The sequence below is a fragment of the Streptomyces sp. NPDC058691 genome (assembly GCF_042714775.1).
Taxonomy (GTDB): domain Bacteria; phylum Actinomycetota; class Actinomycetes; order Streptomycetales; family Streptomycetaceae; genus Actinacidiphila.
Window position 1 is genome coordinate 1 of sequence record NZ_JBHXSO010000013.1, and the last position, 115,343, is coordinate 115,343.

Here is a 115,343-nt window from a genome sequence, read left to right on the forward strand (position 1 = left end):
GGGCACCGGCCGGCGCACGGCCGCCGGCGACGCGCAGGGCGGCGGCAACGGCCGCGGCGGCCAGGGCGGCCGGGGCGGCCGCCGCACCTCCGGGGCCTGAGCGGACGACGCCCACGCAGAACCGCTCGGCGGGCGGTGACGTCGCCCCGGATGCCCCGGGGTCATGACGGCCGCCCGCCGAACTGCCAGTTGTGCACCTCGATTCCGGCGTACCGGTCCGGGGTGAGGACGGCACGTGCCGTCCGCGCGTCGGGTGCCCGCAGCAGCGCCGCCGTCCCCAGCCAGGCGGTGCCGTCGTCGGACAGCAGCGGCCCATAGGCGATCAGATCGTCCGTGCCGGCCGGCAGGGCGAGGTCGGCGGCCGGCCCCTCGCCGAGGCCGAGCACCAGATAGCGGTCGCCACCGGCCCGGCCGCCGGGAAAGTCCCACATGGTGCGCCCCAGCAGATTGCGCCACCGTCGCAGCAGCACGTCCCGGTAGACGCCGGCCTGGTAGTTCGGCTCGTCGAAGGCGAACGCGCGGGCGGCGGCGGGATCGGGCAGACCGAGGATGTGCACGCTCCCGGTCGGTGTGTCGCGGTCGTCGGCGAGTGTCGGGCCCCGGGCGATCATCTCCTTCGCGTACTGGTCCATGTACGACCAGTGCTCTTCCAGCAGTTCGTCGCGCAACGCCACGGAACCGGGCCGGTCGCGGTGGTAGCAGAGAAACTCCATGCCGAGAGGGTCCCCTCAGGAGGGCCACCGGGTCGAGCGGGTTTCGCCGGCGGACCGCCGGTTAACTCTGAAGGTTCGTCAACTCGGCCCGGGATGTGTGGCGTCGGTCCGCCGCCGGTGACCGCGATTCCGTGACGTCGCAGGTCCGGCGGGTGAATCCCGGGTCCTGCGCGCGGTGTTACCGGCTCGCGGGGCGGGGCCAATGGTAATGCGGTAGTCAATCTTCCCGACATCCTCTGGACACACGCTTCGGCGGATCCATACCGTATGCAATCTCCAGTATGTAATGCATCGCACACCGACCGTCTGACCAGCCACAACTCCGCCCCGGGCGCGGCTTTGTCGCGTGCCTGGGGGATGCACCGATGTGCCACCGACCATGTGCTGAATGGTCCGGGATGCCGCCCCGGACTCCAGCCGACGGACGGCGTACCACCGGCACGGCCGCTTGCCCGGCCGTACCGCAGGGATGGGAATCCGTACCACCCCGCCGCATGAAGAGAAAGGCCCAGGGAGCGCACGCCAGGTTCTTTTCACGCAAGGGAAGGCACACATGTCAGCAATACCTGAGGTGGCTCCTGCCCCTTACCGGGAAGTCACCGACGTGAACGGCCGCGTGTACCGGGTCGGGGAGACCGACCGCTCCATCCTGGGCCGGCCCCGGGCCTGGATGGTCTGGCTGCCGTGGTTCGCGATGATGGGTGTCAGCGTCTTCGAGTACGGCTACAGCTCGGCCGAGTCGACGCTGGAGAGCGCCCACGGGTGGACGCTCACGGAGGCGTTCTGGATCGCCAGCATCTGGGCGGTCTTCCAGGCGGGAGTGGCGTTCCCCGCCGGGCGGCTGAGGGAGACCGGGGTCCTGCCGGCCAGGACGGCCATGCTCGCCGGCGCGCTGCTGTCCGGCCTCGGCCTCTCCGCCGTCGCGCACTTCGACAGCCCCGTCGTCGTGATCCTCGGCTACTCGGTGCTGGGCGGCACCGGAGCGGGCCTGGTGTACGCGACCTGCATCAACATGGTCGGCAAGTGGTACCCGGACAACAAGGGTGCCCGCACCGGGTTCGTCAACGGCGGCTTCGCCTACGGGACCCTGCCGTTCATCTTCGTCTTCAGCTACTGGTTCCACCCCGGGAACTTCAAGCTGGTCCTCGACCTGATCGCGGTGTTCATGGTGATCGTCGTGGGCGTGTGCGGCATGTTCTTCAAGGACCCGCCCAAGAGCTGGTGGCCGCAGGACGTGGACCCGCTGAACCGGGGCACGACCGAGGACTCCGCGCGCGTGGCGAAGCGGCTGGCCAAGAACCCGCCGGCCAAGGCCCAGTTCACCCCGATGCAGGCGATCAGGACCGGGCAGCTGCCGCTGATGTGGTTCGCGCTGGTGTGCATCGGCGGTGTGTCGCTGTTCGGCATCAACTTCCAGGTGCCGTTCGCCAAGAGCCTGGGCTTCGGGCCGCTGGTGGCCGCGTCGTCCGCGGGTGTGCTCGCCGTGGTCAACGGCGTCGGCCGGGCGGCGGTGGGCTGGCTGTCCGACACCCTGGGCCGCAAGCGGACGCTTACGCTGGTCCTGGTCGTGGCGGGCGTGGCGCAGTTCGGCGTCCTGTGGTCGGGCCAGGCCCACAATGAACCCCTCTTTCTGTTCTTCGCGTTCGTCAACGGCTTCGGCGGCGGTGCCTTCTACCCGCTGTTCGCCGCCCTCGTCCCGGACTACTTCGGCGAGAACAACAACGCGCAGAACTACGGTCTGGTCTACAGCGCCAAGCTGTTCGGCGGCGTGTTCGGCGGCGGCCTGGCCGCCTCGGTGATCAGTGCCTGGGGCTACACCGGGGGCTACAGCCTGGCCGGAGGGATCGCGTTCCTCTCGGCGGTGATCACGCTGTTCCTGCGTCAGCCGAAGGCTTCACACGTGGCGGGGACCACCGTCCAGGAGGCCGCCGTCCAGGAGGCCGCCGCCGGCCGGGCGGCCCAGCCGTCCCCCGCCGAGGCGAGCGGCTGAGCGTTCCTGGTACCGGAGGGGGCGCCCGCCCCGGCGCCCCCTCCCGTCAGACGTGCGCGGGCGAACGGAGCCCGGCCCGGTCCAGCGGCAGTTCCGCGCCGGGTCGTCCGCGTCACGGGAGCGGGGCCGGCCGGTGGGGTGCGCTCCCTGCTTCGTCCGGCCCCGCCCCATTTCCCCCGTTCGTGCGGGGAGATGGGGCGGCCGCCGTTCGTCACCCGTGCCGGGCTCCGGCGGCGGCGATCTGCCGGCCGTAGAAGTCGGTGGTGCGCTGGGTGTGACGGCGCATCAGCTCCTCGGAGCGTTCCGCGTCGCCTTCGGCGATGGCGTCGATGAGGGCGGCGTGCTCGTTCCAGGCTTCCTTGCCGCGGGGCTTGGCGATCGGCATGTAGTACCAGCGCACCCGGCGGTCGACCTGGGGGATCAGTTCCGCCAGGACCTTGTTGCGGGACAGCTCGGTGATGAAGCCGTGCAGCGCGGCGTTGGCCTCGACGATGCCCCGCGCGTCGTCCGCCGCCAGGGCCGCGATCCCGGCCTCCTGGAGCGCCCACAGGCGGGCCACGTCCTGCTCGGTCGCGTGCAGTGCGGCGCCGTGGGCGGAGTGGGTCTCCAGGACGGCGCGGACGCTGAGGAGTTGGGTGGCTTCTTCTTGGGTGGGGGAGTGGACGAAGGCGCCTTGGGCGGGTCGGAGGTCGACCCAGCCGTCGGTCTGGAGGCGTTGGAGGGCTTCGCGTACGGGCTGGCGGCTGACGCCGAGGTGTTCGGCGAGTTCGGCTTCGACCAGGTGCTGGCCGGGTGTGAGGGTGCCGTTGATGATCAGCTCGATGAGCGCGTCGTACACGGCCTGGCGCAGCGGCGCCGGGCGGGTGATCCGGACGGTGGCGGCTGCGGCGGTGCGTGTGTCGCGCATGGGCCCCCTCATCGGACAGCGGTTTGGTGACGGAGCCAGGATACAGGTTTTAGTATGCAATCTACGCACAGTTTGTACAAGACTTCGCAATCGAGCGGCAGTTGACACCCACCGTTCGGCGCCGGCCCCGGCGTCGGCGGAAGGCCGGGCGGGGCGGGAAGGCGTCGAAGCCTTCCCGCCCCGCTTGCGTGTCGGGGGCCCCGCCCGATCAGGCGTGCGTGGGCTGTTCGGCAGTGCGGGGGCCCGGCCGTGACGCCGTGGAGCCGGCGGCCGGTGTGCTCAGGGCGCGCAGGATGTTCTCCACGCTCTGCTTGGCGTCCCCGAAGAGCATGCGGCTGTTCTCGCGGAAGAACAGCGGGTTCTGCACGCCCGCGTATCCCGAGGACATGGACCGCTTGAAGATGATGACGTTCTCGGCTCCCCAGACGCGCAGAACCGGCATGCCGGCGATGGGGCTGGTGGGGTCGTCCTGCGCCGCCGGGTTGACGGTGTCGTTGGCGCCGATGACCAGCACCACCGTGGTGTCGGTGAAGTCGTCGTTGATCTCGTCCATTTCCAGGACGACGTCGTAGGGCACCTTGGCCTCGGCCAGCAGCACGTTCATGTGCCCGGGGAGCCGCCCGGCCACGGGGTGGACGCCGAAGCGCACCTTCACGCCGCGCTCGCGCAGGGCCTGGGTCAGCTCGGCGACCGGGTGCTGGGCCTGGGCGACCGCCATTCCGTAGCCTGGGGTGATGATCACGGATGTGGCGTTCTCCAGCAGTTCTGCGGTCTCCTCGGCGCTGGTCTCGCGGTGCTCGCCCTGCTCGGCGTCGCCGCTCGGTGCCGCCTCGATGCCGAAACCGCCGGCGATCACCGAGATGAACGACCGGTTCATCGCCTTGCACATGACGTACGACAGATACGCGCCGGAGGAGCCCACCAGCGCGCCGGTGACGATGAGAAGGTTGTTGTTCAGCAGGAAGCCCGCGGCCGCTGCCGCCCAGCCCGAGTAGCTGTTGAGCATCGAGACCACGACGGGCATGTCGCCGCCGCCGATGGAGGCGACCAGGTGCCAGCCCAGCGCGAGCGCCAGGACGGTGACGGCGATCATCAGCCCCAGGCTCGGGCTCACCGCGAACCAGACCGTGAGCGCCACGAAGGCGACGAGCGCGCCGAGGTTGAGGGCGTTCTTGCCCGGCAGGGTCAGCGGGCGGGACTTGATCCGGGCGGACAGCTTCAGGAAGGCGATGATGGAGCCGGTGAAGGTGACCGCGCCGATGAAGATGCCGATGAACACCTCGGCGTGGTGGATGCGCAGCAGGTCGGCGGCGATCCGGGTCTGCTCCGCGCCGTGCGCCTCGACCTCCAGGTAGCTGTTCCAGCCGACGAGCACCGCGGCCAGGCCGACGAGGCTGTGCAGGACGGCGATGAGCTCCGGCATCTGGGTCATCTCGACCTTGCGGGCCCGCCACAGGCCCACGGCGCCGCCGACGGCCGTGGCGGCGACGATCAGCGTGACGGCGCCGGCCGAGATGTCCCGCGCGGCGACGACGACGGTGGCGATCAGCGCGAGCGCCATGCCGCCGATGCCGTACGCCACCCCGACGCGGGCGGTGCGGTGCTGGGAGAGCCCTGCCAGGCTGAAGATGAACAACAGCGCGGCGACGATGTCGGCGGCCTGTGCGGCCGTGGTTGCGGTCATCGATCCTCAGCCTTTCGAGAACATGCCGAGCATGCGGCGGGTGACGGCGAATCCTCCGAAGATGTTCACGGTGGTCAGCGTGATCGCCACGAGCGACAGCACGGCGACGAGCACCCCGTCGTGGCCGATCTGCAGCAATGCGCCGACCACCACGATCCCGGAGATCGCGTTGGTGACCGACATCAGCGGGGTGTGCAGGGCGTGATGGACCTTGCCGATCACGTAGTAGCCGATGACCACGGCGAGCGCGAACACCGTGAAGTTGCCGATGAGCTGGGCGGGGGAGAAGGCGATGAGGAGGAACATCGCGACCATGCCGAGCCCGGTCAGGCCGTAGCGGACGGCCGGCGTCAGCCGGGTCTCCTTGGCGGGCGGGGCCGCCGCCGGCGCCGGGGCCTGCTGCGCGGGCGCCGCGGCCGACACCTGGACGGGCGGCGGCGGCCAGGTCTTCTCGCCGTCCCGCACCACCGTCACCGACCGCTGCACGACGTCCTCGAAGTCCAGCGTCAGCCGCCCGTCCTTGCCGGGCGTCAGCAGCTTGAGCAGGTTGACGAGGTTGGTGCCGTACAACTGCGAGGCCTGGGCGGGCAGCCGGCCGGCGAGATCGGTGTAGCCGATGATCGTCACGTCGTTGCCGGTGACGATCGCCTTGCCGCTGACCGTGCCCTCGACGTTGCCGCCCTGGGCCGCGGCCATGTCCACGATGACGCTGCCGGGCTTCATGGACGCCACGTCCGCGGCCGTGATCAGCCGGGGCGCCGGGCGGCCGGGGATCAGCGCGGTGGTGATGATGATGTCGACGTCGGCGGCCTGCTCGCTGTAGATCTCGGCGGCCCGCCGGTCGTAGGCCTCGGACGTCGCCTTGGCGTAGCCGTCGCCGCTGGCCTGCTGCTCGACCTCCACGGCGAGGAACTCACCGCCCAGCGAGCGCACCTGGTCGGCGACCTCGGCCCGGGGGTCGGTGGCCCGCACCACCGCGCCCAGGCTGCCGGCGGCGCCGATCGCCGCGAGGCCGGCCACGCCCGCGCCGGCCACCAGGACCTTCGCGGGGGGCACCTTGCCCGCCGCGGTGACCTGGCCGGTGAAGAAGCGCCCGAAGACGTGCGCGGCCTCGATCACCGCCCGGTACCCGGCGATGTTGGCCATCGAGCTGAGGACGTCCATGGACTGGGCGCGCGAGATGCGGGGCACGGCGTCCATCGACAGGACGGTGATCGGCCGCCGCGCGAGATCGTCCAGCAGGCCCGGATTGACGGCGGGGGCGATCAGGCCGACCAGGGTCGCCCCGTCGCGCAGCTTGGAGATCTCCTCCTGCGAGGGCGCGTTGACCTTCAGGACGACGTCCGCCCGCCAGGCGTCGCCGATCCGCGCGCCGGCCTCGGTGTAGGCGTCGTCGGAGAAGCCCGAGGCCGTTCCGGCCTCCGACTCCACGACGACCTCGTAGCCGATGGCCCGGAGTTTGCGGACACTGTCCGGTGTGGCCGCCACCCGGGTCTCCCCGGCGGTGGACTCGGTGACCACACCGATCTGCTGCGGTGGTGAATCCGACATCGCTCTCCTCTTCCGTCCCTTCCGACTGACGTACCGGCCGTTGCCAGTTGAGCCGCCGGTCGTCCTGCGCCTGCCCCGGCCGGCCTTCTGACGTGGGCCTTCACCACGATCCGCCGGCGGAAACGGCCGGCGGTGCGTTCTCTGCGACTGCGTGCCGGCCCCGGCGCGCGGTGGCGCGCCCGGCACAGCGTGTGCGGCGAAGGTTTCCCCCGCTGGGTGCCCGGCCAACCAGCCGGGGGTGTGACTTGTGCCGCCTTGGTGGGGCGTCGAGGCCGTTCTGACGTGACGTCGGTCCGCGGTGGGGGCCGGCGTTCGAGCGTGCGCCTTTCCGTGAGGGGACTGTACATCGCGAGAGAGCACTGCATACAGTATTCATTCCCGCTCGAATCGAGAGGAGCCGCCGTGAGAATTGCAGTCCTCGGAGCCGGTGCGATCGGCGCCTACTGGGGCGCGGCACTGCACCGTGGTGGCGCCGACGTCCACCTGATCGCCCGGGGTGAGCATCTGCGGGCCATCCGCGAGCACGGAGTGCGGGTGCTCAGTCCGCGAGGCGACTTCGTGGCGCGGCCCAACGCCACCGACGACCCGGGCGAGATCGGTCCTGTGGACTACGTCTTCCTGGGCCTGAAGGCACATGCCTACCCGACCTCCGGATCGCTGATCGCCCCCCTGTTCGACGAGACGACCGCGGTGGTGGCCGCTCAGAACGGCATCCCGTGGTGGTACTTCCACAAGCTCCCCGGTCCCTACGAGGGGCGGCGCATCGAGGCGGTCGACCCGGGTGGCGCCACCAGTGCGGTGCTGCCACCGGAGCGGGCGATCGGCTGCGTGGTCTACCCCGCCACGGTCATCGAGGCTCCCGGCGTCATCCGGCACCTGGAAGGCACCCGCTTCTCCATCGGCGAGCCGGCGGGCGGGGTCTCCGAACGGTGCACGGCCCTGAGCGAGGCCATGATCGCGGGCGGCCTGAAGTCCCCGGTGGAGCCGAACCTGCGCGACGACATCTGGATCAAGCTGATGGGCAACGTCGCGTTCAACCCGATCAGCGCCCTGACCAGGGCGACGATGGTCGAGATCTGCCGCCATCCGCACACCCGGCGCCTGGTCACCCAACTTATGGAGGAAACCCTCGACATCGCGGCCAGGGTCGGCAGCACCCCGGACATCTCGATCGAGAAGCGGCTGCGCGGCGCGGAGGGCGTCGGGCACCACAAGACCTCGATGCTTCAGGACCTGGAGGCCGGCAAGCAACTGGAACTCGACGCCATCGTGACGGCGGTCGTGGAGATGGCCGACATCTCCGGCGCCGAGGCGCCCACCTTGCGCACGGTCCACGCCGCCACCGACCTGCTGGCCCAACGCGCCGCGGCGGGCTGGGAGATCGACGACACCGCGGCGAAGGCGGCGCCCGCGTAGCGCGGGGCCGCCGCGTACGCACGAGGAACAGCGGCACGACCGGTGAAGAGGAGGGTGCGGGCCCCGGGCCCCGGCGCGACCGCGTCCGGGCCCGGGTCCGGCCCCGCCGCGCGGGCACGCGTGAGGGCACGTGTGAGGGCACGCGTGAGGGCCGCGACACCGCGCTGGGTAAGCTGACCGGGCCCCACCGCATCAGCGTGACCAGGCACCATGGCACCACTGACGGCCTTGCGACTCCAGCAGGAAGCGCCGGCGCGGCCACGGCCCCAGGCAGAGAGGAGTCGTTCATGCTGTTCCGCCAGCTGGAGTACTTCGTGGCGGTGGCGAGGGAGAGGCACTTCGCCCGGGCGGCGGAGTCCTGCTACGTGTCCCAGCCCGCGCTCTCGGCGGCGATCGCCAAGCTGGAGCGGGAGCTGAACGTCACCCTGATCAACCGCGGCCACAACTACCAGGGCCTTACCCCGGAAGGCGAACGCCTCGTCGTCTGGGCCAAGCGCATCCTCGCCGAGCAGGAGGCCTTCAAGGCCGAAGTGGCCGCCGTCCAGTCGGGCATCACCGGCACCCTGCGGCTGGGCACCGAACCCACCGCGTCGACGACCCTCGTGCTCCCCGTGGCCGCGTTCTGCGCCGCGCACCCGCTGGCCAAGGTGCAGGTCCGCTCGCGGCTGTCGACGACGGAACTCCACCGCCAGCTGCTCGCCTTCGAACTGGACGCCGCGATAGCCCACTTCGCTCCCCACGACCGGGAGAACCTCCAGGTGATGCCGCTGTACGAGGAGCGGTACATGCTGCTGGCCCCCACCGAACAGCTGCTGTCCCAGGCCGACACGATGCGGTGGGCGGACGCGGCCCAGATGCCGCTCGCGCTGCTGACCCCCGACATGAGGATCCGCCAGGTCATCGACAGCGCCTTCGCGGACAGCGGGGTCGCGGTGACCCCCCAGGTGGAGACCGACTCGGTCGCGGCCCTGTACGCCAGCGTGGGCGCCGGCACATGCGCGAGCATCGTCCCGCACACATGGCTCCAGGCGATGCCGCCGCTGCGCAGGATGAGAGCCGTGCGCCTGGTCGAGCCGGACGCCAGGGCGCAGGTGTCGGTCGCGATCCACGCCGCGACCCCCGGCTCGGTCGCGGCCCGGGCGTTCATGAACGCGGCGGCGGGCCTGTCACTGGACGAGTTCTTCGACGAGCCGCTGCCGGCCGAGCAGCGCGTCAGGTGAGACCGGGCCCGCGGGACGGGTCCGCGTACAGGGCGTCCACCGCCGCCCGGTCGAGCCCGCCCTTGGCGGTGTGCGGGAGCGCGGCCACGACGGCGAGCCGGTCGGGCACCTCGAAGGCGGCGAGCCGGGTGCGGCAGTACCGCAGGATCTCCCCGGCCCCGACGCTCTCGCCCCGCGACAGGACCACGGCCGCGCCGACGCGCTGCCCGTACGTCGCGTCGGGCACGGCGAAGACCGCCGCCTCGGCGACACCGGGGCAGCCGGCCAGGACGTCCTCGACGTGCTCGGGCGAGATCTTCTCGCCCCCGCGGTTGATCAGGTTCTTGATGCGCCCGGTGAGGAACAGGTAGCCGTCCTCGTCGAGCGTGCCGAGGTCGCCCGTACGCAGCCAGCCGTCGCCGAAACTGCGCGCCGTCTCGGCCGGGTCGGCGAGGTAGCCGCGGGCGACGGTGGCACCGCGCACCCACACCTCGCCCTCGGCGCCCGCCGGGCAGGGGCGCCCGCCGGGGCCCACGACACGCAGCTCCAGCCCGGTCGGGCGGCCGACCGACCCGTGCTTCAACGGCCCGTGGTGCGGCAGCGGTTCGCTGGCCGCCTGGTGCGAGGACTCGGTCATCCCGTACGCCGACAGCAGCGGCGCACCCAGCGCGCGTTCCAGCGCCCGCTGGGTGGCCGCGTTGAGGGGGGCGCTGCAACTGCGCACGAACTTCAGTGGGGGAGCATGCGGCGGACCGTGCGGCGGTGACTGTGACTGCGGGCCCGGGTGGTCGACCGCCGACCGGTCCAGCAGGATCTCGTGGATGGTCGGGACCGCGGTGAACCACGTGGCGCCCGCCGCCCGCATGTCGTCCCAGAACGTGTGCGCCGAGAACCGGCCGCGCGCGGGCAGCAGCACGCTGCCGCCGCTGGCCAGGGAGGCGAGCAGCGCGGCGAACAGCCCGTGGCCGTGGAAGAACGGCATCACGGCGACGGTCGCGTCGGCCGGGCCCAGCTCGTAGGTGGCGCAGATGTTCCGTACGGACGCGGCCACGTTGGCGTGCGTGAGGGGGACCATCTTGGCTTGGTCGGTGGTTCCGGCGGTGAACAGGACCAGGGCGTCGTGGGCCGTGAGCTGGTGTGCCGCGCCCCGGGCGGCCGCCGGCGCGGGCGGGCCGGCGTCGAGCGCCGCCGAGGCCGTCCCGGCGCGGGACACCGCCACGCGCAAGGTCCATGCCGGCACACGGGCGTGCGTCACCGGGACGACCGGCGCGGCGTCGGTCGCGGACGGCCCGAGGAGCAGCGCCCGCACCCCGAGGGCCTCCAGCCGGGCGGACACCTGGGACCCGGGCAGGGCGGGGTCCACGGGAGCGACCACCAGCCCCGCGCGCGCCCCGCCCAGGAGCGCGACGACGAACTCGACGGTGTTGGCGCTCACCAGGCCTACCACGTCCCCGCGCCGCAGCCCCGCGCGCCTGAGCCGGGCGGCCACGTCGTCGGCCAGGGCGGCGAGCGCGCCGTAGGACAGCTCCACCCGATCCCCGGTGACGACGAGCGCGCGAGCGCGCGGACGCTCGCGGAGCTGCCGGTCGAGGAGATCGGCGAGACCGGTGACCGCCGGCGGCCGGTACCGGTTTGGGTCGCGCACGGGTGCCGCGGCCGGAACGGTCATGACCGCACCTCCTTGCGCCGGGTCGGTGGAGCCGCCTCTGCTGAGCCGTCTCCCCAGCGAGATTGGGCGGGGCGCGCGGCGCGCGTCCAATACGCGCTGGTGAACGGTCGATAGCGGACGTCTATCAAGGGTGTTCGAGGCCGCCGCGGCATGCGTTGATAGACGCCGCTTATCGGCTGGTCGCCGATAGGTCTTGGACGTGGGCGAGCGGGCTGCGGATGGTGAGACGAGTAGCCGCACAGGCATGACCTGCCCAAGGAGGACCTCGGACCATGACCGCCCCCTCACCACTGGAGACCGTGGCGACCGCCGACGTTCCGGCCGAGCTCACCGACGGGTACCACCTGGTCGTCGACGCGCTCAAGTTGAACGATGTCGACACCATCTACGGGGTGGTCGGCATCCCGATCACCGACCTGGCCCGCCTCGCACAGGCGCAGGGCATCCGTTACATCGGCTTCCGCCACGAGAGCAACGCGGGACACGCGGCGGCGGCGGCCGGTTACCTGACGAAGAAGCCAGGCGTGTGCCTGACGGTGTCCGCGCCGGGCTTCCTCAACGGACTGGTCGCGCTGGCGAACGCCACCACCAACTGCTTCCCCATGGTGCAGATCTCCGGCTCCAGCGAGCGCCACCTCGTCGACCTCAAGCAGGGCGACTACGAGGAGATGGACCAGCTCGCCGCCGCCCAGCAGTTCTGCAAGGCCGCCTACCGCGTGAGCCGGGTCGAGGACATCGGCCGCGGCATCGCCCGCGCACTGCGCACCGCGATCTCCGGGCGCCCCGGCGGTGTCTATCTCGACATCCCCGCCGCGGTGCTCGGCTCCATCATGAACGCCGACGAGGGCGCCAAGACGGTGAGCCGTCTCGTCGACCCCGCGCCGCGCCAGATCCCCGCGCCCGAGGCGGTGGACCGCGCGATCGAGCTGCTGGCCGGCGCGCAGCGGCCGCTGGTGGTCCTCGGCAAGGGCGCCGCGTACGCCCAGGCGGACGACCAGGTACGGGAGTTCATCGAGTCCACCGGCATCCCGTACGTGCCGATGTCGATGGCCAAGGGCCTGCTGCCCGACGACCACCCGCAGTCGGCCGCCACCGCCCGCTCGCTGGCGCTGAAGAAGGCCGACGTCGTCATGCTGGTGGGCGCCCGCCTCAACTGGCTGCTGAACCACGGCGAGGCACCGCAGTGGAACCCGGACGCGAAGTTCATCCAGGTGGACATCGAGCCCAAGGAGATGGACAGCAACCAGCCCATCGCCGCCCCGCTCGTCGGTGACATCGAGTCGGTGCTCGACGCGCTCGCCGAGCGCACCAAGCCCGGCCAGATCACCGCCCCCGCCGCCTGGCGCGAGGAGCTGGCGGCGCGCTCCGCCCAGAACGTCGCCAAGATGGCCGAGCGACTGAAGGCCGACCCGCACCCCATGCAGTTCATGGGCGCGCTGAAGGCGGTACGCGACGTGGTGCGGGAGCGCCCCGAGACGTACATCGTCAACGAGGGTGCCAACGCGCTGGACATCGCACGCAACGTCATCGACATGCACGTGCCGCGCCACCGCCTGGACAGCGGCACGTGGGGCGTCATGGGCATCGGCATGGGCTACGCGATCGCCGCCGCGGTCGAGAGCGGCGCGCCGGTCGTGGCCGTGGAGGGCGACAGCGCCTTCGGGTTCAGCGGCATGGAGCTGGAGACGATCTGCCGCTACAAGCTGCCCGTGGTCACCGTGATCATGAACAACGGCGGTGTGTACCGCGGCGACGACGTCAACCCGCTGGACGACGCCCCGTCCCCGACGACCCTGATGTCCTCGGCCCGCCACGAGCTGATGATCGAGGCGTTCGGCGGCAAGGGCTACCGCGCGACCACGCCCGCCGAGGTCACCGCCGCCCTCACCGAGGCGCTGGCCTCGGGCGGCCCGGCCCTCATCGACTGCGTGATCGACCCCTCGGCCGGCACCGAGAGCGGCCACATCTCGCACCTCAACCCCAAGGGCATCACCGTCGGCAACATCGTGCCGGCGAAGAAGTGACCGTCCGTCACCTCCCGCCCGCACCCCCGCGTCATCCCGCCAGCACAGCCCACCACCCGCACCGCGAACATTCACCAGAAGGAAGCCACCATGAGTGACAAGCCGCTCGCCGGAATCAAGGTGATCGACTTCACCGGGGTCCAGGCCGGTCCCGCGTGCACCCAGATGCTCGCCTGGTTCGGCGCCGACGTCATCAAGGTCGAGCGCCCGCAGGGCGGCGACGTGACCCGCAACCAGCTCCGGGACATCCCCGACCTCGACGCGCTCTACTTCACGATGCTCAACAGCAACAAGCGCTCGCTGGCCATCAACACCAAGACCCCCGAGGGCAAGGAGGTCATGGAGAAGCTGATCCGCGAGGCGGACATCCTGGTCGAGAACTTCGCCCCGGGCGCCATGGACCGCATGGGCCTGGGCTGGGACCACATCCACGAGCTCAACCCGCGGCTGATCTTCGGCTCGGTCAAGGGCTTCAACGACGAGTCGTCGTGGAACGACCTCAAGGTCTACGAGAACGTCGCCCAGGCCGCCGGCGGCGCCGCCTCCACCACGGGCTTCTGGGACGGCCCGCCGACCATCAGCGGCTCGGCCCTCGGCGACAGCAACACCGGCATGCACCTGCTGATCGGCCTGCTGACCGCCATCATCCAGCGCAACGCGACGGGCCTCGGCCAGAAGGTGTCGGTGTCCATGCAGGACGCCGTCCTCAACCTCACCCGGGTCAAGCTCCGCGACCAGCAGCGACTGGAGAAGGTCGGCTACCTGGAGGAGTACCCGCAGTACCCGAACGGCGAGTTCGGCGACACGGTGCCGCGCGGCGGCAACGCGGGCGGCGGCGGCCAGCCCGGCTGGATCCTGAAGTGCAAGGGCTGGGAGACCGACCCCAACGCCTACATCTACTTCACGATCCAGGAGCAGAACTGGAAGCGGACCGCCGAGGCCATCGGGCACCCCGAGTGGGTCGAGGACCCGGAGTACACCACCGCCAAGGCGCGCCAGTCGCACATCTTCGAGATCTTCGGTGAGATCGAGAAGTGGCTGGCCGACAAGACCAAGTACGAGGCCGTGGACATCCTCCGCGAGTGGGAGGTGCCCTGCGCGCCCGTGCTCAGCATGAAGGAGCTCGCCGCCGACCCCGACATGCGCAAGAGCGGCACGATCGTCGAGGTCGAGCAGAAGGAGCGCGGCACGTACCTGACCGTGGGCAGCCCGATCAAGTTCTCCGGCTTCAAGCCCGAGATCATCGGCGCCCCGCTGCTGGGCGAGCACACCGACGAGGTCCTCGCGGACCTCGGCTACGACGCGGACGGGATCCGCGCGCTGCACGAGGGGAACGTCGTCGTCTGACGGCCCTTCAACCAGGGTGCCCGGTGCCCCGCGCGGTCTCCGCGCGGGGCACCGGCGTCACGTCGGCTGCGAGGTGTTGGCGGCCGCCAGTTGCCGGTGCAGCTCCTTCTCGTGGGCGCGCCGCTGCGTGACGTCCCGGATGACCGCCCCGACGTAACCCGGCCGCCCGTCCGCGTCGTTCAGCAGCACCACACTGAACTCGATCGACAGCTTCCGGCCGCCGGCGCCCACCGCGGGAACGGAAAGAAGGTCGTCGTCCCCGTACTTGGTGGTCCCGCGGGCCATGGACTCCTGGAACCCGTCCCAGTGCCGCTGCCGGTGCCGCTCGGGAATGATCACGTCCAGGCTGCGCCCGGCGACCTCGGCCGCCGGGAACCCGAAGATGCGCTCCGCACCGTGGTTCCAGTAGCGGATGAGCCCTTCCCCGTCGATGATCACCACGCCGTCAGGTGCCTGGGCCGCCATCCCCAGTACCACCTCGGGATCCAGATCTTCCATGTCCCCTCCTGGCTCGGGCCGTTGTAGCTGTCGTATACAGCATACTGTCGCCCCGGTTCTGGAGGGACGGACAGCGCCCCGCCCGTCGCGCTCCCCCGGAAGCGCGACGGGCGGGGCGGCGGTCCCGCGGCCGGCATCCCCCTCAGGCGGCGGGCGGGACCTGGGCGGTGGCTCGGGTCGCCAGCAGGGCGTACCAGGCGATGAGGACCATGGCGGCCGCGGCGGGCAGCGCGACCAGCACGCCCGCGAGACCACTGCTGATCACGAAGCCGGCGAGGGTGCCGACGAGGAAGACCACCGGGATCCAGCGCGGCACGGCGCGCCCGCGCCACAGGGCCACGGCGATCAGCAGCATCGCGACGATGCCGCAGAGGGCTCCGGGGACCACCAGGGCGGTGAAGCGCCAGGTGTGGTCGTTGGCGTGGTCCACGAAGGCCCGGCCGGCCGCCGGGTCGAGAACGGCCGGGTCGGCGGCGTAGCCGTACAGCACCGCGATCGCGGCGAGACCGGCGCTGAGCAGCGCACCCGACAGGACCGACAGGACCGCTCCCACCCGGGCGAGCACGCTGCCCCTGGCGCGTACCAGCAGGCAGACCGCGAAGGCGGTACCGGTGGTCAGCAGGGCCTGACCGATACCGCCGAATGCGGTGAAAGCCCAGAAGCGGCCGGGGTGTCCGGCGACCTCCTGGAACGCGAAGCCGTTGCTCGGATCCCCGTTCGGGGTGAACCCCGTGAGCAACAGGCTGAGCACGTTGCCCACCACGACGAGCGCGAGGGCGGCCGTGGCGAGCGGGCGCAGGAAGGACCGTGCCTGCGCGGGGACTTCGGCGGTGGCGTGCGGAGCCAGGAGTACGGGCTGATCGGACATGGCGGTCTCCCCCTTGGGCGATGGAGCTGCGGTGCCTCCACGCTGGCAGCGCCGGCCCGGCGCGCACATCGGTGCGGGCACGGGCGACGGTCTGCGTGTCAGCACGGATGCCGGGGACTGGCCAACGCCTCTACCGTTGGGTCATGCCATGGCCCCGTCGTATCTCTTTGGCCGTCGCGCTGCTGACCGCGGGAAGTGTCGTGGCGGTCTGCGCTCTGACGCCCCTTGCCGCGGTGTCCGCCGGCCAAGTCCTGGACCTCGTGATGTCCGTGGCCGCAGGTGTACTGGCCACGTTCCTGGGCCTGTTCGTCGCGCGCCGGCGCCCAGCCAACCCGGTCGGCCCCCTGCTCGCCCTCGTCGGGCTCGCGCCGCCGCTGGTCATGCTGACCGACACCTATGCCTATGTGAACCTCACCCGGCCGCTGCCCGGCGCCGAGGCGATCCATCAGCTCGTGGCCGGGCTGTGGACGATCTGGTACGTGCCGGTCCTGCTGCTGATGCTGGTCTTTCCCAGCGGACGGCTGCCGGCGGGCCGTTTTCCGCGTCTGGTGCTGTACGGGGTGCTGACCGACACGCTCGTCTTCAACGTGACGGTCGTCATGGACCCGACGCGCTACGCCCCGCCGTTCGAGGACTACGGGCATCCGCTGCCCACGCTGCCCGAGTCCGCGATCTGGATCTCCTTCCTGGCGCTCGGGCTGTTCATGGTCCTGCTCGTCTGCTCGGCCCTGGTGATGCGCGGCCGCTACCGTGCGGCGGGCCCCGTCGAGCGGGCGCAGCTGAAGTGGTTCGCGCTCGGCGCCGTCGCACTGCCCGGCACGCTGCTCCTGTGCTGGACGGACTATCTGCTCTTCGGGCACGTCGGCGTCCTGATCTGGGTCGGCCTGATCTCACTCTGTCTAGGGGTGCCCTCGCTCGCCGCGCTCGCGATCCTGCGCCACGATCTGTACGACGTGGACCGCGCGACCAGCGCCGTCGTGACCTGGGGCCTGGTGACCGCCGGGCTGCTCGCCGTCTACAGCGCCGCGTCCTTCACCGGCGGCCTCGCGCTGGGACGGGGCAGCGCGGTGGCGGCGGCCGCGGTGACGGCGCTGGTCGCCGTCGCGCTGGTGCCGGTGAAGAACCGGGTGCGCCAGTCGGTGGACCGGCGTTTCTACCCCGCACGGGAACGGGCGCTGGCGGCGGTGACCGGGCTGGAACGCGAAGTGCACGCGGGGCAGGCGCGGCCCGAGCAACTGGAGGAGGTGCTGCGGGACGCGCTGCGCGAACCGCGGCTGCGGGTCGGGTATCTCCTGCCGGGCGGCACGGAGTTCCACGACACGGCCGGGGAAGCCGTGGTCGAAGGCACCGAGGTACGGCTCGCCGGGGGCCCCATCGGGATCATCGACGGGCCGTGCCCCCGCGAGGTCGCCGCCGCCGGCGCGCTGCTCGTCGAAACGGTCCGGCTGCGGCTCGAACTCCGCCGGGCGCTCGGCGAGGTGGAGGCCAGCCGCAACCGGCTGCTGCGGACCGGATACCGCGAGCGGCGCCGCCTGGAGCGGGATCTGCACGACGGCGCCCAGTCGCGGCTGGTCAGCCTCGGCATGGCACTGCGGCTCGCGCAACGCCACCTCGACGACGGCAGCGTCGACGTCAACGGGCTCCTCGACCAGGCCGTGGCCGAACTGGGCACAGCGGTCGCCGAGTTGCGCAAACTGGCGCACGGCCTGCGGCCGAGCTCACTCGACGACGGGCTGGGCCCGGCCTTGGAGGCCCTGGCAGTACGGGCGCCGGTGCGGCTCGACTGGCGGCTCGACGGACGCCCGCTCCCGGACCACATCGCCACCACCGCGTACTACGTCGCCAGCGAGGCGGTCACCAACGCCGTCAAGCACGCCGAGGCCACCAGCATCGACGTCGCCGTCGCCGTCGGCGGGAACCAGGACGGGGCGCTGTACGTCACCATCCGGGACGACGGGCGCGGCGGGGCCGACCCCGGCAGGGGATCGGGGCTGTCGGGGCTGGGGGACCGCGTCGCCGCGCTCGGCGGACTGCTGCACATCACCAGCACCCCCGGCGCCGGCACGACCGTGGAGGCGGTACTGCCATGCGCATCGTGATCGGCGAGGACTCCGCCCTGTTCCGCGAGGGCCTGGCCCGGCTGCTCGCGGACGCCGGGCACGACATCGTCGCCCGCGCCGCCGACGCGCCCACCCTCGTCGCCGCCGTCACCGAGCACCGCCCCGACCTGGCCGTCATCGACATCCGGATGCCACCGGACCTCACCGACGACGGCGCCCGCGCCGCCCGGCGCATCCGGGACGACTTCCCCGACCTCGGCATCGTGCTGCTCTCCCAGCACATCGAGACCCGCAACGCCGTGGAACTCGTCACCCGCGGCCGCTTCGGCTACCTCCTCAAGGACCGCGTCTTCGACGTCGACGACTTCCTGGACGCCCTGCGCCGCGTCGCCGCGGGCGGCTCCGCCCTCGACCCCGAAGTCGTCTCCCGCATGATCGGCACCCACCGCGACCCCCTCGCCTCGCTCACCCCCCGCGAGCTGGAAGCGCTGGCCCTGATGGCCGAGGGCCGCACCAACCTCGGCATCGCGCGACGGCTGTGGCTGACCGAACGGACCGTGGAGACCCACGTCGCCTCGATCATGGCCAAGCTGGGACTCACCACGAGCGCGGAACACAACCGCCGCGTCCTGGCGGTACTCGCCTACCTCACCGCCCGGGACGGCCGATAGCCGGAGGCTGCCGACGGGTACGGCACTCCCGCGAGAGGCAATGGCGACGCCGAAGCGCTCCCTGCTTCCCACGCTCGACGTCGGCGCCAGGTCCGTCCCCTCAACCTAGGGGCCGTCCTCCGTCGCTTGCGGCGTCTTGGCGGCCGCCATGGGTCTCGCCGTCGTGCGCGCGTGGTCGGCCCTGGGGATGAGGATGGGACCGCCCCGGCCGGAACGGGCGCCGATCCCGCACGGCAGCGGCTGTCGCAGATGTGCCATGACACCTTTTCGCCAGGTCCGTCATCTGGCACAACATCAACTCCCCACTTGAATGTGCTGTTGCTCGTTCATGGCAACGCCTTTAGGGAGTTGGTACAGGGGATGGGATCCAGATCGAGGACCGCGGCCGTGGTCGCGGCCACCGCGGTGGCGCTGGTCGCCACCGGGCTGCCGGCGGCAGCCGACCCCGAGCCCGGGGTCGGGGCCGGACGTTCCACGGCGCCGCCCGCGGCGGCGGCCGGCCGACACACCGTCACACTGATCAGCGGCGACCGGGTCGGCTTCACCGGCAGCGGGAGCGACCTCCAGGTCAGCGGGGTGAGTCCCGGCCAGGGCCGGGAGCACATCGCGTTCACCCGGGCCAGGATCAACGACCACGAGTACGTCATCCCCGTCGACGCCACGCAGGCGCTCGCCGATGAACGGGTCGACCGGCAGCTGTTCGACGTCACCGCGCTCGCCGCGCAGGGGTACGACGACGCCGCCCAGGCGTCCATCCCGCTGATCGCGACGGCGCAGGCCGGACCCGCGCTGCGCGGTTCCGTGCAGCGGGACACCTTCCCCCAACTGGGGCTGACAGCCCGTTCGGTACGCAAGTCCGAGGCCGGCACGGCCTGGCGGAGTTTCCTTGCCGCCGCGTCGGGGACGTCACGCGCCGCCGCGTCCGGGAAGCTCTGGCTGGACGCCAAGGTCGAGGCGAGTCTGGACCGGTCCGCCGCCATGATCGGCGCGCCCGCCGCCTGGCACAAGGGTCTGGACGGCAAGGGTGTGAGGGTCGCGGTGCTGGACACCGGGTACGACCCCGGCCATCCCGACCTGAGGAACAAGGTCGTGGCGGAGAAGAACTTCTCCTGGGACGAGAGCGTCACCGACCGCAACGGCCACGGCACGCACGTCGCCTCGACCGTCGCCGGAAGCGGTGCCGCCTCACAGGGCAGGTACAAGGGCATCGCGCCCGGTGCCGAGCTGCTGATCGGCAAGGTGCTCGACGCGGGTGGGTCGGGCGATTTCAGTGGCATCCTCGAAGGCATGGCCTGGGCGGCGGCGCAGGACGCCGACATCGTCTCGATGAGCCTCGGCTCCAGCCTGCCCAGCGACGGCAGCGATCCGCTCTCCCAGGCGGTCGAGACCCTGTCCAAGGACGGGGGACCGTTGTTCGTCATCGCGGCGGGCAACGCGGGCAGCCCGCGCAGCATCGGCGCGCCGGCTGCCGCGCCCAGCGCCCTGACCGTCGGGTCGATCACCAAGGAGGGCGCGATGTCGTCGTTCTCCTCCCGTGGACCCGCGGTCGCCGACGGCGGCGTCAAGCCCGAGATCACCGCCCCCGGCAGCTCCATCACCGCCGCCCGCGCCGCGGGAACGCTGAACGCCGCCGCGGTCAGCGAGTTCTACGCGACGATCAGCGGCACCTCCATGGCGACCCCGCACGTCGCCGGGGCGGCCGCCATCCTCAAGCAGCAGCACCCCGGCTGGGACGCACAGCGGCTGAAGGCGGCTCTCGTCGCCACCGCCGACCCGGTCGCCGGCGCGGACGTGTACGAGCAGGGCGCGGGCAGCGTGGACGTGCCCGCCGGGCTCTCGTCCCGGATCACCGCCTCCCCCAGCACGGTGTCGGCCGAGCTGGCCTGGCCGTACGGCGGCAGCCCGACCCGTACGGTCACCTACCGCAACGACGGAGGCAAGGACGTCCGGCTGAGCCTGTCCCTTGCCGGGGAGGCACCGGTCTCGCTCGCCTCGCGGCAACTGACCGTACCGGCGGGCGGCACCGCCGCCGCGACCGTCCGGATCGACACCGGCAGGGCGTCCGTCGGCGCCCACGGCGGCTGGATCACCGCGCGCGGCAGTGACGGCAGCACGGTGCGCACTCCCGTCGGCATCGACGCGGAGGCCGCGGCCGCCACGCTCACCCTCGAACCCGCCGCCGTACGGCCCGGGGTCGAGACGGCGTACACCAACCTGGTGGTGCAGAACGAGAAGACCGGCGAGGCACAGTTGATCGGCCTCACCACGGAGCCCGAGCAGGTCCGGCTGCCGGTCGGCGACTACCGGGTGTTCGGCGGGGTGTGGGAGTACGTCCGCCACGGCACGGCAAGCATCCCGGAGAGGTCCGTCGCCGTCGCCAGGCGCGTCTCCCTCACCGGCGACCGCACGCTGAAGACCGACACGTCCGCGGCGAAGCCGGTCACCACCGGCATCGACGACCCGGAGATGCGGATCAATGAGCAGGGGTCGGCGACCGGGCAGGTCTCGTCGACCGGCACCGGCACTCCCGTCGGACTGGCCGCGCCGATCTACGCCGGCGCGTACGAGTCGTATGCCGTGGGCAGCGGCCGGATACCCGGGCTGACGTACTTCTCCGCCGCCTCCTGGCAGCAGCCGTACGTCCTCGCGACGACGGTCGGCGGCTCCGGCGCTCCGCTGGACGTCCCGGTGTGGCTGATGTCGTCGCAGCGACTGGAATGGGACGCGCAGGGGCGGGTCACCGACGCGGGCGACGGCGGGGACCTGACGGGTCTGGAACTCAAGGACCGGATCGTGCTCCTCGAGTCGGACTGGAGCCTGCCGTGGGAGGAGTCGACCCGGCGCTACGACGCGATCAAGGAACAGCGGCCGGCGGTGATCCTGCTGGCGGGGTCGGCGTCGTTCGACCCGGCCGACCCGCCGCTGGGCATCGATCCCCGGGGCGTGGAGCTGCTGCGCGAGCAACTCGCCAAGGGAGAGGTGACCCTTCGGATCGAGGGTGAGCGCAATGGTGAGCGCACCTACTTCACCTTCCACACCCATGACGACGGGGTACCGGCCGGTGCCGACTGGCAGGACCGGCGCCGCGACCTGGCGCGCGTGGACCACGACTTCCGCACCACCGGCTTCCCCGACGACACCAAGGGGATCTACGGCTGGGTGACCTACGGAGGTCTGCGGCTGGCCCAGCAGTCGACGCTGTTCCGCGCACCGCACCGGATGACGGCGTACTACACGCCCGATGTCCCGTGGACGACCGCGACGTTCGAGTACGCGATGGACTCCGTCGGGGCGCTCGGCATGCAGTTCACCAACCCGACCGTCTACCGCAGAGGACACACGACCGACGACAACTGGCTCACGGGCCCCTTCAACCCGTCGCTGTCGGTGAACGGACCCGACGGCCGGGCGCAGGCCACCCGCGACCGGGACAAACTGCGTCTCGCCCTGCCGATGTTCTCGGACGCGGCGGGTCACCAGTCGGATTCCGTACGGGTTCTGGAATCCGGCGAGACGGTGCTGCGCGACGGCTCGGGCAAGGTGCTCGTCCGCAACGACGAGCCGGGGCAGGGCGTCTTCGACGTGCCCGCGCGTGGCCAGTGGTACGAACTCACCTCGTCCGCCCACCGCGACACCCCGGAGTGGACGCTGGGCACGCACGTCACGGACACCTGGCGGTTCCGTTCGGAGCACACCAGTGGCGAGCGTCCGCTGCCGCTGCTCGACACGCGCTTCGACATGGCGGGGCTCGACGGGGACAACTCGGTGCCAGAGAACCAGGAGTTCACGTTCGGCCTGAACATCGGCCGCCAGATGGGCGTGCACAGCGGGGCCGGCATCGAGCGGGTGTCGGTGCGGTACTCCACGGACGACGGCGCCACTTGGAAGCCGGCGCAGGTCCGGGGCCGCGACGGCGTCCGGCGGGTGACCGTACCCGCGATGAGCACCGGCTGGGTCTCCTTGGAGGTGACCGCCGCGGACCACTCCGGCGCGTCCCTCACGGAGACCGCCACGCGGGCCTACCGGGTCGGCTGCCCCGAGTACTGGTGCGCGTTCGCCCCGGCGTGGCCGCACTGGCCGGCCGGGTAACCGGCAGTCCGGCGGAAGGCGCCGCCAGGGGCGGGAAGCGGTGACCGCTTCCCGCCCCTGGGCCGATGCACGACAGATCTCAGGCGCCGGTCCGCCCGTCGACGAGCTCACGCACGACGTCGAGGTGGCCGTTGTGGCGGGACGTCTCCTCAATGAGGTGGAGGATCACCCAGCGGAGGTCGACATGGCGGCCGTCACCGATGGGACGTTCGGCCGCCGAGTTCAGCTCGTGGTCGGCCACCAGACGACGGTAGCGGGCGCTCTGCTCCTCGTACTCGGCGAGAAGCCGGGGCAACGGGATGTCGACCGCCGTCCGCATCTCGGGGTCGGGATCGTCACCGGTCGCCTCGGTGAGCGGCCCCGCGGGCTCCTCGCCCAGGAACATCACTTGGAACCAGTAGTACTCGACCCACCGCAGATGGCTGATCAGCCCGCACAACGTCATCAGCGGTGAACCCGGGAGCGGGGCCTTGCGGGCGTCCTCGGCGGACACGCCCTCGCACTTGGCCCGCGCGGTGTCGCGGGCGTAGTCCAGGAAGGTGGACAGTTGCGTACGCTCGTCCCACGTGGGAGGCGTGTCGGTTCGTTGAGTCATCGCGGGGAGTGTCCCGCAGCTCGGAACGGGTGTCGACTCGATTGATCGGAAGCACCGTCGAGTGCCACGGCACCGGCTGTGCCGGGTACGGCGTTCAGCGGCTTGAGGGGTGTGGCTGCGGACACGAGGACGGCTGTCGCCGATCTCCCCTCACGACATCGCGAGCGCAGGGCCTCAATGGCCTGCACCCGGCTCTTCGGGGTCCGCCGGGGCCCCACTCCCCGACGCCCTGCCGCACGGCTCGGGCGGTGGCCGCGTTGCCCGCCAACGCTGGAGTCGCAACAACGATGAGGCCGCCGTCAGTTCGTCGGGAGGTGGCCGTCTTCCGGCTGGTGGGGACTGACCTGGCTGCGGCGTCCTGTGCGTCTTCGTCCATGGGTGCATGCCGGTCTCCCCTGACCGCAGTTCGTCCTGCAAATCCAGGGACACCGCATGGTCGGATCAACGCGGCGAAGCCGGGCAGTAGGGCACCGCCGTCTTCCCGAAAGGGCAGGCGTCACATGCTCGGTGCCGCCATGGCGCACCGGAGCAGTTCCCGTGCAGGTCAGATCGAGTGTGGGGCTCGATCGGCGCTATCTCTCCGGGCGGCTTTCGAGCGCGGCACGGACCCGACGCAGCCCCTCCACTCTCCAGTGGTCCCGGTCGGGCATCTGATCGTGCCGGCGCCAGCGCCAGGCGGAGAACATGGCCCAATTCAGGGCGCGGCACCGGTCGATCAGGGAGTGGTCGGCTCCGGCGTAGTACTTTCCCACCTCTTCGGGCGCGTGGGCGAGGTCGAACTCGATCGGCCCACGGCAGCACGTGGCGAGGTCGACGAACAGCAGCCCTTCTCGCGTGCGGAGGACGTTGCCCGGATGCGGTTCGCCGTGCAACAACTGGTCGCTGGCTCTCGCGGTGTTGAGAACGGCGCCCAGTCCGCCGAGTGTGCCGCTGAGGAGGTCCCGGTCGGCATCGGCCAGCTCGGGGGACCGCTCCCGGTCGTCGACCTCTTTCAGTGCCACGGCGACCCGGTCGCCGGCATGGGGTGCGTCCAGAGCGATCCGGCGCAGGGCCGCATGGTGCCGCAGGAACAGGTCCGCGTAGTCGGCCGGCGCGATCACCTGCTCCGCGGGCTCGTAGTAGGTCCACAGAGAGATGGCGAAGGCATCACGCACGTACACCCGGGGCTCGACCCGGGGCTCCAACCCGGCCACCGGAGCATCGACGTCGGCGAGACGGCGGGCGACCTCCACTTCGAACTCGGAATCGGCCAGGTGCTCCACAGGCGCGACCCGTGCCAGAACATCGCAGGGGACCAGGCGCAGCGCGACGCGGTCCGAGTTGTGTACGACGACCACGTCGTCGACCCGGAGGCCCAGTTCACGAGCGGTCGCCCGTCCTGCCTCAACCGCACGGCGGAGTTCGCGTTGCTCCATGTCGTCCTTCCTCGTCGTCGAGTCCCGGATGCCTTCGCGTGCTCCATCCGGCGCCCGATCCCGGACCCGGCGACAAGCATCGCAAGGAAGGACCCGTGCGTGCCTTGATTTTTTTCCGGCCGATCATGCGATGCCCTCGCGGGCGACGGCGCGGATGGCGGCCAGGCGTTTCCGCTGTCGACGTGAACGCGTCCGGCACCCACCCGGACGCCTGATGCCGCCACCGGATCGGTTCGGCGGGGCGGGCGGCCTGACGAGGCTCTCCTGCCGGCACTGCGGTGAGGAGTGCGCAACCGGCTGGTGGGCCGAGGCCGTCTCGGAACGCCACGACGAGGGCTTTGTCCCGCTCGTGGTGACGGTTCCCTGTTGTGGCGTCGACACGTCGCTCAACGAGCTCTGAGCGCAGGTACGTCATCGCGCGATGGCGCAGTTCCTCCATGCCGTGGCCAGGGCCCGCGGGATCTGCGGGATGTCGGCGCAGCCGTGCGGGCCCGCGGGGAATCCGTCGCTGGTGATGTAGGTCCAGTCGCCGCCGGAGCCGGCGCGGAAGTACTTCATGGCGCTGCCTTCGTCCTGGAGGTTCACCAACTCTCCCTCGGTCGCGCCACGGGTGGGCTGGAACTGGGTGGCGGCGTAACGGACCGTGCCGCACTGCCCGTAGAAGAAGCGGAGCGGCACGGGCGCGATGTGCTCGAAGCGGGGGAAAGCACGCCGGTAGGCCTGCGTCACCGCGGCCTTGACCTCGCTGCCGACGGTCAGATTGCGGCAGCCGGGGACGGAGGCGGGCGCCGGCGGGGCCTTTGTCGGGGCTTTGGCCGGTGCCGTGGAGCTGTGCGACGGCGTCGGCGTCGCGGCGGAGGGCGAAGGGGCGGCGCTGGAGGACGGGGCCGAAGGAGAAGGCTCGGCGGAAGGCGCGTCCGCCGAAGCGGAGGCCTCCGGGGAGGGCGAAGTGGTGCTGCCGGCGGCGGAGTCGGACCCGGACCCGGAGGAATCGGTGCACCCCGCCAGCAACAGGGTGCAGCCCAGCAGTGCGGCCGCTATCGAGGCACTTCTGATTCCGGACAACTCGGGTCTCTCCTTCGGTCGGTACTCCACTCGCCTTCCACCACTCCCGCAGCACTGCGGAGGGTTGCACAGGAACCTGTGTCCATGGTTGCGATTCGGTATAGGCGCAACGCCGCGGGGGCGGGAAGCGATGATCGCTTCCCGCCCCCGTGGCACAACCGCCCCGCGCTCAGTAGGAGAACTGGCGGATCTGCCCGTCGTACGCCCCGTACGTCCAGCCGGTGCGGGTCGCCGGGTCCAGCTGGACCGAGTTCATCACACCGCCGTGGACCAAGGGACCGCCGTGGCCCCCGATCTGGAAGCCGGTCAGCGTCTTCACCACCTCACCCGTCGTCACGTCGATGACGAGCAACTGACCGGTGGCGTTGTTGTCCGAGACGAAGACCTCGCCGGAGCCCGGGTAGCTCACGCCCTCCGCTGCCGTGAACGCCGCTACCGCGAGCCCGTTCGCGCCGTCCACCGCCATCCCCGTGGAGGCGCCGCGCCGTACGGCCACCGGGTCGTCCGATGCGCCGGTGTCCGCGTTGAGCGAGCCGAGGACGCTGGTGGGGACGATCTTGGTGCTGGGCGCGGTGGCCGACAGGTTGTAGAGCGTGCCGGCGTCGTCGGAGGAGAAGCCGTTGCTGCAGCCGGACATGGTCCCCACGGACGTCACGCTCCGGGTCTGCAGATTCACGCGGGGGATCTGGACGCCGCCCAGGCAGAGGGCGACGGGGGCGCCCTTCGCCAGATAGACGTCGCCGGTGGAGGCGTCGATGTCCAGGAGGCTGTAGGTGCCCTTGGGGACGTCCGGCAGGTCGGCGGGGATGGGGGCCGCGGTGGTGCCGTCCTTCAGGTCGACGGGCAGCACCAGGTCGCTGTTGTCGTCGACGGCCCGCAGCAGCAGCAGCGCGCCGCGGGAGCGGGCGGCGTCGACGCGTCCGACGACGAACCGGTAGTCATCCGCCGCGAGCGCGGTCCGTCCGACGAGGGCGCCGGTGGCGGTGTTCCAGGTCTCTACCTGCACGTCGCCGCCGGACGTCGCCTGGTGCACCACGAGGGCGCGGTGCGTGGCGGGCGCCGCGCCGATGACCTCGTACTCCGACTCGTCGCCGGTGTCCGAGGCGATGACCGGGCCGTAGAGGCCGGTCCTGGTGGAGTAGTGCCGGATCTCGGTGGCGCCGGAGACGGTCCGCAGGGCGGCTATCGAGTCGTCGCCCGCGGCGGCGAAGGACAGGACCGTGCTCCCGGCAGGGGTGAGGCCGTCGTCGACCTCGAGGGTCGAGACGGGGGACGCCTGGCCGATGACGCGGTGCTTGCTGTCGAGGGCCAGTACGCGCACGCCGTAGACGGTGGAGGTGGACAGGCCCAGCCGCAGGGCGTCGAGGCCGACGGTGCCCTTGGTGGCGGGCAGCACGCGGTGGGCGCTGGAAGGCGTGTCGACGCCGTTGTCGTCGAGGGCCGTGCCGTTGACGTTGGTGAAGGTGTTCAGCGAGTTGTGGCGCGTCGGGGCGGGCGCGGCGAACTCCACCTGCGCGTACCTCGCCCCCGGGACGTCGCGCACGTCGTACCGCAGGGTGAAGCCGGCGTCGGCGCGGGTGACCTGGGCGCTGTGCGCGGGGACGCCCTCCTGCCCGGTGACCAGCGGCGCCTGCGGGCGCTCGTTCGCGGTGCCCCCGTCGACACGGACCGGCGCGAACTCCCCGTAGCCGATGAGGCTCGGGCTGGCCCCGAACCTGGACTGGACGATGCCGATGCCGTAGAGGCCGCCGCCGGCGCCGAACGCGTCGGCGGGGATGGTGACCGTGCCGGAGCCGGCGGTCAGCGCCTGGTGCCACGCGGTGGTGTGGATGGGCGCGAGGACGGGGTTCCAGTGGCCGACGGTGGACACGACGAGCTGCGGGTTGTTGAGGTTGGCGACGCCGGACAGGTCGTAGGTGACGGTGACCGAGTGGCCGGCCTTCACCACCGCGGGCGCCTTGGGCGCGGTGGCCTCCACGTAACGGCCGTCGCTGGGGCCGACGGTGAGCGTGCGGCGCACGGTGGCCTGGGTCCGGCCGCCGGTCTGTACGCGGTAGGTGACGGTGATCGCGCGGTCGGAGTCGGAGACCACGGGGAGTCCGGCGGCGCCGAGCAGTTCGGCCGGCGTCACGCGGATCGCCGGGGTGCCGGAGCGCCAGGTCCGCGCGCCCACGGTGAGCGTGTACGTGGGGCTCGCGCCCTTGGGGAGACCGGTGATATCACCGGCGAAGGTCACCGGACCCACCAGGCCCATGCCGTTGCCCCCGGAGGCCATGTCCCCGAGGTCGATGCGGTTCTGGTCGGTCGCCTCCAGGAACTGCCCGCCCAGCGCGCCGGCGGTGACCCGGTGGGCGACCGACAGCCGTACGGCCGCGGTTCCGCCGCCGCGGTGCTGCCCGAGGACGTCCTCGACGGCGGCGGTGACGTCGATCTGCCGGCCGACGTTGAGCTCGTGGTCGATCTGCGCCGGGGTGGAGACCTCGCGGCCGGTCCGCTTCAGTACGTCCCGTACCTGCGCGGGCGTCAGGTGGTGCCCGGCCAGGCCGGCGGCCTGGAGCACCACGGCGGCGGCCGCCGCGATCTCGGGGGCGGACGCGGACGTACCGCCGTTGAGGACGGGCGTGACGGACTGGGCGTCGCCCCGGTCGGTGTGGGTGAAGGCGACGATGTTGTCGCTCGGCGCCGAGAGGTCGATGCGGGTGCCGAAGCCGGAGGAGAAGGTGCCGAAGCCGCTGATGCGGGTCTCGGCGGTGGTGGCGTCCCCGGTCCGGGAGGCGAGGGTGTCGTCCAGGGTGGTGCCGCCGGCGGCTATCGCGCCGCTGTCGGGGACGCGGGACGGGGTGGTGGAGGAGGCCACGTCGTTGATGTCGGTGGCTTCCTTGCCGTTCCTCGCGGTGTCGGTCGGCGTGCTGCCGCCGTCGGGGCCGACGGCGGCCGGGGTGTACAGGCGGGTTCCGTCGTTGGAGGAGATCACCACCACGACGTGGTCCTTCTGGACGATCGAGGCGACGACGGACCGGATGTACGGGTCGTCCTCCAGGTAGCGTCCCGGGAAGCCCTGGGCGTCGGTGCCGAAGCCGAGGCTGGCGGTGATGACGTCCGGCTTGGGCGACTGGTGGGCGGCGGCCAGGAGCGCGGTCGCGATCTGGTCCATCGTCGGCTGCTGCGGGACGACCAGCCGGTAGTCGGCGCCGGGGGCGACACCGAGCAGATCGGTGTAGTCGCTGCCGGTCCGGCCGGGGCGCTGGCGGTCGTGCGCGAGGGGCGACATGACGCTGAAGTCCAGCAGGACCTCGCCGAGGACGGGGTCCTGGTCCTTGGTGGAGGCCGTACCGCTGAGGGTTCCGTCGGGGGCCGCGACGTAGGCGGGGATCAGCGGCATCGACGGTAGGTCGAGGTAGCGCTGACCTTCCTTGAGCACGGTGGTCGGGCCGTGGCCCTGCACGTACGGGTCATCGGCGTCGGCCATCGCCTGGTCGGTCAGGTCGCCGATGGAGACGTTGGTGATGGTCCGGCCGGCGCCGGGCTGCTGCCCGTAGCGGCCCTGGAGGATGTCGAAGGCGCCCACCGCGTTGACGCCGCCGGCGTTGAGGAAGGCCTGGGCGGAGTTGGCGAGGGCGAAGTTGGTGGGTATGGGGGAGGCGCTTGGGGCGGTCGGTGGTGTGTGCTTCGCGGACACCTTGGCGGTGGTGGGCAGTTGCTGCCCTCCGGTGTTCATGGTGTTCACGTAGCGATTCGGCTCGGCGCCGACGATGCCGGGCGTGCCCTGGAGGGCGCGGGCGACGGCGGCGGAGTCGCGGTTCCCGGTCCGTACCACGTAGGTGCGCGACAGGTCGGCGGCTTCGTCTCCCAGGCGGGTGCGGGCCGATGTGGTCATCGACTCCGTGGCCGCGGCCGACAGCGAGGGGAGCAGCGGCTGGAGCGAGGTGGCCCCGACCGCGTTCAGCTTCTTGTTCACGGCGGAGCTGCTGGTCCCGGGGGCCATGGCGTGGGCCCTGCTGCCCGGCAGCTTGCGGCCGGTCACGGCGGTCTGCTGGGAGAGGGTCACCAGCACCTGCCCCGGGACGACGCCGGCGCGCTGGGCGGGCAGCGCCTTCTGCGGCGACGTGTCGCCGAGGGACGGGACGGAGCTCCCGCCCGCGGGACCGGGAGCGGCGGAGGCCGGCAGCGCGGCGGTGAGGGCCAGGAACACGACGGACGTGACGGACACGGCACCGAGACGCCGTCTGCCGTGCGGATGGGCACGCGACATGGGACACCCTTTCAGCGGGGCGAGGGTGTGCGGGGGGACACACCGCGGCACGCTGACGCCCACCTCAACGCAGGGCAGCGAGCTCGCTGCTGGAAGATGTCAAGTGCGGCGGACGAGACGCAAGGTGGGGAAGGTGGCCTACCTCCGCCAGGTGGCCGGTTGGTGCCACGGAGGTGTGGGAGAGGGCATGGAATTTAACGTACTGGGGTTCACGGCGGACATGGAGCGCGTGTACACGGCTCTGGTGGGGATGCCGCGGTGCACGGCGGCGGAGCTCGCCGACGCGTGCGCGATGGCCGCGCCGGCCGCGGGGAAGCTGCTGTCCGGCCTGGTCAGGGACGGCCTGGCGGTGCGCAGCGCCGGGCGGCCGCCGAGGTTCTCGGCCGCGGCCCCCGATGTCGCGGTCGGCGCGCTGATCACCGAACGGGAGCAGCAGCTGGGCGAGGCCCGGGCGCTGGTGCAGCGGCTGATAGAGACGCACCGGGAAGCGACCAGGATCAGCCACCCGGACATGGCCGCCGAACTGCTCACGGACCGCGAGGACATCAGCAAGGCCGTGCACCGGCTGACGACCGGGGCGCGCCGCGAGGTGTGCGCCTTCGACCGCCCTCCGTACGTCGACCGGCCCGGCAGCAACCTCGACGCGCAGCTGGAGCGCCAGCGGACGGGTGTGGCCCACCGGGTGATCTACGACCGCGAGGCGGTGGCCTGGCCGGGCCGGCTCCAGGGCGACATCGTGCCGAGCGTCCGGGCGGGGGAACAGGCGCGGATGCGGCCGGAGTTGCCGCTGAAGCTGGTGATCAGCGACAGCAGTGCCGCGATCATCCCCTTCAGTCTGGCGCCGGGCGGCCAGTCCGCGGCGTATCTCATCCACCCGTCGCCGATGCTGGTGGCGCTGCAGTCGCTCTTCGAGGCGCAGTGGGAGCGGGCGATCCCGCTGGGGGAGTCCGGGCCGGCTTCGGCGGAACCGGGGCAGCCGGATGCCGAGACCCGCACTCTGGTGAGCCTGCTGGCCTCGGGGCTCACGGACGCGGCCATCGCCCGCACCCAGGGCTGGAGCGCCCGGACCACGCAGCGGCGCATCCACCGCGTGATGACCGAACTCGGCGCGTCCACCCGCTTCCAGACGGGGCTGGCGGCGGCCCGGCGGGGGTGGCTCTGAGCGGCGGGAAAAAGTCGCTTGTCCCGGAACTCCAGGCGGATTATCGTCAGGGTGACATTTAGGAGGTCACCGCGTGGTTCTCGCGGACATACTCGCCCCGCTTCAGGAGCCCCTGTTCACCCTGCTGGACACGCCCGTCAGCTGGGTGGAGGTGCTGGGCTTCGGCAGCGGAGCGCTCTGCGTATGGCTGGTGGCCCGCCGGCACATCGCCAACTGGCCGATCGGCATCGCGAACAACCTCTTCTTCATCCTGCTCTTCGCGGGAGCCGGCCTGTATGCGGACGCCGCCCTTCAGGTCGTCTACGTGGCGCTGGCGGTGTACGGATGGTGGTCCTGGATCGCCGGGGCATCGGGGCATCTCGCCGTCAGCCGCACGGACGCCCGCACCTGGCGCATCCTGGCCACCGCGACGGTGCTCGCCACCGCGGCCCTGACCGTGCTGCTCGACCGGGCCACCGACTCCACGGTGCCGTTCTGGGACGCGCTCACCACGGCGCTGTCGCTGGCCGCCACGTACGGCCAGTGCCGGAAGAAGGTCGAGTCCTGGTACCTGTGGATGGCCGCCGACGTCGTCTACATCCCGCTGTACGCGTACAAGGGGCTCTACCTCACCTCGCTCCTCTACGCGGGCTTCCTGCTGCTGTGCGCGGTCGGACTGCGCGCGTGGCTCGGCGAGGCGACGGCAGCGGCCCGTAAGCAGGTCCTGGCATGAGCGAGTTCGACCACGGCCTGGTGCTCGGCAAGTTCTATCCGCCGCACGCGGGCCACCACCACCTGGTCCGCACCGCCGCCGCGCGCTGCCGCCGGCTCACGGTGCTGGTCTGCGCCTCCGCCGTGGAGTCGATCCCACTCGCGGACCGCGTGGCTTGGATGCGCGAGGAGCACCCCGAGGCAGGCATCGAGGTCGTCGGCACGGTCGACGACATCCCCGTCGACATCACCGACCCCACGGTCTGGGACGCCCACATGGCCATCTTCCGCGCCGCCGTCCCCGACCCGGTTGACGCCGTCTTCACCTCCGAACCATACGGCGAAGAACTCGGCCGCCGCTTCGGCGCGACCTCGGTGACGGTGGACGTCGCCCGCACGACCTACCCGGTCTCGGGCACGGCGGTGCGCAAGGACCCGGTGCGCTGCTGGCCTTTGTTGGCGGCCCCGGTACGGGCTGGGCTGAGCCGCCGGGTTGTCGTCGTGGGCGCGGAGTCGACCGGCACGACCACCATGGCCGAGGCCTTGGCGGAGCACTACCGTGCGCGCGGCGGGGTGTGGGAGTCGACGCGGTGGGTGCCGGAGTACGGCCGCACGTACAGCGAGGAGAAGTACGCACAGCTCTTGGCCGCCCACCCGAACGCGATGTTCAACGACGTCACCTGGAGCTCCGAAGAATTCGAGCTGATCGCCGAACGTCAACTCGCCGACGAGGACGCGGCAGCGCGCTCCGGCTCCCCCGTCCTCTTCTGCGACACCGACGCCCTGGCCACCACCATCTGGCACGAGCGCTACATGGGCGCCCCCAACCCCCAGGTCGAATCCATCGCCGCCCGCAGCCGCCACCACCTCTGGCTCCTCACGGATGACGCGGGAGTCCCCTTCGAGGACGACGGCCTCCGCGACGGCGAGCACCTCCGCACCTGGATGACGACCCGCTTCCGCGAGGAGCTAACCCGCCGAGCCCTCCCGCACGTGTTCCTGACCGGCCCCCACGACGAACGCCTGCGCACCGCCGTGTCCGCCGTCGACGCCCTCCTCACCCACGCCTGGCACTTCGCCGCCCCCCTCCCGGAGCGGGGGCGGCCCGACGTGCCGTAGTGACCCTCATGTCGCCCCGGGGCGGACGGAGGTGAGCTGTTCCACGGTCCGGTGCCGCGCGGCGTGGGACGTCGGGCGTCATCAAGGAACGACGGTTCGGAACTGACGCAGGGACGCCGCGAGATCCGATCCGGCCGCGTCGTCGTCCGGGAAGCGGTGCAGTTCCGCACCGGCGAACTCCTCGGCCGCCCGCAGGACCTCGGCGAAGAGTTCTTCCGACCGGGTCGTTCCGACGTGTGTGTTCCCGCTGGAGATCGCGATTCCCCGACGTGTCGGCCTGAACCGGATCGTGAACGACGAGTCGGTCCCGACGAAGGTCACCTGCTTCCCGGTGCTCCGCAGGACGGCCAAATGATCCAGCAGGAGCGACAGCGCCAGGTGAATCATCATCCCCTGGTCCGGGGAGTGGCCATGGGAGGCCGCAGTACCGGAGTCCCCGTGACGACGATGTCACCCAGGTCGAACCCGCACGGATCCCCCTGATCCGGGCGGCGGGAGAAACGGAACCGGATCGCGCTCAAGAGTTCGGCCCTTCGCTCAGTGCTGGAGAGACACGCTGCGCAGGTCGTCGTGGTCCCACGGGCGGCAGCGGCGCTGCGCTCACGTCGGTTCCCCCGTCGCCGTACGACCGGCCGGCCACTGTACTGCGGGTGCGTTCCGGGCCGGCGCCTTTGCCGCTTCCACGTGCCGCCGGGCGTCCGCACCCCGCCGTCGGCCACGCACGGCGTCGTGTGCCTGTGGACATCCAGTGCCGTCCCGCCGGTGTGGCGTGCCCCCTCGGTGCACAGGAGGTGGCGCGTTGTCGGATTGGGAGAGGTCGAGCACCGCGCGGGTGATCGCACCTGCCCGTTCCCGCAAGCTCGCGAAGGTACCGTTCGTCAAACTGGCCGACGGACGCCTGAAGGCGTCGTGTCGAGCGGCCCGGACATCGAGCGGGTCTACGTCTCGTCGGTCGCCGCCGGCACGTACGCGTACGCCTGCAGCACGAACAGCAACCGGCCCTGCGGCGGCGCGCGGGGCGGCTTCTGCAACCACAACGGGCCCTGAGCGGCGAGGCGGTGCTGCAGTACGGCGCCGAGCGCGTTGCTCGGTACCTCAAGGCCGAGCCGGCGGACGGGGAGCCGGACGCGCGCAGACCATCACTGGGGCGATGACCGGCGCGCGTCCGCCGCAGGGGGACTCGCGGGCCGCCGCGCAGGTGTTCGCCCGCTTCCTGCGGCACCTGGCCTACCTGGAGCTCGCCGCCACCACCGCGCCGCTGCCGGAGATGCAGTGGTTCCCGGCGACCAGGGCGGTGGCGTGATGCGTCCGCAGCACGCTCAGGCGGCCGCAGGCCGGTGCGCCCCGGGGCGGGTGCTGGCGGACCCGGGGCTTTGGCTGATGGCACGGCGGAGGGGAGAAGCCGGTTCGGGTGTTCTGCCCGTGCCGGCGCCGGGTCGTTTGCCGGGGGCTGTGGGTGGGTGGATAGTGCCAGAGGTGCGTCCGGCGGTTGGGTCACCGCGGCCGTGTGGTGTCCCGGTCTGCGTTCGGGGGCGGCGGGTACCGGCGCCGGGGTGTGCGTGGTCTCGCCGTGAACGCTGCGCATGACGGGATGATGCCCCGCACATCATGCCCGGGAGCGCCGCCCGGTCTGGCACGCTCAGGCGTGCGGGGTGTCTACGACGATGCTGGGAACGGGTGGTGGCAGCGGAGCCAGGTTCGGTGAAAGGTCAGTACCCGCGGTCGTAGATCGCCTGCAGCCACGGTTCGCGGACGGCGGGTATGCGGGCCCGTGTGTACCGGAATGCGGCGCGGGATGGCGGCAGCGGTATCGGCGGGTGTGGTGGTAGGGGATCGTCGGTCGCGTTCCACGCCTTCAGGTAGGCCTGTGACGACCGGTAGCCGTGTGTGCTGGGGCGGTGGGCCAGTTCGGCATCGTCGGGCTGCACCTGCGCAGGAAGGTCCGCACCACCATCCCCGAGCCGTCGGCGACACCGGTGCCGGACCTGCTCCAGCGCGACTTTGCTGCCCCGGAGCCGAACACCAAGTAGGTGGGAGACATCACCTATCTCCCGATCGGAAGCGGCCAATTCCTTTATCTGGCAACCGTGTTGGACCTGTGCTCGAATCGCCTGACGGGCTGGTCGATCGCCGACCACATGCGGACCTCGCTGGTCACCGACGCACTCAGGGCCGCAGCAAGGGCCCGCGGCAGGGACGGTCTGCGCGGGGCGGTGTTCCACAGCGACAACGGGGCGCAATATGTGTCGAAGGAGTTCGCCCAGGTCTGCTCGGAGCTGGGTGTGACAAGATCGCGCGGCGCGGTCGGCACCAGCGCGGACTGGCCTTCCCCCGTGATGGTGGACACGCTTCGTTGATCACGCGGCGAGCGTGAGCTTAGCCGCGTGGTGTCGGCGTTCGTATTCGTTGGGGCTGAACGGACCGTTGGCGGAGTGCCGTCGGCGGGTGTTGTAGCGGGTCAGCCAGGCGAAAACCTTGTTCCTGCAGGTGACCGGGTCGCCGTAGTCGTGGGCACCCTGGAGCGTCTCGCGTTTGAGGGACGCGTGGAAACTCTCGCAGGCCGCGTTGTCCGCGCTGCTGCCGACCGCGCCCATCGACCGGGTGACCTTGAGCTGGTCGCAGAGGTCGGCGAAGACCCTCTAGCCGTATTGGGCCTCGTGATCGGTGTGGAAGACGGAACCCTCGAGGCTGCCGCGGGTGCGGGCGGCCATCCGCAGTGCGTCGGCGACCAGGCCGGTGCGCATGTGGTCGGCGATGGACCAACCGACGACCTTGCGGCTGAAGCAGTCCAGCACTGTCGCGAGATAGAGGAACTCGCCGTTCGCGAGGGGCAGGTAAGTGATGTCGCCCATGTATTTCCGGCCCGGTTCGGCGGCGGTGAAGTCCCGCTGGAAGAGGTCCGCACCTGGGAGGCGGCGGTCGTCGACTCCGTCGCGGCGTTCCGCCGCTCGGTGGACGACATCGTCACCGACCAGCGCTCAGTCGAACTCGTCGGCGAGCTGTCCATGGCCAGCAACCGCTTCCGCACCCTGTGGGCACGGCACGACATCAAAGCGCTCGGCTACACCAGCACCGTCAACCATCCGGTCGTGGGCGGACTGCACCTCAACCGCGAGAAACTCTCCGTCGGAGACCTGCTGCTCGTGCTCTACTACCCGGACCAGGACAGCGACGCCGCCGAGAAGCTCCAACTGCTGACCTCCCTCGCCCCTGCCGGCGGGCAGCAGCCCGCTGCGGCCATCGACCCGCCGACAGGCCGCGACGTCGACACCTGCCACCGATCGCAGGACCGTCGGGGCCCACGCAGACCGTGACGCCCTGTTCGCTCCGACGAATACGCTGTCGATCACCGAGTTGGCAGTGTTCCGACCCGCGAATGCAGTGATCGTTTCGGATTGTGTTGATCGTTGCGGGATTTGCTCTCGTGACGTGGCCCGATCGGGTGAGCCGTTGTGCATGACGCGAGTGCAACTAACATATGTGGACTGGGAGTTGATCGCCGTTTCTGCCGATCGGCGATCACGGCCCGCATCCCGCGCGGCTGCGGCAGCAGTTCGAGGGCTCGCGAACGGCGACGACTCGGCGTTCCGCCTCCACGGCAAGATCAGTAGAGGTCAGGTGCTCGAGGGTGCGGCGGGTCGGCGCAGGACGCCTCCCCGGCGGGGGTGAGTCATGTCCATGCAGACCGATCGTCGCCACGAAATGGGCGCCGGCTATTCGCGCTGTCAGGCGTTGCGGGCGTAGGAGGCGAGGCGACCGGCGAACGCGGTGACCATGTCGCGCAGTTCGGCGGGACGCTCGATGACGAACGGCCGGTCGAGTGAGGCGAGTACCGGCGGCAACCAGTCCAGCCGCTCCGCCCGCAGCTCGGCGCGCAGCCAGCGTTCGGCCGCCTGGTCCTCGCCCGTCACAGGCGCGTCCTCCTCCAGGCTCGCGACACTGGCCGGAAGGTGGGCACGGATCTGTGCGACCGTGCCGTGGATCCGCAAGGTCACCTCATGCCGGTACTCGGCCGTGGCGAACGCCGTCACCACACGCCGCGCCGGATCGAGGTCCTCGGGCGCTTCGAACGAGCCCGGCAGGGTCCGCGCGTCCGCGATGCGGTCGAGGCGGAAGGTTCGGTCCTCGTCGAGCCGGGCGTCCTTGCCCGTGACGTACCACCGGCCCGCATGGGCCACGATCCCGTACGCGTGCAATGTGCGTTCACTGCGCCCACCGCCGCGGTCGGTGTAACGGATCGAGACCGGGCGGCGGTGGCGCACCGCATCGGCGAGGGTGAGCAGAACCTCGCCGTCCGGCGTGTTGAACTCACCGGGCTGGTCGGTGAAGGCGAGAGCTTCCAGGAGGGTGTCGAGGCGGTGGGCGATGTGCTGGGGCAGCACCCGCCGGATCTTCGCCGATGCCGTCTCGCTTGCCGTGCGTTCCGTCGTCGTCAGCCCGGCCCGGCGGCCGGCGACCAGGCCGAGCAGCACCGCCAGTGCCTCGTCGTCGCTGAGCATGAGCGGAGGGAGCCGGTACCCGGGGGCGAGCCGGTACCCCCCGTAGCGGCCCCGTACCGACTCCACCGGCACGTCGAGGTCGATCAACTGGTCCACGTACCGCCGCACCGTGCGCCCTTCCACACCGAGTCGCTCGGCGAGCTCCGCCACAGTGCGGGTGCCGCCGGACTGCAGCAGTTCCAGGAGGGTCAGCACGCGGACAGTGGGGCGGGACACATTCCCAGCCTAACCCGAATACGGGACCGATTGTGTCCTCTATTTCTCCTAGCCTGCGACATGCAACGACCACCGGCACAGCCAAGGAGATTCCCATGGACTTCGTCTCGATCCGCATCATCACCGGCGACGTCGCCCGCCTCGTCGACTTCTACGAGCGAGCCACCGGGGCGCGGGCGACATGGGCCACCGAGGACTTCGCCGAGCTCAGGACCGCGGGCGCCACCCTCGCCATCGCCGGAACCCGCACCGTCCCGCTGTTCGCCCCGGGCTCGGCCCGCCCGGCGGACAACCACAGCGTCATCACCGAATTCCTCGTCGACGACGTGGACCGCGTCCACCAGAACCTCACCGGCTTCGTCACCGACTTCGTCACCGAGCCCACCACCATGCCCTGGGGCAACCGGTCCCTGCTGTTCCGCGACCCCGACGGCAACCTCGTCAACTTCTTCACCCCCGTCACCCCGGCAGCCATCGAGAAGTTCGCGCGCTGACTGACCCGGCACTATCGAGATTGACTACGGAGATCGCCATGACTGAGTTCCTGAACGTGGAAGATGGCACCATCGCCTACGAGGTGACCGGCTCCGGGCCGCTGATGGTGCTTGCGCACGGGATCGGCCAGAGCCGCGACGCCTATCGGTTCATGGTTCCAGAGCTGGTGGCCACCGGTTACCGGGTCGCGGCCGTGGACCTGCGAGGCAGCGGCGAGACGACCGCGACGTGGCCGTCCTACACCCGGACCGACATCGCCGGCGACCTGATCGCACTGATCGAGCATCTCGGCGGTCCCGCAGTGCTGGTCGGCCACTCCATCTCCGGCGGCGCCGCGACGATCGCCGCTGCCAAGGCGCCGGCGCTCGTGAGCGCCGTCGTCGAACTGGCGCCGTTCACCCGCAAGGTGGAATATTCACTGAGCGCCCTGGGCGTGTCCCGCTACCGCAAGGCCGCGACCGCGATCTCGGCCGTCGCGATGCTCGGCAGCCACAAGCAGTGGCGGAGATACCTGGAGCTCGCGACCCCGGAGCCGCGCCCGGCGGACTGGGCCGCGAGCCTCGAGCGCACCGACGCCATGCTGCACGAGCCGGGCCGGATGAAGGCCCTGCAAAAGCAGATGAACAGCGCCGCCGACGCCGGGGCCCAACTCGGCAACGTGCACTGCCCGGTCCTGGTCGTCATGGGCACCCTCGATCCCGACTGGAGTGACCCGAAGGCCGAAGGCGAGGCCATCGTGGCCGCGCTTCCGGAAGGCGTCGGCCGCCTCGAGATGCTCCCGGGGGCGGGCCACTACCCGCACGTCCAGTTCCCGTCGACAGTGGTCGGCCTGATGCGCTCATTCCTGAAGACGGCCCGTGCCTAGGGCCGGACTCGACCGGGCCACGGTCGGTGCGGCCGCGTCGGAACTCGCCGACGAACTCGGCTTCGCCGGCCCGACCATGGGCCTGCCGACCGGGCGGGTCGGCGTGCGGACACCGTCGGTCCGGGCCCTGTGCACCGTCATCCAAGGCTTCGTCGGCCTCGACAGCGACGATGCCTTCCAGATGGAATGCGACCCCGCCGACAGCCACTGGTTCGTCGTCGACACGCTCATCAACGGCATGCGACCCGAGGCCGCCAACGGCGGGCCCGGCACGGCGCCGCTCCATGCAGGGGAGGGAGCATGACCCAGGCGGCCGACTCCCCGAACCGCACCAACGCCGCCTCCGGGCTACGGTTCCTGACCGAACTGATCGGCTGGACGGCCACTCCGTGGGCGCTGCACCGGGTCGACTGGGCGGTCGCGACCGCCGCGCTGGTCCTGCTGATCGGACTTCCGGCCGTCGTCGGAACACCCGGCGACCGCCCCTTCGACCCGCCGGTGGCGATCCCCGGCGCAGCGATGCTCCTGCTCGTGCTCCTCGAGGTGGCCGCCGCAGCGGTGGCGCCGTGGTTCGCGTGGCCCACGTGGGCCGCGGTCGTCGCAACCGCGCTGGCCGCGACGTCGGTCGTGCTCGAACAGCCGCGCTGGCGTTGGCTGTTGCGCCACTAAGACAGTGTCCTATGTGGTGAGGCGGACGTTGATAGCGGTATGGGGCGGGGTACGTGGAGTTGGATTGTTCCGGACGGACTGTGGGAGAATCGCGGAGCCGCTGATCCCGCCGTCGAGGGTGCGACCGCAGGGCGGCGGAACCCGAGACACGCCTGATGAGACGCTGTTCGCGGCCATCATCTACGTCCTGGTCAGCGGATGCGCCTGGCGTCAACTGCCGCCCTGCTTTGGCATATCGAAGTCGACGGCTCATCGCCGGTTCCTGATCTGGTCCAGAGCCGGCGTCTGGGGCCGCCTGCACGAGGCGGTGCTGCACCGACTCGATGACGTCGGCCTGATCGACGTCACCCGTGTCGTCCTCGACACCGCCCATGTCAGGGCTAAAAAGGGGGCGAACTCACAGGTCCGAGCCCTGTGGACCGGGGCAAGTCGGGCTCCAAGATGCACGTTCTGTCGGACGCGAACGGACTGCCCCTCCTCGTTGGCATCTCGGCCGCCAACACCCACGACAGCGAAGGGCTCAAGCCCATGATCGAGGGACACCAAACGAGACACGACCCCCACCGTGGCCGCCACTTCAAGCCCCAGCGCCTGCACGCGGACAAAGCCTACGACCGCACCGACCTGCGCAGATGGCTTCGATGGAAGCGGATCGGAGTACGTATCGCCCGCAAAGGAATCGAGTCCAGCGAACGATTAGGGCGCCGCCGATGGGTCATCGAGCGGACCATGTCCTGGCTGTCCGGCTACCGGCGCCTGAGCCCTCGCTACGAACGCAATCCCCGCAACTACCTGGCCTTCCTCGGCCTCGCCGCCGCCCTCTGCTGCTACAAACGACTCGTCCGCCTCACCACATAGGACACGGTCTAAGACGCCTTCCAGCGGGAGCGGGCTAAGATGCTCCGCTAGACGACTGCTGGTTGTGGGCCGGGTCTCCAATCGATCACTGGAGATCCGTCCCATGGCCGCAGAGTTCGAGCTCCCCGAGGACCTGACCGCCCTGACCGACGATGAGCTGTCCGAAGCCCTTGACGGCGCCCGCGCCGCCTTCGATGCCCTCTCGTCCGCCGACAACGTCACCCCCGATGGCCTGGTCCGCATGCGTGAGCTGGCGGGCGATGTCGAGGCCATCCGTACCGAGCAGGCCGCCCGCGCGCAGGCCGCCGAAGAGGCCGCTGCCGAGATCGAGTCGCTCGCCGCGCAGATCCGCGGCGACGACGGCGGCGAGGAGCCCGAGCCGGCCACCGCGGCCGTCGAGCCCGCCGCGCCTGCTGCTCCGGCCGAGCCCGCCCCGGCGCCCGCCCCCGCGGCCCCCGCGCAGACCGCTTCCGGTGCGCGCCGCACCCTGAACCTGTCCGGAGTGCGGCAGCGTCAGCCGCGCGTCCTGCCCGAGCTGCCCGCCCCCCGCACGTCCATCACCGCGGCGGTCGACGTCCCCGGCTACACCCCGGGCAGCCCGCTCCAGTTCGACCAGATCACGGCCGGCATCATCTCCCGCGCCAACGCTCTGAAGACGGCAGGCGGCGGCGTTGGCCAGGTCATCTCCTACCGGCACCCGTACCCGGCCGAGGCCATCGTCACCGACCCTGGTTGCGCGATCGGCGGGTATGCAGGAGGCGTCGCACTCAGGAGATGGGCTCGCTTCGATGAGCAATTTTGGGATTCAATGGATGGGTATGCCACATGCGATACGTAATTAGGTAAATGGTAATTCAAATCTCTATAGCATTCATCGTCCATTGAGGTTCACGTCACCATCAGTCCCCTATTGACCCGTCCTGATCCGGTCATGTCCACTACAGGTCACCCCGTGGCGCAGTTGGACCGTTGACCGTGTGCATATGCCGCAGGTTTGATCACTGAAGCTGTGTAGATCTTGTGATCCTGGGGTGGGGCGTATGGGGTGGGGTGTGTCACGTCGTCATGCGAGCGTGCATCGGAATCGCGGGAGACGGTTTGTCTCGGGTGTGACGGTGGCTGCGTTGTTGGCTGTGGTGCCCGTTGTGGGTTCATCGGCTGCGACGGCACAGGCGGCTGCACAAGCAACGCCGACGAAGACGCCGTCTGAGCAGGCTGCGGACTCGGGGGAGCCGGTGGAGGTCACGGCGCTGCGTACAGAGTACTCGACGACGATGGCGAACCCGGACGGCACCTTCACGCTGGATCAGTCGGCGTCGCCGGTGCGCGCCAAGGCACCGGACGGGTCGTGGCGCGGCATCGATCCGACGCTGGAGCGCCGAACAGACGGCAGTGTCGGTCCGAAGAGCGCAGTAGCGGACCTGTCCTTCTCCGGTGGCGGTGACGGCCACGATCTCATCCGGGTGGGCAAGGACGGCCGGTCGGTCACGTTGGGGTGGCCGACAACGTTGCCGTCGCCGACGTTGGATGGTTCCACCGCCACCTATGCCGAGGTCCTGCCCGGGGTCGATCTGCAGTTGACGGCCACGGCTGAGGGCTACCGTCAGGTGTTCGTGGTGAAGACCGCTGAGGCTGCCGCCAACCCCGAGTTGGAGAACATCGAGCTGACTGCCAAGGGGACGCGGCTGGACGTGGTTCCCGGAGCCGGCGGTGGCATGAGGGCCATTGACGACAACGGGAACACGGTGCTGCGCGGCCCGGCGGGGCAGATGTGGGACTCGGCGGGCAGCGAATCCCAGGCCCGGCCTGAGGCTCAGTCGCTCGTGGCGAAGTCGGAGTCCGAGCCCGTGACCCAGCCGAATCCCGGTGACGTCAGTGCAGTCCTCCCGGTAGCGGTGCAGGACGGCTCGGTGAGCGTCACACCGAACCTGGACGTGCTGCGCGGCCAGGACACGGTCTACCCGGTATACATCGACCCGCCGGCCAGTCTGACGATGTCGGAACGCACGGTGCTGTCCTCTGACGGTGACAAGTTCTGGGATTTCAAAGGACCCATGGGAGTCGGTCGCTGCAGCGTGGAAGGCCCCTGGTATTGCGGCGAAAACTACACGAACCGCATGTACTTCGAGTTCGGCGCCGGCGGCCTGAGCGGAAAGTACGTCCTGAGCGCCACATTCCGCGCCTACGAGACGTACTCGTTCTCCTGCGACCCACACATGGTCACGTTGGATCGGACCAACAACATTTCCGAGGGCACCAGGTGGCCCGGTCCCGACCAGCTCGACCACCTCGTTGACACGTACGTCTCCGCGGGCCGCGGCGACGAATGTACTCCCGCGCAGCCGGATGCCTGGATAGATTTCAAGGACAATTCCGGCGAAGCGGATGAGAACCTGACCTCCACGGTTCGAAAGCTTGCCGACGGATCGATCTCCCGGCTGACGCTGAGACTGAGGGCCGACAACGAGGGCGATCCGGATGCCTGGAAGCGGTTCGATGACAACGCCTCACTCCAGATCAAGTACGTGCCCAAGCCCGGTGTTCCCACTGACGCTGGTGTGAGGCCGGGAGACAGCAAGGCCGCGTACTGCAACACCTCCCCTTCGTCTCCGTTGATGGTTACCCGCACTGACCCGATTGTGCAGGCACGGGTGCAGACGCAGACTCAGCCGACGAGCGGTGAGGACAAGGGTTCGTTGCGGGCGGAGTTCCGGGTGGCGCGCCTGAATCCCGACAATGGGTGGGAAGAGGTGTGGGCAGAGGAGCAGCCGGCGTCGGGTTGGCATCCTGACGGCACGCTGGAGACGATGCCGAACACCCGCACCAATGGCATCACCTACCGGTACCGGGCGCGGACGCAGTCCCACTGGTCCGAGGACGGAAAGTCCGGTGACCTGTACTCGGCCTTCTCTCCGTGGTGCTACTTCAAGATTGACACGACCTATCCGAGCCCGCCCCAGGTCTTCGCTGACTCGTTGCCCTACGTGGCATGCGATGAGGTGAGCGGAATCTGTGTAGAAAAGGGGCAGCCCGGCCAGGTCGGGTCTTTCACCTTCAAGCCGAACGCGGTCGACAAGGACATCGTCGCCTACCGTTGGTACTTGAAGACCGGGAACACTACGAAGGAAATCGGCGCATCGACTCCTGCCTCCTGTGCCAACCCCCCGGTGACGACACAGAATCCGGCCGTGCAGGTAAAGGCCTGCGTCACCCCGACGCTTGCCGGTACACAAACGCTCGTCGTGGATGCGAAGGACGCCAGCGGCCATTGGAGCTCCTCGAACGAGCTGAGGTTCAAGGTCAAGACGGCTCCAGGCGCGCTGGGCCGCTGGCACTTGGACGACGGCCTGCCCGGCGATAACCAGGATCCGGATGAGCGTGTGACCGTAGCCAAGGACTCCGCTGTCGAGGGCAGCACCCGGAGCAACGCTACGCTCTACACTTCCGGTGCCGGCTGGGGTGGCATTGGCCGTCGGGGCGAGGCGGACTACTCGCTGTGGTTGAACGACTCCACAGATCCGGCGCGGCAGACCGGATACGCCGCGACGTCGACGCCGGTGGTGAACACGCAGGATTCGTTCACTGTCTCGGCGTGGGCGTATCTGGTTGACGGTGAAAACACCCAGGCTGTGCTGACCGCCAACGGCAACAACGCCATGTCGTTTGCCTTGTACTACTCGGGAAACTCCAAGAAGTGGGTGTTCAGCCGGTCGGACCGGGACGAGACCGACAAGACCTACATCGTGTCGCAGTCCGACACGGCGAATCCGCCGCTGCGGGTGTGGACGCACCTGACCGGGGTGTTCGACGCGAAGAACAGCACGAACAGCGCCGACGACACCATCCAGCTCTTCGTCAACGGCCGCCCGCAAGGTCAGCCAGTGCTTCTGAAGAGTGCCGCCTCGGGCTACAACCCGTGGCCTGCCACCAGTGGCCTGCAGTTCGGGCGGTTCTACGGCGGAGGCTCCTACACCTACTACTTCAAGGGCCGCGTGGATGAGGCGGCAGTCTGGCAGCAGGCGTTGGGCGAGGACGAGATCCGCCAGGAGGACCAGCTTCTGACCGATGATGGCCAGCCGGCAACGGAGATGGTTGCCGACTGGGACGCCACCACGGCCGGCGCCACCAGTACCTCGATTCCCGAACAGAGCCAATACCCGCTCGAAGGTCTGAGGCTGGCGGGCGGAGCGAGGATCAACGCGGACGACAACTTTGCGGTGTTGGACAGTGGTACGGGCTACGCCTACACCCCCACGGGTCCGGTGGTGGACGAAACGGGCTCGTTCACGGTCACGGCCCGGGTCAAGGTAGATACCGCCGCTTTGGCGAGCCAGCCTGCCGGGTACCGCGCCCAGGTCGTGAGCCAGCAGGTCGGCGGCAAGGAGTCGTCCTGGTCGCTGTGGCTGCAGAAAACGTCCGGCGGATCGTTCGTGTGGTGGTTCGGGCGTACGGCGGTTGACGCTTCTGGTGCAGTCACGGCCACAGCAGCAGTGTCCTCGGAAGAGGCGACGCTCACGGACTGGGTCCAGCTCACCGGCGTGTTTAACGCACAAGAAGCGGCCGTGTCCGGTCACGGCCAGCTCCACCTGTATGTAGCCGATGGCGAGCAGGTACAGGGCGACCAACCGGACTTTGCTCAAGCGAGCCAGGGATCCGGCGAACTCGCTGCCGGGCGCAGTACCACGGCTGGCACGCCGGGCGGGTACCTGCCAGGAGGCCTGGCGGAAGTCCGCATGTGGGTCGGGGCGATGACGGCCGACCAGATCAGCAGCATCGTCATGCCGAACGCTGACTAATACGGATACGCGGGGTGCCCACCTTGTGTGGGCACCCCGCCCCTCAGCACATGCGATCGAACAAGAGGCCTGAGCGATTGAGGCCTGAGGAGACGTGCGGCCCGCGGGCCGCGGGCGGGGTGGCATGACCATGCAACGATTCATGGCGACAGTGATAACCAAGGCACGCACCAGAAGACCTACCAGAACGCGCATCAGCCCGCGTTGGACCGGACGGATCGCCGCCGCAGTGGGCTTTGCCCTGCTGCCAGGGCTGATCGCAGCCCCGGGCTTCGCGGCCGCTCCGATCCTTCGGGAGCGACCCAAGCTCCCTGCTCCCCACGTGGACAAGGTCGTCCCCTTCGCGCACCGGGAAACCACGGCAGATCGGCAGGTCGCGGCCGCGGAGAAGGCAGACCGGGCCGACGCGGCCCGTGCCCGTGCCGACCAAGCCCGCACCGTGACCTGGCCGAAGGCCGGCAGCGTGCGCCTGACGCCCGGAACAGGCGCGCGCGCAGCCGCCACTGCATCCGGCATGCCGGTGACCGCCGCGGCACCGCATGCGGGCTCGCGCGGTGCCCGGGCGGCCACGGCGTCCTCGGTCACCGTGGACGTCCGGGACCAGAAGACTGCTGAGAAGGCCGGCGTCAAGGGGATCATCTTGACCGCGGCCGGCCCGGCCGGCGGCGGTGCCGCCGAGCTGACGGTCGACTACTCGAGTTTCGCCTCCGCCTACGGCGGCGACTGGGCCGGCCGCCTGCGCCTGGTCCAGCTGCCCGCGTGTGCGCTGACCACTCCTGACAAGGCCGCGTGCCGCACCCAGCGGCCGATGGACTCGGCCAACGACCGGAACGCCGAGACAGTCACGGCCCAGCTGTCCCTTCCCACGGCCAAGGCTGCCACAGCGTCCGCCGGGGCGCCGATGGTGCTCGCGCTCGCGGCCGGCACTAAGTCAAGCATCGGCGACTACAAGGCGACCCCGCTGGCGGCCTCGTCCACCTGGAACGCCGGAGGCAACTCGGGTTCGTTCACCTGGTCCTACCCGCTGCGGGTGCCTCCGGCCGCGGCCGGCCCGTCCCCTAACCTGTCGATCTCCTACGACTCCGGCAGCATCGACGGCCGCACCGGCAACACCAACAACCAGGGCTCGTGGGTCGGCGAAGGCTTCGACGTCACCTCCTCCTATATAGAGCGCAAGTACGTCAGCTGCGACGACGACGACAACGACGACGACGCCGCCGAGGACGGCAAGTTCGACCTGTGCTGGAAGTACGACAACGCCTCCCTCGTGCTGAACGGCAAGGCCACCGAGCTCGTCAAGAACGACACCGGCGGCAAGTGGCACCTGAAGGACGACGACGCGTCCCAGGTCATCCATGACACCGGCGCCGACAACGGCGACGACGACGGCGAGACGTGGACGGTCATCACCGGTGACGGCACGCAGTACAAGTTCGGCCTGAACAAGCTCCCCGGTGCCGGCGCCGCCGACAGCACCAACTCGACCTGGACCGTCCCGGTCTTCGGCAACGACCCCGGCGAGCCGGGCTACTCCAGCGGAACCAGCTTCTCCGGCCGCGCCAAGAAGCAGGCCTGGCGTTGGAACCTGGACTACGTCGTGGACACCCACGACAACGCCATGACCTACTGGTACGCGGCCGACACCAACTACTACGCCAAAAACGGCGTCGACAAGCCGAGCACCGACTACATACGCGGCGGATACCTGAAGGAGATCCACTACGGCCAGCGCGCAGGAGCCCTGTTCTCCGCCACCCCGGCCTACTCCGACAAGGTCGTCTTCTCCGTCGACGAACGCTGCGACTCCGGCTGCGACACCCTCGACGAGGACCACCGCGACAACTGGCCCGACGTCCCGTTCGACACCATCTGCGCCAAAGACGATGCCTGCACCGGCAACCTGGGACCGACCTTCTTCATCCGCAAGAAACTGACCGGCATCACCACCTCCTTCTGGGACACCACCCTCGCCACGCCCGCCTACAGCCAAGCCGACACCTGGAGCCTGAAGCAGGAATACCTCGACCCCGGTGACACCAACGACAGCTCGGACCAGAGCCTGTGGCTGGACGAGATCAAACACACCGGCAAGCACGGCACCGACCTGGCCCTGCCCCCGGTGACGTTCACCCACACCTGGCTCACCAACCGGGTCGACAGCAGCTTCGACGGGAAGCTGCCGCTGTACAAGCCCAGGCTGAAGAGCGTCACCTCCGAGACCGGCGCGCAGACCATCGTCAGCTACGCCGACCAGGACTGCGTCGCCGGGCAGACCATGCCCAAGCCGGACACGAACACCCGGCGCTGCTACCCCGTCTACTGGGCCGCCAACGGCGCCAGCGAGGCGACACTGGACTGGTTCAACAAGTACCCCGTCATCGCCGTGAGCACCAGCGACGCCAGCGGTGGCGGCCAGGCCGTCTCCAACACCTACAGCTACTCCGGCGGCGGCGCCTGGCACTACAACGACGACCCGATGACGCCCGACAAGGAGCGCACCTGGTCGATCTGGCGCGGCTACGAGAAGGTCACCCACCTCACCGGTGACCCGACCGGCACCCAGTCCAAGGACGTCACGGTCTACCTGCGCGGCATGGACGGCGACCGCGTCCTGGACGCGGAGGGCAAGAAGGTCGACCCGGACAAGCGGAAGTCCGTCTCGGTCACCGGCATCAAGGCCACCGCGATCACCGACAGCGACCAGTACGCCAGCTTCACTCGCGAGTCCGTCACCTACAACGGCACCGACGAGGTCTCCGGCACCATCAACGACCCCTGGTCCCAGAACACCGCCACCCAGCACAAGTCCTACGCCGACACCGAGGCGTACTTCGTGCGGACCGGCGCCAGCCACGCCCGCACCAACATCACCAGCGGCGTCACCCCCTACGACCGGGTCCGCACCACCAGCACCACCTACGACGACCACGGCATGCCCATCAAGGTCGAGGACAAGGGCGACGACGCCAAAACCGGCGACGAGAAGTGCACCCGCACCTGGTACGCCCGCAACACCAGCGGCATCACCTCTCTGGTTTCCCGTACCCGCGTAGTGGGCCGCAACTGCGGCATCGACGAGGTGGACCTGAACCTGCCGGCCGACTCGACCACGGCCGGTGACGTCATCTCCGACACCGCTATCGCCTACGACACCACCACCTGGTCAGAAGACCAGACCCCCACCAAGGGCGAGCCCCAGTGGACCGGCCGCGCCAAGGGCTACACCACCGCCGACGCCCCGACCTGGCAGAAGGTGGCCACCACCACTTACGACGACCTCGGCCGTCCCAAGGTGGTCAAGGACACCAACGACCAGACCGTCTCCACCACCAGCTACCTGCCGCCAGCCTCCGGCCCGCTGACCTCCACCACAGTCGCCGACGCCAAAACGTACGCCACCACGACCACTCTGGACCCGGCATGGGGGGCGCCGCTGAAGACCAGCGACGCCAACAACAAGGCCACTGACTACGAGTACGACTCCCTCGGCCGAGTGACCAAGGTCTGGCTGCCCAACTACGCCCGTGGCTTGGACAAGCCTCCCACGTACGTTTACACGTACCACGTCACTGCGAGCGAGGCCGACAACTTGTGGGTTGCCACGGGCGCGCTCAAGGGCGACGGCTCCGGATACAACACCACCTACCAGATCTACGACTCGCTGATGCGCCCCCGCCAGGTGCAGACTGCCTCCCCGCGCGGCGGACGCGTCATCGCCAACACCCTGTATGACAGCCGCGGCCTTGCTGTCGCCACGTCATCCGACATCTACGACAACAAAAAGGGCCCAGAAGGTGACCTGGCGGACACCCCGGGCGGCGGCCCCGTCTCCACCGATACCACCTACGACGGCGCAGCCCGCCCCACCCAGGTGGTGACCAAGAACTTCAACGTCACCCGCTGGACCAGCACCACGACCTACACCGGCGACACCGTCACCACCACACCCCCCGTCGGCGCCACCCTCACCCCGGGCGACGGCCAGGCCGTCGCGACCGTCACCAACGCCCTCGGTCAGACCACCGAGCGCCGCGAGTACGACGCCCCCAAGGCAGCCGGGGCGCATTACACCACCACGAGTTTCACGTACTTCCCTGCTGGCCAGAGCAAGACCGTCACCGGTCCCGATGCCACCTGGTCGTACACGTACGATCTGTTCGGCCGCCAGGTCAGTGCCACCGACCCGGACAAGGGCAAGACCACCACCGACTACAACGAGCTTGATCAGGTCATCTCCACCAAGGACGCCGCCAGCCGCGTCCTGCTGTACGAGTACGACCAACTCGGCCGCAAGCGGAAGATGTGGGGCAGCTCCAAGACCGACGCGAGCCTCCTGGCCGCATGGGACTACGACACCCTCGCCAAGGGCCAGCAGGACTCCGCCACCCGCTATGACGGCGGCCTGACCGGCAAGGCGTACACCAAGAAGGTCACCACCTACGACGCCCTGTACCGGCCCACGGCAACACAGGTCATCCTGCCCGCGACCGATCCGCTGGTCACCGCAGGAGTCCCGAGCACGCTGGCCTTCGGCACCACCTACAACCTTGACGGCACCATCAGCAGTACCAAGGAACCCGCCGTCGCCGGCCTCGCCTCGGAGATCGTCTCCAACACCTACAGCGACCTGGGCCTCCAACTCACCTCCCAGGGCACCAGCCAATACCTCCAAACTGCTGGCTACTCGCCCCTGGGCGACTTGGAGCAACTCAACCTGGCCAAGACGCCCACGGACAACACGCTCACCATCGCGAACAGCTACGAGCCCGGCACACGCCGCCTGATCAGCTCCGTCGTCACGGACAACACCCACCCGTACGACCTGCAAAGCCTTCACTACAAGCAGGACGACGCGGGCAACGTCACCGCCATCTTCGACACCGCCAACCTCGGCGGGATCAGCAAGGCCGACTACCAGTGCTTCACCTACGACGGCGACCGCCGTATGACCGAAGCCTGGACCCCGGCCACCGCGGACTGCGCCACCACCGGCCGCACCACCGCCAACCTCGGCGGCGCCGCCCCCTACTGGTCCAGCTACCAGTACAACGACGCCGGCCTGCGCACCAACGAGACCAGCCACGCCACCGCCGGCAACACCTCCGTCGACAACGCCTACAGCCCCACCAAGCTCCACCAGCTGACGTCGACCACGACCACCAGGCCCGACAGCACCTCCTTCACCTCCACCTACGCCTACGACGCCACCGGCAACACCTGGATCCGCCCCGGCGGCGCCGCCGGCCACACCCTGGACTGGAACACCGAGAGCCAACTGTCCCGCACCACCACCGACGCAGGACAGATCACCGGGCTGTCCAAGAAGTGCCTCACCATCCAAGGCGGCGTCACCACCGACGGCACTCCCGTCGAGATCACCACCTGCAACACCAGCGACGCCCAGAAATGGCGCCTGAAGACCGACGGCACCCTCCAGGCCCTAGGCGTCTGCGCCACCGCCACCGGCACCACGTCCGGATCCGCCGTGCAGATCAAGGCCTGCGCTGCCGGCAACGCCGCCCAGCAGTGGAAGCAGCGCGACGACGGCAGCCTGTACAACCCCAACTCCGGCATGTGCGTGGACATCCCCACGTCGGACACCACCGACGGCAAGGACCTGCAGATCTACACCTGCAACACCACCGGAGCGCAGACCTGGACCGTCACCAAGCAGACCAAATACCTCTACGACGCCGACGGCCAACTCCTCATCCGCCGCGCCGCCGCCGACGGTGAAACCGTCCTCTACCTCGGCGCCACCGAGGTCCACCTCAAGACCGCCGGCACCACCGCGACACTGACCGGCACCCGCTACTACACCGCCGCCGGCCAGACCATCGCGGTACGCACCGTCAGCGGCACCACCAACACGGTCACCTTCCTCGCTGGCGACAACCACGGCACCTCCAGCCTCGCCTTCCAAGCCGGCGCCTCCACCTTCACCAAGCGCTACACCACCCCCTTCGGTGCCTCCCGCGGCACCAAACCCACCACCTGGCCCGACGACAAGGCCTTCCTCGGCGCCCCCGCCGACGCCACCACCAGCCTCACCCACATCGGCGCCCGTGAATACGACCCCACCATCGGCCGATTCCTAAGCGTCGACCCCATCCTCAACACGGCAGCCGCTCAATCTTTGAATGGCTATACGTACGCCAGCAACAACCCCGCTACTTCTGCCGATCCCACCGGCCTTTGCCCCCGTGACGAATGCGGCGGCTACGGCCAAAATCCCCACCCTGCCGACGCTCAACTGCCTGCTGGCACATTCACAGGTGACCCTGCTGACGCCAACACCTGTCAGCGCGGTGACTGCGGTGGTGGGGATCCGGATAACGTTCTCCGTGAGGAGAGCGATAAATGGTGGGATGCTCATCCGGGCTTCGACGGACAAGTCAACTACGGTAATTATGGATGCGGAGCCGTCTCGGCTGGCAGCAACTGCTCAGGAACGCTCACGCCTGGCCAACTGGCCGCTCAGGGAACCATCGAAACTCTCGACCCGACGGGGGTGATAGGCCTCCTTGAGTGCTCTCAAAGTCTCGAACGGACCCAATGCGGACTTGCCGTCGCGGCGTCCCTCCCGATCGCAGGAAAGGGGGTTAAGCTGGGGGAAAAGGTCGGAGAAAAACTTCTCGCCAAGGAGTCTGGAGAGGCGGCTTCGGTCCTCTATCACGGTACGGACGCAGCCTCGGCGAAGAATATTTGGGAGAATGGGCTGGATGTGGAGTCGGCGACCTCTAAACATATGGATGGTGTCGGTGGATTCTTTCTCGCAACCGAGCGTGATGATGCCGTCTACTATGCCCTCCGTCGCCAACCTGGGGCATTGATTAAGGCCACTATTTCTCCCGAAGCGATGGCGGCGCTCAGGAGCGCGGGAGCCGAACTGCGCAACATACCGTACGGCGGCCCAGGTACTGTGGCGCATGTCGGCCAAGAGTTTCACGTCCCTAAGGCGGCCTTTGGTATCTACAATGAACTCAGAAATTCGGGAGGAATTCTTTATGGTCCAGGCTGACGAATTCGGTGATCCGCGGAGCTTTATCCGTCGACAGCAGCAGAGATTCTTTCGGGCGGGAAGCTACAGCCCTCAGGATATGGCCAGTCAGATCGCGGCCGAGGCGGTTCTTGCTGGTGCTAGAGATGTCCATGTCTCTGTTGGTGACGAATGGATCGTCATTCAAGCGGACATCGACTGGCTGGCAGGTGTGGAAGGCGATCCCTTTTCTAGCCTGACTATTTTTCCTCCGGGAGGTCCTGGGGATTCGACGAGAGAGATTCTAGCTGTAACTTTCTCGCGCGGTGTGGTGACAGCTTCAAAATCGGGAGTCCGTGTTATCAAGGGAGATATGGCTGGTCCAGTAAAAATGGCGCCTGCGCGAGGACGGGTGCTCGCATTCATGGTGGATTGCACCTACTGATCTTTAGTGGCCCGTTCTGACGGCGGGAAGTAATTCATCTGAATTGGGCCGCGAGGGAATCATCCAGCCGCAAATCAGATTCGATTTTCCGAATTAATAAAATGCCCCGCCGGAGTGTTTTCGGCGGGGCATTTCGCGTGCTTGACGGCAGTAGTTGACGGCAACGTCAGCGGACGGGTGCTGCACGAAGTGGTGGTTCGTCGCCGTCGTTGGGCTACTCGATGGTCTCGGCAGGGCTTCGGAGGGCGTTGCCGAGCAGGTCGAGGCGTCGCCCTGAAGGCGGAGCCGGACGTGGGCGTACACCGGCGTGGTACTTGAGCACGGAGTGGACGTAGGCCAGGGCCAGCGGGGAGAGCCGCTTGGAGCAGCACACTCCGCCGGCACAGCAGCGGGGCTGGTCACGGGCAACGTCGATGCCGCGTACGCAGCACTGGCAGGTGGTGCGGAGCTGGTCGAGCCAGGTGCGGACGTCCTTGGCGGTGAGCTTCGCGAGCTTCTTCTTGCCCAGTCCGGGGATGAGGTAGAGCCGGGCGACGGCGGTGTAGCGGGTGTGGGTGTTCTCGCGGAGTTGGTGGACGGCGACGTTCTGAAGCGGGTCTGTCCATCGAACGGCTCTGTCTCACATCCGGTGGTAACTCCTGGTGATGTCGAATACATAAAGTAATAACCGCAGGTCGATCCATATCCACACACCCATGAGCCGCGCGGAGCAGCTTCATGGTGGACGTCGCCCAGAACCTCGGGAGTGTCTCCCTCGGTCAGCAAGAGAGCACTTCAGGGCAGTCTTCAGCGACGATACTCTCCGTTACCACCGACTACGGAACAGGGCCGTTCTTTTTACAGGTGGGCGAGAGCGCTGCGCTGATCACCTCGGATACGGGAAAATGTGGCCGGGCGTCCCGGTCAGCCGATGGGCCTGCGATGCGAGCGAGCTCGTTTTACAGGATGGCGATGGGGGCCGACCAGGGGACCACGGATTGTTGCCACGGCGTCGGTATCCGAGGCCGGGAGCACGCGTGTCAGATTCCACCATCTCCCTCGGCCCCTCCGGGAGGTCCGCTTGCACGGACGTACCGGACGGGAGGGAGATGCGGATGCCCCGGCACCAAGAAGTCAAGGACGACATCATTCATCTGCGATCCGCGGGAGTGGACCTGGGCAAGCGGTTCCTGCTCGCCTGCGTACGCACCCCAAGCGCGACGCGGGCCGGCACCTGGTCGTTGGAAACCGAACGGTTCGGAACCACCAGGGCCGAAATCCGGCGTCTGCTGGCCTGGCTGTTGGACCGGCAGGTTGAGGTGGTGGTCATGGAGGCGACCTCGGACTACTGGCGAGGCGTCTACTACCTGCTGCAGCCGCATCTGAACCTGATGCTGGTCAACCCCGCTCATCTCAAAGGTATCCGGGGCCGCAAGACCGACCCCAACGACGCGGCATTCCTCGCCCGGGCCGGTGCCTCGGGAATGGTGATGGCCTCCTTCGTGCCGCAGCGGGACATCCGCGAACTACGTGATCTGACCCGCCGTCGCACCGAGCTGACCCGCGCGGCCGGCTGGGAGGCACAGCGGCTGGAGAAGGAGCTGGAGGACACCGGGATGAAACTCTCGGCCGTCCTCAGTGACGTGGTCGGCACCAGTGGCCGGTCCATCTTGGAGGCTCTCATCGCCGGAGAGCGTGATCCCGCTCGTCTGGCCGACCTTGTGGTTGGCCGGGCCCGCAACAAGATCCCCGCCCTGATCGAAGCATTGGTCGGTGACTTCACCGATCACCACGCGTTTATGGTCCGGCACTACCTGGACGAGATCGACCGTTGGAAGAAGGTCGTCGCCAGTTTCGACGACCGGATCACCACGCTTCTGGCCGACCGCCAGCAGGACCTGGTCAATCTCACCACCATTCCCGGCATCGGGCGCCTCGGCGCCGAGATCATCATCGCCGAGACCGGCGGCAACATGGCCCAGTTTGCCTCCGCTCACCACCTGGCCTCCTGGATCGGGGTCTGCCCAGGACAGAACGAGTCTGCCGGAGTGAGTCGCTCCGGCCGCACCCGTCCCGGCAACAGCAACCTCAAACGGCTCCTCGGGATTGCCGCCATGGTCGCGATCAAGAACAAGGACTCCTACCTTGGTGTCTTCTTCCGGCGCCTGGCCGCACGACGCGGCGGCAAACGGGCCCTGGTCGCCGTGATGCACAAACTCGCCATCGCCCCATGGCACGTCCTGCACGACAAGACCCACTACCGCGAACTCGGCGCCGCCCACTTCACCCGACGCGACCCCGAACGCGCCATGCGCCGCATGCTCAAGGAAGCCAACAGCCTGGGCCTGACCATCCGCTTCGAGCCCATCACCGCTTGACTATCCAGCCGTCCGCTTCGAGTCGATCCCCAACACCTGACCTGGGCGGTCCACTCTATTTTCGTGTCAGTCCCGGACAGCGGGGCAACCGAGTGATGCTGCTCAGGCCGCTCCATTCCGTTGCGGGCTAAGATGCGCCAGTAGACGACTGCTGGTTGTGGGCCGGGTCTCCAATCGATCACTGGAGATCCGTCCCATGGCTGCAGAGTTCGAGCTCCCCGAGGACCTGACCACCCTCAACGAGGATGAGCTGTCCGAAGCCCTTGACGGCGCCCGCGCCGCCTTCGACGCCCTCTCGTCCGCCGACAACGTCACCCCCGACGGCCTGGTCCGCATGCGTGAGCTGGCGGGCGACGTCGAGGCCATCCGTACCAAGCAGGCCGCCCGCGCCCTGGCCGCCGAAGAGGCCGCCGCCGAGATCGAGTCGCTTGCCGCGCAGATCCGCGGCGACGACGGCGCCGGCGAGGAGCCCGAGCCGGCCACCGCGGCCGTCGAGCCGGCTGCCCCTGCTGCTCCGGCCGAGCCCGAGCCGGCCCCGGCGCCCGCTGCCCCGGCGCCTGCGCAGACCGCCTCCGCGCGCCGCACCCTGAACCTGTCCGGAGTGCGGCAGCGTCAGCCGCGCGCCCTGCCCGAGCCGCCCGCCCCTCGCACATCCATCACCGCGGCGGTCGACGTCCCCGGCTACACCCCGGGCAGCCCGCTCCAGTTCGACCAGATCACGGCCGGCATCATCTCCCGCGCCAACGCCCTCAAGACCGCGGGCGGCGGCGTTGGCCAGGTCATCTCCTACCGGCACCCGTGGCCGGCCGACCTGATCGTCACCGACTCGTCGTCGGCCCCGGAGGGCACCGAGGTGGCACTGCGCGCCTCGAATCAGCGACGGCTGCCCCAAGGCGACCTGGTGGCGTCCGGCGGCTGGTGCGCCCCGTCGGAGACGGTGTACGAGCTGACCGACGTGGCCTGCGCCGACATGCTGTGGGACGCCCCCGAGATCCAGCTCGCACGCGGCGGGCTGCGCTACTACAAGACGCCGTCGCTGGACGTCGCGGCGATGACGTGGGTCCACACCGAGGCCGACGACATCTCCGGCGCGACGAAGCCCTGCTTCAAGATCCCCTGCCCGGACCCGGTCGAGGCCCGCTGTGACGCGGTCGGTGTCTGCCTGGAGGCCGGCATCCTGACGCAGCGCCACTTCCCCGAGCTGGTGTCGTGGTACCTGCGGAACGCGATGGTCGCCCACGAGATCCGGCTGCGGTCGGTCCTGTTCGCGCAGGCCGTCGACGCCGCGACCCCCGTCACCATCGCCGCGACGTTCGGCGCGGTCAGCGCGGTGTTCGCCGCCGTGGCGTCGCTCCAGGCCGCCGACATGATCGAGCGGCACTCGTTCTGTGACTCGATCTCCCTGGAGGTCGTGTTCCCGTGGTGGTCGCGGAACCTGTTCCTCGCCGACGTCGCCCGCCGCAACGGCGTCAGCATTGACGAGGTGTCCACCGCCGACGTGCAGGACGTGTTCACCCCGCTCGGGGTGCGCATCCAGTGGGCGCGGAACCTGGCCCCGGCGGTGCCGACCGACATCGGCGCCGCGACCCCTGCCCTGGTGTGGGACCTCGGGGGGGCACCCTCTTGCCGTTCGGGCGCCCCCCGACAGTGCTTCTGTTGTCCTTCATCGCTCACCCGGACGTCGGGTGTTGCGACGTTCATTAGAACCCGAGGGATCGGCGGGGCCATCGAGGCGTCGGGTGGGGCGTCAGGCGATCTTCTTGTAGCGCAGGGCGACGTAGGACGAGGCCGGGTGGCCGCCGATGTCGCCGCTGTAGACGTTCGCGGTCGAGTAGTTCATGTCCGTGGCCGTGCTGCCCTCGGCATAGTAGTAGAAGGTGCCGGCGTCCTGGTTCTTCCAGCCCGCGAAGAGGACGGCGTGGTCGGAGTAGTCGTTGAGCGCGTCACCGGGCTTGAGGTCGGCCTTGTTGATCTGGGTGCTCACGCTGGGGAGGGTCTCGGTCGTGAGCGAGGTGGTGAGGTGCCAGGTCATGGAGACGAAGCCGGAGCAGTCGGTGCGGTAGGTGTGGTCGCCGTCGACGTCGGTGGCGTAGGCGCTCTGGCTGTACTGGATGTTGCGGTTGTACCAGTTCTTGGCTCGGGCGATGACCTCGTTGCGGTAGATCGTGCCGCCCTGTACGGACTGCGGCGGGGCCGGCGCCACGTAGGCGCAGTTGTTCGCGTAGGTCGACAGCAGGCTCTGGGTCCAGCCTGACGCGTCCACCGGGTCGTCGGAGTGGTACGCGATGTCGCTGCCGTCACCGTCGGTCGGGTCCGAGTCGTGATACCAGTACATGCCGCCGTTGGTGCGGCCGTAGTAGAGGCCGCCACCCGGCGAGGAGAGCGAGTCCACAGCCGACCAGCCGCTCGACTTCAGGACCGAACTGTCCCAGTCGTTCACTCCGTTGATCTTGTAGCTGAGCAGTCGGCCGTCCGAGGTCGAGGCGATGATGCGGTCGTCGCCCGCGGCGGCGAGCGTCTTGAGGACGAAGCCGGTGTCGATCACGACGTGCTGGCCTATGTGGGCCGACCCTGCGGGCTTGGGCTGTGACACCAGATACTGGTGGAGCTGGCCGTCGACCGTCCCATAGAGGTGACCAGCGCCGTCGTAGACCAACTTGTCGAAGGTCCAGCCACCGTCCCAGATCTTGACGACACCCGCGACCGTGAGAGATGTGTTGTTCGTCTGCACGTCGACCCGGTAGAGGTCGCCGGTGGTCGAAGTGACCAGGACCGTGTTGAAGTTGAGGGCCGCCATCGCCTTGGGCGTGAAGCCGAGATTCGGGCCGATGAGCGTCTTGACGCGGTCGCCGGTATTCGGCTCGATCTGCGTGTACGTCAGCCGGCCGTCGGACAGCGTGCCGTACATCGACACGTCACCGGTGCACGAGGCAACGGCATGCGCGGCTCCGGCGGTGGTCGCGACCAAGCCGAGGGACATCGCGCTGACGGCGACGGCGGCGGCGGTGGTACGGCGGATGGCATGGCTCAGCTTCATGATTTCTCCTGCGGTGGGTAAGTCGAGCGGGCGACGGCACATCCCCGGCCCAAACAGCTGCCCTGCAGGTGCAGCTGTGAAGGATGTCTTGGGTGTGACGCCCGGTGGCAGGAACTACTTTCGCCGCAGGTCACGCGAGTTGGATGAGAATGCGTATGGACACAAACGTCCTTGGCCTGTTACGTCCTGACGGTGCGTGCAGAGCTGACCCCAACAGCAGGTGTCGCCCGGCTGACACCGCCGCCAGGGGTGCCAGACAGCCGAAGGGTCGCCCCTCGAGGACGGCACTCCGGCTGGGTGAGGGCTGGTGTTGTTCGCACCTCTGGCACTGGTGGGGGCCGGGGTGGTGGCGGGTGGGGCTGGTCCCGTGGGGCGGTACGCCACGCGTGATCGTTGACCGGGGTGTGGGAGGCCGGCTGGCTGGGACGCAGCGTGCTGTGTTTGCTGTGGTGCCGTGGCGTGGTGACCATGACGACGCAGGGCATCTCCGCTGCTGGATACGCCTATTACCAAAACAACATCGCCAAGTGCGATGGGGCGCGCGGTGGCGGGGTCGCGGTCGCGGTGTCCTCAAGCGTTCCTGGGGTGCCGACGGGGGAGTGGCACGGGCGGGCGGCGGCGGTGCTGGGGCTTGCCGGTGAGGTGAGCGAGCCCCAGATGCGGGCGCTGTTCGGGCTGGGGATGCACCCGGACGCCGAGGCGATCCTGGCGCGTGAGACGCGGGCGGGCGCGACGAAGAAGCAGGCGTGGGAGGCGGCCAAGCTGGGCCCTGCGATACCCAACCTTGCGGAAGGGTCGCCGCTGGACCGGCAGATCGAGCAGGTGCTGCAGCACGTGAGCGAGCGGCTGTGCCGGCCGCTGACTCCGGCCGAGGCCAAGAACCTGAAGATGAGGGTGGTCGCTCAGGCGTTCCGCGCCGAGATGGGGCGGGCGCCGGATGACGGGAAGGAACTCGCCCGGTTCCTGGCCGCCCGCACCGGCCGCAGGCGGCAGGCCCGTACCGGCTTCGACCTGACGTTTTCGTGCGAGGAGTTGTCGCTGCTGTTCGCGCTGGGCGACGAGCAGGTGCGCCAGGTCGTGCTGGAGGTGCTGCGGCAGGCCAGGACCGAGACGGTCGCGTGGATCGAGGATCATGCGCTGGCGGTGCGGAGAGGGGCCGGCGGGCCGGCACAGCTGCGGGCGAAGCCTGGGGTTTTGGCGACGGTGTATCTGCATTACGAGTCCCGGGCTGGGGACCCGATGCTGCACGAGCATGTCGTGATCAGCCCCCGCGTCCAGGGCCCGGACGGGAAGTGGCAGAACCTCGATGCCCGCCTGCTGTTCCGGGAGGTCGTTTCAGCGTCGGAGTTGTTCAATCAGCGGGCCCTGGAACTGCTTTGTGAGCGGTTGGGGTTGCGGACCGAGCCGGTGGAAGTGACGGCCGGGCAGCGCCCGGTGATGCAGGTCATGGGCATCGACGCGCGGCTGCGGAAGCTGTTCTCGCAACGCGCCGCAGCGATACGGGAGGTGGTTGAGGAACTGGAGGCGGACTACCGGCACCGTCATGGCCGGCAGCCCGGTCTGGCTGCCCGCAAGGGGCTGCAGGAACGGGCCCGGATCTCCACCAGACAGCCCAAGCGCACAGCGCGTTCCCTGGACGACCTGCTCGCCGACTGGCGGCGGCGGGCGATTGCCGCCACGGACCAGGCGACGGTAGACGGTGTGCTGCCGGCGGCGCAGGCCGCCGCCCGTAAGGCCACCACAGGGCGCGGCGCCGGTGAGGAAGCTGCCGCCGGGGCCGCTGCCGTCCCTGAGGCGGCTTCCGGGCGCACCGCCGGTCACGAAGCTGCTGGTCCGGGGTGTGGGCCGGGCGGGCAGCGTGTGGTGGAGGTGGATGTTGCCGCGGCGGCGGCTGAGGTGCTCGCCGAAGTCGTCGCGCACCGCACCACCTTCCGGCGCCGGCATGTGCTGGCGGAGGCTCGCCGATATCTGATGCGCACGCTGGCCGGGGCGACCGCGCCGCCTGGTGCCGCTGATGCGATCGCCGACCGGGTTCTGGCCGATGCGGAGTGCGTGGAGGTCACGGCGCCTGACCTTCACGCTGGGCTTCCGGAACTGACGCGCGCGGACGGGGAGACTGTCTACCTGGCGATCGGGTCCCGTACCTACACCACCGCCTCGCTCCTGGCGGCCGAGGAGCGGCTGCTGGCCGCCGCTGGGGCGAGCGTGGTGGCGCCGGTCGGGCGGGAGGTGTTCGCCCGCGTCGCCGCGCAGCACGGCGGCGGGCTGGATGCGGGGCAGCGTGAGCTGGCGGCGTCGTTCGCGGTGTCTGACAGGCTGCTGCTGGCCGGCATCGGCCCGGCCGGGTCGGGGAAGACCACCGCGATGCGGTTGCTGGCCTGCGCGGTGGACGCGGCCGGTGGTCGGCTGATCCCGCTCGCGCCGTCCGCTCGCGCCGCCGCCGTCCTCGGGGCCGAACTGGGCCGGCCCGGGCACACCCTGCATTCCTGGCTGCGTGGGCGTGAGCTGGCCGCCCAAGGTGCCCTGGTGGGGGAGGCTTTCGGCCTGCGGCCGGGTGATGTGGTGCTGGTTGACGAGGCCGGTATGGCCGGTACCCGTTTGCTGGACCAGGTGGTGGCCGATGCCGCCGCGGCCGGGGCGGTGGTGCGTCTGCTGGGGGATACCTGCCAGCTGGCCGCGGTCGAGTCCGGTGGCGCGCTGCGCCTGATCACCTCGGGCGGGGGAGTGGTCGAACTGGACCGGCTGCACCGCTTCCGCACCGGTGGTGAGGGCGAGGCCTCGTTGGTGTTGCGTGACGGCGACGCCGCCGGGGAGGCGTTCGCCTGGTACCGGGACCGCGGCCGTATCACCGCCGGCACCGCGAATGCGATGCAACAAGCCGTGCTCGCCGCGTGGGCCAAGGACACCACGGCTGGGCGCAGCACGGTGATGACAGCCGCCGACACCGCCACCGTTTCCGCGCTCAACGCCCGGGCACAGGCCTGGCACGTTGCCCGCGGCACCGTTACGCCCGGCCACTCCGCAGCGCTGCGTGGGGGGTTGCGGGCGCATGTCGGCGACGTCATCGTCACCCGCCGCAACGACCGCCGCCGAACCGTGCGCGGCGGACTCGACTTCGTCAAGAACGGCGACACCTGGACCGTCCAAACCATCGAGCCCGGCGGTGCTCTCCTCGTCCGCCACACCGGCCATCACGGCCGTACGCGTCTGACCGCCGGCTATGTGGCCGCGCACTGCGAGCTCGGCTACGCCTCCACCATCCACCGCGCCCAGGGAATGACCGTCGACACCTCCCACGCCCTGGCAACGCCCGCTTCCACCCGCGAGGGCGTCTACGTGCAGCTGACCCGCGGCCGGCACACCAACCGCCTCTACCTGGCCCTTGATCATGACGGCCAGGACGTTCCGGGGGTGCTGGAGATGATCGCGGCCCGGCGCGGCACGCAGGTGTCGGCGACCGAGACCAACGCCGAACTGCAGCAGCGGGCCATCGACCCGGCCACGCTGGCCGAGCAGTACGCGGATGCCGCAGCCCAGGCCTCCACCGCCCGCCTGTCGCTTCTCCTGGAGCAGGCGCTGGGCGCGGACCAGGCCGCCGTGGTGCTGGCCGCGGACACCTTCCCCGCCCTTGCCCGCGCGCTGTTGGATGCCGAACGCACCGGATCCGACCTGCCCCGCCTGCTCGCGCAGGCCACCACACGGCCCGGCCCGGACACCACCGACGGCCAAGGCGCCACCGACGGTTTGGCCACCACCGGCGACGACCTGGACGCCACCGACGGCCCGGACGCCGCCGACGGCCCGGACGCCGCCGATGACGGCCGGGACGCCACGGAGGACGGCGGGGGCGCCACGGGCGGCTCGGGCCTTGCCGGGCGCCTGCTCCGCCTGGCGCGTGCCGCGCGAGCCGAGCGGGCCGGCGTGACGGGCCCGGCCGGGCAGGCCCCAGCCGCCACCTCGGCAGCTCCAGAAGCCGTTGCGGCCTCCTCGGCCGCTGCTGGTGGGCTGGCCGTGGTGCCGTCGTACCGGCTGCACGCCCTCATGGCCAGGGCCGCCTCGTTGCGTGCGGCCGCCCACAGTGAACTGCAGGCCGCTGACGCCGCCGCCGGCATGCTGCCGGTCCCGGTTACCACCCGCGGTGGTCGCACCCATCCGGCCTGGCCGCATCGCCCCTACGGCCCGCTCTCCCGCACCGAACTCGACACCCACCTGGCCACGGTCGGCGCCGTCTGCCGTGATGCCGAACGCACCGGCACCGCCTTGTCGCCTGCCGCCTCGAACACCGTTGCCGCGCTGACCGCCGAGGACGCCCTGCGCTGCGCCCTGCTCTGGCTGGACGCGGCGCGCGAGGACTGGCAACGTGAGCGCACCCCGCACCTGTCACAGTCCTCGCTGGCCGCGATACGCCGCCACCACCGCATCCGCGCCTTCGAGACCGACCAGCGGCTCCGCCACGCCCGCACCGTCCTCACCGGCGCCGATGCACTCACCGACGCCTTCAACGCAGAACTCCTCCGCCGCTCGGGGACGCCGGACCGGGGCGTGCAACGGCCCTCGTACCCGGCCGACATACCGGACTGGGTCGCCGACCGCACCGCACAGGACCACCCCGACACCCCCGCCCATTGGCGCCATCACCTGGCGACACGTCACCGCATCCTCGCCTGGGCCCTGGCACGACGCGGCCGCACCCTCGCCGGGTCGCCCCCGACCTGGACGCGGCCGCTGGGCCCGCCCCCACCCGCCGAATCCATTGAGCGCCGCACCGCCTGGGAGCTGACCTGCGCCCTGACCGAACTGTGGCGCACCCGCCACGCCATCACCACGGGGCCCGGTCTCGGCCCACGCCCGGACAACCCCGACGACGGGGCCGCCTGGGACGCCATGACCTCCCGCATCCGCGCTCTGACCCCCGCCCGGCTTCCCGCCCGCACCCAACCCCCAGGGGTGTGGGCCCCGGCGCTGCTGCCCGCACCCCCCGCCCGGCCCTGCAGACCACCCGCCGCCCCGGTCCCCACCCCGCTGCCCCCACCGCCGATCCCGCCATCCAAGGTTCCTGCGCCGCCGCCCAACGTCGCGGCCCCGGTGGTGCCGCCCCCACCGCCTGCACCGCCCCTCAGCCTGCCGCCCATCCCCGCTCCGACCCAGCCCCCGCACCCCACACCGCCGCCCGCACCCCCAGCCTCCGCCGACCGTGACGGTGTGACCGCCAGCCGCGCCGCCTACACCGTCCACGCTGCGCTGGCCCGCCGTGCCCTGGCCGCCGCCCTCACCGGCGAGCCCGCCCCTGAACCCTGGATGGACAGCATCCCGGCACCGGATCCCGGCAACTCCGGGGAGCTGTACGACTACACCCGCCTCATCGCCGCCATCACCGACTACCGCCAACGCCGAAACCACACCGGCGTGGACATCCTCGGCCCCCGCCCCACCGATGACAGCGCCCGGGAATGGGAGCACCTGACCGACGCCCGCAACCGCTACACCCACACCCGCGTTCAGGCCCGCCTGGACGCCCTGCGCCGGCGCAGCGCAGCCCGCACCGCCGGCTCCTCTCCGCAGCAGCCCGCGCCCTGGCCGCCGGGCCCACCACCCGGGGCGCAGGGGCCTGACACACCCCCGACCCCGGGACGGCGTCCATAACCCCGCGCGCTGGCCGACCGTTGTCTTCACCCTTACTGCCGACGCTGGGGTGCGGAGCCGGAACCGGGCTGAAGGGGTGAGGGTTGCGGTGTCATCGTGCGGGTTTCCGGCTTCCTGTGGTGGTCGCCGTTGGTGGCGTGCCCCGGCTGCGGAACCCTGCGTCTCGTCGCCGGTGGTCGCGGCTTGGTGTCGGCTTGGTGAAGGGGGACCGGCAGTGTGGGGGTGCGGGTGCCCGATTGCGTCGAGCGGGACGTTCTCCCAATCCGTGTTGCGGGGCTTGGGACGCGGCTGCAGCACCGACGTCCGGCCTCTGGTGTGGTTGGTGCACTGCTGAGGTGAAAACGACCTCCGAAACCCTTGCCTCCGCCGACGATGGCCACTGCCGTCAGGCAGCGATCCGCCTCCCGGGTGCCCATCGCGCCCATCCCCGCCTCACCACATGGTCCGCCACCCGTCCGCACATCTGGCCGAGGAGTGTGCGGTGAACAACCTGCTCAACTGGCTGCGCCTGCACCCCCTGCACACGGCCGGCGTCCTGATCGTCCTCGCGCAACTTGTCACGATGGTCCTGGCCGGAGTCTCCTGGCACCGCCGGCTGCACGCCGCGGCTGCGCAGCCGCCGTCCCCGGATGCGCAGCCCAGCAGCGGCAGGCGCAGCCAGGCGGGCGCCAAGCGGAAGACCACCAGAAAAAAGAAACGCAAGAAGAGCAAGCGGCATCCGGCCGCTGTCGTGGTGGCCGCACTCGCCGCCGCCGGGTGCACCGCTTACAGCGGTGACACCTCCTGGCGGTTCGCCGAGGAGCACCTGGAGATGCATTCCCTGCGCGAGCGGAGCTTCCTGTTCTTCGCCGCCGAACTCGCCCTATTTGGCTGCGCACTCATGGCACGCAGCAACATGCACTACAAGAACAAGCCCGGAGCGCCCGGGATGCTGGTGTGGCTGATCACCACCGTCCAGGTGGTCCCCGCCTACACCGAGAGCCCCGACATCTGGGGAGGCACCGTCCGCGCCTTCGTCGGACCGGTCCTGGCCGCCTTCCTGTGCCACCTCGCGCTCGGCCTGGACCTGTGGCACGCCAAACCCGGCGCCCTGTCCGACAGCGTCCCCGCCGTGCTCCTGCGTGAACTCCGCGAGCGCCTGCTCTCCCGCCTCGGCCTGGCCGACCGCGGCCGCGACGCCGAACAGATCACACGCGACCGGGCCACCCACAAGGCGGTGCGCCTTGCGTCGTTGCCGAAGCCCGCCCAATGGTTGGAAAGCGTCAGGAACAGGCGACTTGGGGCCGCCGTCGCCCGCGCCGGCGTCGGGGAGGATCCCGAGCAGGGCGAGAAAATGCTTCGTCTGCTTGCTGTCCGGCGGACCGCAGGCGACCTCACCACCATGGAGATGCCCCCGACCTGGAAAGAGGCACTGCGCCGGGCTTTTCCCTGGTGGAAACCACAACAGACGGACAGGGCCGCCACGACGGCTGGAACGGCGGGCGAGGCCGCACACCCCTTCACCCCTTCCGCTGCCAGCGGGGCATCGGCCTGCAACCCGGGCAGCAAAGCCGGGGAGAAGCAGGAACTGGTCCTCGGCGCGGACACGCCCGGCCCGTATCCGGCCGTTGCAGACCCGCGTCGGACCGAAGCCGTACACGCCCGCATCCCGACCCAGCCAGCTTCAGCGGATGCGCAGCCGAATGCACATCACCACAGGACAGATGCGCAGCCGGATGCACACGATGACGGGGCGGATGCGCAGCCGCGCACCAAGGCACCCGCCCCGGACGCGGATACGGATGCGAGAGGAGTCCGGCCCGACCTGGATAGCGACGAACTCCTGGAGGAGGCACGCCGCCTCGACGCAGCCGTCCGCGTCGGCAGCGGCCGCAACGCATCGAAGGGCGTGTCGCTGCGACAACTTCAGACGCAGCTGCACATCGGACAACGTCGTGCGCAGCGCCTGCAGCGCCTCCTCAAGCAGGATCCCGAGCAGTGGTGATCACCCGGGGGACACGCTCCAGGCCGCCTGTCCTCCTCCGTCTGCACCGCCGCACGCCGCGGGGGAGCGGCAGCCCTTGCCCGGGTCCCCTGGGGCTGCGGTGCATGGTGTGGGGCGAGGGTCGTAGGGCCGCGCACCGACTGCCGCCGGCGCGCTCCCCAGGGCACGGCTGGCCCTGATCCGCTGTGTCAGCGGGCGTGGGGCCAGGTGTAGGTGTGGTGCCCGTCGGGGGTGATGGTGATGCGGAACTGATCCTGGCTGGGGGATCCGTCGTGGCGCCACCGTTGGAGGTGGTCTTCGATGGGTTCCCAGAGGCGTTCGGGGCCGCCTTGCCGGACCCGCCAGCCGCGCTGGTAGGGCTGGAGCAGGCCCAGCTTCCGGCGTCGGTGTCCAGGAGCAACTGGCCTCCGCCGCCGAGGTCGAGGCGCTGCGCTGCGGGTGCGGCGGTCTGGGCGACGAACCGGGCCGTCCAGTCGTCCAGGATGCTGGCGTCGATCGTGGTGTCGCGTTCGGTGCCGCTGTCGGTGTTGGGGAGCATGCCCAGGGGTGGGGGCTGGTGGGGGCGGGCGAGCATGAAGGAGACCTGCCCGCCCAGGAGCCGTCCGGTCGCGTTGCCGTCGTCGTGGACGGTGAGGCGGGCCAGTTCCGAAGAGTGCATCCAGCCGGACAGGGGGGCGAGGATCTGGCAGCCGGGGCGGGTCTGGGCGATCCACTGCACTGGGATGGTGAGCACGCCGCAGGGGGCGACGCCCCTGCAGGAACAGTCCGGACTGATTCGGATACTGGTGCTCGTTCTTGGCGACGGTGGAGTAAGGGTGTCGGCGGGTGGGCTCTCGTTGCTGGTTCAGGACGCCGGTAATGGCCGCTGTGGTAAAGGCGTTGAGCAGTGGTGGGCGTGGGATTCAGCCGGGCACTGTGGCGTCGGGCCAGTACATTTCGTACTCGAGGGCGCTGCTGGTCCAGAATGCGGGATGGATCGACTCGGTGTCCTCGCCGGGTGTTTCGTCGCTACCGGAAGGCGTCCGGCCCACGGTGAGGGCAGGGCGGGGTTCGGGCACGGTCGCGGCATGCCGTGTGGCTGTGGCGCATGCGTGACACATGTCGGCGAGGCGCCAGATCCGGCCGCCCTCGCAGTGCGCCAGGACCAGGAGGACCGGGCCGTTGCACCCGCGGTGACGCGGGTGCCAGCGGCAGCCGTGCTGCCCGCATCGACAGGTTCGCAAGTAAGTCGCGAGCGGCTCGCCGCGGACGTGCTCGACCAGGTGGGCAACCACGGACGCACGCGTAGATGCAGTGCCCCACGTATCGGGAAGCCTGCCGCACGATCGACACAACATGATCGTCGCGGACTTCCGCGGCCGGACCTCCATAGTCCATGTGCGCGGCATCTGAACAGGTCCTGTGCCATGTCGCATGAACTGGACCTCCTTCTTATTTGTGGTGGCGTTCGTCGCTCGTAGATCGCCAGTTCCGCTGAAGTGGGGACCGGTGACGGGGCGGGAGTGCGGGCTTCCGCCCTGGCTGGCAGGGGCCGCTGCGCGAAGCGTGCACTCGCGCCGAGGTCAGGGGTCTCACCGCCCCGGGCTGATCGACGTCACGCAGTGGTGGCTTCGATCACGAGAGCGGCCGCACATCATGAGGCCGTGTTCGCTCTGCATACCGGACCGGTGCAGTCGTGGTATTCGGTGACCGCGTCGATACGGCTCAGCGACTCCGCTGGGCCAGCGATGCGGGTCCCGGATCCACGGGACCGCCGAGCTGTCCATGGGCGTCTCTCTCGGTGGGGGAGGGGGTGCTCCATCGGCGTGTCCACTCCAGTGCCACGCCGTGCTCCTCGCAGTAGGCGCCGCTCTCGTCCTCGATCGGGAACTCGTGCTCGCCCCGCGCGCATCGGGTCATCGCGCCTCCCGCTCGGTTTGGCGGAGGGCGTCGCCCTCGGTGCAGCCCGGGACACAGTCCAGATGCTGCACCAGGTGGTCCAGCAGGGCGTTGTACGCACGCTGCTGCTCGGTCACTTCGGTGATGGGGCTCACGTCTTGCCCTCCGTGGTGAGCTGGGCCCACACCCCGCAGCCGTCGGTGTTCAGGCCGTACAGGGTCGTGAGGCCGCTGACGATGGTGAAACCGGGCCCGTGGCTGTGCAGGACGGACATGGGAATCGAGCCGACCGCGGTGATGCGATTGCGATCCCCCGCCGTCGACAGGGTCATCTCGACCTTCGGGCTCCCGGCGGCCAGGACGGAGACGAACAGCTCGTTGGCGACCTGAGGGGCGTCCGGGTGCTTTAGGCGCAAGGCCACCCACTGGCGGACCGAGGGCGCCTGAGCAGGCGTCGCCTCGAACTCCAGGGTCCAGGACCGTCCTGTTTCGGGCATGCACGTCCCCCGACCTCACGACTTTCTGTGCAACAGATAAGCAGTATCTGTGTACAGATTGAAGGGTGGGGTTGGCCAAGGTCAAGCGAGGCGGGTCATTATGTGTGCACAGAAAGCGGGATCACTCGGATTGGTGGTGGGGCGTGGAACGGCCGGGATACCTGCGGATCGCTGCTGACCTGCGAAACCGCATCTCCTCAGGGGAGTTCGGCATCGGCGATCGGATTCCGACGCTCCCGGCGCTTGCGGAGGAGTACGAGGTCTCCGAGACCACTGTGCGCAACGCTCTTGCGCTCCTTCGCAACGAGGGCCTGATCGAGACGAGGGCCCGCGCCGGGACCCGGGTTCGGGAGCGTCCTCCGATTCACCGACTGACGGCTGACCGGTACCGAAACAGGGCCGGAGTCCCCTCAACGCCTTTCACGCGAGATCAGGGCATCGGCTGGTCCGAGTACCGCTTGGACAAGCTGTACGAGCGCGTGGAGGCCACACATGAGCTGGCGGCCCTTTTTGAGTGCGAGCCGGCGGAGGAGCTGCTTGCCCGCCACTTCGTCTTCTACGACAACAGCGTGACCACGCAGATGTCGACTTCGTACCTGCGCTGGGCGGATGTGGAGGGGACCCCGGTGGCGGACCCGATCCATGAGCCCTGGCCGGGCGGTACAAGGGCTCAACTCGGCACGCTCGGCATCGCGGTCATCCTGGTCAAGGAGTCCTTCACCTGCGGCATGCCGACCGAGTACGAAGCCAAGACGTTGAAGATCGGCTCCGGTGTCCCGGTGCTCCGGTACACCCGGCGACATGTGGCGAAGGACGGCCGGATCGTGGAGGTGGCTCACCCGATCGTGAGGCGCGGCGACACGACTGTGGTCGACTTCGAGATCCCGCTGGGCTGAGCCGAGCCGGGCGTTTGGCCTCGCCGCTCCGGGTCCTCAAGGCGGTGGTCTGCGTCGTGGATGGGTCGCCGGTCTGAGGGGCCGGGATCTGACAGTTGTGCCGGTCACCGCCAGGCCGCGGCCCGTTCCTGCAGTCGGGGTCGCCGTGGGCTGCCTGGCACATCCGAGGCGAACGCGTGCACCCGCTGAACGAACTGTTGTGCGATCTGAAGAGGCCGGGGAGGTGACTTCAGCGGCTCGGTCGTCCATATTGCGGCGTGTTGGGCGTCATCGTCTGCGCCCATGCGCTCTACCAACAACTCGTTTGCTGATGGCGGTTCCGTCTGGGACGGCAGTCGGAAGAATTACCGGCCTCGCAGGACGCTGCGTATCGACACGGACAGCCCGAGCCGGCTGCTGCGTGCCGCGCAGGGAGGCTGGTGCGATTTCTGCGGGAATCGCGTCGAGTGGTACCAGCGTCCCGGCAGTACTCCTGTGCCTCTGCATCCTGGCGAGCTGCCGGCCCGCGATGTTCCGTCGGCGGAGCGCTGGCATGTCGCTTCTGGCGTCGCTCACCCCTCCCACGACGGGAGCGACTGGTGCCGCGTACGCCACCGCGCCCTGTGCCCAGCCAGCCCGGTGGGCAACCGCGGCCCGCTACTGGAAGAGATGCGGCGCACTCAGGCGCTGACCTCCCGCCGACGACAGGATGCCGGCCTGTTCACCCCCCGACCTGAACAGCAAGTCCAACCCGAGACTGAGCCCCTGCCGCCTCTGCCCGTGCGGCCGGTCGTGTGCATGCTCTTCACGCGCTATCTCGCCCCTGGGCCGCTGAAGGACGTGAAGTGTGTGGCCCACACCCGCACCCGCCGCCGCTGCTGCCGGGCAGTCCTGGAGCCAACAACTCTCCCAGGTACGTGGAGGCTTGAACCCCTGGAACCTCTGCTGGACCCCGCCGACGATCAGCTTCCCACAACCCAGGAGCTCATGGCTCTCTACGACCTGACTGGACTGCCGTATGCCGAGCAGCTGCGCTGGCACAAGCAGCGCTGTCCGACTCACGCCGTCATCGACGAGGCCGCGGACAGTGTACGAACCGAATGGGTGCCCTTCCATCCTGACCGCCACCGCCGGTACGTCCTCGACCGGCTTCCTGACCCGTTGCCCACCCCGGGCCACGGTCTGGGGTGAACGGCCCGCCCTCGAACGACCACCCCGCTCGACTGCCCCGCGTTGCGTAGAGCGGCCGGCCGCTACGACCACACCCCTCTTGCAGCACTCGGAGCAGCAACTTCCGTCTCTTGGCCATTTCGGAGGCCTCTTTGTCCAAGATCTTGATCGGCACTCCTGACCCCGACCAGCCTCCGCCCGTGCCAGCCCTGTGCGATGAGCACGCCGAACGCATGGTCCTGGCGGCTTACCTCCACGACCGGCGGCACACCCGTCACCTGATGATGGTCCTTCGCGCCACGTGCTTCAGCAGCCCCGTCCACAAAGACCTCTACGGCGCCATGGACGCGATTCACCGCCACAACGAGCCATGCACCCCCGCAGCTGTCGTAGCCGAACTCGATGGACGGGAGCAAGCCGGAAATGCCGACCACGCACAGGCCGCGGAAGCCCTGGTTCATGACCTGGCACGTGCCGCGGCACCGGCGGGAGCAGTTGTCCCGCACTACGTGGCGATCATTCGGGAACTGGCCTACCTACGCCGCCGTGCAACCGTACGCCCTGAGGGTTTGCCGCCGGTGCCGATGCGCGGCTTTCGGATCGATGAAGACGACTCCTGACCAACAATCCGCGCCACCGGCGCCCTCACAGAGCGACGACGCTCAACGATGCTGCAGCCCACCGATGAACAAGTCCTGGCTGTCGATGCTTTCGCCACGGCGGATCACCTGGTGATCCAGGTCGGAGCCGGGGTAGACGACTCTCACCCAGCTCGCCGCCGATACCTCTCGCCGCGGCCTGTATGTCGCGTTCAACCCCTTGGCCACCTGCCCGGCCAGTGTCGGACGCGCGGAAGAGGCCGAACAGGCCAGCCGTGCCGCATCGGCCTGTGGACCGCGCTGCCGACGCGGGCGACGACGACCCCTTCGTCCCGGTCACCGTGCTTGAGACGCACCCGGGAACCGAGCCCCTCCAACTGGGAATGGTTCTTGGCGATATGGGCGGACCCCAGCTGGACATCGGTGCTGCGGAGGACGCCATCGTGTCCCTGACTCGCAGCGCCAAGGCCGTCCCCGAGGACCCACACGCACGCGCCATGATCCACTGCCGAGGGGCCCTCGCACTGCACCGCTGCGGCGGCACCAAGGACGCGATCCATCTGGCCCGCTACGCCATTGACCTGCTCGGCCCGATCGAAAACGAAACCGACCACCCCTACCTGCTCTGGCTTGCCCAACTCCACCACGATCTCGCTGTCTACCTCCGCGCCGATGCACGTCCCCTGGAAGCTCTCGGCGCCGCCGGTCGGGCCATCCCGCTGCGCGAACGCCTCGCCCAGACCGATCCCGGCATGCACACCGCCCCCTTGATCTCCGACCTTGAGCTGACCGCGTCCTTGCTTGACGCCCTCGACCGACCCGACCAGGCCCAATGAACCCGGGCACGCATCAAGGACCTCACCCGTTGACGGATGCCAGGAGGCGAGTAACCACTTCCCGGCTCAACAAGATCACTGCCCCCTGCGGGGAGCTAGCCTCGACGCCTCGACGCCTCGACGCCTCGACGCCTCGATGCGCCGGCGGCGGGAGAGTCGGCCGTCGACGTTTCGTTCGTGGAATGGCGCACCTCGAGATCCGCGCGGATGCGGCATGGCGGTGGCGTGGTCAGTAGAGCCGGCTGGCTGGCATCGAACGCCGTCGTGTCGCGGGTGAATCCTGACGTTCGCGGAGCGATGGGGACGTGGATTGTCACGGAACCGCAAGGCATCGAGCCGTAGACTTCGGCGATGAACGCCGACGACGTCTAGCCGTTGCGCGCCCTCGCGGGGAGGAGATCGTATGCAGGACCCTTCGGACTCGATGGAGATCGCCGAGCCTGAGGAGAACGGCCAGAGCGATACCGCCGATTCACCTGTCGTGGACGATCCGATACCCGACTCCAACATCGACTCAACGACGGCATCGACGGTCCTGGCGGAGGTACTCCCAGGGGTTGCCGTCGTCTTCGGTGAGGTCCCGGCGGAACTCAAGCCCGATCTGCTCGACTTTGGGCTCGTGTCGGCCGCCGACCGCAAGCAGATCTCCACAGTCCTCGCCGCGATCGGAAACGCGGCGACCGTGGGCGGCAACCTCGCAAACGCATTCGCCAGCGTGCAGGGGCTCTACAGGTTCAGCAGCGCGACACAGGCCGTACTGAGGGCCGGCGGAACGCTCGCGGTCAAGGATGGCGCGAACCTCGGAGCAGTGTTCCTTAACGGCAAGGTATTCCATCAGGCCCGCCTTATTCCGGTGAAATCGGTGAGTGCGGCGCGGAACGCAGCCTCGATCGGGCCGGCGCTGGCCATGGTCGCCCTTCAGATGCAGATGAGTGAGATCACAGGCCTTGTCAGGACCAACATTGCGCTGACAAGCCAAGTTCTCACCAGCATCCGCAATGAGCAGTGGGCCGAACTGACGGGGCTCGTTGCCACCGTCGATCGCGTGGTGGACCAGGCGCGAGAGGTCGAATCGGTCACCGCCTCGTTGTGGGACAGCGTCGCGGGTAGTGAAGCGTCACTGCGCAAGCAACTGGAGCTCTACCGGTTGAACGTTCGCGGCCACGTCGAGAAGATCGATCGGCCCGACGCACGACGCCACCGTGAGTATCTTCAGGCGAACGCCGAGGCGATCGTCTTCGACGCCTACGCCCTCCTGTCCTCCGTCAAGGCATGGACGGGCTATCAGGCGCTCCGCGCCGGAAGGGCGAGAGCCGCTGGACGCGAAGACGCTGACGAGGCACGGCTCGTCGACGTCATTGCGCGCGACACTCGCACGGAGCTCGACTCCGCTCTCGCCGAGACGACGAGCCTCCTCGCCTCGCTGAGCCGGGAGCTACGAATCATCGCCGAGCTCCCCGGACGCGACACACTGTCACAGTCACTGATGGGGAAGCGGAAGGACTCGAAGGCAGCCCGCCAAACCTCCTCCCGCCTTCTGGAGGCGATCGAGCCTCTTGCCGATGCTCTCCATCCGCCAGCCCCTCCGCTCGAGGCTGCGGACGTCGTCTGCGCATCCACATCACTGGATCTCGAGCCGTACCTTCGCATCCTGCGGTGGTTCCTCGAGGGCGGTGAGACGCTGCGTGCCCTCGGATTCCCCGACCAGCTCGATGCGCTCGATCCAATTTCTGCGATCCTCGGCGGAGCGAAGGACATGTTGGCGGCAGCCAGGGACAAGGCCGCGGCAAAGACACTCGTCGCCGTCACGGATCGCCGCATCATCACGGCTAAGACGAACGCATTCCTTGAGCAGGGCGAGATCCGTCAAGACATCCCGATCGACCGAGTGCGATACGTCCGAGCAGCGACCACACCGGACAAAAGCGCGCGTTCGGCGATCGATCTCATCACGCGCGACGAGAACATCCGGTGGCTCTTCCACGCCGACATCGACAACACTCAAGTGGACGCGCTCGCCGCCGTGCTTGCCGAGTCGATGATGATCCCGGACATTGAACGCGATGAGCTTCAAAAGCGGCGCTACGCCTCCATCGAGGCGGGCAACAAAGCCGAGAATACTGGCACGAGGTCTGCGGAACCGACGGGACCCGAGGCCACGACCGGCAACGCCGAGTGGGCCCCGAGCCAATAGACGAAGGGCCGCCCCGACCGCACGTACTCAGCCTGGCACGTGCGGTCGTAGGCATCGGTTCCGGACGCAGGCACGTTGGATGGGCCGAGTGGGCAGCTTTCCCAAGTCATCGATGCCCACTCGCCCCGTGACGTAGGCATGGTTCAAAACTCACCTTGCTGTTCGGCTGTTCGCCATAGAGGTCGGTGAGCTGCCCGTCCGGCAGCGATCCTCTTGCAGGAGAGCCTGGGCGGCACTTGACGCCGAACACGCCTACATGACCGCCTCGGAGCGATTTGTCGTGTGGACCTTGCTGTCGAGAAGTACGGGCCTTGTGGTGATACATGACCGAGGCGACGATCATCAACGTTTCAACACAGGGCGGAACCAGGGGAGTGCGGGTGTACGCGAATGAGGTCCACGCTGGCGCGGCTGGGACGACGGGGCAGGACTCGGTCCTCAGCGAGATAGCACGGCGTTGGCCGGATTGGCACGACGAGACCTCCGTTCCGCTGGGGGCTCTTTTGGCGCTGACCGTGGCGCTGAGGGCCACCGAGGCGTGGAGCGAAACGCAGATAAACAGTTTGACGAGCCGCCTTGTGGCACACGGGACCGGTCGCCGACCCAGCTCCCTCGATCTCACCCAGATCACCCGGCGGGTGCTGGAGCACGTGAGGCGACGGCCCTCGCCACTACTCCTGCGCCCGGTACTCTCCGCTCATCGGGATGAACTGCTGATCTCCTGGCTAAAGCAACACGGAAAGACAGTCGACGCCGATACTCCCTGGGGACCTGCTGCAGGCCTACGGGTACCGGCCCCCCACCTCGCCGCCGACCGAGCGCTGACAGGACTGTTCTCCGCACTTCAACGCGCGGAGTCCGGGCCACCGACCGCGCCATCCCTGGGGGCCAACCAGTCCGGCGCGCCCTGGTGCGTCCAGCCGGGCCGCCAGTATCCCAAGGCGCCCGACTGGATGAGCCACAACCTGCTGTTCGGCGGCGAAGACCAAGGCCGCCGGACTCTCGGAGCGGTCCCCTGGTGGTACGCGACCGTCACGACCCCTGACGAACGCTTCGTCGTGCAGATGCCACGTGACGCTCGTGCAATGGAAGACCTGGTTTCCTTTGCCCTGCTTCAGGAGCGGTTCGCCGCCTTCACCGTCACCTTCCCACCTCCACGCCGGCAGCGGCGGGAGCGGGCCATGGCACCCGTGTCTTTCACGTTCACCTACGACCTTGCCGAGCCCTGGGACACCGCCGAGTTCGCGCTCGCCGTCCGCTCCGGTTGTGCTCGCCTGGACGTGCTGCACCTGGCCGACGAGGGCCCCGTACCGGATGTGCGGCGCACTCTTCTGCTGGACGTTCCGGAGGCGGAACTGTCCGCCTCCCGGCAAGCGCTCGACGATGCTCTCGCCGTCCACAAGCCCGCGCGCCTCACTCGCCTTGTGCCGCCACTTGCCGACACGCTTGCGGTGTTTCATCGAGTGGAGCGCCTCCGCTCCCGAGATCTCAGCGAGACTCTCGACCTCCTCCTGCCCGGACGCATTCCGCTCCGGCGGCGCAAAGTCCTGCGCAGTCTGGAGAGCCTAAGGGTGCAGCGCGCCGAGCTGCGCTACGCCGACCGGCCCGTGCCTGCCCGGCTGAGGCATCAGCTGTGGCTGGCGAGCCTTGAGGCCCGGACAGAGGGACAGCTTCCCGCTGCCCTTGTCCCGGACCGGTTCGCGGACAAGCTCGCCGTTCTTGGCGGCGACGACCGTGCCTTCGTTCATATCCTGACCAGCCCTGAGGGACCGAGTGTCCTGTGGGCCCGAACGGACGCTGCCCGGACCCGCACCGACCTGCTTTCGATCCCCGGCTTCGACCTCAAGAGATTCGCGGAACTCACTGCCCAGTGGGTGCGCTCCGACTACTCGGAAGCCCTGCGCCGCCTCTTGGACGAGCTCCTCACTCCATTGACAGAAACGGTGACCGCCGCACTGCGGAAGGAAGGAGTCCGCGGCGTGGTCCTGTGTCCCTCGGGTCTGTTCTCCCTGCTACCACTGCACGCCGCGCCCGTGCCTTCCCTCGGCCCCGACGTCTTGCTAGGGGACATCTTCGACGTCACGTACGCGCCCTCACTGGCCGCCCTGACCGCACTGGAGCACCGCCCCCTTCTCCTCTCCGGCGGAACTGCCTTCTTCGGGCACAGAGCGGATGTGAACGACCTGCCGGCGCTGCCCAGGGAGGCACAGGTGCTCCGACACCTGTACGGCGACACGCTCACCTCCTACACGGACGGACATGCCGTACCTGACGAACTTTTCCGGCAGGGACGGACTGCGGATGTGCTCCATGTGTCCGGACACGGCGAAGTCCACGCCGACGCATACGCAAACGGTATCGAGCTTGCCTCCCGACTCCCGGGCCCCGACCGCAAGCGCGGACACGAACCGGACCCCTATGGAGGTCGGCTCACCCTCGGCCGGATACTCAAGGACGGTGACTTCGACACCGTCCGCCTCGCGGTCCTCGCTACCTGCGACTCCGGTACCCATACACTGAGCCGCCCGGCTCTTCCCCGCGTCCGCACTCTCGACACGGCCCTCATCGCCCGCGGAGTACGCGCCGTCGTCTCCACCCTGTGGCCGCTGTCGGACGCCGTCTGCCCCATCTTCGCCGCCGTCCTCCACGCCCACCTCAAAGACGAAGCCGCAACCCCAGGTGAGGCCTTCCGAGCGGCCCTTGGCTACCTGCGTGATGAGGGCTGGGAGCGCACTCCGGAGAGCGCGGCACTGTGCGCGGCCGAGGACGCCTTGTCAGCCGCCGACCCGAAGTGGCGGACAAGGATCAGGCGCTTCCGCGCAGGAGAGGAATCGGAGTGGCCCAAGCAATGGACGCTGTGGAAGGCCAGCGGAGTGCTGTGGTGATCGCGGCGGTAACAGCAGGGAGAGCGGCGACTGGCCCGTGCAGTCGTCGCCAGGGCGCCTGATCGTCAGACTCATGGGGCCGGCCGCCCCCGCTCGCCCGCGGCTTTCGCCACCGCTCGCGTCGCGCTGTGGCGTGCAGTTCATGCAGGTCTTCGACGGCACCGGGTGCGGTTGGACCAGCCACCAGGCCCCGGAATGGCAGCAGGCACGCTGCGGACGGTGGAGGAGGGAGGCGGCGGCGAGTCGGATTTCCCACCCGCGGTGCGGGCGGGCGTTCGGCCCGCGGCCCGACGCCACTGCCGAGGAGTGGGCGTCGGACCTGCGGGCCGAGGACGACACGATGTCGGGGGCATGCCCGGCGTCAGCCGACAGCCCTTCCGCAGCAGATCACTTTCGACCGGGTACGGCAGTGTGACTCTCGGCGCCCTGCCAGCTCCCGCTGTCCCACCAGATCACCGAGACGTCGAAGGCTCCTTCTACGGCCGCGACGGCCCAAGGTTCGATGGGAGTGGCTGCACACACGAGGAAGGTGCGATCGATGGGCCGGGCCAGACCGAAGCGGATTTCCACCGTACGCGTTGCGGCCTCGCGCAGATCGAGGTACGTCGGCTGATCGGCGTGGAGCACCTCGAAGAGGTGGGTGCCGCTGTCGTTGGAGCGGATGATGTCCGCGGTGGTGCTGTCCTCGGGATTCCCGCTCTCCCAGAGCTGGGCGAGGAGCCGGTGCCGCAGCCGCTCGTGGACGGACTCCCTGCGGTCGGCTGCTACCGCCGTCTGAAGAAACTCCTGGAAGCCGGGTGACGGGACCAAGGTGGCCGATTCGGCGGACGCAGACGACATGGTGAACAGCGCTTCCTCGGGGGTGCGGGCTACGGGAGGTGTGGGTTCTGAGTCTGTGGCCGCGCTCGCAGCCACGCGGTTTCCCTCTAGTACAGCGGGGAGGGCAGCGTGATGAACGAGGCTGAGCGTCTGCGTGCAGCGTGTCAGGGCCACGTACAGAGCCCGCAGGCCGGACTGTGTGCCGGCCGAGATGGCGGCTGGCTCCACCACCACGACGTGGTCGAACTCGATGCCCTTGGCCTCCGCGGGGTGCAAGACCGACACGGGAGCGATCGGCGAGGCCTGCGTGAGTGCCTCACGCAGGGCAGCGATGAGCGTGTCGTCCTGCGGGGCGATGACGGCGGTGGATCTCCCGTCCTGCAATTCGGTCATTCCGATGACGTGCAATGCGGTGGCTTCCGCGAGCAGGTCGGGGTCATTCACCTGCTCCATGGTGACGGTTCGGCCGTCACGCCTGGGACGGACAGAGGATGCGACGGGTACACGGGGTGCGGCCGCCCGGGCGAGGGGCGCGACGAAGTCGGCGACCTCCGGGGGCAGGCGGAAACCGGTCTTCAGGACTTCGACGGTCCATGGCGAGCCGCCGGTGAGCAACGTGACCAGTTCGCGCCACGACCGGTACGCGTGCGGCCCGGAGGCCTGGGCCAGGTCGCCGAGTACGGTAAGCGATCCAGAAGGGCAGCGACGCTCCAGGGCACGCGCTTGCATGGGTGTCAGGTCCTGGGCCTCGTCGACCACGATGTGGGCGTATGTACGACGGCCGTCGGATCCGTTGAGCAGCCATTCCAGCTCATCGAGGCACACGAGGTCAGCGGCGGTCCACGCGGCTTTCCCAGGCTCCGCATGCCGGAGGGCTGGGAGTTCCTCAGTCGTGAGGAGCGGCGCGGCATCCGCCAGAAGTCTCTGACTCTTGAGGAGTTTGGTGTAGACGTCGGCGCCGTTCAGCCGTGGCCACACCCGGTGGATGAAGGTGGCGACTTCGTCGCTGGCCAGGATGTCCTGCGGAGACGCGGTTGGTACCGAGAGCAGTAGCTTGCCCGCGAGACGCAGCCGGAAGCGGTCCTGACGGATATTGAAGGGACCGCTCTCGCGCAGCGCCTCGCGGGCGAGTGCGAGCAACGGGGCGACGTCGGCTTCGTAGCGGCGGCCCTTGCAGGTGAACGAGAACGAGGTCCGCGCTCCGTATGCGTCGTCGGCAAGGAGCGGTTTGACGCGTGATCGGTGGGGCCGGCAGTGGGCCTCGACTGCGCGGCGCAGGGTGTCGGCCATCCGGTCGTCGCTTTTGAGGTACTCCGCCTCGGGCGAGTCCGCCGCCGTTGCCCTCCGGCTGGTGTCGCCGGTCAGGAGCCGGTCGAGGGTCATGGTCGACACGGCTCCGCCGCCCAGAGCGGGCAGGACCTGTCCGGCGTAGTCGAGGAAGCCCTGGTGCGGGCCGACGACGAGGACTTGGTCGGCCGTGCAGTGCTTGTTGTCGAGCAGCCACATCACCCGGTAGAGGCCGACGGCCGTCTTGCCTGTACCTGGACCGCCCTGGATGACCAGGGCACCCGGGCGCTGGTGTGCCACCAGCAGGAGCTGTTCGCGTTGCACCGTCTCCACGATGTCGCGCATGGTTCCGTCACGCGGCAGGTCGAGGTCGTCGATCAGCAAATCGCGTAGGGAGGGGGCAGCCGACTCCTCGGCATCTGACGCACCCGCCTTCGCTGGTGCGTCCCCGGGCGTGTCGGATGTGTCGGACTGCGGCGGAGCGTCCACGAGGCGCGTGTCTTGCACAGCGGTAGACAGGGACTCCGACTCCTCGTCGTGCAGCAGGAGCTCATCGAAATAGCCGTTCACTCGACGCGGTGCGCGCTGCTTGAAGCGCAGTTGACGTCGCAGCAGTACCTCGCCCGGATCTTCCTCGGTCGCCAGGCGCCACTCGACGGCTTTCTGTGCCGCCGAGGACATCACGACCAGATCGCGGTCCTTGTTCCATACGGCCTGCCGCCCGACAAGCAACGAGCCGTCGGCACGCGTGCCGACGCGCATGAACACCAGGGGCTTGTCGCGGTCTGCCCTTCGGTCCGCCGGCGTGCCCGAAGTACCCGGCGCAGGCATCTCGTTCTGCTCGCGGTAGGCCGCATCCACAGCAGCGTCATTCGCCCCGCGTTGGTCGAAGCATGCGTACGCACGGTCCACGTGCTGCTGTTCCTGGGCTATGACCCCGCTCCGCCGGGAATTCGTCATACGCGCCGCTCCTGACCCTGCTCGATGGTGGCCGCGAGCCGCGTGGTGTGCGTCTCGCGGGTGATCGTAGATTCCTTCACGCTTTCCACGCGGCTTTGATGCAGAACCGCTACAAAGGTGCCCTGGGCTGAGCTGAGAGCCGCGGCGCCGGTTGAGTACGGTCCTGCATGTGTGCTCCGGCCGCCCGTCCCAGGACACTGCCGCCGTCAGCGTCGGATGGGCACGATCTCGACCTCGGCGTTCATCGCGCGCAGCCTGCGGACCGACTGGAGCAAGGACACCTGGGCAAAGGCGAAGAGCGAGTCGACGGTGATGTTCTGGCCGCCCTTCAGCAGGATGCCGAAGACCACCCGCAAGGTGCCGAAGTCCTCCAGCATGCGATGCCCGGGCGTGTGTTCGGCCACCCGCGCGAGGAACTGGCTTCGGATCCGGTCATCGCTGCGCAGGGTCTCGACCGCGGTCACTCCCTGGGCGAAGAGGTGGTTGAGCGGTGCGGTGCCCTGGCTGGAGGTGGCTTTCTTGACACAGATCAGCTGGTTCTGGGGACCGAGGAGGTCGCAGATCTCCAGTCCGCCACCGTTGAACTTGTCGGTGACGATGTTCTTCTTGTCGAAGAGGATGTAGCCCGTGCGGTCGGCCACGTGCTCGTTGTACCAGCCCTCGTCATGCTTGTCCCGGCCCTTGCCGTCGCGTTCGCCTTCGGGCCAGGGCGGAAGGACAACGGTCGGCTCCTTGGCGAAGAGTTGCCGGAGCTCCTCCTCCAAGGTCTCCAGGAACCCTGCGCCGACCTCGTACCACTTGCCCTGGCCGTAGAAGCAGCGGTCGGTCGCGACCGGTACGTCGGCGATGAGCCATTCCCTGCCGTTCGTGGAGGCACTGGCCGGCGTCTGCTGGTCGTCGTCGCTGTACATCATGACGCGGACCTCGCCGAGGGCCTTCAGACGGGTGCCCTCTGCCTTGTCCCGTACGAAGTCCAGGAGCGTGGGCAGGTCCAAGTCGGCCAAGTTCACGGTGCGGTTGCCCCGCGTGAGGCGGAAGGACTGGGCGGAGCCGAACCCCTCCTGGCACAACTCCGGTATGCCGAGCGCCAGACGGGGACTGCCCTGGTCCCCGAGCAGCTTCTCCAGAACGGCCTGGGCATCGGTGGCCTTGCGGCCCCGGGGATCGAGCGCGCGTAAACGGGCGACGAACCCCAGCTCAGGCAGCGGTTCCTCACGCGCGCACACTTCCTCGATGGCACGCAGGTCGCTGAGGAACTCCTCGAGGCTGGTGGCGAGCGGGAGCTTGATGGTCGACTCGGCGCACTCGACCTTGACTCGTTGTGCCGTGCCGGATCGCAGAGACGTCAGCTCGATACCGCTGACCGTGCCGCCGATACGCCGGACGATGGCACCGAACCGGTCGAGTCCGAAGCCGTCGATGCGTTCGCCACGGGCGACCGAGTACTCGTCGACGCGCCCTCGCCCGTCCATAATCTGGTTGCGGACCTTGATGACGCCGTCCTCGTCGAGGCTGCGGGTGGCGAACTCGAGCCCGAAATCATCGTCCCGGAAGTACGGGTCGAGCATGTGGAAGCCGACGCCGTAGCTGAGGGCGTAGGTGCCCTGCCCGGTACGCATGAGGACGAGCCCGGCGGCGGAGTGGCTGCGTTCGTTCACTTCGAGCCCGGTGATGTCCTGGACGGCGGTGCACCAGTCGGCCCTCGCGCGGGGCACGCCGCCCGTGACCAGCAGTCCCTCGATCCCCTCGCGGGAGAAGTCCCGGGCCTGGTATCCGGGGCGTTTGAGGTAGTCGCTGCGGACGAAGTCACGGAGCTGGACGGCCTGTCCGTCCGGGGCTTTGAGACGGTGGAGGGTCGATTTGCGGGTGGCGGGGTTGCGCTTCTTCTGACTGCTCACGGGGGTCCCTTCGGGCGTTGCGAACAGGGGACGCGGCGGCGCTCGGCCCCGGGCGGGGACGACAGCAGCGCGGTCAGGGCGAGGGGTCGGTCTTGGCGGTGTCGTGGACGTTGGTCAGACAGGCCTTCATGAAGAGGTCCCTCTGGACAGTGCCGCCGTTGGGCTCCTGCGAGATCTGGGAGTACTGCTGCGAGCAGGTGCTGTCGCTCGCCGTGAAGCTCATCGAGCCGCTGTCGGAGTAGACGCCGCCGGCGATGACGCCCGCCGCATAGGCACCGAGGAGGGTCGAGCGGCCGAAGACGGGCTTATCCACGGTCTTGGTGACCGTCCTGGTGACGACCTTCGGCGGGCGGGCCTCCGCCTGCTGGACGCGGTGGTCGGCCGAGGCCGCCTTGCGACGGGCTTCGGTCAGCGCGGAGTGGGTTCGGACATGGTCGACCGCGGCTCCGGCGAGGGAGACCGCGGCCAGTGCGGAGGCAGCGATGGCGATGGTCTTCGGTCTGTTCACGGCTGTCCTTCGTGGTGAGGGTTCTACGGCGGACGGTGCCGGGAGCGGGGACTCGCCGGAGGCAGCCGGCGCCGTGCGCCCGGCCATCGGGGTCGCGGGGGTGGCCTCGGCTGGTGCGGGTGTCGTGTCGGACATGACGTGGTTCCCTCCGTGGTTGGCGGCAGTCGGCGCCACAGGACGTGCGAAGTGCGGTCAGGCGGCGCGGCGGTACTCGGCGAGGGCGCCGGTCGCCCACAGCGGGACGAGCCGCGGGAGCTCGGAGCCTGCGACCTGGCCGCGCACACAGCGCAGGCCGAGCTTGGCGAGGGAGTCGGCGGCTTCGTTGAGCGGGTTGCCCACGTGGGCTTTCTCGTGGACGAACGTCAGGTGCGGCGTGTACTCGGCGATCATCTGGAGCTGTACGAGGGTGGGGGTCCGCCCCTGGGAACGCAGGTGCGTGCTGTAGCCCTCCGGCATCTCGCTGCCGCCCCGCTGCCAGGCGTGCAGGTACTTCAGCGCCTCCATGCTGTCGACGCGCACCTCGACGGGCCGGCCGGAGTGTGCGGCGAGTACGGCTTTCAGGCCCCAGTGAACGGCGCGCAGTTCGGTGACGATGACGCGGGCGCGGGGTCGGGCGACGTAGGGCGGGTAGAGGTGGGCGCGCAGGCCGGTGTGGCCGGTCGTGGCGAGGTAGCCGCAGGCGACGCGGTCCGCTCCGACGGACGCGTCCGTGGCAAGGACGATCGGCCCGGACACGGCCTTGACCGTGTCGTTCACGCAGATCCCGCGCCGCGCGCGGGTCATCGGCCGGGGTGCGTGGGCGAGCGGTGAGTGACTGCCCATGAGATTCCTCCTGTTCGCGTCGGGTGGGCGGCGGGCGACTCGATGTCACCCGCCGTCGAAGGGAGGGGCGCGGTCCAGTGGCTGGGGCGGGGCGCTCCGGGGTGTCAGTCGCCGAGCGTGAACGCGAGTCCGCCGGTGCGCAGGTCGGCTTCGGTCTGGGTGAGGCCGCCGCGGTGGGACACCTCGACGGTGTAGAACTTCGAGCCCGGGGCGATGTCGTCGACCGTGAAGGTGAACGCACACCCTTCATCGGTCTTCTGGCCCGGATCCAGGGAGCCGGTGGCGACCAGGGTCCCGTCCGCGTCGGTGACGTTGACCTGGGTGCCCAAGTCGATGTCGGAGTAGCCGCCCGTGCCGGAGCACGGCTCGCCCGTCGCCAGTCCCGCGCCGGACTCGGTGAGGGTGAGGGTGCCGTCCGTCGAGAACGGTCCCTGCGCCGGCGTCTCCGCAGCCGTGGCCGTGCTGGTGGGACTGGCGCTGCTCGCCTTGACCTCGTGATCGTCAAGAAGGGACGAGGTGAGCCAGCAGGCGCCCATTGCCGCGGCTCCCATGCCGACCCCGAGGGCCAGGATCGTGCTCCGCGACAGCCGCGCCCAGCGGGAACCACTCGACGGCGGGGACGTCGGCATGGCAGGGACCTGGATCGTGTCGGGGAATGGGGCCGCCGGTGCGGCGGGTTCGGGAACCGGCTCCGAGGCGGGGACGTGGGTGGGCTGCGCGGACTCGGGCGCGGGCATCGCGGTGATTCCTCTCGTGAGGCGGACTGAGGTGGGCCTGAGGTGCGGACGCGCGGGGTCGGGTGCGGGCAATTGCCGCCGGGTGGTTCTACGACGCCTGGTCGTGGGGCAGCTGAGGGGCTGAACAGGCGGGTCCGCGAGGGCATCGCTGTGGGTGTCCCGATCCCCGCCCTGACGGTCCGGCGAAGCCGGAGCGGTGCGGCGTCAGCCGACCTTCTCCCACTTCTGGCAGCCCTTCGTCTCGAAGTACTCGCCCTTGTTGACCGTCACGCGCGCCTGGCCGGTGATGTTGCCGTTGGTGATGATCGCGTCGAACTCGCCGGAGGCGTTCTTGAGCCGGGCCCAGTAGCAGCCGAGGCCGAAGTCGTCGTCCTGAGGACCGGCGGTCTTGTAGGTGCCGGCCTTGATGTCCTCACCCACCAGGTACTGGCCGTCCCCGTCGATCGCGGCGGGCGCGGCGGGCTTCTTGGTGGGCTTCGGCTTCGTGGGGGCCTTCGCGGTGACCGTCACGGCCGGCTTCGGCGCGGCGGCCTCGGCGGTCTCGGTGACGGTGACAGCCGGTGCGGGCTGCGCGGATGCTGCTGCGGAGCCGGACTCCCCGCTGCCGCCCATTCCGGCTCCCAGGCCCAGCGCGACGACCGCGACCGCGCCGTGCGTGAACCATGCCTTGCGGCGCGAGGGCTTGACGGCGGGGGGCATCGCCGGCGGCACCTGTCCCCAGGTGGGCTGGGTGGGCTGACCGAACGGGGACTGCGGGGTCGGGGTGGTCATCTGAGTTCCTCCGGTGTGCGGGTGGGTGGTGACTGCGGTGCGAACGGATGCGGGGCGCGTGTGGCCCTGCTGTATGGCCGTTGCACTGAAGGGGTCGGGCGGTGCCGGTTGGAGCCACAGGGGCGCTGCATCGTCCGAGCGGCTGCTACTTTCAAGTGGAAGCAGGACTAGGTAAGCATGAAAATGAAAGCACTGTCAAACGACTTGACGGATTTGACGACCGCTCTAGGCGTTCACTGTTCATTCCGATGGCCAGAGAGGTGCAGGGCTCCACGCGATGCCCCAACAGCCATCAGTCCAGCGGCCCGACGCGGCGCACGTGACAGCCGCCGAGATCTCCCGCATCACGGGAGTCACGCGCGCCACCGTCAGCAACCGGCGCCGTCGCTACGACGATTTCCCCGTCCTCAGCGGAGGAACGGAGAGCATTCCGCTCTGCGACCTGACGACCGTCCAGGCATGGCTCCGAGGGCGCGGGCACTCCTGCGCCGCCTTGCCGGCGGAGGAGTTGCGCACGGCATTGCGTCTGCGCGGGCCCTGCCCGCGGCTACCTGGCGTCGCGTTCGTAGGGTCCGTGTGGGATCCCGTGGTGCTTGAGGGTTTTCCGGTGTGCGCACGAGGCTGGTTGACTTGCCTCGTGCGGGCCGTCGACGGCGGCCTCCGGCCGGGCAGTCCGTGCACTGACATACCGCTGGGGCTCACCGAAGGAAGAGAACGTGGAGCAGTTCGCCGCGGGCAAGGTTCTGCGCAGCAGGTACCGGCTGGACCGGATTCTGGGCAGAGGGGCGATGGGGCACGTCTGGCAGGGGACGGACGTGTATCTGGAGCGTCCTGTCGCGGTCAAGACCGTCGCCGCGGATCTTTTGGCCCTGCCCGACTGGCGCCGCACCGCCCTGGCGCGCTTCGAGAGGGAGGCAAAGGCCGCCGCACGTCTGGACCACGCCAACATCACCACCGTGTACGATGCGGCAGTCACCGAGGACGTCTGCTGCCTGGTGATGCAGCTCGTCGACGGGACGACCCTCGACAATGTCATCGACGGCGCCGACGGCGGGCGCCTGCCCGTGCACGCAGCGGTCTCCGTGGCCGCACAGCTGTGCTCAGGGCTGTCCGCCGCGCACGCGGCCGGCCTGGTGCACCGCGACCTCAAGCCTCAGAACGTCATGGTCCGCGCCAGCGGTCTGGTGAAGATCCTCGACTTCGGTCTCGTGAAGGTTCTCTCGAACACCGACCCGCAGCTCACGATGACGGGCGAAAGACTCGGCAACGTGAACTATGCGTCGCCCGAACTTCTGTCAGGCGAGGCGTCGTTGGACGGCCGCAGCGACCTGTACGCGGTGGGGTGCCTGCTGCACCGCATGCTCACCGGCCACCCTCTCTTCTCCGGCGAGGGCGTTGCCGAGTTGGTGACTCAGCACCTCACCGCGTCTCCTCCTCGGTTGGCCGACTGCGGTGTCGATGCCCCGGATGCGCTTCAGGAACTGGTGCACGCACTGCTCGCCAAGCGTCCCGAGGATCGCCCCGGCGACGCGGTGGAGGTGTATGCGGCCCTCGCCCCGTACCTGCCGGCCCCTGATCCGGCCCTCGCGGTTCGGAGGATGCCGCCGGAGGATCCCCGGCGGCCGTTCCTCGTGCCCCAAGGGCCGATCCTGCCGCGTTAGCCGAAGCTCACTACGGCACGATCCCGGGGCCGGCCGGTCATGCCGCGGCCGGCGGCCGGACCTCGATCAGATCCTTGAGGAACGGACTTGGCTCCCCGTGCCAGAAAACATCCAGGCTGTCTCGGGCGCGCGTGGCCGCCACGAAAAGCAGAGACCGGGCGCGCTGCATCTCCGTCCGGTAGCGCGCCGGGTCCGTGGTCCGCCGCTGCTGGACGCTTGCACGTGGCACCAGTCCGTCGGTCACCCCGGCGATGATCATGCGCTGGTACTCGAGCCCCTTGAACCGGAACATCGTGCCGATGTGGACGCCGCTGTCGCCGCGGGGTCCGTCCGGGCCGATCTCCAGCGCCGGGATGCCGTGCTGAGCCAACGTGTACGCGGCTTCGCTCGCCATCTGGTTGGTCGGCACGGCTATGGCGATCTGCTCGTGCGGCACCTGGCCCCAGGACTCGATCAGCGCGGCGATCGCCTCACGCTCGTCCATCCAGTCGTTCAGCCTGTGCAGATCCGGGAGAGCACCGCTGAGCACGGACCGGTACCCGGCCAGCGTCTCGGTGCTGCCGTCGAGGTCGTCGTACGTCTCGTCGCCGAGCACGTTCAGCGCGGAGCGCAGGATCTGCCGGGTGGTGCGGTAGCTCAGCGACAGCTTCGACGACCGGCCCCGGATGTTGATGCCGAGGCTGCCGAGGGTCACCTGGTTCTTGTAGATGCGCTGGTGGGTGTCACCGACCAGGAAGAGGTCGTTGCGGTCCGGAGCGGTCATCGCGCGCAGCATCTTCCAGTGCGCGGGCCGCAGGTCCTGAGCCTCGTCGACCACGATGTGCCGGTACCGGTAGCGCAGCCAGCCTCCAGAACCGTCGGCCATGTGGATGTTGTCCAGGCCGCCCGCTTCTTCCCGCTGACGGTCGATGGCCTGGATACGGCGGGCACGTTCCGCCTCCAGCTGAGCCGCCCGCTCCGCGACCTGGTCCCATGTCTGGACTCCGAGCCGGTCCAAGCGCTGGGCGAAGCGCTCGACAAGCTGCCAGATCTCGGCGCGTTCGGTACGGGTGACCGTGCCTCCGCGTCCGGCGCGGCGCGCCCGGAAGTAGTCCGTGCGGGAGGTGACGGCCTGACCGAGGATGACCTGCGTCCATTCGTCGTTCAGGAACTCCGCGTCCCAGCCGTCCTCGCCGAGCTCGTCCAGGAGCGAGCGCCATTCGCCGACCGCCTGCGCCTCGTCGATGATCCGCTTGCGATTGCCCGGTTCTGCCTCCCGGACGGTCCGCAGGGCAAGCTGGTCGACGTGACTGATCTCGACGCGCGACAGCAGTGCCTCGCCGCCGAGCGCCAGCAACCGGGACCGCAGGTCCGCCGCGAGGTTCTTGTTGTAGGTGGTCAGCAGGACCGGCTTGGTACGGCCGGCCGGGAGCTGGGCGACCAGGTGCTTGACCCGGTGCAGCGCCACGATCGTCTTGCCGGTGCCGGGCCCGCCGCCCACGCGTGCTGGACCGCTGTAGTCCCGCGAGACGAGCTTGGCCTGGGTGGGGTGCAGGAACACCTTCCAGCGCCCGAAGTCCTCGCCCTCCAGCGCCTCGCGCAGCGCGTCGTCGGTTGTGGTGACGATGGTGGCGGGACGTTCGATGGCAGCCCGGAAGTCCTCGGGGTCGACGAGTTCCGGCGTCGCGACGGGCGCGGTGACCTGCTCCAGGACGTCGTCGTAGTCCTTGCCGTCGTACAGCGCCAGCAGCACCTCGCCGGTGAGCTGGGGCGCGTACTCGACCAGTCCGAGGAGCTGGTCATCGGTGGTCAGAGCGGCGACGACCGGGATCAGGGATGGGGCCACACCCAGATCGGTGAGCTGTTGTTCCGACCACTTCGCGAACAGCGGCTCCGGAACGGCCGGAGCGGCGGGCTCGGTGGGTGTGGTGCTCCGCAGGGCCGCGGGACTGAGCACCTCCTCCTGCACGACCTGCAGGTCCACGTACTCGATGCCGCCGGTGACGCGGTTGACCGAGTACGTGAGCCGGTCCAGATGCGCGTACACGTCTTTGCGGTGCTTGACCGAGACGATCAACCAGTCGTCGTCGGCCAGGCGCAGCAGCAGCGCACGGTATTCGTCGTTGACGCGCGCCGAGTACAGCTTGTCGTGCCCCTGCAGCTGTTTGAGACGCAGGCCCGCGGAGTCGGGGTTGGTCTTGAACTTGTGCTGGAAGTCGTAGATCGCGCCCTTGACCGGCCGGGGGAGCTTGAGGATCTCCCGGTCCGCCTTGTCGAGCAGGCGCAGCGTCACGTTGTTGCCGGTCACGGCTGTTCGTTCTCCCCGTTATCCGTGGTGGTGCCGTCAGGATGGTCTGGATGCTTCCGCTCTCCGGACGGTGGTGCGCCGCCGATGCGGTCCGCGATGTCGTCCGGGGTCCAGTCGGCGGCGGGCCGCACCTCCCATCCGGCCGCGGCGAACGCACGGTTGCGGTCGCCGGCCTCCGGGTCCTCGTCCTCGCCCTCCGGCGGGCGCGGGGCGAGGACGACACCGACGCGTGCGGCGGGCCAGGCCAACTCGGCCAGCCAGCCGTTCTCGTCGAGCTCGTAGCCGTCCTCGGGAACCGGGACACCGCGCGCGGCGAGGGCCTCGGCGAGCGCGAGCAGGCCGGGCTCGTCCGGGTCGAGGTATTCGACGACCCGGTCCCACGCCTCGTTCCGGACGGGCGGGGCGACGCCCGCCGCGGACATCTCCTCGGCGGCCGGGGGCTTCGGCGAAGGCGCGGCGGTCTCGGCCGGCGCGGGCGTGCCGTCGGCGGTCGCGGTGGTGACGAGCGTGGCGCGGACACTGTCCAGGACACCGCTGCCGCCCGTGACGGCCAGTGTCTCGACGGCGAATCCGTCGATGTGGCCGGTCGTGAGCTGGACGGCGTCACCGCCGCCGGTGTCCAGGAACTGGAGCAGGTTGGACCAGTACAGCCAGGCCCGCCAGCGGCGCTTGTGCGCCTCCTCCCGGGTGTGGACGCCGGGTGCGTCGTCGAGGAGGACGATGCCGGTCCACGCGGGGGGCTTCGCACGGCCGTCCGCGGCGAGGACCAGCGGCAGCCCCGACCGGTCGGTGACCGTGAACAGTTGTACCGGGCCCCCCGGTCCTGCGGGTGTTGTGCCGCGCAGCGCCGCGTTGATCTGCTCGCCGAGTACCTCCGGCGGCAGCGCGACGGGGCGGGCCCCGGTGCCCATGAAGCCCGCCAGAGCGGCCTCCGCCCGCCACTGCCAGCGTTTGGCGGCCGGCTGGCGCAGATACTCCACGAGCTGGACGGCCGGGTTGACCCACACCGTTTCCGCAAGCTCACCGGGCAGGGCGCCCCATACCTTGGCGTAGTAGTCGCGGGCCTTGCCGCGAGCCTTGTCCTCGTACGGTTCCCACACCGGGTCGGTCGGGCCGGCGCCCGCGTAGCCGGTGTCCCGGACGCGGCGCTGCCACTCCTTCACGTCGCCGTAGGTGAGCTGGAAGACCCTGAGCCCTTCCGCGCGCAGCCGTGTGCGTTTGTCGGCGTCGTCGCCGACGCGGTTGTGCTCACGGCCGGCGTGGAACTCGTAGCCGTCCAGGTAGACCGCCACGCGCGGGCCGGGCGCGTCGACCCGTTCGAAGAGGACGTCGGGGCGGGTGCCGTCGAGGACACGCTGCTGCGACACCCGCCAGCTCAGCGTGGTGCCGTCGGCCGCGGTCAGTCGCAGGTCGAGTGCGTGGGTGCCGGCCGGCGTGATGTAGGCGTCTCCGCTCGCACGGCTCTCCGGAAGTCCGGCCCACTCGCGCAGCGTGTCGATGAACAGGACTTCGAGATCGCTCTCGGCCTGTTGGTGCATCGGGATGTGCTGGGTGGTGGCGACGTGCGAGGTGCGCCAGCGCTCACCGTCCGCACCGAGCAGCTCGTCCAGCATCTGCCGGACCTCGTTGCGGCTGACCTTGTCGTAGTCGGCCGGTGGCACTCGGCGCAGCAGGCAGCGGTGGCAGCCGTCGAGTCCCTTCTCCAGACAGCCGCAGCCCTCGATCACCTCGCGGGCCTTCAGCAGGACCTCGCGGAAGCCGTCGGAGGTCGCCAGGCGGTGCAGGTACCCCGTGCCGCCGGGCAGCCGGTCGTACACCACGAGGAACCGGCGCGGCCAGTCGCGGTCCTCGCCGTCCGGCATGGAGGCGGCGGTGATGTCGATGTGGTCGGGGTCGCCGCCGTAGCGGGCGGCTATGCCCGCGAACAGGGCTGCGGTGAACGAGGCGAGCCGCTCCTTGGCCCGTGCGACGGACGCCGGCAGCAGGATGCGGACGGCCTCCGTCGTCAGTTCGTGCGCCAGCAGCAGCGGCACGTCCACTCCGGCGCCCTGCTCCTCCCCGCTGCCGCTCAGCCGTCGGCGCGGGCACCACAGCTGGTGGTGGGCGCTCGCGCGGGTGGAGCGGGCGAGCGAGGCGGTGAGCGCGTGCTGTGACTGGTCGACGACCGGCCGCCCGTCGGCCGTCGCCCCACCGCAACTGGTGCACACATAGAACGGGTTCAGGCGTACGTCGTCACCGGCCAGCGGAACCGTGCTGCTGCCGTCCTGCCGGTCGACCCCGAGGTTCAGGGTGCGGACGACGGCCTTGCGTGTGAAGTCGGCGCCGAAGACGGCGGTGTCGTGCCTCCACGATCCGGCCGCCAGGTGCGCCGGGTCGATGTCGACGGTGGTGAGGACCCCATACCGCCTCCGGTCACGTTCGTCACGGTCGTCTCGCACCCGGGCGTCGTCCCGCTTGTCCCGGGACATCACCCGCCGGGGCTCCAGCACGTGGTGCACGCAGCCCGCGTCGGCGATCTCCCGGGAACCGCACCGCGGGCACGGCGACGTGTCGCTCTTCGGGTCGCCGTGGGTGCGCGCATAACCACACGCCGGACACAGGCGCCACACGGCCCACGCGCGCCGCTCGGGGCTGCCGATGTCCAGAGCGCGCACGACGTGCCGGTAGCCGTTGACGTAAAAGCTGTTGCCGGGCGCGAGTTCGGTCAGGGCCAGCTTGCGGGAACGCTCGTAGTCGCGCACCTCGCTGCGGTACACCCATTCCCGGCGCCCGTCGTCGCCTTCCGGGGCGGCCTCCGTGCCCTCGTCGTCCCCGGAGGCCTCCTTCCAGTAGAGCGTGGCCTCCAGCGACGTCGTCGTGTCGGTGAGGCTGTAGTTGGGCAGCAGACCCAGTTCGACGAGGGCGCCGTGAGCGCTGGTCTGGCTCAGCTCGCGCAGTAGCTCGCCCGTGGCGCGCCGTTCCGCGATCAGCTCACGCCGCTCCGCGCCCTGCTCACTGTCCTCGGCGAGCAGCCCGTCCACGGCGTTGTCGATGGCGGCGATACGGCGGCGCAGCTCCTCGCGGCGCGCCGTCCACTCCTCCTCGGCCTCCTGAAGGGCGCGAGCGATGCCGCCGGTGGCATAGGCGCGCAGCTCGCCCGCTGCGTGCGCGGACACCCCCCGGTCGTCGTCGGGGCCGCCGGACGCCTGTGGGAACAGCGCCAGGAACTCCTCCACCAGCCGCGCCCCGTGGGTGAGCGCCGCGTCCGACAGGTCCTGGCACCAGCCGGTCGTGCCGAACAGCGCCGACGACAGGCGCGGCACCGGCATGAGCAACTCGCCGTCCGCGGTTGTCAGCTCGCCGCGCGCCGCCCGGTCCAGCAGGTGCGCCGTATACTGGCGGCGCAGGATCTCGACAGCCGACAGGTAGCACCCCGGCGGCACGATGTCACCGGCGATCATTTCGGTCGGGTCGTCCAGGTAGTACCGGTCGCGGGCCCGGCGCCCGCCGAAGGCGACCACTAGGGCGTTGCCGGTCCTGCGTCCGGCACGCCCGGCACGCTGCACGTAGTTCGCCGGGCCGCCCGGCAGCGAGCCGAGCAGCACCGCCGACAGGTCGCCGATGTCGATGCCCAGTTCCAGAGTGGGCGTGCAGGAGAGCACATTGGGGTCGGTGTAGTGGGTGCCCTGCCGGAACGTCCGCTCCACTCGCTCCCGTTCCGGCCGCGTCAGCATGCCGGTGTGTTCGGCCGTGACGACCCGGTAGGTGCCGCCGGTCAGATACAGACGGCGGTAGTAGTCGGCCCGGTAGTCGCGCTCCAGTTTCCCGCCGAAGCCGCCGCTGCCCGCCCCGGTCGACGACATGCCGTACTGGGGAGGGGTGAGGATGCCGGTACAGCGCCAGCGAGGGCAGGGGTGCCCGTACCAGCGGGTGCGCCGCTCGGGCGGCACCACCTGCTGCCAGCCGCACTCCTCACACGACACGAACGCCTTGTTGACCAGGTCGTCCGCCAGGAGCCGCACGTGGATGTGGCCCGGCTGCAGCCCGTAGACGCGGGTCGTGCGGTCCTTGGCGGTGCGCGCCGACAGCACGCCCTCGTCCGCGAGGACGGGCAGCAGCCGGCGCAGGTACTCGGTAGCCTGTGCCGCGTCCAGGCCGAGGCAGCGCCGCGTCCAGTCCTGGTACCAGTTGCCACGACCGGTGATTGTGTCGAATTTCGTCTTCTCCTTGGGGCCGTCGAGGAGGAACCGCGGCGGCGCCACGTACCCCTCGGGGAAGGCGGGCATCCCCTCTGGCCGCTGCCCGGAGATCAGGTACTGGTTGACTCCCGCTTCCTTGATCCAGGTGTCCAGCCACCGGTGCCGCACGCCGCCGCGCAGCCGCACTCGCTCCAGCAGCCCCCGCACGTACGCCAGGTACCGGTCGGGCGTGGGCAGGCCGCCGGCAAACCCCAGTTGCCCCGGCAGCGCGAGGTGGAGGTCGCGGGCGAGCGCGACGATCCGGTCGGGGTCGGCGATCACCACCTCCGCGGCCGTGGTCCGGGTCAGTTCCAGGGTGCGTCCGAGCCGAGACCGCAGCCCGAACTCCATGACGGTCGCGAAAGCGAGCCGTTCCCCGATGAGCTTCCACGTCCGCGCGTCCCCGGTGCCTCGCCCCGACAGGAGCCGGTCCACGCCCGGTTCGTCGTGCAGGTCCGGTGGGACGACCGCAGCCAGCGTCCGCGGGTCGTCCACGGAGTCCAGCACGTCGCCGATGAGGTCGTTGAGCGGAAGCGGTGTGCCGGCGTCGTCCAGTTGGTGTGCCAGCAGCGAGCGCAGCGAGAACTTGTACGAGGCGTTGGCAACATACCCGGCCCGATGCGCCGCGTCCTGCGTGGAGTCGTTGAACAGCAGCGTCTTGCGCTCCTCCGGCGCCAGCGCGATCTCCTGGCCGCCGGTGAAGAGCTGGGTGACCGTGGCGGAGGCGAGCGCGGCGAGCGCGGTGCCGAGGAACCTGATGCCGTTGTCCGCGTTGCATGCCGGACAGGTGTCGTCCTTGGCGGCCTGGTCGGCGGTCTTCTTGTCCAGGACGGCCCGCGCGAACCAGGCGTCCTGCAGCCCCTCCCCGTCCTCGGCGACGGGCATGCGGTAGGTGCCCTGCGCCCCGTCCAGCACCACCACGGACAGCGGGTCGGCCCCGCCGTCCTGTTTCGGCCCGGTGCCGGTGAGCGTCGCGACGGCGTCCCGCGCCTCGGTCGGCGTCGCCGAGATGAAGTACCGCAGCCGGCGCTTGTCACGTCCGACGGCGGCCTGCCAGATCCGCAGCGGGCTGGTCTCCAGCTTCTGCGGATCAGCCTCCGGGGACAGGGCCGCCCAGCCGGAGCGGCCGCACACGCGGCAGTAGATCGCCGGCAGGTGGACCTGGGCCGGCCGCTGCACGGTGTCCGAACCGGGCAGCGCCTGCGGCCGCCGCGAGTCCGCCGTCGGCCATTCGTCGCTGTCGGACGCATCTTCGGAGGCGGACGCCGCGGTGAGCGCGGAGCGCCGCGCGACGGTCCGCTCGTCCTCGTACCAGCGGAACTCCGGCCGGGCACCTACCCCGCTCAGCACCCGCCCCACCGGCCGGACCCACAGGTGAGCCTCGATGTGGAGCAGCGGACGCGGCCGGCGCTCGTCGGACTCCGGATCCCGCGCGGACGACAGCAGCGCCACGAACCGCGACAGCGCCTCCAGCGCGAGCCGCGGGTTCTCCCGCGCGGTGCGCGCCCACGCGTACCCGAAGCGGGCCATGCGGTCCCGCAGCCCCCACTCGTCGAGCGGCTCGCCGTTCAGCAGAGCGAGCACACCGTGGGTGAAGTCGTGCTTCCTCAGCAGCCGCCCGATCTGGAAGGCGTCCAGGCCGCGCCGCCCCAGCAACCGCTCGGCGAGTCCGTCCAGGTCGAGCCGGTCCGGGTCGGCCTCCACGCCCGGCCCGCCCGAGACATCGATGACCTCTTTGGGGCTGGGAGGCTCGGGCAGCTCGTAGTCGATGTCGCCCACGAAGTCGTCGGCACTCAGCCGCTCCTCGCCGATCACCGAGTGGGCCCCGAACGGAACGCCGAACACCTGCTCGGCGACCGTGAGGATGCCGCCGGCGTCGCCCCCGCCCTCACCGAGGGTCGCCGAGGTCGCCACCGGGCAGATCGAACCGAGCGGCCGCTCCGGCTTCGAGGCGCCCACGGCGGCCGCAAGACGCCGCAGCAGCATCGCCACGTCGGTGCCCTGAGCGCCGTCGTAGGTGTGGAACTCGTCCAGCACCACGTGCGCCGGGTCCGCGCCCTCCCACAGCGAGCGGTCCTCGGCCCGCTGCAGCAGCAGGTCCAGCATCTTGTAGTTGGTGATCAGCACGTCCGGGGGCGACTGGCGCATCTCCTCGCGCCGCGTCATCACCCGCCGGAAGTCCGTGTCCGGCTTGTCCCCGATGTAGAGGCCGGCGGTCACCTGGGCCAGCTCCGGCTGCGCCAGGTAGTCGCCGATACGACCGGCCTGGTCGGTGGCGAGCGCGTTCATCGGGTACAGCAGCACGGCCTTCACCCCGCGCCGCCCCAGCGCCTTCTGCCGCCGGCAGTGGTCGAGCACGGGGATCAGGAACGACTCGGTCTTGCCGGACCCGGTGCCGGTCGTCACGAGAGTCGGCTCGGCAGCCCCCTTGTACGTGCTCAGCCGTTGCCATGCCTTCGCCTGGTGCCGCCACGGCGTGAACGACGGCTGCCACTCGAGCGCCGACTGCCACCCGTCGCCTGCGGGGTGGAAGGGCGTCCTGATCCGCAGGTACGGCCCCCGGAATATGCCCGTCTCCGGATCCCCGAGGAACCGCTCCAGCGCGAGCCGCGTGTCCTCGTCGGCCAGCGCGTACGTCGTCGTGAGGTACTGCGTGAGACTGCCGCGGAGCTGCGCGGCGGCCAGAGTGGGCTTCACGAGGACCTTTCGGACAAGTCGGTTACCGGGACCGCCGGTGTGCAGCGCCGTGACAACCGGCGAAGTCACCCTGACGATCGGCATCAAAAATACTGCCCACCGCGGACAACAGTACCCAGGTGGTCGAATCCCGTACGTCCGTGAAAGGGGTCAATCGTGCGAATGGGGCAGGTGTTCGCATGATCGGCGGTACGCATACGGCCAGGTCTCGGCCGCGCCCCGTCTGGCAGCGCGTGGTCGACGGTCAGGTCCAGCCCGTGAGGTCATCGACGAAATCCGCGTACGAGCGGTTGCTGCCACGCGGGGAAGGGACGAGCTGGTGCTTTAACGCCTCACGGACGACCGCGGGGCCGTCGCTCTCCCGGAAGACCGGCAGGCAGAGCCCCCGCGGCTGGTCGAGTGGAGTGTGTGACACCGCGACGGTGGGCACTTCGATGCGAGAAGCGCCCACCGTCGGTATGAGGAGCGGCATTTAAACCTCACGGCTCCCAGGCGGAGTCCAGCGGCCAGCGGCGATCTCCTTGTCCAGGCGACCTTGGAAGTGCGCGTGCGCGGCGCGCATCTCAGCCTCGCGGTCGGCCTTGTAGAAGGGGGCTGTGTAGCCGGCCGGGGGCGGGGCGGTCTTCGCGTTCTCCAGGTGGGCCAGGAGGTCGATGTAGTCCTGCTTGGTCTGGCCGTACCCGTAGGTGTTGTGGTTCGCCGCGATCTTGCGGCCCTTGGCGTCGAAGTACATCTCCGATTCGTAGTCCGAGAGAACCGGGTAGCGGGATTTGTAGATCGCCACAATTTGGTCGGCTGTGATGCCGAGCCAGACGGAAACTAGGGCGTCGAGCTCAACAAGGGCGGCTCGGCGTTCATATTCCGTGCGGAGGGGGGTGTCATATTGCCAGTGGTGTTTGAGGTGCCCAGCAAGCGGCTTGAGGTTCGGCCAATTAGGGTTGGCCCAATCCTCGTATCCGGGCCAGGTTGCGCGGAACAATTCCTGCCACAGGGGGGCATAGGCGCTGGTCAGAGAATTCAGACGGAGTGTGCGGAGAAGGAGAGGGGGTGTGAGCGGGTGGGCTTGAGAGGGAGCTGGCATTTTGAGCGCTTCGCCTGATCCGAGATTAGCCCGCCCCGTGATACGTAGAAGGTAATCTAGTGGAAGAGATGCCCAAAAGCCCGCAGAAAGGACGGTCTGCAAATTGTTGGAGAGGGCCATGGATTGGAGGGCGTGAATGTGGGCTGGCCCGGGAGGGATCAAAGATGCGAAAAGGCTGCGTTCGTTTGAGGGTGGAATCATCATTCGCCAAGCGAGACGGAAATATTGCGTATATCGGCTTCCGTTCCATAGATCCTGTGCGTCATCGTAATCCGCTTTAGAGTTGGCGCGATGGTAGTTGGTTCGCGGAACGGCATCTGATGGCAGTTCTGAAAGATCTAGTGCAGACCAGTCGCCCTTACTCTTGCAGTTCTCGTTGGGCTGTTTGAAGAACGGATTTGCGATGTGAATGTGCGGCCCCTGGAGAATGGTCTCGTCTTCTGCGCTCGGGAACCCTGTTGCCCAGCGAATGTAGCCGTTCTCCTTTCCGGATTTCTCATGATATCCGGAGCTGGTGAATGGCTTGAAGTGGGAGAGTCGCCCTTGAAAGCGAGCGAGGGCTGAAATTGCTTCCTGTTCGTTAACGGTGACAGGGTAGAGCAAGGGGGCTTGGAGGGCGCTAAGCTTCGCCTCTCCGGACAGGCTGAGCCACTCGTGCAGGAGTTCCTCGTCGACCTGTACTATCCGGCTTCGATGAGGGCGAATCTCCCATTGTCCTTCATGTTTGATCCCCGGCAGTGGCCCCCGGCCATCATGTGATAGGGAATCCAGGAGAGTGGTTGGGGAGAATAGCCAACTAATATGAGTGAAACTTGGGCGACGCCGCCTTCCGTAGATATGAACCCCGAAGCTGACGGGGTGGCCGATTTCTGGGAAAATGTTACGTTCATTCACGAAATGGGCATGGAGGCGCAAGTGCTCATACGTTGCAGATCGAAGGGCGGCTTCCCTGGACCCGCCAAAATGAGTGTCTGGATGAATGAGGCCGATTGTTCCTGAATTACTTGCGTTCTCCCAAGCCTTACACATGAAGGCTCTGTAGAGGTCCGGCTGAGTTGCTGCGAGCAGAGGGTAACTTTCCTCGGAACTTAGTGCCGTGACGGTTCCGACATTTTTCGAAAGCTCATCCAGGAAGAAATGGCGGCCTGGCGATGAATTTGTTCCGAGGGCTGTGTTCCTTTGCTGCTTCCACTCGGTGGCGGACGGCTTTTCAGTCAAGGAGAACCATGGTTCAAGTTCTGCGAGGATCAGGTCCTCTTTCCAAATTGGCCGAACCCAAGGTGGATTCCCCACCTGCAAGTCATACCCGCCCTGTGCGAAGACCTGCCCGAACTCCAGCTCCCAGTGGAAGAACCCCTGCCGCTCAGCGACGTCCCGCGCGACCGCCGCCCACGGATACCGCGACTCCAGCGAGGTGAACCGCTCCATGCCCATCCACTCGGGCAACTCGTTCTCGTAACGCTCCAGTTCGTCCAGCGTGTCGAATTGGGCCACCAGCGAGTCCGCAGCCACGTCCTGTGTGCCCAGCAGCGACTCGGCGAAGTCCAGCCAGTCGTCCAGCGAGGCCAGCGCGATCACCGGGCGGCGCTCGCCCCGGATCTGTTCCTTGCGGCTACCGCCCCGCACGCCCTTCGACTTGACCTCGACGACCTCGACCCCGCCGAAGAAGTCCTCCTTCTCATATGTCTCCCTAGCGGGCGCGTTCGACTGTGCCGGGACCGGGGTCGCCGGCACGACCCACCCCGCCGACTGTGAGGCCACCGCCGCCGCCCGCGCGTACGACTCGTGCGAACCGTCCAACAGCGCAGCGTCCTGCACGGGCCAGAACCACAGCGCGCACCACGCGTCCATCAGCGTCTTCAGGCGCCAGTACGGCGTGTCGACAGCCTCCAGGTCATCCTTGACCTTTTCCCTCGGTACCGCGACCTCCGGTGAGCGCAGCCAGCCGTCCTCCGCGCCCCACACGTCGATGCGGCGCGAGATCTCGCGCTCGGAGATCTCCAGCCGACGGACGACCAGCCCCCACAGGTACTCCGCCCGCCTGGCCAGGCCCTGCAGGCGCTTGGTCTGCGTGGCGCTCGGGGACTTGGTGATCGCCTTGCGCCAAACAGCCAGCGCCTTCGTCTCCTCCGGGGCCAGAGTCTTGGCCTCCTTCTCGGCCGCGACCGCGCCCCACTCCTTCGCGGGAAGCAGGAAGTGGTGCACCGCATCCTCGGGCAGCGGGGTGCCCGCCAGCGCCTCTGACAGCGGGAAGCGTTCCGGCGTCGTACCCAGCCAGCCGCCCTTCTTCAGGCTCTCGGCGGAGTAGATCTCCCTACGGCCGCCGATCAGTGAGTTGCCGCGCCGCAGGTGCAGGCCGAACCACGGTGCCTCCATGCCGGGGTGCATGGTGTTCAGCCACAGCGACACCTCCGCCAGCTCAACCGCCGTGTTGTTGAGGTCCACGCCGTAGGAGTTGTGCAGGGCGATGTACGCCTTGGCCCTCTGGAGTTCGACCGCGTACTTCTCGGTGTCGATGGCGACGCCCAGCTCGTCCTGACGGCGCCGCAAGTACTCTGCTGCGACCTGGTTGATTGCCTCGTTGAGGAAGGCGCCCGAGCCGAGCGCCGGCTCGCAGATCTTCCAGTCCAGTAGCTCGCGTGCCTCGGTGACCGTGTCGTCCTGGTCTAGTCGGTGCTGCAACGCGAGCTGGACCGTCACCCGGGTCAGCGACTCGGGTGTGTAGTACGAGGCCGACGTCTGGCGGTCACGCCCGGACAGGCGGTATACGAACGCGCCCGGCGCGTACCGCACGCGCTCCTCCACGCCGGTGTCCTCGTCCTTGTGCCGGACGAACACCTCGTCGGGGTACTCGTCGGCCTTCGTCGCCGGGACCAGCCAGGAGCCGTCCTTCGGGTCGCCGTTCTTCGCGACCTCGTACAGCTCCTCGCCCGCGACGAAGCCCGAGTAGGACATCAGGCCTTCGTACACGGCGCCGAGCTGGTTGATGCCGAGCTGGGCGTATGAGATGAAGCCGCCGCGCTCGCGCCTCCTGCCGCGGGTCAGCATTAGCAGGCGCAGCACCCGGTACAGCGTCTCGTTGCGCAGGCGGGTGTCCACGAAGCGCTCCCCGCTGGCAGCCTCCGCCTCGGTGTCGACGCGCGGGTCGGGGACGGCGTGCCGGCCGATCAGCCGGATCGCGTCCGGTTCGAACAGCTTGGAGTGCAGCGGCTCGAAGCGCAGGCCCACGTCCTCGGAGGTCTTCGCGGTCACCGCCTCGGCCAGCTCCGCGTCCGCGCCGTGGGTGCGGCGCGGGCGGTGGCCCTCCTGGACCTTGCGGAACAGCAGGTCCAGCGACTCGTAAAGGTAGAAGCCCTTGCGAGACTTCTCGTCGACCAGGTCGCGTTCGGCGATTAGCTCGCCGATGCGGCTCAGGCCGTAGCCCATCTGGTACTCGGGGTAGTCGGAAGGCAGGATGCCCAGCTCAGGGCGTGCTTCTGCGTACAGCAGAAACAGGACGCGGTACAGGTAGCGCAGCGACTCGCGGGTCAACTGGCGGCCCAGCTCGGGTAGCTCCTTGACTTCCTCTGGGCGGACGCCGGCCTCGCGCAGCCGGTCCAGGACCTCGTTGGCGATCAGTTCGACGCTCAGCCGCAAGCCGTCGCGGAGTTCGCTGGAGACGCCCACTGCATGCTTGGTCGACTTGTCGAGCAGAGAGGCGAGAGGATTCTCGCCGCCCTCCTCCGGGGTGCGCAGCGAGTCGGCGCCGAACAGGGCGGCTACCGTGTCGAGTTCGCCGCCCGACTTGACGTCGTTGCGCTCCAGCGCCGCGTCCAGCGAGACGGCCAGGTAGCGGCCCTCGCCCCACGCGGCCCGGTCGGCGAGCACGACGACGCCGCCGACCAGCAGCAGGACATAGCGGGGGGCGTCCTCGCAGGCGAACAGAAAGGAGGCGAGCTTGGAACCGGTGGTGATGGTGTGCTGGCCGTCCAGGCGCACTTCGTCCAGGAGGCGTCCCGCGCCGTCGGGGTCCAGCGCGTCGTCCGGTTCGGCGGACCAGCCGCAGTCCAGGGCGACGAGGTCCTTCTCCGCGTGCGCGACCGTCACTTCGTGGGACTGGTCGGCGCGGACGACGGTGAGCGTGCCCGGCTTGGCGTCGAAGCCGAGGGCGCGCAGCACCTCCGTGTTGAGCGCGCGGACGCGGTCGCGCCACTCGGGGGCGTCGTACGTCACGGCGTCGTCGCCGGTCGCCGCACGCTCCTCGTCCATCGTGAAGTACGAACGGGCCGCGAAGTAGGGGCGACGCAGTGCCCGCAGGCCCGCGCGCGGGGTGACGGGCAGCGCGCCGTCGGGCCGGGTGCCGGCGGCGTCCTCCTCGCGCTGCTTCCACTCGGCGAGCAGACCGGACTTGAGGTCCTTCGGGAAGACCTCGGCGAGGTAGTGCGCGGAGAAGTAGTCGCCGCGGTTGACCAGGCTGTCGTACGTCATCTTCGTGTACCTCTGCGGGATTCGGTCAGGCGGCGTGGGCGGTGGCGGGCGCCAGGACGGCGAGCACGCGCAGCATCGGGCGGCCGGTGGTGAGGAGGGAGTCCGCGAGGGAGGCGAGACGCTCTCGGGTGCCGGTGGGCGGGGCGGCGCCGTTCGTCAGCGTCGGCTGCTCCCATGAGCCCAGGCGGATCTTGTACTCCTCGATGGGCGCCCTCAGCGGTTCGTCCCAGGCCTCGCGGTGGCGCTCCAGGAACGCCTCCGCAGTGTCCAGGACGCCGGGGATCGCCTCGGCGAGGCGGGCCGTGTCGTGGGCGAGGCCCGGATTCGCCATCGTCGGGCCAACCTGCGCGCGGCGCAGCACCGCCACCATGTCGTCGTCGACCTCGCCGTCCGCGGTGACCGCCATCCACTTGACGACGGTCGGGCGCCCGAGCGCGTTGGAGTAGATGCCCTGGACGAGGAACGTCGGCTGGGACACGTCGGCGGTCAGCACCGGTGCCTCCTGGCGGTCCAGGCGGACCAGGACCTTGTCGGTGAGCCACTCCATGACCGGGTGCAGATCGGTCAGCAGGGAGATGTCGGGCCAGCTGGACGTCGCCGAGGCGCGGGCTCGCGTCAGGCTGTGGTCGGCGAGCCGCCGGTTGAAGGTGACCTTCAGGCGATCGCGCAGGCCCTGCTCACGTACGTACTCCGGGGGCAGCGCCTTGAGGCGGTGGACCAGGTCGGAGGGCGGGACGAAGGAGAGCAGTCCGGTCTCGGGGTCGGTGGCCAGGTCCAGCCGGTCATGAGCGTCCGGGTAGACCTCGCGCAGCGCCTCGTCGAGGAACTCGCGGGCGGAGGTGAACAGCCCGGGCACGTGCGCCCGGGGCACCGCCCCAGTGCCGTCGCCGCTGCCCGCGTCGGAGGCGGCCGCGTCCTCCTCCGGTTCGTCGTTCACGGCGCCGAAGAACTCGGCGAGGAAGTCGTCCACACCGTCGTCGGTGCCGGCGTCGGAGGTGCGGTCGGCGTCCAGGGACTCGTCCACGGTGCGGCCCCGCAGCAGGTCCTGGACGAGGGACTTCTCCTCGGCCTCCGCCCGGTAGAGGCCGGAGACCGCCTCCGCCGTGCCCAGCGCCTGGTGGGCCTGCGCCTCGCGCTCCAGCAGGCGTTCCGCGACGAGGGTGTCGTCCTTGGCGCCGTCGATGGAGCTGGTGAGGATCAGCGCGCGGAACTGCGGCTGGTGGGGCTGCCCGTAGCGGTCGATGCGGCCGTTGCGCTGCTCGATGCGGATGAGCGACCAGGGCACGTCGTAGTGCACGAGCTGGTGGCATTGGCGGTGCAGGTTGACGCCCTCGGAGGCGACGTCGCCGGTGAACAGCATGCGCACGGGCGTGTCCGAGAGGCCGAAGTCCTCCACGCACTGCATCTGCTGCTCGTCCGACAATCCGCCGTGCATGACCCGGGCCGCCTCCTGGGCGGCCTTCCCCTTGAAGCCGAGGGCCTGCGGCACAGTACGCGCGAGCCACTCCAGGGTCTGCACGCGCTCGGAGAAGACCACGACTCGGGTGTCGGACTGCGGTCCGACCCCGATCTCCCGCAGCTGGTCCAGCAGGGCCCCGAGCTTGCCCGAGTTCGTCTCCGTCATGCCCGACGCCAGCTCAAGGAGCCGGTGCAGGGCCGCGCGCTCGGCGGCTGTCGACTCCGGGGCGTTCTTCTTCTCCAGCGTCTTGATGCGCGTGGTGACCGTGGCCTTGAGGGCCGCGTGGGAGGAGAGGAAGGACTTCAGCAGTGTGTACGGGAACAGGGGGACGTCACTGACCGACTTCGAACCGTCGGACGGCAGCCAGACGGCGGCCAGTTCCTCGAAGACCTTCTCCTCGGCGGGCGTTGCCGTCACCCGGATCGAACGGGAGGGTCCGCGGTCCGCCCACTGGCCCTTCATCTGCTCCCGCACCTCGGGGCTGACCTTGGTGCGCCGGATGAACAGGTGCTTGATGTCCTCGGCGCGGTAGTGCTCCGGGTCGCGGATCGCGGCCGGGTCTAGCAGGGAGATCAGCTCGGCGAAGGAACGGGCGTCACCGTTGTGCGGGGTCGCGGAGGCGAGCAGGAGGGCGTCGGTGTGCGGGGCCAGCGTGCGGGCCAGCTGGTTGCGCAGGGAGCCCTTGTTGATGAGGTTGTGCGACTCGTCGATGACGACCGCGTCCCAGGTGATCCGCTCCAGGTGGTGCTTGTACTGGTCGGTGTTCTTCAGGGTGTCGATGGAGACGATGACGCGCTTGAAGTACGTGAACGGGTTGCGGCCTGCGGGGATCTCCCGCTGGATCCGTTCGATGCCCACCGAGTCGAGGCGCACGAGCGGGATCGCGAACCGCGTCCACAGCTCGTGCTGGAACTGCTCCAGGACGTGTTGCGGGGTAACGACGAGGATGCGCTCGCCGCGGCCGCGGCGGATCAACTCGGCGAGGGTGAGGCCGATCTCCAGGGTCTTGCCGAGGCCGACAACGTCCGCGATGAGCATGCGGGGGCGCAGATTGCGGCCGGACAGGGCGAGTTGCGCGGGACGCTGCTGGTAGGGGAGCGAGTCCAGGAGGAAGGAGTCCGCGAGCGCCAGGCCGCGCTCGGCCTGCGGCAGCGGCGTCTTGCGCAGCACCGCCTCCAGGAACAGGCGCGAGCGGCGGAAGTTCGGCGAGTCGTCCCGCACCAGGCGGGTCCGCCTCGGATCGAGCAGCTCGATCCGGTCCAGCCCGGTGAAGAACACCGCCTCCTGGTCGCGCACGAAGTCCGATGCGCCCACCACCTCGATTCGGGCGCCGTCGTGCTCGGTCCGCGTCGCGTTGCGCACCAGCCACACCTCGTCCCGTACGAGGATCTGGGCACCCGGCGGGAACAGGGCGTCCTCGCTGCTGGTCGTGGGGGCGGTGCTCAAGTCGGCGGTCACGCGGTGCCTCCCGGGCGTCGTTCATGTCGGTGGGCTGGATGCGTCACGTTGCGGGAGGTCGGTGGAGGCACTGACGAACCGGCGGAACGCGTGGTCAAGGGGGTTGCTGTGCGGCGCGGCGGGCTGGTCTCAGGTCTCAGAAAGGGGCCCTTGCCGCGTACGCAGCACGCAGGCGCTCGGCCGTTCTGCGGGCCTGCAGCGAGTGCCGCGGAGTGGACGATGCTTCCCCGGGCCGCCTGGATGCCGTGGGTGGGCGGCCCGGCGCCGGCTGTTCGCGCTGGAAGCCTTCGGACGGGTCTCGATGGGCGGGAGGCGTGGGGCCTGGGGCGTCTTGAACCGCATGGTCGGTGCGGCCGGAGGACTCGACCGCGGTGGGGGAGGGGGCCGGGGAACCGGGTGGGACCGGCGCTTCCGGGGCGGGCGGCGCGGTCGTTGTGCCTGGGGCGTCGGTCGTGGGTGCGAGCCGGGAAGAGACGGGGGAGTCGTCGGCTGACGCTGTCGTGTGCTGTTGTCCCGCAGTGTGCGCGGTGAGCTTGCGACGCGCTTGGGCGATCTTCATGCCATGAGCCTCGATGACCGAGCGGCACTGCTGCACCACGTCGGTCAGGGAGGACCGGTCCTCGGCGTTGTGGGCGAGCATGCCCGTCAGCAGCGGCATCAGTTCGCTGGGCGCACCGGAGAGGTCTGGTGCCGTCTCGGGGTCGGTGACGAGGTGGAACACCATGTACGGGGTCGCCGCTTCGTGCGGATAGTGGCCTGTCGCGGCAAAGAGCAGCACAGCGCCCAGTGCGTACACGTCCACGGCGCCCGTCAGCGGCTTCAGGCCGGCGGCCTGCTCGGGAGCCATGCAGATCGGAGTTCCGACGACCTGGTGGGGGGCAGTGAGTGAGACGTGCGACTCGGTGAAGGCGGCCAGGCCGAAGTCGATGATCTTCGGGCCGTTCGGCCCGAGCAGGATGTTGGCCGGCTTGAGGTCGCGGTGGAGCAAGCCCTGCGTGTGCACGGCCGACAGTGCCTCGGCGAGGATCGCGCCGAGCGCGGCAGTGAGGACGGACGGGAGAGGTCCGTGCGTCCCGACATGCCGGGCGAGGTCCGGGCCGTCCACGTACTCGGTGGCCAGCCACGGTTGTTCCGCCTCCGCGTCGGCTCCCAGGAATGCGGCGATGCGCGGACCCCAGATGGTCTTGAGGACCTCGATCTCCTGCGCGAATCGCTGGCGGGACTCGGAATCCGCGACCGACGGCTTGATCACTTTCACCGCGGCAGGCTCACCGCCGAGCGACTCCCCCAGGAAGACCTGGCCCATGCCTCCCTGGCCGATTCGACCGAGGAGGTCGAAGTCGCCCAGCGAGAGGGGGTCCTCGGGGTTCAGGGGCGTGATCTGCACGTGTGTCCTCGAGATTCGGTCGTGGCGAGCGTCTGATCAGCCGCGATGCGCGCCTGAAGACACGGTAGTGGATGCGGTCGGAGCCGGGAACGCGGATTGCCGGATGGAGATGTCAACCACTTGAGGTGGAGAACATGTGGAGAGCTCTGGCTGGGTGTGGGTCGGTCGCAGTCAGGACGCCCGTCGTCTCCCGGCGATGTCCACTTGGAGTGTGCGTGTTTTGCCGCCCTCGTGTGGCCGCTGCTCATCAAGTGGCTCCCCGAGTTCCTCCTGCGAGCGTTCAGCTCCTGTCGTGCACCGTTAGCCGTACAAATGCATTGCCAAGTGGTTATGTGCTACCTAACGGGGCGAATTGCTGCACGGTGACCATGCAGTCACGTCCCGCGCGGCAGCAGTTGGCCGCCCGTGAGTCCGCCCGACAGCAGCCGTGCCGTCTCCTCTGCCAGCCGCGTCGCCTGCTGCGCCGCCGCCCGGAGCGCGTGCACGTGCCGGAACGCCTCCCCGTAACGCCGCTGCTCCTCCAGCGGCAGCAGGGGCACGCGCAGCCGGCCCGGGCTGACCGTCAGCGCCGTACTGCCCGTCGACGCGCCCGCGATGTTCTCCTCCGCGCCCAGGAAACCGGCGAGGAACCAGGCGTCCAGGCGTGCCGGGTCCGGCCGGAAGAGGTGCACCTGTGGGCCGGGCAGTGCGCCGACGTCCTCCTTGCCCGCGACCCGGGCCATGGGGCCGTCCGTGCTCGCGACGGCTCGTACGAGGACGTCCCCGACAGCGATCACGGGTGCCGTGTCGTCGTACAGTCCCATCGGCTCTCCCGTAGGACCTGACCCGGTTGCGATGTCCGAGCCGGTGAGCACCGCCCGCGTCTCGGGCCTCCCGTCCCCGCCGCTCGCGGCTTGTCCCCTGCTGCGCACGCTGTCCGGCTGCGTGCGCAGCAGGGTGAGTGCTCCACCGCGCGACAGGTCGGATGCCGTAGCCGTCCGCCATTCGCGGGCCGAGGTGCCCGCCGCGCTCCAGCCCTCCTGACCCGCCGTCCGTGCGAGGGACTTCGCGGCCTCGGCGAGATTCCGGCGTGTGGCGTCGGCCTCCACCGACAACTCCGCCGGGTCGACCTCGGCCCGTGACGTCCGTACGAGCCGCGCCGGGGTCAGATCCACCACGTCGTCCAGCAGGTCCACGACGCCTGCCGCGTGTGCGACGCCGGGTTCGCCTTCGTACGCGTCCGGGTTCTCCGTAAACGCCCGCCACGCATCTAGGGCACGCGCCGTGATCCCCTCCCAGTCCGGAGAGGCGGACCTGCTCGCGCCCCGGGTCCGGGCGGTCACCGCCGTTCCACCGCGCCCGACCGCCGTCGCCGCGTCCGCCGCCGTGTCCACGAACAGCACCGACTTGCGCTCCGGGCCGCCCGGCTCGGGCCGTTGCAGTACCCAGATCTGCAGACCGACGTGCAGCGGCACCGCCGCGCCGACCGGCAGCGCGATCACCGCGCGCAGCGCCCCGCCGCGTACCAGCTCCGCCCGTACGCGACGGCCCGACGCGCGGCCGGCCGTGGCGGGCGGCAGGAGCAGGGCCGCGTAGCCGCCGGGTGTCAGGTGGGCGAGCGCGTGCTGTACCCAGGCCAGCTCCGACTCGGCGCGCGGCGGCACGCCGTACGCCCAGCGCTGGTCGTACGCGAGCTCGTCGTGACCCCAGTCCCGAACGCCGAACGGCGGGTTGCACAGCACCGCGTCGGCGACCAGGCCGGGGAAGGCGTCCGCGCGAAGGCTGTCGGCGGCGTGCACGGTGACCGTGGCCTCCGGGGCCGTCAGCATCAGACTCACGGCGCTGCGCCGGGCCTGCACAGGAAGCGTGTCCTGACCGTACAGCTCGCGTGCGCCCCGGCGGGCGGCGGCCGCCAGGAGGGTGCCGCTGCCGCAGGCCGGGTCGAGAACGCGGGCCGGAGATCCGGGGACCAGGTGGGCGAGTAGATCCGCCAGCGGCGCGGGGGTCTGGTAGGCGCCGGACGCGGCGCTGTCCTCCAACTCCCGCTCCGCCAGCACCCCTAGCGCGGCCTGACCTCCCTCGTCGCGTACACACGCGTACAGCGCGCGCAACACCGCCGCGTCGCCCGTATCGAAGCGGACCGTCTCCGCGGCCGGCACGGCGTCGGCCGTGGACGCCGCGTCGCGCTGTGCGCGGGCGGCGAGGTCGGCGTCCGGCAACTGCGTGGCGGCTGTCAGCTCCTCCGGCGAGTGGCCCGCCGCCGCGAGAACGAGGAGCAGAAGATCCGACGTACCGCCGCCGCCATGCGCGTGCAGGCGGAGCGTCGTCCGCAGTTCCTCCGACGGGGTCGCCGCCGAGGCGTGACCGCGCGAGGCGAGCCAGGCACGCACGGACTCCAGGTCGTACAGCGGACTGCTCTCCGTGCCGCCGGACGGCTCGGGGAAGTCCTCATGCCGGCGGCGCCAGTTGCTGACCGTTGCGCGCGTGACACCCGCGATGCGGGAGATCTCGGCGGCGGTCACCTGGGCGGATGGTGCGGGTGGCTGCGACATGGATGTTGTCCTGGCTCCGATGGGGGGAAGTAGTCACACCCTACAGCACGAGTCAACTACCGGAAGCTGTTGGACAACGCTTTCATGGTTGTGTTTCTATGTGAATGCTTCCGACGGTGAGTGTCGCTCCCCGGAGTGAAGCGTGAGTTCTTGCCATAGCCGTGTCTCTGAAGCCCAGCCCCTTGCTGCCCCACCCCTCTTCGCGGGGTGCCCAGGGGCCTGCGGAACGTCGGAGTCGGGCGATGGCTGATCGACCACCACCCAGGGGGGACGCCCATGCGCCTGACCATGCCGAGCGGCATCCCGGAAGGAATCCCGCTCACCGTCATGCCGTTCCGCGAGGACGCGGTCATCGGAACCATGTCGCTTGCGACGCTCGTACGTCTCGTGCCGTCACCGCGTCAGGAGGAGGACCCGCGCGCCCTCAAGGCCGCGTCCGGGCACGACCGGCGCCACGCCGAGCTGCGCGCGACCGTGCAGCGGACGCTGAAGTCCCAGAAGGGCAAGAACATCCCGGACTACGCCCGGTACATCGCCGCCGGCATTCTCGGCAAGCACGGCTCCGCCTGGTCCACGCCGCCGATCACGCTCTGGCACGCGGGCGAGATCGCCGCGATGAGCGAAGAACTGGTCCCCGACTCGGGCCTGCGGACGCTGACCGTCGCCCCAGACGCCATGGTGATCGCCATCGACGGCGAGACCCAGACCACCGCCTTGCACGACATCTACCAGGACCCGGAATCTTTCGACCTCACCTACACCGAGCTGAGCCTGCGGGTCCGTATCCCCTTCGAGCTCTACCTGGGGATCTCCCCGGCAGACGCGCGGCAGATCTTCTACGACCGCAACGTCAAGGGCATCGACGTCGCCAAGAACCTGGCCATGTCCATGGACCAGCGCGACCTCGCCACCCGCCTCGCCTACATCGTCGGCGAGAAGCTCGAGGTCGAGTCGAACGGTCAGCGGATGCCGTTCGGCAAGCTGGTCAACGCCGGCAAGCGGCAGCTCACCAGGACCGACAAGGAGGTCGTGACTCTGTCCGCGCTGCGGACGCTGATCGTCACCACCGTCTTCGGCAGCAAGGGTGTGCAGTACTCGGCGGCCAACGTCCAGGCGGGCGACCTGCCGCCCAACACCGACGCCGACGAGGTGGAGGCGGTCGTCGTCCGTCTGGTGTCCCGGCTGATCGGAGGCCACTTCCCGGACTTCGCCCGGCGCAGCGCGATCACCGCCCCGGCCGTGATGGCGGGCCTCGGAGTCCTGCTGCACCGCGCCACGCCCTGGTGCGCCCCCGGCGACGCCATGAACTACGAGACGGTTGAGCACCTGCTCGCCGACGTCCGCTGGGAGCGTGAACCCGTCTACTGGGACGGCGTCTCCGCCAGCGTTGGCTCCACCGGCCGGCTCAACTTCAGTGGCGGCGTCAAGGACTCCACCGGCCGCGTCGTGGGCGCGCTCCTCGACCCGAACAGCGAGTTGGGCCGGAAGATCCGGGGGATGCGGAGCTGAACAGGCTCGCGGCGCGGGTTCTTTGACGCCGAGACCTTCTCAGCCGAACGTCCCCCTCCCGACGAGGGCCCACCTGCGGGCAAGACCCACGGCTCCAGCACGCGCGTATTCGTGACGTCCAGGCTGCGATGCCGCGCCCCGGGGCGGCTCCGCTCCCGTCAGCATGCGCGCCCCGATCGCACACCATGTGCGGCCCGCTCACCACCCCCCGCGACCTGGAAGGCCATTGTGACGATCACCGAGCGCACGGAGCTGATCCGTCGCTTCGCCGACGACTTCACCGCCCTGCAGGAGGCCGTCCTCGCACGAATGAACGGGATCTGCGCTCCGGAGACCGCCGCGGCCTTGGAACACGCTTCGCTCGCCGGTCCCGTCACTGTCGCACTCGCCCACGCCGACGTCCTCGCTCGTGGGGCCGTCCGGCGCGCGGAGCTCTCGGCTCAGCCCCCCGAGCGGCTGCGTCGGCTGCGAGCCCACGCACGCAAGGTGCGACGGGCACGGTCGCAGGCGGAGGTCGGGTACAAGGAGCAGCGTGCCCGCCGCCTCGCCGGCCGCTCCCGGCCGGTGGACATGCTGGAGCTGAGGGTGGCGCGCATGGCATCCCCAGATGCCTTCGCCGAGGCCCTGCGGCAGGAACTCCGCGACAGGGGACTGCCGGACGGCACGCCGCAGGCGCCGGAGAGCGACCTTGCCCAGTGGGCCTGGGACCGGAAAACGGCATGCGACGAACTGCCGGCACCGGTGGGCGAACTGCGGGACTGCGACGACGACGCCTTCGTTCAGGCCCTCCTGCGGGATGCCCGGGAGGAGGAGAACCCGTACCTCCCGCACGACGCGGTGGCCGAACGGTGGAGCCGCCATGCCCGTGCCGCGCTGGCCTGGGGCCGCTACGCGATCGCCCAGGCCGAACGGGATGTACTCGCCTGCTCTCTCTCCATACGACACACCCGACTTGACGTTCTGGACGACGCGTACCAGGACACAGCGGTTCTCGCTGCCCGCTCACGCGAAGCCCTGCTCAGGGTCACGGAACTCCACGACCGGATGCAGGCCTGCGTGACCGCAGGGCCCTTCGCGGAGCTCATCGCGCAGTGTCGCGCCGCGGCTCTGGCGCGCTTCGCCGACGGCGAACGTGAGGTGTGGTACGGCGTGCGTGAGCTGACCGTGAGGCACCAGGCGCACTGCCCCGAACGGGCCGACGGCTGCCCGCACTGTCACCGCGCCCTCGTCACCCTCCTCACCGACCCCCATCCTGCCAACACGGAAGAGGAGGGCGACGGCGAAGATCCGACGGCAACGACTCTGGCCGACGGGGACCGCTACGCCATGCTCGCCGACCTTCCCGACACCGCCGTCGTGGCCGTCGCCGACGCCGCCGTCGGTGACGAGTCCGCACTGTGCGGCTACGGCTGGGCTGCCGAAGACGGAACCACCGGATACGGCGACTCAGTCGCCTCGAGCAGCGGCGAAGCTGAAGTCATAGGTATCTGCGCGGCCGCCCTCAGCCTGCTCGAGTACCACGAGGACGCACCCGTGGTTCTTCTCTGCGACAGCACCCAGGCAGTAGAGGCAGTCAACACGGCCCTGCGTTCCGCCGACCCGACAGCCGCCCACCGCACCCTCCTCTTCCCGGAGAGCCGGCAGCTGATGGACCGCCTGCTGCGTCACCGCCACCGCCACCGTGTCCAGGTCCGCTGGCTCAAAGGCCACATCGGACACGACCTCAACGAAACCGCCGACGCCTTCGCCAGCCTCGCCCTCCGCCGTGTCAACGGCCAAATTCCTTCCTCTGCCGCGCGGAAGGAGGAAGCGCGGATCCTGCGCTCGCTCGGCTCCGGGGCTGGCCCCCTCTCGGTTGTTGCCTGAGCCCATGGTCTGAGGCGGACAGCCGCAGGACACGCGAGGCAGCCCACATCACGCAGTCTGAGGACAGCCCTACCACCCTGCGAACCGATCTCCCCACCCCCGGACGAAAGTGAGCGACGCTCTTCATGGCCCATCCCCGGTGGCACCACATCCTCATGGAGTCCCAGCGTCACGCCCTCAAGGCGCTCGACGAGTGGAACAGTTCCAGCGGCGACTACAGCGACTTCCTCACCCACATGCACAAGGCATGGCACTACCTGCTCCACGCGGAGTTCCACAAGGCCAAGATCGACTACCACTACCGGGACGCCAAGACCGGCCGCCACCAGATGATCGACGGCGAACCCAAGGCCTGGGACCTCGAGAGGTGCCTGAAGGAGCGCTTTCCCAACAGCGGCGACACAGTGCGCCTCAACGCGGAGCTCTTCGTCGCCCTGCGCAACAAGGTGGAACACCGCTACGAGCACAACCTGAGGATCGCCACGGGCGGCAGGGCCCAGGCCTACGTGATCAACTACGAACAGGAGATGGCGGGCCATTTCGGCGCTAGCTACAGCCTCGCCGACCGGCTCCGCTTCCCGCTCTCTGTCCAGGCGCTGACCGCGGACGGATACGAGGAGATGCGGAAGGCCGCCAGGGAGCTGCCCAGGAAGACCCGTGACCTGGTGGCCAGGTACGAGGCGGGCATCGATCCGTCCGTCCTCGACGACCCCAGGTACGACTACCGCGTACGGCTGGTGCCGATCACCGGCTCCAAGACCGACGCCGACTTGGCGGTCAACTTTGTCAAACTCGACGACCTGAGCGAGGACGAGCGACGCACCATGGTCGAGGCTGGGCGGGATGGTTCCGTCATCACCAGGGACCGACATGTCGAAGTGGCGGACCTGAACAGGATGCGACCGGCGCAGGTTGCCGCCCGTGTCGAGGAGCAACTGCCCTTCCGGTTCAGCGCATCCCGAGAACACGTGGAGATGTGGCAGCGACTGAAGGTCCGTCCGATCAAGGGTTCCGGCGACCCGTATGCCACCGTCGCCAGGTACTGCTCGTACAACGAGGCCTTCGACCAATACGTCTACACCCAGGCATGGATAAAGAAGGTCCTCAAGGAGATCGGGACGGTCGAGAAGTACCGCGCGTTCTTCGGCAGGGAGCCGCGCATGAGGACGGGGGCCGTCGCGTCGAAGGAGGCGGCGTAGAAGGCGTCGCCTCCCGAGATGATCGGAGGGGCGGGACGGCAGTCACCGGGGCGGGCGACAAGTGTCAGTGGTTCGCCTTGCCTTCCCGGCCGCGCCGCCCCGACAGTAGAGCAGTTCGCGATCGCCCCAGTTCACACACATAACCTTCACATGTAGCCTTTGGTTGCAGGGGATCTGCAGTTGATGTCCGGCTTTCGGCTCGCCGTGCAGGCACTGTGATGGGCCGCTTGTGAAAAGTGGTGGGGGATGAGTGGATATGCCTTCGCTTGTCGCGCGGCGTTAAGTGCGTTGGCGATGATGGTCGAGGGCGGCCGGGCCCGAGGGGGCAGCGCGCCAGGGGCGTTCGGCGGCGACCCGTTGTCTGCAGCGGGTTCGAGTGATGCGAAAGACCGTTCCATGCCCGGGGGACTTCGCAAACGGGGCATCGGAATCTCTCTCTTGGGGACAGAGTGGATCATTCATATCAAGTGTGGCAGGAAGTGCTGGCCGAAGAGTTCTTCGGACGGCAGCACGCCGGCCACCCGACACTGTTCTACGTCGACGACGACGTGGAGCAGGAGCTCAGGCACGGATACGGCATTGAGGAGCCCCTTGCCCAGTGCGTGGGCAAGTTCATCCGGTTGGGGACCGCGGGACCGTACAGCGCGCTGGAGGACTACCGCTGGCGCAAGCGGCAGCAGGACAAGGACGGCGTGCCCGCGTTCCTGCCGCTGCTGGCCTGCTCGGTGATGGCCGCGTCCCGGATGGTGAACGACCGGAACCATCGGGCCACCACTTACCACGCCCGTTTCTCCGAGCTGTTGACCGGTGACGAGAAACAACTCGGCAGTCATCACTACGAGCCCATCTCCCGCATGTGGCAGGTGCTGGCCTCCTGGCAGCACAGTCAGAAGGGTGCGCGGGGCATCTGCACCGTTCCCGCCCCCGCCGACCTGCCCTCCAACCGCAGCATGATCGGGTTCGCCCAGTCCCAGGCGCTCCTCAGCGGCGCGGACCGGTCCTTCATGCCGAAGTTCTTCCGGTCGTTGCGGGAGCACGGCACGACATGGCCGCTGCCAGGGCAGACACTGCTGGCCCAGATCGAGATCCGGGGTATGGAGCGGCACTTCTCCAAGGGCTTTCGCAACGCTGCGCAGGAGGAGGAGTTCCGCCCCATCCTCGCCAAGTTGATCGGCAACTACGCCGCTTCCTGGGACGGTTCGGACGAGCTGGTGCCCACCGGCGTCACCCGGGCCGAACTCCTGGTGCGGCTGGACGCAGGGCGTCTCAGTTGGGTGGCGCGCCTGCGGTCCGTGGAGCAGAAGAAGCGCATCGACCTCAAGGGCGGCGGCGTCCTCGAGCAGCTTGGCGATACCGCTTACTACGAGGTGACGGGCCTGCCCGCCCCGAGCGCGGACACCCTCGCCAGGGGCATCCGCCGCGACGGGGACAACTTGGTGCTCAGCCGCGCTTCCTGCTCCGTCCTGGTGCTCTCACGGGACGACGTGCTCGGTGTCTGGGCCGGCGCCGACGGCTTCCGCCCGGGAGAGGCACATGTGGTGCTCGCCGCCCCGACCGCGCAGCGGGACGTGCAGCGGCTGCTGGACAAGGCCGCGACCACGGGCCGGGGCGCCGACACCAGCAAGCTGGCCTGGGTGCCGCAAGGCTGGTCCTTGCACAAGCCCGTCACGTTCGACGACGCGGTCACCCTGCGCCGGGCGCTCCAGGAGGTCCAGGGCGCGGTCGGCCTCCTGCAGCCCCCGGCGCAGTTCAAGCTCCGCCTCGAGGGCGGACTGAAGCTCGCGCCTTCGCTCGATCCCCATTTGTACCTGCGGGGAGGCGAGCCCCAAGTGGTCCTCCCGGACGTCACGGAGGGCATGGGCACCCTCCTGATCGACGGAAAGGAGCGGCCCGAGCTCAGGAAGGGGATCGCCGCGGGCCGCCCCCTCCCCTTGGCCGTGCTCCGTCTGGATCCGGGCCGCCACACAGTGAGCTACGCAGGTGTGGAGATCGATTTCGCCACCGTGGACCAGGCCGGCGTCGAGCCGAAGATGACCAAGGTCTGCGGCTTCACCGTCATGGACGGCAAGGCCTCGGAGTCACCCTCCCTCCTCATCGAGCAGACCCTGCCGACCGGCATCACCGGCGCCGACTGCACGAGCGCCACCACCCAGGATGCGGCAGCCGTCATGGAGCTGTGCCGTCGAGACGCGGACGAGGTGCTGTTCGCGGCGGCCGACGGACGGCTGTGGACGTTGGAGGCCCCTGAGCAACCGGGTTGGTGGACGGAACGTCTCCCCGACACCCCTGCCCCGCTCCGCTTCGAGGCCGATTTCCACGGCCTTGGAGGCTGGCTCCTGGAGCGCCGGAGCGGACGCTGGAAGGGCCGCCCGGTGAACCCCGGAACGCCGAAGCCGAAGAGCGCCGGCAACCCGCGGGCCTGGGCCCGCGCCGTCCTCAACGCCCAGCAGGTGTCCGTCGAACCCTCGTGGGCCGCGTACGTGCAGGCAGCGAAGGAGCTCGACCGATGACGGGACCGATGAGCAGCAACGAGTTCGGTGGGATCCTCCTGCGCTGGCTGAGCGAGAGCTGCAGCGGCAAGGCGTCCGCACTGCGCGACGGGGTCCGCAGCCAGGCCCAGGCATGGGGCCTGGAGTTGAAGGAGTACGCCGACTGGGACTGGATGCGCAAGGCCGCCGCCCTCGGCTTCATCGACGTGGACCTGCGCGCCGACCGCTGGTCAATGGCCCCGCCGGTGCTGACCCGGCTGCCCCATGCCGACGGCCTCGCGTTGCTGACCGGTGCGCGCACCGCGCAGATCAGCACGCGCCTCGAGGAGGCGGCACAGGAGTGGATGGAGCTGATCACCGTTCCTCACCGTCCGGAGGCCGGTGAGGCCCCGCTGCCCGACACCCTCCTGTGCCAGTACGAGGATCCGCGGACCCTGCAGACAGCCGCGGAGTTCCTCGGAGCCCGCTACGTT

Annotated in this window: 64 protein-coding genes and 8 pseudogenes (1 of these 72 running past the window's edge); 41 read left to right on the top strand and 31 right to left on the bottom strand. The window is 69.5% G+C overall.

Going from position 1 to position 115,343, the window contains the following annotated elements; translation table 11 throughout:
- Window positions 1-161: 161 nt before the first annotated feature.
- On the bottom strand, window positions 162-713 hold the full coding sequence (locus tag ACFWVC_RS11670) for a YciI family protein (protein ID WP_384282550.1): 552 nt from the start codon (window positions 711-713) through the stop codon (window positions 162-164).
- A 553-nt stretch (window positions 714-1,266) separates the two neighbouring features.
- Between ACFWVC_RS11670 and ACFWVC_RS11675 the strand changes: the two genes are divergently transcribed.
- The gene (locus tag ACFWVC_RS11675; RefSeq protein ID WP_384282553.1) at window positions 1,267-2,703 is read left to right on the top strand and encodes an OFA family MFS transporter; all 1,437 of its coding nucleotides are present in this window, start codon (window positions 1,267-1,269) and stop codon (window positions 2,701-2,703) included.
- A gap of 211 nt (window positions 2,704-2,914) precedes the next feature.
- Here the strand turns inward: ACFWVC_RS11675 and ACFWVC_RS11680 are convergent, their stop codons facing one another.
- The 3 genes from ACFWVC_RS11680 to ACFWVC_RS11690 all read right to left on the bottom strand — a co-directional run bounded on the left by ACFWVC_RS11680 (window position 2,915) and on the right by ACFWVC_RS11690 (window position 6,845).
- Window positions 2,915-3,610, bottom strand: a complete 696-nt coding sequence (locus ACFWVC_RS11680) for a GntR family transcriptional regulator (RefSeq protein WP_384282555.1) — start codon at window positions 3,608-3,610, stop codon at window positions 2,915-2,917.
- A gap of 208 nt (window positions 3,611-3,818) precedes the next feature.
- The gene (pntB, locus tag ACFWVC_RS11685; RefSeq protein ID WP_384282558.1) at window positions 3,819-5,294 is read right to left on the bottom strand and encodes a Re/Si-specific NAD(P)(+) transhydrogenase subunit beta; all 1,476 of its coding nucleotides are present in this window, start codon (window positions 5,292-5,294) and stop codon (window positions 3,819-3,821) included.
- A gap of 6 nt (window positions 5,295-5,300) precedes the next feature.
- Window positions 5,301-6,845 carry a Re/Si-specific NAD(P)(+) transhydrogenase subunit alpha gene (locus ACFWVC_RS11690; RefSeq protein WP_384282560.1) on the bottom strand — a complete coding sequence of 515 codons (1,545 nt, stop codon included), beginning with the start codon at window positions 6,843-6,845 and terminating at the stop codon, window positions 5,301-5,303.
- A gap of 402 nt (window positions 6,846-7,247) precedes the next feature.
- Here ACFWVC_RS11690 and ACFWVC_RS11695 point away from each other — a divergent pair, with 402 nt between their 5' ends.
- Together ACFWVC_RS11695 and ACFWVC_RS11700 are read left to right on the top strand one after the other, a co-directional pair.
- A complete protein-coding gene (locus ACFWVC_RS11695) occupies window positions 7,248-8,261 on the top strand; it encodes a 2-dehydropantoate 2-reductase (protein ID WP_384282563.1) in 1,014 nt (337 codons plus the stop codon).
- Between the two features lie 287 nt (window positions 8,262-8,548).
- Window positions 8,549-9,481 (top strand): LysR family transcriptional regulator, encoded by a 933-nt coding sequence (locus ACFWVC_RS11700; RefSeq protein WP_384282565.1) that lies wholly within the window; start codon window positions 8,549-8,551, stop codon window positions 9,479-9,481.
- Here ACFWVC_RS11700 and ACFWVC_RS11705 read toward each other — a convergent pair.
- Entirely contained in the window at window positions 9,474-11,129 is a 1,656-nt protein-coding gene (locus tag ACFWVC_RS11705; RefSeq protein WP_384282570.1) for a FadD7 family fatty acid--CoA ligase, read from the bottom strand. The genes ACFWVC_RS11700 and ACFWVC_RS11705 overlap by 8 nt on opposite strands.
- A gap of 272 nt (window positions 11,130-11,401) precedes the next feature.
- Between ACFWVC_RS11705 and oxc the strand changes: the two genes are divergently transcribed.
- Both oxc and frc read left to right on the top strand, forming a co-directional pair.
- A complete protein-coding gene (gene oxc / locus ACFWVC_RS11710) occupies window positions 11,402-13,153 on the top strand; it encodes an oxalyl-CoA decarboxylase (protein WP_384282574.1) in 1,752 nt (583 codons plus the stop codon).
- A 90-nt stretch (window positions 13,154-13,243) separates the two neighbouring features.
- Window positions 13,244-14,500 carry a formyl-CoA transferase gene (frc, locus tag ACFWVC_RS11715; protein ID WP_384282579.1) on the top strand — a complete coding sequence of 419 codons (1,257 nt, stop codon included), beginning with the start codon at window positions 13,244-13,246 and terminating at the stop codon, window positions 14,498-14,500.
- Window positions 14,501-14,557: 57 nt separating this feature from the next.
- Here frc and ACFWVC_RS11720 read toward each other — a convergent pair whose 3' ends face one another.
- On the bottom strand, window positions 14,558-14,998 hold the full coding sequence (locus ACFWVC_RS11720; protein ID WP_384282583.1) for a PAS domain S-box protein: 441 nt from the start codon (window positions 14,996-14,998) through the stop codon (window positions 14,558-14,560).
- Window positions 14,999-15,140: 142 nt separating this feature from the next.
- Window positions 15,141-15,866 (bottom strand): hypothetical protein, encoded by a 726-nt coding sequence (locus tag ACFWVC_RS11725; protein WP_384282586.1) that lies wholly within the window; start codon window positions 15,864-15,866, stop codon window positions 15,141-15,143.
- 143 nt (window positions 15,867-16,009) lie between these two features.
- Here ACFWVC_RS11725 and ACFWVC_RS11730 point away from each other — a divergent pair, with 143 nt between their 5' ends.
- The 3 genes from ACFWVC_RS11730 (at window position 16,010) to ACFWVC_RS11740 (ending at window position 22,686) form a co-directional block, all read left to right on the top strand.
- Window positions 16,010-17,965, top strand: a complete 1,956-nt coding sequence (locus ACFWVC_RS11730; protein ID WP_384282591.1) for a sensor histidine kinase — start codon at window positions 16,010-16,012, stop codon at window positions 17,963-17,965.
- Window positions 17,953-18,597: a response regulator gene (locus ACFWVC_RS11735; protein ID WP_384282596.1), complete on the top strand. Its 645-nt coding sequence runs from the start codon at window positions 17,953-17,955 to the stop codon at window positions 18,595-18,597. The genes ACFWVC_RS11730 and ACFWVC_RS11735 overlap by 13 nt, the downstream gene beginning before the upstream one ends.
- A 360-nt stretch (window positions 18,598-18,957) precedes the next feature.
- On the top strand, window positions 18,958-22,686 hold the full coding sequence (locus ACFWVC_RS11740; RefSeq protein ID WP_384282600.1) for a S8 family serine peptidase: 3,729 nt from the start codon (window positions 18,958-18,960) through the stop codon (window positions 22,684-22,686).
- Window positions 22,687-22,765: 79 nt separating this feature from the next.
- Here the strand turns inward: ACFWVC_RS11740 and ACFWVC_RS11745 are convergent, their stop codons facing one another.
- The 4 genes from ACFWVC_RS11745 to ACFWVC_RS11760 all read right to left on the bottom strand — a co-directional run bounded on the left by ACFWVC_RS11745 (window position 22,766) and on the right by ACFWVC_RS11760 (window position 29,971).
- Window positions 22,766-23,281 (bottom strand): DinB family protein, encoded by a 516-nt coding sequence (locus tag ACFWVC_RS11745; RefSeq protein WP_384282604.1) that lies wholly within the window; start codon window positions 23,279-23,281, stop codon window positions 22,766-22,768.
- A 572-nt stretch (window positions 23,282-23,853) separates the two neighbouring features.
- The gene (locus ACFWVC_RS11750) at window positions 23,854-24,696 is read right to left on the bottom strand and encodes a phosphotransferase (RefSeq protein WP_384282609.1); all 843 of its coding nucleotides are present in this window, start codon (window positions 24,694-24,696) and stop codon (window positions 23,854-23,856) included.
- 411 nt (window positions 24,697-25,107) lie between these two features.
- Window positions 25,108-25,761 (bottom strand): hypothetical protein, encoded by a 654-nt coding sequence (locus tag ACFWVC_RS11755; protein WP_384282613.1) that lies wholly within the window; start codon window positions 25,759-25,761, stop codon window positions 25,108-25,110.
- Between the two features lie 169 nt (window positions 25,762-25,930).
- Window positions 25,931-29,971 (bottom strand): S8 family serine peptidase, encoded by a 4,041-nt coding sequence (locus ACFWVC_RS11760; protein WP_384282616.1) that lies wholly within the window; start codon window positions 29,969-29,971, stop codon window positions 25,931-25,933.
- 229 nt (window positions 29,972-30,200) lie between these two features.
- On the opposite strand from ACFWVC_RS11760, the gene ACFWVC_RS11765 reads away from it, so the two are divergent.
- From ACFWVC_RS11765 to ACFWVC_RS11775, 3 genes are all read left to right on the top strand, one after another.
- Window positions 30,201-31,175, top strand: a complete 975-nt coding sequence (locus ACFWVC_RS11765) for a transcriptional regulator (protein WP_384282619.1) — start codon at window positions 30,201-30,203, stop codon at window positions 31,173-31,175.
- 73 nt (window positions 31,176-31,248) lie between these two features.
- On the top strand, window positions 31,249-31,887 hold the full coding sequence (gene pnuC, locus ACFWVC_RS11770; protein WP_384282623.1) for a nicotinamide riboside transporter PnuC: 639 nt from the start codon (window positions 31,249-31,251) through the stop codon (window positions 31,885-31,887).
- Window positions 31,884-32,984: an AAA family ATPase gene (locus tag ACFWVC_RS11775; RefSeq protein ID WP_384282625.1), complete on the top strand. Its 1,101-nt coding sequence runs from the start codon at window positions 31,884-31,886 to the stop codon at window positions 32,982-32,984. The genes pnuC and ACFWVC_RS11775 overlap by 4 nt, the downstream gene beginning before the upstream one ends.
- Before the next feature lie 81 nt (window positions 32,985-33,065).
- On the opposite strand, the gene ACFWVC_RS11780 is transcribed toward ACFWVC_RS11775, so the two are convergent.
- Window positions 33,066-33,374 (bottom strand): hypothetical protein, encoded by a 309-nt coding sequence (locus tag ACFWVC_RS11780; protein ID WP_384282627.1) that lies wholly within the window; start codon window positions 33,372-33,374, stop codon window positions 33,066-33,068.
- A 409-nt stretch (window positions 33,375-33,783) separates the two neighbouring features.
- Between ACFWVC_RS11780 and ACFWVC_RS11785 the strand changes: the two are divergent.
- Together ACFWVC_RS11785 and ACFWVC_RS11790 are read left to right on the top strand one after the other, a co-directional pair.
- Window positions 33,784-34,287: pseudogene (locus ACFWVC_RS11785) on the top strand (hypothetical protein).
- Window positions 34,288-34,888: 601 nt separating this feature from the next.
- Window positions 34,889-35,305 (top strand): annotated as a pseudogene (locus ACFWVC_RS11790) (DDE-type integrase/transposase/recombinase); the annotation flags it as partial.
- A gap of 36 nt (window positions 35,306-35,341) precedes the next feature.
- On the opposite strand, the pseudogene ACFWVC_RS11795 reads toward ACFWVC_RS11790, so the two are convergent.
- Window positions 35,342-35,884 (bottom strand): annotated as a pseudogene (locus tag ACFWVC_RS11795) (IS3 family transposase); the annotation flags it as partial.
- On the opposite strand from ACFWVC_RS11795, the gene ACFWVC_RS11800 reads away from it, so the two are divergent.
- Window positions 35,873-36,298 carry a hypothetical protein gene (locus tag ACFWVC_RS11800; RefSeq protein ID WP_384282878.1) on the top strand — a complete coding sequence of 142 codons (426 nt, stop codon included), beginning with the start codon at window positions 35,873-35,875 and terminating at the stop codon, window positions 36,296-36,298. The pseudogene ACFWVC_RS11795 and the gene ACFWVC_RS11800 sit on opposite strands and share 12 nt — an antisense overlap.
- A 411-nt stretch (window positions 36,299-36,709) precedes the next feature.
- Here the strand turns inward: ACFWVC_RS11800 and ACFWVC_RS11805 are convergent, their stop codons facing one another.
- Window positions 36,710-37,699 carry a helix-turn-helix transcriptional regulator gene (locus ACFWVC_RS11805; RefSeq protein ID WP_384282630.1) on the bottom strand — a complete coding sequence of 330 codons (990 nt, stop codon included), beginning with the start codon at window positions 37,697-37,699 and terminating at the stop codon, window positions 36,710-36,712.
- A 95-nt stretch (window positions 37,700-37,794) separates the two neighbouring features.
- On the opposite strand from ACFWVC_RS11805, the gene ACFWVC_RS11810 reads away from it, so the two are divergent.
- The 9 genes and pseudogenes from ACFWVC_RS11810 (at window position 37,795) to ACFWVC_RS11850 (ending at window position 52,806) form a co-directional block, all read left to right on the top strand.
- On the top strand, window positions 37,795-38,193 hold the full coding sequence (locus tag ACFWVC_RS11810; RefSeq protein WP_384282633.1) for a VOC family protein: 399 nt from the start codon (window positions 37,795-37,797) through the stop codon (window positions 38,191-38,193).
- 38 nt (window positions 38,194-38,231) lie between these two features.
- Window positions 38,232-39,059: an alpha/beta fold hydrolase gene (locus ACFWVC_RS11815; protein WP_384282636.1), complete on the top strand. Its 828-nt coding sequence runs from the start codon at window positions 38,232-38,234 to the stop codon at window positions 39,057-39,059.
- Entirely contained in the window at window positions 39,052-39,363 is a 312-nt protein-coding gene (locus ACFWVC_RS11820) for a hypothetical protein (protein ID WP_384282638.1), read from the top strand. Before ACFWVC_RS11815 ends, ACFWVC_RS11820 begins: the two co-directional genes overlap by 8 nt.
- Window positions 39,360-39,728 carry a hypothetical protein gene (locus ACFWVC_RS11825; protein ID WP_384282641.1) on the top strand — a complete coding sequence of 123 codons (369 nt, stop codon included), beginning with the start codon at window positions 39,360-39,362 and terminating at the stop codon, window positions 39,726-39,728. Before ACFWVC_RS11820 ends, ACFWVC_RS11825 begins: the two co-directional genes overlap by 4 nt.
- 39 nt (window positions 39,729-39,767) lie before the next feature.
- Window positions 39,768-40,586: pseudogene (locus tag ACFWVC_RS11830) on the top strand (IS5 family transposase).
- 103 nt (window positions 40,587-40,689) lie between these two features.
- Window positions 40,690-41,424: a major capsid protein gene (locus tag ACFWVC_RS11835; protein WP_384282643.1), complete on the top strand. Its 735-nt coding sequence runs from the start codon at window positions 40,690-40,692 to the stop codon at window positions 41,422-41,424.
- A gap of 277 nt (window positions 41,425-41,701) precedes the next feature.
- Window positions 41,702-45,382 (top strand): LamG domain-containing protein, encoded by a 3,681-nt coding sequence (locus ACFWVC_RS11840; protein ID WP_384282646.1) that lies wholly within the window; start codon window positions 41,702-41,704, stop codon window positions 45,380-45,382.
- A gap of 142 nt (window positions 45,383-45,524) precedes the next feature.
- Window positions 45,525-52,403, top strand: a complete 6,879-nt coding sequence (locus ACFWVC_RS11845; protein ID WP_384282648.1) for a ricin-type beta-trefoil lectin domain protein — start codon at window positions 45,525-45,527, stop codon at window positions 52,401-52,403.
- Window positions 52,390-52,806: a hypothetical protein gene (locus ACFWVC_RS11850; protein WP_384282650.1), complete on the top strand. Its 417-nt coding sequence runs from the start codon at window positions 52,390-52,392 to the stop codon at window positions 52,804-52,806. Before ACFWVC_RS11845 ends, ACFWVC_RS11850 begins: the two co-directional genes overlap by 14 nt.
- 313 nt (window positions 52,807-53,119) lie before the next feature.
- Here ACFWVC_RS11850 and ACFWVC_RS11855 read toward each other — a convergent pair.
- Window positions 53,120-53,398: pseudogene (locus tag ACFWVC_RS11855) on the bottom strand (site-specific integrase); the annotation flags it as partial.
- A gap of 502 nt (window positions 53,399-53,900) precedes the next feature.
- Between ACFWVC_RS11855 and ACFWVC_RS11860 the strand changes: the two are divergent.
- Window positions 53,901-55,163 (top strand): IS110 family transposase, encoded by a 1,263-nt coding sequence (locus ACFWVC_RS11860; RefSeq protein WP_384282652.1) that lies wholly within the window; start codon window positions 53,901-53,903, stop codon window positions 55,161-55,163.
- A gap of 196 nt (window positions 55,164-55,359) precedes the next feature.
- Window positions 55,360-56,706, top strand: a pseudogene (locus ACFWVC_RS11865) (major capsid protein); the annotation flags it as partial.
- A 204-nt stretch (window positions 56,707-56,910) separates the two neighbouring features.
- Here ACFWVC_RS11865 and ACFWVC_RS11870 read toward each other — a convergent pair.
- Entirely contained in the window at window positions 56,911-58,200 is a 1,290-nt protein-coding gene (locus ACFWVC_RS11870; protein ID WP_384282655.1) for a tachylectin-related carbohydrate-binding protein, read from the bottom strand.
- Between the two features lie 468 nt (window positions 58,201-58,668).
- Here ACFWVC_RS11870 and mobF point away from each other — a divergent pair, with 468 nt between their 5' ends.
- The gene (gene mobF, locus ACFWVC_RS11875; protein ID WP_384282881.1) at window positions 58,669-63,843 is read left to right on the top strand and encodes a MobF family relaxase; all 5,175 of its coding nucleotides are present in this window, start codon (window positions 58,669-58,671) and stop codon (window positions 63,841-63,843) included.
- 481 nt (window positions 63,844-64,324) lie between these two features.
- Entirely contained in the window at window positions 64,325-65,827 is a 1,503-nt protein-coding gene (locus ACFWVC_RS11880; protein WP_384282660.1) for a hypothetical protein, read from the top strand.
- A gap of 1,704 nt (window positions 65,828-67,531) precedes the next feature.
- Here ACFWVC_RS11880 and ACFWVC_RS11885 read toward each other — a convergent pair.
- From ACFWVC_RS11885 to ACFWVC_RS11895, 3 genes are read right to left on the bottom strand one after another with little or no spacing between them, the layout of a single operon-like run.
- Window positions 67,532-67,726: a hypothetical protein gene (locus ACFWVC_RS11885; RefSeq protein WP_384282666.1), complete on the bottom strand. Its 195-nt coding sequence runs from the start codon at window positions 67,724-67,726 to the stop codon at window positions 67,532-67,534.
- Entirely contained in the window at window positions 67,723-67,860 is a 138-nt protein-coding gene (locus ACFWVC_RS11890; protein WP_384282671.1) for a hypothetical protein, read from the bottom strand. Before ACFWVC_RS11890 ends, ACFWVC_RS11885 begins: the two co-directional genes overlap by 4 nt.
- Window positions 67,857-68,201, bottom strand: a complete 345-nt coding sequence (locus ACFWVC_RS11895) for a hypothetical protein (protein WP_384282677.1) — start codon at window positions 68,199-68,201, stop codon at window positions 67,857-67,859. The genes ACFWVC_RS11890 and ACFWVC_RS11895 overlap by 4 nt, the downstream gene beginning before the upstream one ends.
- 143 nt (window positions 68,202-68,344) lie before the next feature.
- Here ACFWVC_RS11895 and ACFWVC_RS11900 point away from each other — a divergent pair, with 143 nt between their 5' ends.
- The 7 genes and pseudogenes from ACFWVC_RS11900 to ACFWVC_RS11930 all read left to right on the top strand — a co-directional run bounded on the left by ACFWVC_RS11900 (window position 68,345) and on the right by ACFWVC_RS11930 (window position 76,760).
- Window positions 68,345-69,097 (top strand): GntR family transcriptional regulator, encoded by a 753-nt coding sequence (locus ACFWVC_RS11900; protein ID WP_384282681.1) that lies wholly within the window; start codon window positions 68,345-68,347, stop codon window positions 69,095-69,097.
- A 282-nt stretch (window positions 69,098-69,379) separates the two neighbouring features.
- Window positions 69,380-69,775, top strand: a pseudogene (locus ACFWVC_RS11905) (DUF6083 domain-containing protein); the annotation flags it as partial.
- Window positions 69,776-70,063: 288 nt separating this feature from the next.
- Window positions 70,064-70,267: a hypothetical protein gene (locus tag ACFWVC_RS11910; RefSeq protein WP_384282892.1), complete on the top strand. Its 204-nt coding sequence runs from the start codon at window positions 70,064-70,066 to the stop codon at window positions 70,265-70,267.
- Between the two features lie 131 nt (window positions 70,268-70,398).
- Window positions 70,399-70,866, top strand: coding sequence for a DnaB-like helicase N-terminal domain-containing protein (locus ACFWVC_RS11915; protein ID WP_384282685.1), 468 nt, complete (start codon window positions 70,399-70,401; stop codon window positions 70,864-70,866).
- A gap of 269 nt (window positions 70,867-71,135) precedes the next feature.
- On the top strand, window positions 71,136-71,681 hold the full coding sequence (locus ACFWVC_RS11920) for a hypothetical protein (RefSeq protein ID WP_384282690.1): 546 nt from the start codon (window positions 71,136-71,138) through the stop codon (window positions 71,679-71,681).
- A 403-nt stretch (window positions 71,682-72,084) separates the two neighbouring features.
- Window positions 72,085-73,875, top strand: coding sequence for a hypothetical protein (locus ACFWVC_RS11925; protein ID WP_384282693.1), 1,791 nt, complete (start codon window positions 72,085-72,087; stop codon window positions 73,873-73,875).
- Window positions 73,876-74,198: 323 nt separating this feature from the next.
- Window positions 74,199-76,760, top strand: coding sequence for a CHAT domain-containing protein (locus ACFWVC_RS11930; protein WP_384282698.1), 2,562 nt, complete (start codon window positions 74,199-74,201; stop codon window positions 76,758-76,760).
- A gap of 387 nt (window positions 76,761-77,147) precedes the next feature.
- On the opposite strand, the gene ACFWVC_RS11935 is transcribed toward ACFWVC_RS11930, so the two are convergent.
- From ACFWVC_RS11935 to ACFWVC_RS11960, 6 genes are all read right to left on the bottom strand, one after another.
- On the bottom strand, window positions 77,148-79,826 hold the full coding sequence (locus ACFWVC_RS11935; protein WP_384282705.1) for a HelD family protein: 2,679 nt from the start codon (window positions 79,824-79,826) through the stop codon (window positions 77,148-77,150).
- Window positions 79,827-80,032: 206 nt separating this feature from the next.
- Window positions 80,033-81,724 carry a DUF6119 family protein gene (locus ACFWVC_RS11940; RefSeq protein ID WP_384282711.1) on the bottom strand — a complete coding sequence of 564 codons (1,692 nt, stop codon included), beginning with the start codon at window positions 81,722-81,724 and terminating at the stop codon, window positions 80,033-80,035.
- Between the two features lie 73 nt (window positions 81,725-81,797).
- A complete protein-coding gene (locus tag ACFWVC_RS11945) occupies window positions 81,798-82,232 on the bottom strand; it encodes a hypothetical protein (RefSeq protein WP_384282715.1) in 435 nt (144 codons plus the stop codon).
- 192 nt (window positions 82,233-82,424) lie between these two features.
- Window positions 82,425-83,054: a ribonuclease HI gene (locus ACFWVC_RS11950; RefSeq protein ID WP_384282718.1), complete on the bottom strand. Its 630-nt coding sequence runs from the start codon at window positions 83,052-83,054 to the stop codon at window positions 82,425-82,427.
- Window positions 83,055-83,158: 104 nt separating this feature from the next.
- Complete coding sequence (locus tag ACFWVC_RS11955; RefSeq protein WP_384282723.1) at window positions 83,159-83,791, bottom strand: hypothetical protein; 633 nt, start codon at window positions 83,789-83,791, stop codon at window positions 83,159-83,161.
- 204 nt (window positions 83,792-83,995) lie between these two features.
- Window positions 83,996-84,562, bottom strand: a complete 567-nt coding sequence (locus ACFWVC_RS11960; protein ID WP_384282727.1) for a hypothetical protein — start codon at window positions 84,560-84,562, stop codon at window positions 83,996-83,998.
- Window positions 84,563-84,881: 319 nt separating this feature from the next.
- Between ACFWVC_RS11960 and ACFWVC_RS11965 the strand changes: the two are divergent.
- A pseudogene (locus ACFWVC_RS11965) lies at window positions 84,882-85,100 on the top strand (hypothetical protein); the annotation flags it as partial.
- Between the two features lie 178 nt (window positions 85,101-85,278).
- Entirely contained in the window at window positions 85,279-86,223 is a 945-nt protein-coding gene (locus ACFWVC_RS11970) for a serine/threonine-protein kinase (RefSeq protein WP_384282730.1), read from the top strand.
- Between the two features lie 37 nt (window positions 86,224-86,260).
- Here ACFWVC_RS11970 and ACFWVC_RS11975 read toward each other — a convergent pair whose 3' ends face one another.
- The 6 genes from ACFWVC_RS11975 to ACFWVC_RS12000 all read right to left on the bottom strand — a co-directional run bounded on the left by ACFWVC_RS11975 (window position 86,261) and on the right by ACFWVC_RS12000 (window position 107,807).
- Complete coding sequence (locus ACFWVC_RS11975; RefSeq protein WP_384282734.1) at window positions 86,261-88,510, bottom strand: UvrD-helicase domain-containing protein; 2,250 nt, start codon at window positions 88,508-88,510, stop codon at window positions 86,261-86,263.
- Window positions 88,507-95,424 carry a DEAD/DEAH box helicase gene (locus tag ACFWVC_RS11980; RefSeq protein WP_384282737.1) on the bottom strand — a complete coding sequence of 2,306 codons (6,918 nt, stop codon included), beginning with the start codon at window positions 95,422-95,424 and terminating at the stop codon, window positions 88,507-88,509. The genes ACFWVC_RS11975 and ACFWVC_RS11980 overlap by 4 nt, the downstream gene beginning before the upstream one ends.
- A 472-nt stretch (window positions 95,425-95,896) precedes the next feature.
- Entirely contained in the window at window positions 95,897-100,972 is a 5,076-nt protein-coding gene (locus ACFWVC_RS11985; RefSeq protein WP_384282741.1) for a class I SAM-dependent DNA methyltransferase, read from the bottom strand.
- Between the two features lie 25 nt (window positions 100,973-100,997).
- Window positions 100,998-103,889, bottom strand: coding sequence for an SNF2-related protein (locus ACFWVC_RS11990; RefSeq protein WP_384282745.1), 2,892 nt, complete (start codon window positions 103,887-103,889; stop codon window positions 100,998-101,000).
- Window positions 103,890-104,025: 136 nt separating this feature from the next.
- Entirely contained in the window at window positions 104,026-105,276 is a 1,251-nt protein-coding gene (locus ACFWVC_RS11995; protein WP_384282749.1) for a serine/threonine-protein kinase, read from the bottom strand.
- A 374-nt stretch (window positions 105,277-105,650) separates the two neighbouring features.
- Window positions 105,651-107,807: an N-6 DNA methylase gene (locus ACFWVC_RS12000; RefSeq protein ID WP_384282753.1), complete on the bottom strand. Its 2,157-nt coding sequence runs from the start codon at window positions 107,805-107,807 to the stop codon at window positions 105,651-105,653.
- Between the two features lie 276 nt (window positions 107,808-108,083).
- Between ACFWVC_RS12000 and ACFWVC_RS12005 the strand changes: the two genes are divergently transcribed.
- From ACFWVC_RS12005 to ACFWVC_RS12025, 5 genes are all read left to right on the top strand, one after another.
- Window positions 108,084-109,316, top strand: coding sequence for a DNA sulfur modification protein DndB (locus ACFWVC_RS12005; RefSeq protein ID WP_384282756.1), 1,233 nt, complete (start codon window positions 108,084-108,086; stop codon window positions 109,314-109,316).
- A gap of 228 nt (window positions 109,317-109,544) precedes the next feature.
- Window positions 109,545-111,182 carry an RNase H family protein gene (locus ACFWVC_RS12010; protein ID WP_384282762.1) on the top strand — a complete coding sequence of 546 codons (1,638 nt, stop codon included), beginning with the start codon at window positions 109,545-109,547 and terminating at the stop codon, window positions 111,180-111,182.
- A 125-nt stretch (window positions 111,183-111,307) separates the two neighbouring features.
- Window positions 111,308-112,381, top strand: coding sequence for a DUF3644 domain-containing protein (locus tag ACFWVC_RS12015; protein ID WP_384282767.1), 1,074 nt, complete (start codon window positions 111,308-111,310; stop codon window positions 112,379-112,381).
- A 467-nt stretch (window positions 112,382-112,848) separates the two neighbouring features.
- Window positions 112,849-114,891 (top strand): hypothetical protein, encoded by a 2,043-nt coding sequence (locus ACFWVC_RS12020; RefSeq protein WP_384282772.1) that lies wholly within the window; start codon window positions 112,849-112,851, stop codon window positions 114,889-114,891.
- Window positions 114,888-115,343, top strand: partial view of a hypothetical protein gene (locus ACFWVC_RS12025; RefSeq protein WP_384282777.1) — the start only. Its footprint extends 537 nt past the window's final position; the window shows 456 of its 993 coding nt (coding positions 1-456); its start codon is at window positions 114,888-114,890; the stop codon falls past the right edge of the window. The genes ACFWVC_RS12020 and ACFWVC_RS12025 overlap by 4 nt, the downstream gene beginning before the upstream one ends.

What these genes read in the sequence shown, in the direction of transcription:
- ACFWVC_RS11950 (WP_384282718.1), bottom strand. Translation starts at nt 83,054, where the DNA reads ATGGGCAGTCACTCACCGCTCGCCCACGCACCCCGGCCGATGACCCGC.
- ACFWVC_RS11690 (WP_384282560.1), bottom strand. Translation starts at nt 6,845, where the DNA reads ATGTCGGATTCACCACCGCAGCAGATCGGTGTGGTCACCGAGTCCACC.
- ACFWVC_RS11740 (WP_384282600.1), top strand. Translation starts at nt 18,958, where the DNA reads ATGGGATCCAGATCGAGGACCGCGGCCGTGGTCGCGGCCACCGCGGTG.
- ACFWVC_RS11935 (WP_384282705.1), bottom strand. Translation starts at nt 79,826, where the DNA reads ATGACGAATTCCCGGCGGAGCGGGGTCATAGCCCAGGAACAGCAGCAC.
- ACFWVC_RS11700 (WP_384282565.1), top strand. Translation starts at nt 8,549, where the DNA reads ATGCTGTTCCGCCAGCTGGAGTACTTCGTGGCGGTGGCGAGGGAGAGG.
- ACFWVC_RS11825 (WP_384282641.1), top strand. Translation starts at nt 39,360, where the DNA reads ATGACCCAGGCGGCCGACTCCCCGAACCGCACCAACGCCGCCTCCGGG.
- ACFWVC_RS11960 (WP_384282727.1), bottom strand. Translation starts at nt 84,562, where the DNA reads ATGACCACCCCGACCCCGCAGTCCCCGTTCGGTCAGCCCACCCAGCCC.
- ACFWVC_RS11930 (WP_384282698.1), top strand. Translation starts at nt 74,199, where the DNA reads ATGACCGAGGCGACGATCATCAACGTTTCAACACAGGGCGGAACCAGG.
- ACFWVC_RS11810 (WP_384282633.1), top strand. Translation starts at nt 37,795, where the DNA reads ATGGACTTCGTCTCGATCCGCATCATCACCGGCGACGTCGCCCGCCTC.
- ACFWVC_RS11955 (WP_384282723.1), bottom strand. Translation starts at nt 83,791, where the DNA reads ATGCCCGCGCCCGAGTCCGCGCAGCCCACCCACGTCCCCGCCTCGGAG.
- ACFWVC_RS12000 (WP_384282753.1), bottom strand. Translation starts at nt 107,807, where the DNA reads ATGTCGCAGCCACCCGCACCATCCGCCCAGGTGACCGCCGCCGAGATC.
- ACFWVC_RS12015 (WP_384282767.1), top strand. Translation starts at nt 111,308, where the DNA reads ATGGCCCATCCCCGGTGGCACCACATCCTCATGGAGTCCCAGCGTCAC.
- ACFWVC_RS11680 (WP_384282555.1), bottom strand. Translation starts at nt 3,610, where the DNA reads ATGCGCGACACACGCACCGCCGCAGCCGCCACCGTCCGGATCACCCGC.
- ACFWVC_RS11870 (WP_384282655.1), bottom strand. Translation starts at nt 58,200, where the DNA reads ATGAAGCTGAGCCATGCCATCCGCCGTACCACCGCCGCCGCCGTCGCC.
- ACFWVC_RS11850 (WP_384282650.1), top strand. Translation starts at nt 52,390, where the DNA reads ATGGTCCAGGCTGACGAATTCGGTGATCCGCGGAGCTTTATCCGTCGA.
- ACFWVC_RS11885 (WP_384282666.1), bottom strand. Translation starts at nt 67,726, where the DNA reads ATGACCCGATGCGCGCGGGGCGAGCACGAGTTCCCGATCGAGGACGAG.
- ACFWVC_RS11750 (WP_384282609.1), bottom strand. Translation starts at nt 24,696, where the DNA reads ATGGAGCAACGCGAACTCCGCCGTGCGGTTGAGGCAGGACGGGCGACC.
- ACFWVC_RS11835 (WP_384282643.1), top strand. Translation starts at nt 40,690, where the DNA reads ATGGCCGCAGAGTTCGAGCTCCCCGAGGACCTGACCGCCCTGACCGAC.
- ACFWVC_RS11745 (WP_384282604.1), bottom strand. Translation starts at nt 23,281, where the DNA reads ATGACTCAACGAACCGACACGCCTCCCACGTGGGACGAGCGTACGCAA.
- ACFWVC_RS11985 (WP_384282741.1), bottom strand. Translation starts at nt 100,972, where the DNA reads ATGACGTACGACAGCCTGGTCAACCGCGGCGACTACTTCTCCGCGCAC.
- ACFWVC_RS11735 (WP_384282596.1), top strand. Translation starts at nt 17,953, where the DNA reads ATGCGCATCGTGATCGGCGAGGACTCCGCCCTGTTCCGCGAGGGCCTG.
- ACFWVC_RS11675 (WP_384282553.1), top strand. Translation starts at nt 1,267, where the DNA reads ATGTCAGCAATACCTGAGGTGGCTCCTGCCCCTTACCGGGAAGTCACC.
- ACFWVC_RS11860 (WP_384282652.1), top strand. Translation starts at nt 53,901, where the DNA reads ATGCCCCGGCACCAAGAAGTCAAGGACGACATCATTCATCTGCGATCC.
- ACFWVC_RS11670 (WP_384282550.1), bottom strand. Translation starts at nt 713, where the DNA reads ATGGAGTTTCTCTGCTACCACCGCGACCGGCCCGGTTCCGTGGCGTTG.
- ACFWVC_RS11705 (WP_384282570.1), bottom strand. Translation starts at nt 11,129, where the DNA reads ATGACCGTTCCGGCCGCGGCACCCGTGCGCGACCCAAACCGGTACCGG.
- ACFWVC_RS11910 (WP_384282892.1), top strand. Translation starts at nt 70,064, where the DNA reads ATGGCTCTCTACGACCTGACTGGACTGCCGTATGCCGAGCAGCTGCGC.
- ACFWVC_RS11775 (WP_384282625.1), top strand. Translation starts at nt 31,884, where the DNA reads ATGAGCGAGTTCGACCACGGCCTGGTGCTCGGCAAGTTCTATCCGCCG.
- ACFWVC_RS11815 (WP_384282636.1), top strand. Translation starts at nt 38,232, where the DNA reads ATGACTGAGTTCCTGAACGTGGAAGATGGCACCATCGCCTACGAGGTG.
- ACFWVC_RS11895 (WP_384282677.1), bottom strand. Translation starts at nt 68,201, where the DNA reads ATGCCCGAAACAGGACGGTCCTGGACCCTGGAGTTCGAGGCGACGCCT.
- ACFWVC_RS11845 (WP_384282648.1), top strand. Translation starts at nt 45,525, where the DNA reads ATGGCGACAGTGATAACCAAGGCACGCACCAGAAGACCTACCAGAACG.
- oxc (WP_384282574.1), top strand. Translation starts at nt 11,402, where the DNA reads ATGACCGCCCCCTCACCACTGGAGACCGTGGCGACCGCCGACGTTCCG.
- ACFWVC_RS11730 (WP_384282591.1), top strand. Translation starts at nt 16,010, where the DNA reads ATGCCATGGCCCCGTCGTATCTCTTTGGCCGTCGCGCTGCTGACCGCG.
- ACFWVC_RS11725 (WP_384282586.1), bottom strand. Translation starts at nt 15,866, where the DNA reads ATGTCCGATCAGCCCGTACTCCTGGCTCCGCACGCCACCGCCGAAGTC.
- ACFWVC_RS11765 (WP_384282619.1), top strand. Translation starts at nt 30,201, where the DNA reads ATGGAATTTAACGTACTGGGGTTCACGGCGGACATGGAGCGCGTGTAC.
- frc (WP_384282579.1), top strand. Translation starts at nt 13,244, where the DNA reads ATGAGTGACAAGCCGCTCGCCGGAATCAAGGTGATCGACTTCACCGGG.
- ACFWVC_RS11720 (WP_384282583.1), bottom strand. Translation starts at nt 14,998, where the DNA reads ATGGAAGATCTGGATCCCGAGGTGGTACTGGGGATGGCGGCCCAGGCA.
- ACFWVC_RS12005 (WP_384282756.1), top strand. Translation starts at nt 108,084, where the DNA reads ATGCGCCTGACCATGCCGAGCGGCATCCCGGAAGGAATCCCGCTCACC.
- pntB (WP_384282558.1), bottom strand. Translation starts at nt 5,294, where the DNA reads ATGACCGCAACCACGGCCGCACAGGCCGCCGACATCGTCGCCGCGCTG.
- ACFWVC_RS11925 (WP_384282693.1), top strand. Translation starts at nt 72,085, where the DNA reads ATGCAGGACCCTTCGGACTCGATGGAGATCGCCGAGCCTGAGGAGAAC.
- mobF (WP_384282881.1), top strand. Translation starts at nt 58,669, where the DNA reads ATGACGACGCAGGGCATCTCCGCTGCTGGATACGCCTATTACCAAAAC.
- ACFWVC_RS11780 (WP_384282627.1), bottom strand. Translation starts at nt 33,374, where the DNA reads ATGATGATTCACCTGGCGCTGTCGCTCCTGCTGGATCATTTGGCCGTC.